Annotated in this window: 114 protein-coding genes (2 of these 114 only partly in view); 40 read left to right on the top strand and 74 right to left on the bottom strand. The window is 60.4% G+C overall.

The annotated features are described in order from the left end of the window. The 6 genes in view from purF to ABMC88_RS11655 are tightly spaced (at most 60 nt apart) and all read left to right on the top strand, a layout consistent with a single transcriptional unit that may run on beyond the window. Positions 1-1,344, top strand: partial view of an amidophosphoribosyltransferase gene (purF, locus tag ABMC88_RS11680; RefSeq protein WP_349577148.1) — the 3' portion only. It extends 141 nt beyond the left edge of the window; the window shows 1,344 of its 1,485 coding nt (coding positions 142-1,485); the start codon falls outside the window, past its left edge; the stop codon is at positions 1,342-1,344. 44 nt (positions 1,345-1,388) lie between these two features. After that, positions 1,389-1,781 carry a DUF1801 domain-containing protein gene (locus ABMC88_RS11675; protein ID WP_349577063.1) on the top strand — a complete coding sequence of 131 codons (393 nt, stop codon included), beginning with the start codon at positions 1,389-1,391 and terminating at the stop codon, positions 1,779-1,781. 50 nt (positions 1,782-1,831) lie between these two features. Next, a complete protein-coding gene (locus tag ABMC88_RS11670) occupies positions 1,832-2,476 on the top strand; it encodes an SDR family NAD(P)-dependent oxidoreductase (RefSeq protein WP_349577062.1) in 645 nt (214 codons plus the stop codon). A 60-nt stretch (positions 2,477-2,536) separates the two neighbouring features. Continuing rightward, positions 2,537-3,322: a 5'/3'-nucleotidase SurE gene (gene surE / locus ABMC88_RS11665; protein WP_349577061.1), complete on the top strand. Its 786-nt coding sequence runs from the start codon at positions 2,537-2,539 to the stop codon at positions 3,320-3,322. Beyond that, on the top strand, positions 3,319-3,981 hold the full coding sequence (locus tag ABMC88_RS11660; RefSeq protein WP_439655595.1) for a protein-L-isoaspartate(D-aspartate) O-methyltransferase: 663 nt from the start codon (positions 3,319-3,321) through the stop codon (positions 3,979-3,981). Before surE ends, ABMC88_RS11660 begins: the two co-directional genes overlap by 4 nt. A 60-nt stretch (positions 3,982-4,041) precedes the next feature. Further along, the gene (locus ABMC88_RS11655) at positions 4,042-5,307 is read left to right on the top strand and encodes a peptidoglycan DD-metalloendopeptidase family protein (RefSeq protein WP_349577060.1); all 1,266 of its coding nucleotides are present in this window, start codon (positions 4,042-4,044) and stop codon (positions 5,305-5,307) included. An 81-nt stretch (positions 5,308-5,388) separates the two neighbouring features. Here the strand turns inward: ABMC88_RS11655 and ABMC88_RS11650 are convergent, their stop codons facing one another. The 4 genes from ABMC88_RS11650 to tatA are packed head-to-tail and all read right to left on the bottom strand — an operon-like array spanning position 5,389 to position 7,849. Next, the gene (locus ABMC88_RS11650) at positions 5,389-6,234 is read right to left on the bottom strand and encodes an ATP-binding protein (protein ID WP_349577059.1); all 846 of its coding nucleotides are present in this window, start codon (positions 6,232-6,234) and stop codon (positions 5,389-5,391) included. Beyond that, positions 6,231-7,157 (bottom strand): twin-arginine translocase subunit TatC, encoded by a 927-nt coding sequence (tatC, locus tag ABMC88_RS11645; RefSeq protein WP_349577058.1) that lies wholly within the window; start codon positions 7,155-7,157, stop codon positions 6,231-6,233. The genes ABMC88_RS11650 and tatC overlap by 4 nt, the downstream gene beginning before the upstream one ends. After that, positions 7,154-7,621, bottom strand: coding sequence for a Sec-independent protein translocase protein TatB (gene tatB / locus ABMC88_RS11640; protein ID WP_349577057.1), 468 nt, complete (start codon positions 7,619-7,621; stop codon positions 7,154-7,156). Before tatB ends, tatC begins: the two co-directional genes overlap by 4 nt. Before the next feature lie 6 nt (positions 7,622-7,627). Next, positions 7,628-7,849 carry a twin-arginine translocase TatA/TatE family subunit gene (gene tatA, locus ABMC88_RS11635; RefSeq protein WP_349577056.1) on the bottom strand — a complete coding sequence of 74 codons (222 nt, stop codon included), beginning with the start codon at positions 7,847-7,849 and terminating at the stop codon, positions 7,628-7,630. Between the two features lie 172 nt (positions 7,850-8,021). Between tatA and ABMC88_RS11630 the strand changes: the two genes are divergently transcribed. Then, positions 8,022-8,690, top strand: a complete 669-nt coding sequence (locus ABMC88_RS11630) for a helix-turn-helix transcriptional regulator (protein WP_349577055.1) — start codon at positions 8,022-8,024, stop codon at positions 8,688-8,690. Here ABMC88_RS11630 and ABMC88_RS11625 read toward each other — a convergent pair. The 6 genes from ABMC88_RS11625 to ABMC88_RS11600 form a co-directional block, all read right to left on the bottom strand. After that, complete coding sequence (locus tag ABMC88_RS11625; RefSeq protein WP_349577054.1) at positions 8,680-9,036, bottom strand: Lin0512 family protein; 357 nt, start codon at positions 9,034-9,036, stop codon at positions 8,680-8,682. The two genes, ABMC88_RS11630 and ABMC88_RS11625, sit on opposite strands and share 11 nt — an antisense overlap. Beyond that, positions 9,029-9,379, bottom strand: coding sequence for a Lin0512 family protein (locus tag ABMC88_RS11620; protein WP_349577053.1), 351 nt, complete (start codon positions 9,377-9,379; stop codon positions 9,029-9,031). Before ABMC88_RS11620 ends, ABMC88_RS11625 begins: the two co-directional genes overlap by 8 nt. 36 nt (positions 9,380-9,415) lie before the next feature. Continuing rightward, a complete protein-coding gene (locus tag ABMC88_RS11615) occupies positions 9,416-10,504 on the bottom strand; it encodes an ABC transporter ATP-binding protein (protein WP_349577052.1) in 1,089 nt (362 codons plus the stop codon). 39 nt (positions 10,505-10,543) lie between these two features. Beyond that, positions 10,544-11,899: a sodium:proline symporter gene (locus ABMC88_RS11610; protein WP_349577051.1), complete on the bottom strand. Its 1,356-nt coding sequence runs from the start codon at positions 11,897-11,899 to the stop codon at positions 10,544-10,546. Between the two features lie 117 nt (positions 11,900-12,016). Further along, complete coding sequence (locus ABMC88_RS11605; protein ID WP_349577050.1) at positions 12,017-13,141, bottom strand: YhaZ family DNA alkylation repair protein; 1,125 nt, start codon at positions 13,139-13,141, stop codon at positions 12,017-12,019. Then, complete coding sequence (locus tag ABMC88_RS11600; protein ID WP_349577049.1) at positions 13,141-13,920, bottom strand: SDR family oxidoreductase; 780 nt, start codon at positions 13,918-13,920, stop codon at positions 13,141-13,143. The genes ABMC88_RS11605 and ABMC88_RS11600 overlap by 1 nt, the downstream gene beginning before the upstream one ends. Positions 13,921-14,062: 142 nt before the next feature. Between ABMC88_RS11600 and ABMC88_RS11595 the strand changes: the two genes are divergently transcribed. From ABMC88_RS11595 to ABMC88_RS11575, 5 genes are all read left to right on the top strand, one after another. After that, positions 14,063-15,073 (top strand): Hint domain-containing protein, encoded by a 1,011-nt coding sequence (locus ABMC88_RS11595; RefSeq protein WP_349577048.1) that lies wholly within the window; start codon positions 14,063-14,065, stop codon positions 15,071-15,073. Between the two features lie 94 nt (positions 15,074-15,167). Further along, complete coding sequence (locus ABMC88_RS11590; RefSeq protein ID WP_349577047.1) at positions 15,168-16,787, top strand: peptide chain release factor 3; 1,620 nt, start codon at positions 15,168-15,170, stop codon at positions 16,785-16,787. Further along, positions 16,787-17,737 carry a glycosyltransferase family 2 protein gene (locus tag ABMC88_RS11585; protein ID WP_349577046.1) on the top strand — a complete coding sequence of 317 codons (951 nt, stop codon included), beginning with the start codon at positions 16,787-16,789 and terminating at the stop codon, positions 17,735-17,737. The genes ABMC88_RS11590 and ABMC88_RS11585 overlap by 1 nt, the downstream gene beginning before the upstream one ends. 123 nt (positions 17,738-17,860) lie before the next feature. Beyond that, the gene (locus ABMC88_RS11580) at positions 17,861-19,468 is read left to right on the top strand and encodes a DEAD/DEAH box helicase (protein ID WP_349577045.1); all 1,608 of its coding nucleotides are present in this window, start codon (positions 17,861-17,863) and stop codon (positions 19,466-19,468) included. A gap of 59 nt (positions 19,469-19,527) precedes the next feature. Then, positions 19,528-19,917, top strand: coding sequence for a hypothetical protein (locus tag ABMC88_RS11575; RefSeq protein ID WP_349577044.1), 390 nt, complete (start codon positions 19,528-19,530; stop codon positions 19,915-19,917). A 12-nt stretch (positions 19,918-19,929) separates the two neighbouring features. On the opposite strand, the gene ABMC88_RS11570 is transcribed toward ABMC88_RS11575, so the two are convergent. The 27 genes from ABMC88_RS11570 to ABMC88_RS11440 form a co-directional block, all read right to left on the bottom strand. Then, positions 19,930-21,597, bottom strand: a complete 1,668-nt coding sequence (locus tag ABMC88_RS11570) for a ribonuclease J (protein ID WP_349577043.1) — start codon at positions 21,595-21,597, stop codon at positions 19,930-19,932. Next, the gene (locus tag ABMC88_RS11565; protein WP_349577042.1) at positions 21,594-22,373 is read right to left on the bottom strand and encodes a type III pantothenate kinase; all 780 of its coding nucleotides are present in this window, start codon (positions 22,371-22,373) and stop codon (positions 21,594-21,596) included. Before ABMC88_RS11565 ends, ABMC88_RS11570 begins: the two co-directional genes overlap by 4 nt. A gap of 11 nt (positions 22,374-22,384) precedes the next feature. Continuing rightward, entirely contained in the window at positions 22,385-23,125 is a 741-nt protein-coding gene (locus tag ABMC88_RS11560) for a biotin--[acetyl-CoA-carboxylase] ligase (RefSeq protein WP_349577041.1), read from the bottom strand. An 8-nt stretch (positions 23,126-23,133) separates the two neighbouring features. After that, positions 23,134-24,573, bottom strand: coding sequence for an NADH-quinone oxidoreductase subunit NuoN (nuoN, locus tag ABMC88_RS11555; RefSeq protein ID WP_349577040.1), 1,440 nt, complete (start codon positions 24,571-24,573; stop codon positions 23,134-23,136). Between the two features lie 11 nt (positions 24,574-24,584). After that, on the bottom strand, positions 24,585-26,147 hold the full coding sequence (locus tag ABMC88_RS11550; RefSeq protein ID WP_349577039.1) for an NADH-quinone oxidoreductase subunit M: 1,563 nt from the start codon (positions 26,145-26,147) through the stop codon (positions 24,585-24,587). Beyond that, positions 26,147-28,261: an NADH-quinone oxidoreductase subunit L gene (gene nuoL / locus ABMC88_RS11545; RefSeq protein WP_349577038.1), complete on the bottom strand. Its 2,115-nt coding sequence runs from the start codon at positions 28,259-28,261 to the stop codon at positions 26,147-26,149. Before nuoL ends, ABMC88_RS11550 begins: the two co-directional genes overlap by 1 nt. A gap of 4 nt (positions 28,262-28,265) precedes the next feature. Next, entirely contained in the window at positions 28,266-28,571 is a 306-nt protein-coding gene (gene nuoK, locus ABMC88_RS11540; RefSeq protein ID WP_187428658.1) for an NADH-quinone oxidoreductase subunit NuoK, read from the bottom strand. A gap of 207 nt (positions 28,572-28,778) precedes the next feature. After that, positions 28,779-29,381: an NADH-quinone oxidoreductase subunit J gene (locus tag ABMC88_RS11535; RefSeq protein WP_349577036.1), complete on the bottom strand. Its 603-nt coding sequence runs from the start codon at positions 29,379-29,381 to the stop codon at positions 28,779-28,781. Further along, a complete protein-coding gene (locus tag ABMC88_RS11530; protein WP_349577035.1) occupies positions 29,378-29,809 on the bottom strand; it encodes a carboxymuconolactone decarboxylase family protein in 432 nt (143 codons plus the stop codon). The genes ABMC88_RS11535 and ABMC88_RS11530 overlap by 4 nt, the downstream gene beginning before the upstream one ends. Then, complete coding sequence (gene nuoI, locus ABMC88_RS11525) at positions 29,806-30,300, bottom strand: NADH-quinone oxidoreductase subunit NuoI (protein WP_349577034.1); 495 nt, start codon at positions 30,298-30,300, stop codon at positions 29,806-29,808. The genes ABMC88_RS11530 and nuoI overlap by 4 nt, the downstream gene beginning before the upstream one ends. 1 nt (position 30,301) lies before the next feature. Continuing rightward, positions 30,302-31,342: an NADH-quinone oxidoreductase subunit NuoH gene (gene nuoH / locus ABMC88_RS11520; protein ID WP_349577033.1), complete on the bottom strand. Its 1,041-nt coding sequence runs from the start codon at positions 31,340-31,342 to the stop codon at positions 30,302-30,304. Between the two features lie 6 nt (positions 31,343-31,348). Then, positions 31,349-31,705 (bottom strand): YNQ4 family lipoprotein, encoded by a 357-nt coding sequence (locus ABMC88_RS11515; protein WP_349577146.1) that lies wholly within the window; start codon positions 31,703-31,705, stop codon positions 31,349-31,351. A gap of 23 nt (positions 31,706-31,728) precedes the next feature. Further along, a complete protein-coding gene (gene nuoG, locus ABMC88_RS11510; protein WP_349577032.1) occupies positions 31,729-33,744 on the bottom strand; it encodes an NADH-quinone oxidoreductase subunit NuoG in 2,016 nt (671 codons plus the stop codon). Between the two features lie 4 nt (positions 33,745-33,748). Next, positions 33,749-34,150, bottom strand: a complete 402-nt coding sequence (locus ABMC88_RS11505; RefSeq protein ID WP_349577031.1) for a DUF5333 domain-containing protein — start codon at positions 34,148-34,150, stop codon at positions 33,749-33,751. Between the two features lie 91 nt (positions 34,151-34,241). Next, positions 34,242-34,574, bottom strand: a complete 333-nt coding sequence (locus ABMC88_RS11500) for a hypothetical protein (protein ID WP_349577030.1) — start codon at positions 34,572-34,574, stop codon at positions 34,242-34,244. A 93-nt stretch (positions 34,575-34,667) separates the two neighbouring features. After that, a complete protein-coding gene (locus ABMC88_RS11495) occupies positions 34,668-34,907 on the bottom strand; it encodes a hypothetical protein (RefSeq protein WP_349577029.1) in 240 nt (79 codons plus the stop codon). A 28-nt stretch (positions 34,908-34,935) separates the two neighbouring features. Further along, a complete protein-coding gene (locus ABMC88_RS11490) occupies positions 34,936-35,346 on the bottom strand; it encodes an MAPEG family protein (RefSeq protein ID WP_349577028.1) in 411 nt (136 codons plus the stop codon). A gap of 3 nt (positions 35,347-35,349) precedes the next feature. Further along, positions 35,350-36,648 (bottom strand): NADH-quinone oxidoreductase subunit NuoF, encoded by a 1,299-nt coding sequence (gene nuoF, locus ABMC88_RS11485; RefSeq protein ID WP_349577027.1) that lies wholly within the window; start codon positions 36,646-36,648, stop codon positions 35,350-35,352. Positions 36,649-36,653: 5 nt separating this feature from the next. Then, positions 36,654-36,878, bottom strand: coding sequence for a DUF5337 family protein (locus ABMC88_RS11480; protein ID WP_349577026.1), 225 nt, complete (start codon positions 36,876-36,878; stop codon positions 36,654-36,656). Positions 36,879-36,894: 16 nt separating this feature from the next. Continuing rightward, on the bottom strand, positions 36,895-37,788 hold the full coding sequence (locus ABMC88_RS11475; protein WP_500812341.1) for a helix-hairpin-helix domain-containing protein: 894 nt from the start codon (positions 37,786-37,788) through the stop codon (positions 36,895-36,897). 35 nt (positions 37,789-37,823) lie between these two features. Next, positions 37,824-39,017 carry an NADH-quinone oxidoreductase subunit E gene (locus tag ABMC88_RS11470; RefSeq protein ID WP_349577024.1) on the bottom strand — a complete coding sequence of 398 codons (1,194 nt, stop codon included), beginning with the start codon at positions 39,015-39,017 and terminating at the stop codon, positions 37,824-37,826. 8 nt (positions 39,018-39,025) lie between these two features. Further along, positions 39,026-39,448, bottom strand: coding sequence for a hypothetical protein (locus ABMC88_RS11465; protein ID WP_349577023.1), 423 nt, complete (start codon positions 39,446-39,448; stop codon positions 39,026-39,028). Between the two features lie 29 nt (positions 39,449-39,477). Next, positions 39,478-39,738 (bottom strand): hypothetical protein, encoded by a 261-nt coding sequence (locus ABMC88_RS11460; RefSeq protein ID WP_349577022.1) that lies wholly within the window; start codon positions 39,736-39,738, stop codon positions 39,478-39,480. Next, positions 39,735-40,961: an NADH-quinone oxidoreductase subunit D gene (locus tag ABMC88_RS11455; protein ID WP_349577021.1), complete on the bottom strand. Its 1,227-nt coding sequence runs from the start codon at positions 40,959-40,961 to the stop codon at positions 39,735-39,737. Before ABMC88_RS11455 ends, ABMC88_RS11460 begins: the two co-directional genes overlap by 4 nt. Further along, complete coding sequence (locus tag ABMC88_RS11450; RefSeq protein WP_349577020.1) at positions 40,958-41,563, bottom strand: NADH-quinone oxidoreductase subunit C; 606 nt, start codon at positions 41,561-41,563, stop codon at positions 40,958-40,960. Before ABMC88_RS11450 ends, ABMC88_RS11455 begins: the two co-directional genes overlap by 4 nt. A gap of 40 nt (positions 41,564-41,603) precedes the next feature. Then, positions 41,604-42,143 (bottom strand): NuoB/complex I 20 kDa subunit family protein, encoded by a 540-nt coding sequence (locus tag ABMC88_RS11445; RefSeq protein ID WP_349577019.1) that lies wholly within the window; start codon positions 42,141-42,143, stop codon positions 41,604-41,606. Beyond that, positions 42,134-42,499 (bottom strand): NADH-quinone oxidoreductase subunit A, encoded by a 366-nt coding sequence (locus ABMC88_RS11440; protein ID WP_349577018.1) that lies wholly within the window; start codon positions 42,497-42,499, stop codon positions 42,134-42,136. Before ABMC88_RS11440 ends, ABMC88_RS11445 begins: the two co-directional genes overlap by 10 nt. A gap of 409 nt (positions 42,500-42,908) precedes the next feature. Here ABMC88_RS11440 and ABMC88_RS11435 point away from each other — a divergent pair, with 409 nt between their 5' ends. Further along, positions 42,909-43,967 (top strand): transporter substrate-binding domain-containing protein, encoded by a 1,059-nt coding sequence (locus tag ABMC88_RS11435; RefSeq protein ID WP_349577017.1) that lies wholly within the window; start codon positions 42,909-42,911, stop codon positions 43,965-43,967. 10 nt (positions 43,968-43,977) lie between these two features. Here the strand turns inward: ABMC88_RS11435 and ABMC88_RS11430 are convergent, their stop codons facing one another. The 10 genes from ABMC88_RS11430 to ABMC88_RS11385 all read right to left on the bottom strand — a co-directional run bounded on the left by ABMC88_RS11430 (position 43,978) and on the right by ABMC88_RS11385 (position 55,535). Then, entirely contained in the window at positions 43,978-44,760 is a 783-nt protein-coding gene (locus tag ABMC88_RS11430) for a crotonase/enoyl-CoA hydratase family protein (protein ID WP_349577016.1), read from the bottom strand. A gap of 57 nt (positions 44,761-44,817) precedes the next feature. Next, entirely contained in the window at positions 44,818-45,672 is an 855-nt protein-coding gene (locus tag ABMC88_RS11425; protein ID WP_349577015.1) for a hydroxymethylglutaryl-CoA lyase, read from the bottom strand. 78 nt (positions 45,673-45,750) lie between these two features. Then, a complete protein-coding gene (locus ABMC88_RS11420) occupies positions 45,751-46,410 on the bottom strand; it encodes a glutathione S-transferase family protein (RefSeq protein WP_349577014.1) in 660 nt (219 codons plus the stop codon). Further along, a complete protein-coding gene (locus ABMC88_RS11415; RefSeq protein WP_349577013.1) occupies positions 46,407-48,347 on the bottom strand; it encodes an acetyl/propionyl/methylcrotonyl-CoA carboxylase subunit alpha in 1,941 nt (646 codons plus the stop codon). The genes ABMC88_RS11420 and ABMC88_RS11415 overlap by 4 nt, the downstream gene beginning before the upstream one ends. A 72-nt stretch (positions 48,348-48,419) precedes the next feature. Beyond that, positions 48,420-48,845, bottom strand: a complete 426-nt coding sequence (locus ABMC88_RS11410) for an ASCH domain-containing protein (RefSeq protein WP_349577012.1) — start codon at positions 48,843-48,845, stop codon at positions 48,420-48,422. A 10-nt stretch (positions 48,846-48,855) separates the two neighbouring features. Continuing rightward, a complete protein-coding gene (locus tag ABMC88_RS11405; protein WP_349577011.1) occupies positions 48,856-50,460 on the bottom strand; it encodes a carboxyl transferase domain-containing protein in 1,605 nt (534 codons plus the stop codon). Positions 50,461-50,830: 370 nt separating this feature from the next. After that, the gene (locus ABMC88_RS11400; RefSeq protein WP_349577010.1) at positions 50,831-52,333 is read right to left on the bottom strand and encodes an AMP-binding protein; all 1,503 of its coding nucleotides are present in this window, start codon (positions 52,331-52,333) and stop codon (positions 50,831-50,833) included. Then, positions 52,333-53,496 carry an acyl-CoA dehydrogenase family protein gene (locus ABMC88_RS11395; RefSeq protein WP_349577009.1) on the bottom strand — a complete coding sequence of 388 codons (1,164 nt, stop codon included), beginning with the start codon at positions 53,494-53,496 and terminating at the stop codon, positions 52,333-52,335. The genes ABMC88_RS11400 and ABMC88_RS11395 overlap by 1 nt, the downstream gene beginning before the upstream one ends. 167 nt (positions 53,497-53,663) lie before the next feature. Continuing rightward, a complete protein-coding gene (locus ABMC88_RS11390) occupies positions 53,664-54,860 on the bottom strand; it encodes a DegT/DnrJ/EryC1/StrS family aminotransferase (protein WP_349577008.1) in 1,197 nt (398 codons plus the stop codon). 3 nt (positions 54,861-54,863) lie between these two features. Next, positions 54,864-55,535, bottom strand: coding sequence for an HAD hydrolase-like protein (locus tag ABMC88_RS11385; RefSeq protein ID WP_349577007.1), 672 nt, complete (start codon positions 55,533-55,535; stop codon positions 54,864-54,866). Between the two features lie 157 nt (positions 55,536-55,692). On the opposite strand from ABMC88_RS11385, the gene glmU reads away from it, so the two are divergent. The 4 genes from glmU to ABMC88_RS11365 are packed head-to-tail and all read left to right on the top strand — an operon-like array spanning position 55,693 to position 60,085. Then, the gene (glmU, locus tag ABMC88_RS11380) at positions 55,693-57,045 is read left to right on the top strand and encodes a bifunctional UDP-N-acetylglucosamine diphosphorylase/glucosamine-1-phosphate N-acetyltransferase GlmU (protein WP_349577006.1); all 1,353 of its coding nucleotides are present in this window, start codon (positions 55,693-55,695) and stop codon (positions 57,043-57,045) included. Between the two features lies 1 nt (position 57,046). Beyond that, complete coding sequence (gene glmS / locus ABMC88_RS11375) at positions 57,047-58,867, top strand: glutamine--fructose-6-phosphate transaminase (isomerizing) (protein ID WP_349577005.1); 1,821 nt, start codon at positions 57,047-57,049, stop codon at positions 58,865-58,867. Further along, a complete protein-coding gene (locus ABMC88_RS11370) occupies positions 58,867-59,415 on the top strand; it encodes a pyridoxamine 5'-phosphate oxidase family protein (protein WP_349577004.1) in 549 nt (182 codons plus the stop codon). Before glmS ends, ABMC88_RS11370 begins: the two co-directional genes overlap by 1 nt. Beyond that, positions 59,408-60,085, top strand: coding sequence for a DNA alkylation repair protein (locus ABMC88_RS11365; protein ID WP_349577003.1), 678 nt, complete (start codon positions 59,408-59,410; stop codon positions 60,083-60,085). Before ABMC88_RS11370 ends, ABMC88_RS11365 begins: the two co-directional genes overlap by 8 nt. Positions 60,086-60,154: 69 nt before the next feature. Here the strand turns inward: ABMC88_RS11365 and ABMC88_RS11360 are convergent, their stop codons facing one another. After that, positions 60,155-60,733 carry a hypothetical protein gene (locus ABMC88_RS11360; RefSeq protein WP_349577002.1) on the bottom strand — a complete coding sequence of 193 codons (579 nt, stop codon included), beginning with the start codon at positions 60,731-60,733 and terminating at the stop codon, positions 60,155-60,157. 86 nt (positions 60,734-60,819) lie between these two features. Here ABMC88_RS11360 and moaA point away from each other — a divergent pair, with 86 nt between their 5' ends. The 3 genes from moaA to ABMC88_RS11345 are packed head-to-tail and all read left to right on the top strand — an operon-like array spanning position 60,820 to position 64,153. Then, complete coding sequence (moaA, locus tag ABMC88_RS11355; RefSeq protein WP_349577001.1) at positions 60,820-61,827, top strand: GTP 3',8-cyclase MoaA; 1,008 nt, start codon at positions 60,820-60,822, stop codon at positions 61,825-61,827. A gap of 8 nt (positions 61,828-61,835) precedes the next feature. Next, the gene (locus ABMC88_RS11350; RefSeq protein WP_349577000.1) at positions 61,836-63,113 is read left to right on the top strand and encodes a 3-deoxy-D-manno-octulosonic acid transferase; all 1,278 of its coding nucleotides are present in this window, start codon (positions 61,836-61,838) and stop codon (positions 63,111-63,113) included. Beyond that, the gene (locus ABMC88_RS11345; protein WP_349576999.1) at positions 63,110-64,153 is read left to right on the top strand and encodes a glycosyltransferase family 4 protein; all 1,044 of its coding nucleotides are present in this window, start codon (positions 63,110-63,112) and stop codon (positions 64,151-64,153) included. The genes ABMC88_RS11350 and ABMC88_RS11345 overlap by 4 nt, the downstream gene beginning before the upstream one ends. 80 nt (positions 64,154-64,233) lie before the next feature. On the opposite strand, the gene ABMC88_RS11340 is transcribed toward ABMC88_RS11345, so the two are convergent. Genes ABMC88_RS11340 through ABMC88_RS11315 form a run of 6 tightly spaced genes read right to left on the bottom strand, consistent with a single transcriptional unit; the run spans position 64,234 to position 71,172 of the window. After that, positions 64,234-65,397: a M20 aminoacylase family protein gene (locus ABMC88_RS11340; RefSeq protein ID WP_349576998.1), complete on the bottom strand. Its 1,164-nt coding sequence runs from the start codon at positions 65,395-65,397 to the stop codon at positions 64,234-64,236. 26 nt (positions 65,398-65,423) lie between these two features. Then, positions 65,424-66,590: a M20 aminoacylase family protein gene (locus tag ABMC88_RS11335; protein WP_349576997.1), complete on the bottom strand. Its 1,167-nt coding sequence runs from the start codon at positions 66,588-66,590 to the stop codon at positions 65,424-65,426. Between the two features lie 13 nt (positions 66,591-66,603). After that, complete coding sequence (locus ABMC88_RS11330; RefSeq protein ID WP_349576996.1) at positions 66,604-67,950, bottom strand: NAD(P)/FAD-dependent oxidoreductase; 1,347 nt, start codon at positions 67,948-67,950, stop codon at positions 66,604-66,606. A gap of 10 nt (positions 67,951-67,960) precedes the next feature. Then, positions 67,961-69,124, bottom strand: coding sequence for an acetylornithine deacetylase (argE, locus tag ABMC88_RS11325; protein ID WP_349576995.1), 1,164 nt, complete (start codon positions 69,122-69,124; stop codon positions 67,961-67,963). Positions 69,125-69,126: 2 nt separating this feature from the next. Then, positions 69,127-69,327, bottom strand: coding sequence for a hypothetical protein (locus ABMC88_RS11320; protein ID WP_349576994.1), 201 nt, complete (start codon positions 69,325-69,327; stop codon positions 69,127-69,129). 12 nt (positions 69,328-69,339) lie between these two features. Then, positions 69,340-71,172 (bottom strand): ABC transporter ATP-binding protein, encoded by a 1,833-nt coding sequence (locus ABMC88_RS11315; protein ID WP_349576993.1) that lies wholly within the window; start codon positions 71,170-71,172, stop codon positions 69,340-69,342. 334 nt (positions 71,173-71,506) lie between these two features. Here ABMC88_RS11315 and ABMC88_RS11310 point away from each other — a divergent pair, with 334 nt between their 5' ends. The 3 genes from ABMC88_RS11310 (at position 71,507) to ABMC88_RS11300 (ending at position 75,382) form a co-directional block, all read left to right on the top strand. Next, positions 71,507-73,225, top strand: a complete 1,719-nt coding sequence (locus ABMC88_RS11310) for a peptide ABC transporter substrate-binding protein (protein ID WP_349576992.1) — start codon at positions 71,507-71,509, stop codon at positions 73,223-73,225. Positions 73,226-73,341: 116 nt separating this feature from the next. Continuing rightward, entirely contained in the window at positions 73,342-74,409 is a 1,068-nt protein-coding gene (locus ABMC88_RS11305) for an ABC transporter permease (RefSeq protein WP_349576991.1), read from the top strand. Further along, on the top strand, positions 74,402-75,382 hold the full coding sequence (locus ABMC88_RS11300; RefSeq protein WP_349576990.1) for an ABC transporter permease: 981 nt from the start codon (positions 74,402-74,404) through the stop codon (positions 75,380-75,382). The genes ABMC88_RS11305 and ABMC88_RS11300 overlap by 8 nt, the downstream gene beginning before the upstream one ends. 43 nt (positions 75,383-75,425) lie before the next feature. Here ABMC88_RS11300 and ABMC88_RS11295 read toward each other — a convergent pair whose 3' ends face one another. The 4 genes from ABMC88_RS11295 to ABMC88_RS11280 form a co-directional block, all read right to left on the bottom strand. Next, positions 75,426-76,781 carry a DUF3422 family protein gene (locus ABMC88_RS11295; RefSeq protein ID WP_349576989.1) on the bottom strand — a complete coding sequence of 452 codons (1,356 nt, stop codon included), beginning with the start codon at positions 76,779-76,781 and terminating at the stop codon, positions 75,426-75,428. 82 nt (positions 76,782-76,863) lie between these two features. Then, a complete protein-coding gene (locus tag ABMC88_RS11290; protein WP_349576988.1) occupies positions 76,864-77,343 on the bottom strand; it encodes a hypothetical protein in 480 nt (159 codons plus the stop codon). A 301-nt stretch (positions 77,344-77,644) separates the two neighbouring features. Then, positions 77,645-79,084 carry an NAD(P)(+) transhydrogenase (Re/Si-specific) subunit beta gene (locus tag ABMC88_RS11285; protein WP_349576987.1) on the bottom strand — a complete coding sequence of 480 codons (1,440 nt, stop codon included), beginning with the start codon at positions 79,082-79,084 and terminating at the stop codon, positions 77,645-77,647. Positions 79,085-79,098: 14 nt separating this feature from the next. Next, positions 79,099-80,673, bottom strand: coding sequence for a Re/Si-specific NAD(P)(+) transhydrogenase subunit alpha (locus ABMC88_RS11280; protein WP_349576986.1), 1,575 nt, complete (start codon positions 80,671-80,673; stop codon positions 79,099-79,101). A 325-nt stretch (positions 80,674-80,998) separates the two neighbouring features. On the opposite strand from ABMC88_RS11280, the gene ABMC88_RS11275 reads away from it, so the two are divergent. After that, a complete protein-coding gene (locus tag ABMC88_RS11275) occupies positions 80,999-81,751 on the top strand; it encodes an SDR family NAD(P)-dependent oxidoreductase (protein WP_349576985.1) in 753 nt (250 codons plus the stop codon). Positions 81,752-81,805: 54 nt separating this feature from the next. On the opposite strand, the gene ABMC88_RS11270 is transcribed toward ABMC88_RS11275, so the two are convergent. From ABMC88_RS11270 to ABMC88_RS11250, 5 genes are all read right to left on the bottom strand, one after another. Continuing rightward, the gene (locus ABMC88_RS11270; RefSeq protein WP_349577145.1) at positions 81,806-82,585 is read right to left on the bottom strand and encodes a gamma-glutamyl-gamma-aminobutyrate hydrolase family protein; all 780 of its coding nucleotides are present in this window, start codon (positions 82,583-82,585) and stop codon (positions 81,806-81,808) included. Between the two features lie 119 nt (positions 82,586-82,704). Further along, positions 82,705-83,130 (bottom strand): GlcG/HbpS family heme-binding protein, encoded by a 426-nt coding sequence (locus ABMC88_RS11265; protein ID WP_349576984.1) that lies wholly within the window; start codon positions 83,128-83,130, stop codon positions 82,705-82,707. Between the two features lie 84 nt (positions 83,131-83,214). Further along, complete coding sequence (locus tag ABMC88_RS11260) at positions 83,215-85,353, bottom strand: malate synthase G (protein WP_349576983.1); 2,139 nt, start codon at positions 85,351-85,353, stop codon at positions 83,215-83,217. Between the two features lie 122 nt (positions 85,354-85,475). Next, entirely contained in the window at positions 85,476-85,631 is a 156-nt protein-coding gene (locus tag ABMC88_RS11255; RefSeq protein WP_349576982.1) for a DUF2256 domain-containing protein, read from the bottom strand. 93 nt (positions 85,632-85,724) lie between these two features. After that, positions 85,725-85,973 carry a hypothetical protein gene (locus tag ABMC88_RS11250; protein WP_349576981.1) on the bottom strand — a complete coding sequence of 83 codons (249 nt, stop codon included), beginning with the start codon at positions 85,971-85,973 and terminating at the stop codon, positions 85,725-85,727. Positions 85,974-86,066: 93 nt separating this feature from the next. On the opposite strand from ABMC88_RS11250, the gene pepN reads away from it, so the two are divergent. The 4 genes from pepN to ABMC88_RS11230 are packed head-to-tail and all read left to right on the top strand — an operon-like array spanning position 86,067 to position 90,332. Next, positions 86,067-88,610 carry an aminopeptidase N gene (gene pepN, locus ABMC88_RS11245; protein ID WP_349576980.1) on the top strand — a complete coding sequence of 848 codons (2,544 nt, stop codon included), beginning with the start codon at positions 86,067-86,069 and terminating at the stop codon, positions 88,608-88,610. Next, entirely contained in the window at positions 88,607-89,347 is a 741-nt protein-coding gene (locus ABMC88_RS11240) for an SDR family oxidoreductase (RefSeq protein ID WP_349576979.1), read from the top strand. Before pepN ends, ABMC88_RS11240 begins: the two co-directional genes overlap by 4 nt. 29 nt (positions 89,348-89,376) lie before the next feature. Then, complete coding sequence (locus ABMC88_RS11235; protein ID WP_349576978.1) at positions 89,377-89,901, top strand: hypothetical protein; 525 nt, start codon at positions 89,377-89,379, stop codon at positions 89,899-89,901. Beyond that, positions 89,898-90,332: a hypothetical protein gene (locus ABMC88_RS11230; protein WP_349576977.1), complete on the top strand. Its 435-nt coding sequence runs from the start codon at positions 89,898-89,900 to the stop codon at positions 90,330-90,332. The genes ABMC88_RS11235 and ABMC88_RS11230 overlap by 4 nt, the downstream gene beginning before the upstream one ends. Before the next feature lie 3 nt (positions 90,333-90,335). Here the strand turns inward: ABMC88_RS11230 and ABMC88_RS11225 are convergent, their stop codons facing one another. Further along, on the bottom strand, positions 90,336-91,160 hold the full coding sequence (locus tag ABMC88_RS11225; RefSeq protein WP_349576976.1) for a transglycosylase SLT domain-containing protein: 825 nt from the start codon (positions 91,158-91,160) through the stop codon (positions 90,336-90,338). 243 nt (positions 91,161-91,403) lie between these two features. Here ABMC88_RS11225 and ABMC88_RS11220 point away from each other — a divergent pair, with 243 nt between their 5' ends. Together ABMC88_RS11220 and ABMC88_RS11215 are read left to right on the top strand one after the other, a co-directional pair. Further along, positions 91,404-92,849 carry a hypothetical protein gene (locus ABMC88_RS11220; RefSeq protein WP_349576975.1) on the top strand — a complete coding sequence of 482 codons (1,446 nt, stop codon included), beginning with the start codon at positions 91,404-91,406 and terminating at the stop codon, positions 92,847-92,849. Positions 92,850-92,911: 62 nt separating this feature from the next. Continuing rightward, on the top strand, positions 92,912-94,465 hold the full coding sequence (locus tag ABMC88_RS11215; protein ID WP_349576974.1) for an AMP-binding protein: 1,554 nt from the start codon (positions 92,912-92,914) through the stop codon (positions 94,463-94,465). Positions 94,466-94,509: 44 nt separating this feature from the next. Here the strand turns inward: ABMC88_RS11215 and ABMC88_RS11210 are convergent, their stop codons facing one another. Then, positions 94,510-94,887: a VOC family protein gene (locus ABMC88_RS11210; protein WP_349576973.1), complete on the bottom strand. Its 378-nt coding sequence runs from the start codon at positions 94,885-94,887 to the stop codon at positions 94,510-94,512. A 385-nt stretch (positions 94,888-95,272) separates the two neighbouring features. Here ABMC88_RS11210 and ABMC88_RS11205 point away from each other — a divergent pair, with 385 nt between their 5' ends. From ABMC88_RS11205 to ABMC88_RS11190, 4 genes are all read left to right on the top strand, one after another. Continuing rightward, on the top strand, positions 95,273-95,683 hold the full coding sequence (locus tag ABMC88_RS11205; RefSeq protein WP_349576972.1) for a c-type cytochrome: 411 nt from the start codon (positions 95,273-95,275) through the stop codon (positions 95,681-95,683). Between the two features lie 105 nt (positions 95,684-95,788). Then, a complete protein-coding gene (gene gatB, locus ABMC88_RS11200) occupies positions 95,789-97,303 on the top strand; it encodes an Asp-tRNA(Asn)/Glu-tRNA(Gln) amidotransferase subunit GatB (protein WP_349576971.1) in 1,515 nt (504 codons plus the stop codon). A 15-nt stretch (positions 97,304-97,318) separates the two neighbouring features. Beyond that, positions 97,319-98,062: a M74 family metallopeptidase gene (locus tag ABMC88_RS11195; RefSeq protein ID WP_349576970.1), complete on the top strand. Its 744-nt coding sequence runs from the start codon at positions 97,319-97,321 to the stop codon at positions 98,060-98,062. 39 nt (positions 98,063-98,101) lie between these two features. After that, positions 98,102-98,581: a thioesterase family protein gene (locus ABMC88_RS11190; RefSeq protein WP_349576969.1), complete on the top strand. Its 480-nt coding sequence runs from the start codon at positions 98,102-98,104 to the stop codon at positions 98,579-98,581. Between the two features lie 57 nt (positions 98,582-98,638). Here the strand turns inward: ABMC88_RS11190 and ABMC88_RS11185 are convergent, their stop codons facing one another. The 4 genes from ABMC88_RS11185 to ABMC88_RS11170 are packed head-to-tail and all read right to left on the bottom strand — an operon-like array spanning position 98,639 to position 101,204. Continuing rightward, complete coding sequence (locus ABMC88_RS11185; RefSeq protein ID WP_349576968.1) at positions 98,639-99,268, bottom strand: calcium-binding protein; 630 nt, start codon at positions 99,266-99,268, stop codon at positions 98,639-98,641. Between the two features lie 41 nt (positions 99,269-99,309). Further along, a complete protein-coding gene (locus ABMC88_RS11180; protein WP_349576967.1) occupies positions 99,310-100,242 on the bottom strand; it encodes an IS5 family transposase in 933 nt (310 codons plus the stop codon). Between the two features lie 12 nt (positions 100,243-100,254). Further along, positions 100,255-100,485 (bottom strand): hypothetical protein, encoded by a 231-nt coding sequence (locus tag ABMC88_RS11175; protein WP_349576966.1) that lies wholly within the window; start codon positions 100,483-100,485, stop codon positions 100,255-100,257. Beyond that, on the bottom strand, positions 100,407-101,204 hold the full coding sequence (locus ABMC88_RS11170) for a hypothetical protein (RefSeq protein WP_349576965.1): 798 nt from the start codon (positions 101,202-101,204) through the stop codon (positions 100,407-100,409). Before ABMC88_RS11170 ends, ABMC88_RS11175 begins: the two co-directional genes overlap by 79 nt. 110 nt (positions 101,205-101,314) lie before the next feature. Here ABMC88_RS11170 and ABMC88_RS11165 point away from each other — a divergent pair, with 110 nt between their 5' ends. Beyond that, the gene (locus tag ABMC88_RS11165) at positions 101,315-101,809 is read left to right on the top strand and encodes a hypothetical protein (RefSeq protein ID WP_349576964.1); all 495 of its coding nucleotides are present in this window, start codon (positions 101,315-101,317) and stop codon (positions 101,807-101,809) included. On the opposite strand, the gene ABMC88_RS11160 is transcribed toward ABMC88_RS11165, so the two are convergent. Beyond that, positions 101,806-102,063, bottom strand: coding sequence for a BolA family protein (locus tag ABMC88_RS11160; protein ID WP_349576963.1), 258 nt, complete (start codon positions 102,061-102,063; stop codon positions 101,806-101,808). The genes ABMC88_RS11165 and ABMC88_RS11160 overlap by 4 nt on opposite strands. Positions 102,064-102,158: 95 nt before the next feature. On the opposite strand from ABMC88_RS11160, the gene ABMC88_RS11155 reads away from it, so the two are divergent. Together ABMC88_RS11155 and cobS are read left to right on the top strand one after the other, a co-directional pair. Beyond that, a complete protein-coding gene (locus tag ABMC88_RS11155) occupies positions 102,159-102,785 on the top strand; it encodes a J domain-containing protein (protein ID WP_349576962.1) in 627 nt (208 codons plus the stop codon). Positions 102,786-103,005: 220 nt separating this feature from the next. Next, entirely contained in the window at positions 103,006-103,992 is a 987-nt protein-coding gene (gene cobS, locus ABMC88_RS11150) for a cobaltochelatase subunit CobS (RefSeq protein WP_349576961.1), read from the top strand. 69 nt (positions 103,993-104,061) lie between these two features. Here the strand turns inward: cobS and ABMC88_RS11145 are convergent, their stop codons facing one another. Then, positions 104,062-104,325 (bottom strand): hypothetical protein, encoded by a 264-nt coding sequence (locus ABMC88_RS11145; RefSeq protein ID WP_349576960.1) that lies wholly within the window; start codon positions 104,323-104,325, stop codon positions 104,062-104,064. A gap of 290 nt (positions 104,326-104,615) precedes the next feature. Here ABMC88_RS11145 and cobT point away from each other — a divergent pair, with 290 nt between their 5' ends. Genes cobT through ABMC88_RS11130 form a run of 3 tightly spaced genes read left to right on the top strand, consistent with a single transcriptional unit; the run spans position 104,616 to position 108,701 of the window. Beyond that, entirely contained in the window at positions 104,616-106,490 is a 1,875-nt protein-coding gene (gene cobT, locus ABMC88_RS11140) for a cobaltochelatase subunit CobT (protein ID WP_349576959.1), read from the top strand. A gap of 47 nt (positions 106,491-106,537) precedes the next feature. Then, entirely contained in the window at positions 106,538-108,328 is a 1,791-nt protein-coding gene (locus ABMC88_RS11135) for an aminopeptidase P family protein (RefSeq protein WP_349576958.1), read from the top strand. Between the two features lie 31 nt (positions 108,329-108,359). Further along, positions 108,360-108,701 (top strand): DUF427 domain-containing protein, encoded by a 342-nt coding sequence (locus ABMC88_RS11130; RefSeq protein WP_349576957.1) that lies wholly within the window; start codon positions 108,360-108,362, stop codon positions 108,699-108,701. Here the strand turns inward: ABMC88_RS11130 and ABMC88_RS11125 are convergent. The 3 genes in view from ABMC88_RS11125 to ABMC88_RS11115 are tightly spaced (at most 46 nt apart) and all read right to left on the bottom strand, a layout consistent with a single transcriptional unit that may run on beyond the window. After that, positions 108,698-110,386 carry a chloride channel protein gene (locus ABMC88_RS11125; RefSeq protein WP_349576956.1) on the bottom strand — a complete coding sequence of 563 codons (1,689 nt, stop codon included), beginning with the start codon at positions 110,384-110,386 and terminating at the stop codon, positions 108,698-108,700. The two genes, ABMC88_RS11130 and ABMC88_RS11125, sit on opposite strands and share 4 nt — an antisense overlap. Positions 110,387-110,432: 46 nt before the next feature. Continuing rightward, positions 110,433-112,082 (bottom strand): DNA repair protein RecN, encoded by a 1,650-nt coding sequence (recN, locus tag ABMC88_RS11120; protein ID WP_349576955.1) that lies wholly within the window; start codon positions 112,080-112,082, stop codon positions 110,433-110,435. Positions 112,083-112,118: 36 nt separating this feature from the next. Beyond that, positions 112,119-112,729: the 3' portion of an outer membrane protein assembly factor BamD gene (locus ABMC88_RS11115; protein ID WP_349576954.1), read on the bottom strand. The gene runs 262 nt beyond the window's last position; only the last 611 of its 873 coding nucleotides appear in the window; the start codon falls outside the window, past its right edge; the stop codon is at positions 112,119-112,121.

Below are 112,729 nucleotides of genomic sequence, written 5' to 3'. Positions count from 1 at the left end.
CAACACCGTGGACAAGAGGCTGGCGGCATCGTCACCCACTGCCCCGAGGTCGGGTTTCAATCCGCCCGCCGCTTTGGCTATGTCCGCGATAACTTTACCTCGCAAAAAGTGATGGAGACATTGCCCGGCCCGCTGTCCATCGGACATGTGCGCTACTCCACCGCCGGCACCAAGGGGCAGACCGCGATCCGCGATGTGCAGCCCTTCTTTGGCGAATTCGCCATGGGCGGCGCGGCGATTGCGCATAACGGCAACATCACCAACGCCAACGCCCTGCGCCGTGAGCTGATCGAGCGTGGCTCGATCTTCCAGTCCTCATCGGACAGTGAATGTATCATCCACCTGATGGCCCGTTCCCTGCAACGCACCATCCCCGAGCGGATGGAAGACGCGCTTCGCCGCGTCGAAGGCGCGTTCTCTGTTGTCGCCATGACCCGCACAAAACTGATCGGTGTGCGCGACCCCCTCGGCGTGCGGCCGCTGGTGTTGGGTAAAATCGGTGACGGTTGGGCGCTCAGCTCCGAGACGTGTGCGCTGGACATCATCGGTGCCGAATTCGTGCGCGAAATCAAACCCGGCGAGATGGTTGTCATCACCGAAGCTGGCGTGCAAAGCCATTTCCCCTTCCGCCCGCAGCCGTCCAAGTTCTGCATCTTCGAGCATGTCTATTTCTCGCGCCCCGACAGCATCTTGGGCGGCCGCTCGGTTTACGAGACACGCGAAGCGATTGGCCGCGAGCTGGCCAAGGAAAACCCGATTGAGGCCGATATGGTCTGTCCTGTGCCCGATTCAGGCACCCCCGCCGCGATCGGCTACAGCCTTGAATCGGGGATTCCCTATGCGATGGGCATCATCCGCAATCAATACATGGGCCGCACGTTCATTGAACCGACCGAGCAGATCCGCAACATGGGTGTGCGCCTGAAACTCAACGTGAACCGTGCGTTGGTCAAAGGCAAACGCATCATTCTGGTCGACGACAGCGTTGTGCGCGGCACCACGAGCCGCAAGATCAAGGAGATGATTTTGGACGCAGGTGCTGCCGAGGTTCACTTCCGCATTGCCTCGCCCCCGACCGCGTGGCCGTGTTTCTACGGCGTCGACACGCCCGACCGTGACAAGCTGCTGGCCGCCACCATGTCCGAGGAAGAGATGCGCGACCATTTGGGTGTTGATAGCCTCAAGTTCATCTCGCTCGACGGGCTTTACCGCGCCGTAGGTGAGGCCGAAGGCCGCAAGAAATCCTGCCCGCAGTATTGCGACGCTTGCTTCTCGGGCGAATATCCGGTGATCCCTGCGGATAAGGTCGAAGACGGCTTTGTCATGAAACCGGCGGCCGAGTAGCATACTGTCACAAACTGTCAGCAGCTTCGTGGTACGGTCGCCCAATGACAGATCCATTTGACCAAACGCTGAGCGCATGGCCCCCGCAGGCCTGCGCAGTTTTCAACAAAATTCGGGCGTTGATCCTTGAGACCGCGCAAACGGCGGGCGTCGGCACACTTGAGGAAAGCCTGAAGTGGCACCAACCTGCATGGCGGCCCCAAAAACCCCGCACGGGCAGCACCCTTCGGCTCAACTGGGATGCAGGCGCGCCAAATACAATCGCCCTGTTTGTGGATTGCAAAACCACCATCGCCGCTGAGATGTTCGCCGCCTACCCTTATGATTTCATGTATGAATCCAACCGTGGCCTGCGCCTGCACTTAGGCGCGCCCTTGCCCGAGCAGGCGATCGCCTATCTGGCCGAGCGGACCTTTACCTACCACCGCAAAAGCTGAGGCCCCGCGCCCCTCTTGACGCGATGCCCTGCCCCGCGCATACGAAGGCCATGACACAGAAAACCGCACTCATCACCGGCGCGTCACGCGGCCTTGGCGCTGCATTGGCCGAGGCGCTTGCGCCCACGCATCACATCATCGCCGTGGGCCGCACCGTCGGCGCGCTGGAAGAGCTTGACGACCGCATTCAGGCCAAGGGCGGCCAAGCCACGCTGGCCCCCATGAACATCACCGACATTGGTGCGATGCAAACCCTGTGCCGCGGCATCCATGACCGCTGGGGCAGCCTCGATCTGTGGTTGCACACCGCCGTGCATGCCGCCCCCCTGACGCCAAGCCACCATATCGACGCCAAAGACCTCGAGAAATCCATTGCGGGCAACATCACCGCCACCTCGACCCTGATCAACTATGTAGCACCGCTTTTGGGCACGGACGGTAAGGCCGTGTTCTTTGAAGACCCGATCGTGGGCGAGAAATTCTACGGCAGCTACGGCGCTACCAAAGCCGCGCAAATCGCGCTTGCCCGCAGTTGGCAAACCGAAACCGCCCGCATCGGCCCGCAGGTTGCGATTGTGACACCGCAGCCCATGCCCACGGCCACCCGTGCCCGTTTCTTCCCCGGTGAAGACCGCGATGCACTGCACGACATCCACGCCGAGGCGGCACGCCTCTTGGCAACACTCCAGAAATAACGCCGCGTTCGCTTGCCCGCATAGCGCTGCTCGCTTATCAAGGCGCAAAGGGGCAGTCATATGCGTATTCTCATCACCAACGACGACGGTATCAACGCGCCTGGTCTGGCCGTTCTCGAAGGGATCGCCACCACGCTGGCCGGCCCCGAGGGCGAGGTTTGGACCATCGCGCCAGCGTTTGAGCAATCTGGCGTAGGCCATTGTATCAATTACACAAAGCCCACCCTCATCACGCAACTCTCCGAGCGGCGTTATATGATCGAGGGCAGCCCCGCCGATTGCATTCTGTGCGCGCTTTATGACCCGATGAAGGACGCCCGCCCCGATCTGATCCTGTCGGGCGTGAACCGTGGCAACAACGCCGCTGAGAACACGCTTTACTCAGGCACCATCGGTGCCGCGATCGAGGGTGCGCTTCAGGGTGTGCCATCCATCGCCCTCTCGCAATTCTACGGCCCCGCCAACCGCGACCTTGATGACCCGTTCGAAGCCGCAGTCGAGCACGGCGCAGACGTCTGCCGCCGCATTCTGGATCAACAAAGCGCCGATGCAAACGGCTATAGCGTCTTTTGGAACGTGAACTTCCCGCCCGTCGCCGCGAAAGACGTAAAAGGCATCCGCACGGCGCCCCAAGGGCGCAGGCCGGGCGTGAATTTCTCGACCATCCCCCATGATGCGCCCAACGGGCGGCGGTTTTTGTGGATCGCGGGCGGCAACCAGCAAATCCCGCCCGCCGCTGGCTCTGACGCGGCGGTCAACCTTGAGGGCTATATCTCGGTCACGCCGATGCGTGCGGACCTGACGGCGCATGACGTCTTTGGCGATCTGGCGGGCCTCAACACATGACCGATATGGACGACGACGACAGCATTGCGCAGCGCAAGATGCAGTTCCTCTACGCCTTGCGCTCCAAGGGGGTGACAAACAATGCCGTGCTGGGCGCGATGGAGGCCGTGGACCGCGGCCCCTTCATCCGTGGCCTCTTTGCTGAGCGCGCCTATGAGGACATGCCCCTGCCCATCGCCTGTGGCCAAACGATCAGCCAGCCTTCGGTTGTCGGGTTGATGACCCAAGCGTTGGAGATCAGCCCGCGTGACAAAGTGCTCGAAATCGGGACAGGATCGGGCTATCAGGCCGCGATCCTGTCAAAGCTGGCGCGGCGCGTCTATACTATCGACCGCCACCGCCGCCTTGTGCAAGAAGCCCGCGTTGTCTTTGACGCGCTTGACCTGACCAACATCACTGCGCTGACCGCAGATGGCAGCTTTGGCCTGCCCGAACAGGCGCCGTTTGACCGTATCATCGTGACCGCCGCAGCCGAAGACCCTCCCGGCCCACTGCTTGCGCAGCTCAAGGAAGGGGGCATCATGGTGGTGCCCGTCGGCCAGTCGGATGCCGTGCAGCACTTGATCCGTGTGCGAAAAACCGCCGATGGGCTCGAATATGACGAAATGAGGGCCGTTCGCTTTGTTCCGCTGCTCGAAGGGTTGGGCAAAGACACATAATGTGGTAACAGTGCTGAAAATTCCGGGCACACGGAATGGGCAGTGACAAGGACCACTTCGATGACAGTATTTAACAAGCGCATTCCGATGCGTATTTCGCTTCTTGCAGGCGTGGCTTGCGTGGGCTTGGCCGGATGCAGTGACCCGCTAGACTTCGATTTGCGTGGCCTTGGCGGCGGGTTTTCAACCGCAAATGCAGCACAGGCACCGCTTGCCGAACGGCCCAAACCTGATGACCGTGGCGTCATCTCTTATCCCAACTATCAGGTGGCTGTGGCGCGCCGTGGCGATACGCTGGTCTCTGTTGCCAATCGCGTGGGCCTGCCCGTCGCCGCCCTTGCCAAATTTAACGGCATCGACCCCAAAGTCACCCTGCGCAAGGACGAGGTCATCGCCCTGCCCAGCCGCGTGGCCGAACCCTCGCCCGCCACAGGTGCCACGACCACGGGTCCGATCAAACCCGTGGATGTCACCGCAGTCGCAGGCGGCGCGATTGAGCGTGCCCCCGCCACACCAGGCGTGCAAACCACTGCCCTGAAACCCGCCGCCCAAACAGGCCGCGAACCCACCCGCCACAAGGTCGAGCGGGGCGAGACAGCCTTTACCGTCGCCCGCCTTTATTCGGTGCCGGTCAAGGATCTGGCCGAATGGAACGGCTTGGCCGCCGATTTTGCGATCCGCGAAGGGCAATTCCTGCTGATCCCCGTCGCCTCCCAGAACCCGCCAAAAACCGCACCTGCGAAAACGGCGACTGCCACGCTCAAGCCACCCCTACCGGGCCAAGGCTCGGCCACGCCAACGCCGCCGTCGGCAACCAAACCCCTGCCCGATGAAAAGATCGCACCCGCCGCGGCACCGGCCAAACCCGCCGCGACGCCAACCGCGCCCACGCAAACTGCAGCGGCCCCCAAACCCGCGCCTGCGCCTGCGCCTAAACCCGTCGCAGACGTCGGCAAAACAACCAAACCCGCCGCCAAAGGCAGGTTGGTCCGCCCCGTGGCGGGCACGATCATCCGCGATTACGCCAAAGGGCGGAATGAAGGTATCAACATCAAAGCCGCACCCGGCTCGGCGGTGAAAGCTGCCGAAGCAGGCACCGTCATCGCATTGACCAAAAGCCCCGAAGGCGTGCCGATCATCATTGTGCGCCACCCCGATCAGCTGATCACGGTCTATGCAAACGTCGACGATGTATCGGTAAAAACAGGCCAAAAAGTACAGCGCGGCGAAAGCATTGCCAAACTGCGCAGCGGCGACGATTCCTTCGTCCACTTTCAGGTCCGCAAAGGCACCGACAGCGTCGACCCCAATCCTTTCCTGAACTAACTGACCAGACGCCGATTTTTTCTGGCCCTAAATCCTACGGGGAATTCCTGCGCCGCAAGGCGCGGGAATGGGGTAGCGCCCCTAACGGCGCAACGCCACACCCTGACGCCCGGCCAGATCAGTAAAATACTGCCATGCCACACGGCCAGAGCGGCTCCCCCGCGTGGCCTGCCATTCGATCGCCTCGGCCCGCAGCGTGTCTTCGTCGATCACGACGCCATGCGCATCGCAATAGCCACGGATCATCGCCAGATATTGGTCCTGATCACAGGGATGGAACCCCAGCCACAGCCCAAAACGATCCGAGAGCGATACCTTCTCCTCCACCGCTTCGGCTGGGTTGATCGCTGATCCGCGCTCATTCTCGATCATGTCACGGGGCATCAGATGGCGGCGGTTGGACGTAGCATAAAGCACGACATTCTCGGGCCGCCCTTCAATCCCGCCATCCAGAACCGCCTTGAGCGACTTATAATGCGCGTCGTCATTGCTGAAACTCAGGTCATCGCAAAACAGGATAAACCGCGCCTGCGCACCGCGCAGCAGGTTGAGCAAGCGCCCGACCGATGGCAAATCCTCACGCTGCAACTCAACGATCTTCAGCGCGTCGTATTCCGCGTGAACAGCGCCGTGTACTGCTTTGACAAGGCTGGATTTTCCCATCCCGCGCGCGCCCCACAAAAGGGCGTTATTCGCAGGCAATCCCGCCGCGAATTGTGCGGTGTTCTTCAGCAAGGTATCGCGCGACCGATCCACCCCCAGCAGTAAGGATATATCGACACGGCTGACCTGCTCGACAGGCTCCAACCGGTCCGGCCCCGTGTGCCACACAAAGGCAGAGGCCGCGTCGAAATCAGGCGCCCCCAGCGGCGCGGGAGCCATCCGCTCCAGCGCCGCTGCAATCCGGTCCATAGGATCGTCAATCATGTGTCTTTATCCGTGCGTTCTTCGACAATCGGGTCTTCGCGGTCCATTTCTTCCGCCATTGCGTCGAAATCGGCCTCGTCCTCTTCGTCGTAGAACCCGTCTTCGCGCAGCTGCTTTTCTCGCTTGGCGTCCACACGGGCCACAAGGAAGATCGAAATCTCATACAGACCGTAGACCACGACAAACAGGATCAGTTGCGTCACTACATCGGGTGGCGTCACCAAAGCGGCCAGCAGCAAGATGCCCACCAGAGCGTATTTACGCACATTGCGCAGGCCTTCGGCGCTGACCAGTCCCGCCTTGCCCATCAGGGTCAGCAGAACAGGCAATTGGAAACACAGCCCAAAAGCCACGATCATTTTCAGTGTGATATCAAGGCTTTCATTCACCTTACCGTTGAACACAATATCAATCCCGCTCTCGCGGACGTCACCTTCGATGATCAGCGCAGACAGATAGCTTGCCGCATCCGAGAACCCCAGGAAGAACTGCATCGCAAGCGGTACAACCACATAATGCGCAAACGCGGCCCCCATCAGGAACAGCACAGGAGAGGCAACCAGAAATGGCAAAAACGCGTTCTTCTCGTTCTTGTACAGTCCCGGTGCTACAAACCGCCAAAGCTGCGTGGCAATCACGGGAAAGCTGATCGCAAGCCCGCCCACCATCGAGATGCGGATCAGGGTAAAGAAATATTCCTGCGGGGCGGTGTATTGCATCACAGGGTTGGGGTTGCCCAGATTGCGCATGGTCTTTTCAATCGGCACCAGCAGGAAATCGAGGATCATGCTGCCAAACGAAAAGCAGATGATCATGCCCACGACAAACGCCAGAACCGAACGGATCAGCCGCGTGCGCAGCTCTGCCAGATGTTCGATCAGCGGGGCGGCGCTGTCGTCGATAGTGTTGTCACTGGAACTCATGTGTCTGCTTTCTTGGCGGCCAGAGACTCGTTCAAAACCGCCTCAAGCTCCTCTGCCTTCTCCATCGCCTCTTTCGCCTCACGCGCTTTGCGCTCGGCTGCGGCGCGGGCGGTGCCGGCCTGAATGCGTTTGACGTCTTCGGCCCGTTTCGCGGCCAGCTTGGCCGTTTCGCTGTCAGGCTCCAGATCGGTGATCGAGGACGCCGCCTCTTTCACGCCGTCCATCGCTGTGCCGACAGGGTTTGTCGCGGCCTTCAGCGATTTGTTCAGGCCGCTCGCCATGTCGCGCACGCCTGTATCATCGGCCGCATCGTTCATGGCGCTAGAGAACTCCCGCGCCATTCCCTTGGCCTTGCCGACCATCTGGCCCACCTTGCGAAACATCACGGGCAGGTCTTTGGGGCCGACGACGATCAACGCCACAACCCCCACCACCAGCATTTCGGTCATGCCAAGATCGAACATAGGGTCTTAGACCTTGTCTTTTGCGTCGACTTCGGGCTGTGGAATATCGGCCACATCGTCGGCTTTCTCTTCCAGCAGTTCTTTTTCGCCCTCGTTGATGCCCTTTTTGAAGCTGGTGATGCCTTTGCCGACTTCACCCATCAGTGACGAGATTTTGCCGCGGCCAAACAGAACCAGAACCACAACCGCAATCAGCAGCAGACCGGGCAGACCAATATTATTCAACATGTCATTCTCCTAAAGCATGTGTTCTGCCCCAAATCGGCAGAGTGTCGGTCATCTGCGTAGCAAAGCCGGCGCTGCGCAGGAATACCAAAGCCGCACGTCAGGCGGCGTGATCCTGAAAAAGCAGCACTGCGCGGGCCTTGCCAGCCACTCCTGACAGGTTTATGTCAGTTGCATGGCCCGCAGTGACCGTCTTTTCGATTTGTTGACCCTGTTGCGCGATGGGCAGACCCATACCGCCGACAGGCTGGCGCGCCGTTTGGGCGTCAGCACCCGCACGCTTTACCGCGATATGGAGACGCTGGCCGCATCGGGCGTGCCTGTGCAGGGCACACGGGGCACGGGTTATAGGCTGGCGCAGGTGACGACCCTGCCGCCCTTGTCGCTGACAGAGGCGGAGGTTGAGGCGCTCAACCTCGGGCTTGCCATTGCGGCGCAGGTGGCCGACCCCGCGCTGAGGACCGCGACAGACAGTTTGACGGAGAAGCTGGATGCCGTGTTGCCGCAAACGGCAGTGGCGCAGCGGGATGCGTGGAAATTCGCGGCCTCACCCTTCGCCGACAGGGCGCGGGGCTTTGCGCATATGCCCACGGTGCGGGCGGCCATCACAGCGCGTCAAAAGCTGCACATCACCTATACCGACCGTAACGGCACCGTAACATCGCGCACCATTCGCCCGCTGCATATGGAATACTTCGCCCGCATCTGGACGCTCACCGCATGGTGTGAAACGGCCAATGCCCACCGCGACTTCCGCCTTGATCACATCAGCGCGGCACAGGCCCTGCCCGAGCTTTTCACCGATGAGGCAGGCAAGACGCTGGCCGACTATATCAGGGCTTGAGCGTCCAACCCGATTGCCGGGGCAGGAACGCTTCGACGCTGGCCTGCGCGACCACGATCGTCTCGTCGCCAGAGGGCACATTCAACCCGCCCAACACCGCACGCACCTCGGCGCGGCCGCGTGGCAATGTCGCCCGCAGGGCGTCCAGATCCAGCTGGTCGGGTTCTTGCACACCGACAGTGACCTGCACCCGCATCGCATCATGCGGCAGGTCGATTACACCGAAAATCGGTAGGGATGAGTGGCGAAACGCGTCCTCAATCGCGCGTTTGGCGGCTTTGGTGTAATCCATGCCGTGCAGATCGTTGCCCATGCCCATCTCGATAATAAGTCGTTGTTCAGCCATCTGCACGCTCCATATCAAAGCCGACGGACAGGGCGACATTGGCCATCACCGTGGGGTTGCCCGTACCTTCGGGGCGCGGAACGTCCAGACCGCCGCGGGTCACGTTCACCGTCACCTGTCCGTAGGGAAAGACAGCGCGCAACGCCTCTGCGTCCACCTCCTCGGGCTTGGCCACGCCTACGTCCAGCGTGATGCGCATGTCCTCTTTGTCAAAGCCGAAAACCTCCGCCAGATTGATCGAGTTATGCCACAGCGCGTCCTGCACCGCGCGGCTGGCCGCTTGGGTATAGTCGCCCCGCCGCAGGGATGTTCCCATCCCGAATTCCACCAACAGCTTTTGCATAGCACGTCCCCTTTTACAAAGTTGCCCCGAACCCGATCAATGCGCGTCCCTGCCGAATACAAAACACCGATCACGGCGGATTGTCAGCCACATAACGGTGCCTGCGGCAGGCATGAACACATTGGGCACCGTGGCCTTGAGCACGCTGCCGTCATGGTCCATGCGAAATTCGATCAGGCTTTCGTTGCCCATAAACCGCGCCCGCTCGACCACGGCGCGTGCAGGCGTGCCGTCGGCGGCAGTGGGCAGTGGCCCTTTGCCCGCACGGTCAAAATCAATCCGCACATGCTGCGGGCGGAACACAATGTCGACGTCAGTGCCATCGGGCACACCGGGTGCCAGAAACCTGCCAAACGGCGTTTGCGCCAGCGCCCCTTCGACCCGCGCGCGCAGCACATTGGCATCCGAGAAGAACGAGACCGCCGCACGGTCCAAGGGCCGCGTGTAGACATTATAGGGCGCGCCCTGCTGCACAATCTTGCCGTCGCGCATCAGCGCGATCTCGTCGGCCATGCGCATCGCCTCATCCGGCTCGTGCGTGACCAGCAGCACGGCGGTGTCTTCTTCTTTCAGGATGCTCAGCGTCTCATCACGGATACCGTCGCGCAGGCGGTTATCAAGACCGCTGAACGGCTCGTCCATCAGCATGATCCGCGGACGCGGGGCCAGTGCGCGGGCCAGCGCCACGCGCTGCTGCTCGCCCCCCGACAGCTGGTGCGGGAAGCCGTCGATGAACCGCGTGAGGTCGACGCGGGCCAGCAATTCCTCGACCCTTGCGCGTTTCTCGGCCTTGGTGCCGCGCAGCCCGTAGGCCACATTTTGCGCCACGCTCAGATGCGGGAACAGAGCAAAGTCCTGAAACATCAGGCCAATCTCGCGCCGCTCGGGCGGGACGCGGAACACCGTGTCGCAAATCAGCTTGCCATCCACATGGATTGTGCCGCTGTCCTGCATCTCGACGCCTGCGATCATCCGCAGGGTTGTTGACTTGCCACAGCCCGACGGGCCCAGCAGGCAGGTCACCTGCCCCGGCATGATTGTCAGGCTCACGTCGTCGACCACGGCGCGGCCCTCAAAGCTGCGGCGCAGGTTGCGGATTTCCAGACGGGGCGTCTCGTTCTGCATGCGGCGGGGTATCCGATTAATTCAGTCGGATACCTGCTATCAGCGGCGGCTGCCCCCCGCAAGCACCGCCGCAAAGCCTGTGACCAGCACGCAGATGCAGATCAGCAGCAACTGCTCGTACTTGTGCCCTTCCATCAGCCACGGTGTGACACTGTCCCACCCGCGGGCAAAGTAGACAAACGCGCCTGCAATCGCGGCGGCAAAGGCCACCAGATAGGACCACAGCGCGATCCGGCGGCCCATCACCAGCCCCACAACCAGCACAGGCGTCAGAAACATCGAGGCCGTCCCGCTGACTGCCACCGCATCAAACAGCGTCGCATTACCCCATAGCGTCAGCAGCGTTCCCGCCAGCATAAAGACAACCATCACGGCCCGCCCCGCGCCCAGACTGCGCGGCAACCCGCCCTCGACCACCACCAGACGTGCGGCCGATGACAGCGCGGAATCAAGCGTGCTGAGCGCCGAGACAAGCAGCGAGATCATCAGCAGGCCAAACACCCACGCAGGGAACATCGTGGCCCAAGTGCCGATGAGCTGCCCTTCATAGGCGGCGCCCACCAGCCCCGCCTGAATGCCAAAGAAGCCAAAACCGATAATGCACAGCGTGCTGATCCAGAAAGCGTGCAAAAAGGACGCCCGCGTCGTCGCCTTGTCGGCGATAAAGCCGCGGTCCATCATCACCGGATCATGCGCAGGGTAGGAAAACACCTGCAACGCGGCCACAGCCAGCAAGACCCATCCGTTATAGCTGCCCGCGGTGCCAGAGGCCGTCAGCACCGCGCCCAGATCGAAAGCAGGCCCAAGAACCAAGGCCACAAAGGCGATGCCGAAGACAACAACAAACACCGCCATCTGCAAAACATCCGTGCGCAGCGCCGCCGACAGGCCGCCCCACGCGGAATACCCAAGCCCCACAACCGCGACGATCCAGATCGCCGCCGTGCCGCTGCCCTCCAGAACCGCGTTAAAGATGAGGCCGACAACAATCAGATTGGCAAAAACTTCGGACAACAGTCGCAAGGCGATCACGAAGTTATAGCACCCGTTACCAATGCTGCCAAAGCGCGCGCCCAGCCAGTCCTGCACCGACGTCGCGCCGCCCTGCCGCAAATGGCCCACGATAAAGCCGCCCGTCAGGAAGGATGCGTAATATCCCGCGTAGGCCAACGTGCCTGCGATGCCATAGTAATAGCCCAAGATCGCGGCATTCATCAGGCTGCGGGCGAAAATCCATGTGGTGACCTGACTTAGCACCAAAACCCACATGCCAGGCGCGGCGCCCGCCGCCCCTTGCCCGCCAAAGAACCCTTCGACGCTGGCACGGCGGGGGGCTGCGACGACAGAGGCCGCGATAATCAGGCCAAAGGCGGCGATCAGAAGGACGGGGGACATGGGGCTTACTCTCTATTGGGTCTGTTTCGCGGCAGATAACCGCGCATGGCCTTGTCGCACCATCTTAAAATGCTGCGGCTCGCATAAAAGTGAGAATGGCCGCTATGAGCGGGCGGATCACCCCTCGGTCAGGTCAAACGCGGCTGTCCCGACATCGCGGCCGTTCACCTGCACCGTCACGCGGTGCGCACCGGGATAAAGCGTAAATGTGCTGGCCCCGCCCTTGAGCTTGTGCGCCTTGCGCAAAGCCAGCGGCACCCCCGCCTTCACCTCGGCGGCCTTCAACTTGAACACCTTTTGCGCTGTCTTGCCGCCTGCGCGGGCAAATTCCAGACGGTAATCTACCAGAACGGGCAAGTCCTCGGCGCTGGTCAGGGTGATCTGAAGATCAAGCGCCCCGCCGATGGGCACACGCACGGCCCCCAGCGTGATCTGCGCCTCAACAAAGGCATCCGCGCGGTAGCCCAAGGCCGCCATCGCGCCCGCATGTCCCTGTTTTATCAGCGTGCGCAATGCGTGGCGGCGCATCCATGCCAGCTCTTTCGGGGTTTGGCGGCCCTCGGCCTGCCAACGGGCCAAACGGTCCAGCACCTTGTCGGGCGCGATTTTGCTGAGGTCATTGAGGTGGTTCGCCACCGAGCGCGTGACAAAGCGCGCAGGATCGGCGTGCAGCATATCCAACAGCGGCAGCGTTTGCGCAGGCGTCAATCCGACTCCCACGGCCCAAGGCAAACGCGGGCGCGTCCCCTCGCTCACCAATCGGCGCACGTGATAGTTCGTATCGCCCGCCCAGAGGGCCAGCTGCGCCAATGTCTCGTCAGGCCAGCGGTTGAGGAAAGCGCGGATGTAGAACTCCATTGAGAAACGCTGCGTGGCGGCATAGAGCAACTCCATCGCACGGGAGCGGTGGTTCTCCAACCCGTGCCGTGCGGCCAGAATACCGGGCAGCGCGTGGATGAAATGGCCAAAGTCATCGTCGCGCAACGCAGGGTCCAGCGGCGCAGGCATCGCGGCCTCCAGCTGGTCTGCCATGGTGGGGAAATCAGCGGCCAACTGCGTCTCCAGACAATCGGCCATCCACTCCATCCGCGCCATCAATTCACGCTCAGCGAAGCCCGCCAGACTGTCGCGGGCAAAGCGGGCGGGATCAAACCCCGCCACGCCTGCGGCAAATTCATCCGCCAACTGCCCGACGCTTGTGGCATTGAACAGCTGGTCTTTCATCAGGGTTTTATCAGCCATTACATGGTGATATTCGTAGCACCACCATCCAGCAGGATCGACTGCCCCACGATGAACCCCGCATGTGTCGAACACAGGAACGCACAAGCGGCGCCGAATTCGTCGCGGGTGCCATAGCGGCCCGCAGGGATCGTGGCTGCACGCTCGTTGCGGGCGTCCTCAATCGTGATGTTGCGGGCGGCGACCACGGCCCCGTCCAGCGCATCTGCGCGGTCGGTCGCATGGATGCCGGGCAGCAGGTTGTTGATTGTCACGCCCTTGCCCGCCACCTGACGGCTGGTGCCTGCGACATATCCGGTCAGGCCCGTGCGGGCCGCGTTGCTGAGGCCCAACACACCAATAGGCGCACGCACCGACTGCGAGGTGATGTTGACCACACGGCCCCAGCCGCGATCCATCATCGCAGGGATCAACGCTTTGATCAGCGCGATGGGGGCCAGCATATTTGCATCGAGGGCTGCGATGAAATCATCACGGTCCCAATCGCTCCACATGCCGGGAGGCGGGCCACCCGCGTTATTTACCAGAATATCAACGCCCTGTGCCGCGTCGATGACGGCCGCCTGCCCCTCTTGGGTCGCCACATCAGCGGCAACGGTGGTGATGTCCACGCCGTATGTTTCGCGCAAACGCGCAGCAGAGGCATCCAGCGCCTCGGCCCCGCGTGCGTTCATCACCAGATTTACGCCCGCAGCGGCCAATGCCTCTGCGCAGCCAAGGCCCAAGCCCTTTGACGACGCGCAGACCAGCGCCTTTTTCCCTTTGATGCCAAGATCCATAACAACTCTCCCTATTGTAAGCTTGCACAGGTGCTACCGCAGACCGCAACCAACCGCCAGCAAAACACCCCGTCATTGACCACGCATCGCCACAATTCTACTATAGCCACGCGCAAAACCAGACCTCAAAAGGCACCCGCTCATGACCACAGGCTCCCTCTCGTCCCAAAGCGTTCCCGTCTACACGGCGGGCCAGATCCGCGCGACCGATGGCGCGAATATGGGGGATGTGATCTCGTTCTCGAGCGAGCTTATCATGGACGATGTCTATGAGCTGGATTTCGGGGCAGAGCCTGCCCGCCTGTCGCTGACCGCCCGCGATGACGCGAGCTTTGGCATCGGGCATGACACCAGCATCGGCACGCCCGATGGGGCGGTGCATCTGGACAGCGCGTTGATGTTTATGTCGCCCGACGGGTCGACCTGCGATGTTCTGGTGATGGTAGAGGTCGATACCGAAGGCAATGTGGCCGAAGTCTACCTGTTGCCCTTCAGCACGTTGAACGCGGGCGTGGAATACCGCCTTGTGGGCATCGACCGCGATCAGGCCCATGCGAAATTCGCGCAAGTGGCCTGCGTCAGCTTTACCCGTGGCACCCATATCACCATGGCATCAGGCGCGCAAAAACCTGTTGAGGAACTGGCCGAGGGCGACCGCGTGCTGACCCGCGATGACGGTGTGCAAACCCTGCGCTGGGTCGGCTCCTCGACCACCCGTGCGGTGGGCGAATTCGCCCCCATTCGCATCCGCGCAGGCACGCTGAACAATGATGCCGACCTGCTGGTCAGCCCCGACCACCGTCTGTTCATCTATCAACGCACGGATGAACTGGGCGCGGGCCGGTCCGAGCTGCTGGTCAAGGCGCGTCATCTGGTCAACGGCGAGACCGTGACCGTGGCCGAGGGCGGCTTTGTCGACTACTTCCAACTGCTGTTTGACAGCCACCAGATCATTTATGCCGAAGGGATCGCGGCGGAATCGATGCTGATCACCAGCCGCACCCGCGCCGTGCTGCCCAGCGATCTGTCGCAAAGCCTTGGGGCCCACGTGCCTGGCCATTCTGATCTGCCGCACGCGGGCCTTGATGTCTCCGAAGGGCTGCTGAAGCGGCCCGATGCGGCGGCCATGCTGAAAAAAGCCTCCAGCCGCTGAGGCTTGCCTTGGGGGCGCAGTAAGGTATGTATGCGGGCCAATGATATGCTGCGCGTAACGCAGTTGATGTATTACATAAGGTTTGACCCGTAACATGCTGGACAGCAATGACAATCGCCCCGACTTGCCTGCGGAGATCGCCCGCCGCCGCACCTTTGCGATCATCAGCCACCCCGATGCGGGCAAGACGACGCTGACGGAAAAGTTCCTGCTTTTTGGCGGGGCGATCCAAATGGCGGGTCAGGTGCGGGCCAAAGGCGAAGCGCGGCGCACGCGCTCCGACTTTATGGCGATGGAGAAAGACCGCGGCATTTCCGTCTCTGCCTCGGCCATGTCGTTTGATTTCATGAACAAGGGCACGAACTTTCGTTTCAATCTGGTGGACACGCCGGGTCACTCGGATTTCTCGGAAGATACCTATCGCACGCTGACGGCTGTGGACGCGGCTGTGATGGTGATTGACGGGGCAAAAGGCGTGGAAAGCCAGACGCAAAAGCTGTTTGAAGTCTGCCGTATGCGCGACCTGCCGATCCTGACGTTTTGTAACAAAATGGACCGTGAGAGCCGCGATGTGTTCGAGATCATCGACGAGATCCAGCAAAACCTTGCGATCGACGTGACCCCAGCCAGCTGGCCCATCGGCGTGGGCCGCGACTTTGTCGGCTGTTACGACATCCAGCGCGACCGTTTGGAACTGATGGACCGCGCCGACCGCAACAAAGTGGCGGAAAGCATCGAGATCAACGGCCTTGATGATCCGAAACTGGCCGAGCATGTCCCTGCCGAGCTGCTGGAGAAGTTGCGCGAAGACCTTGAAATGGTGCGCGAATTGATGCCGCCGCTGGACCCCGAACTCATGGCCGAAGGCTCGCTCACGCCCATTTGGTTCGGCTCTGCAATCAACAGCTTTGGCGTGAAAGAGCTAATGGACGGCATCGCCACTTTCGGGCCGGAACCGCAGATCCAGAAGGCAGAGCCGCGCCAAATCCTGCCCGAGGAAAAGAAGGTCGCGGGCTTTGTGTTCAAAGTGCAGGCCAATATGGACCCAAAGCACCGCGACCGCGTGGCCTTTGTGCGGCTGGCGTCGGGGCACTTCACGCGGGGGATGAAGCTTACCCATGTGCGCTCCAAGAAACCGATGAGCATTACCAATCCCGTCATGTTCCTCGCCTCTGACCGTGAGCTGGCCGAGGAAGCATGGGCCGGCGACATCATCGGCATCCCCAATCACGGACAGCTGCGCATCGGCGACACGCTGACCGAGGGCGAGGCGATCCGCGTGACGGGCATCCCCTCTTTTGCACCTGAATTGCTACAAGGGGTGCGTGCGGGTGATCCGTTGAAATCGAAACACCTCGAAAAGGCGCTGATGCAGTTTGCCGAGGAAGGTGCCGCAAAGGTCTTCAAACCCTCCATCGGGTCGGGCTTTGTTGTGGGCGTTGTGGGTCAATTGCAGTTCGAAGTGCTGGCGTCGCGGATCGAGCTGGAATACGGCCTGCCCGTGCGGTTCGAGCCGTCGCAATTCACCTCAGCCCGCTGGGTCGCAGGAGATAAAACGGCGGTGGACAAATTTACCGAGGCCAACAAACAGCATATCGCCCACGATCATGACGGTGATATCGTCTACCTCACCCGCCTTCAGTGGGACATTGACCGCGTCGACCGCGACTACCCCGATGTAAAGCTGACCGCGACCAAAGAGATGATGGTCTAGTGACCACTTGGGGCATCATAGCGACGATCAAGGCGGACACGCCCGCCATCCTGCGCTTTGTTGCCCATCACCTCGAATTGGGTGCCCACCGCGTCTATATCTACCTCGACGCGCCGAATGAAAGCGCTCAGGAAGCCCTGCGCGCCCATCCGCGTTGCCGTGTAGTGCGCACCGACGAAGGCTATTGGAAGCGCCACAACGGCTCGCGCCCCGACATGCACCAGCCGCGCCAAACCTTTAACGCCACCCGCGCCTATGCCCGCGCCGGGGACGTGGACTGGCTGATGCATATGGATGTGGACGAGTTTTTGGTGAGCGGCCCGCAGATCGCCAGCTTGCTGGGCACCCTGCCCGACACGGTGCAATGTGCGCGTGCGCGCCCCATGGAGCTGCTGGCAGGTGGCGACCCGCAAACCGAGGCCGCGTTCAAGACGTTCATCCCCGCAGGCAAAGCCCGCGAACGCACCGTGGCGCGGCTCTACCCCACCTATGGGGAGCATCTGAAGGGCGGGTTTCTCAGCCATATCGCGGGCAAGATATTTGTACGCACGGGGCTTGAGGGCCTCAAATTCCGCATCCACAACGCCTTTCTGCACGGTGAGACGAACCCCAACCACGTTGAGCTGCCAGAGCTGCATCTGGCCCATTTCCACGCCACCGATTGGGAGACATGGCACGCCCATTTCGCCTATCGCCACCGCGAGGGGTCCTACCGTGCGGATCTGGGACCGTCCCGCGCCCGCGACCGTGGCGGCATCACCATGCACGAGCTTTTCACCGCGATTGCCGAGGAAGAAGGCGATGCAGGCCTGCGCGCCTTTTTCGACGAAGTCTGCGCCGATACCCCTGCCCTGCGTGCGCGGCTGGAAGACGCGGGGCATTTGATGTGCGCTACGTTCAATTTTGACACAAATATCGTCAAACACTTCCCCGACATCCCTTATATTTGACGCTGCACGCACAAATTGGTATGCGCTACGCAGATATGTCGCGGCAGGTGCCGCCCTTTGGGCCAATCGGGCCGACGTAGATGCTGCCGCGGGCCAGATTGTGTCCGCAACTAACGGATACACATGACAAAATTTAGTGACCTCAGCTTGAACCCAAAGGTTCTCAAAGCCATTGACGAAGCCGGCTATACCAGCCCCACACCGATTCAGGCGGGCGCCATTCCCCCCGCCCTTGAGGGCCGCGACGTTCTGGGCATCGCCCAGACAGGCACCGGCAAAACCGCCAGCTTTACGCTGCCGATGATCACCATGCTGGCGCGGGGCCGCGCACGGGCGCGGATGCCGCGCAGCCTTGTGCTCTGCCCCACACGCGAACTTGCCGCGCAGGTGGCTGAAAACTTTGACACTTATGCGAAATACACCAAACTGACCAAGGCGCTGCTGATCGGTGGCGTCTCGTTCAAGGAACAGGACAAGCTGATCGACAAAGGCGTCGATGTACTGATCGCCACGCCCGGCCGCCTTCTGGACCACCACGAGCGTGGCAAACTGATCCTGACGGACGTGAAGGTCATGGTTGTAGATGAAGCCGACCGTATGCTCGACATGGGGTTCATTCCCGACATCGAACGCATCTTTGGCCTGACGCCCTTCACCCGCCAGACGCTGTTCTTCTCCGCCACCATGGCGCCCGAGATCGAGCGGATTACCAACACCTTCCTCTCCAACCCCGAGCGGATCGAGATGGCGCGTCAGGCGACCACCTCCGAGAATATCGAACAGGGTGTGGTGATGTTCAAAGCATCGCGCAAAGACCGTGAAGCCACTGAAAAGCGCAAGCTGCTGCGCGCGCTGATCGACGCCGAAGGCGAGACATGCACCAACGCGATCATCTTTTGCAACCGCAAGATGGATGTGGACGCGGTGGCAAAATCGCTCAAGAAATATAACTACGACGCGGCCCCGATCCACGGTGATCTGGACCAAAGCCAGCGGACCAAAACCCTTGACGGGTTCCGCGCAGGCGATCTGCGTTTCCTTGTGGCCTCTGATGTGGCGGCGCGGGGCCTTGATGTGCCGTCCGTGAGCCACGTGTTCAACTTTGATGTGCCAAGCCACGCCGAAGACTACGTACACCGTATCGGGCGCACCGGCCGTGCGGGCCGTGATGGCAAAGCCATCATGATCTGCGTGCCGCGTGACGAAAAGAACTTTGAAGACGTTGAACGCCTTGTGCAAAAGGAAATCCCGCGTCTTGAGAACCTGCTAAGCGTCGGTAAACCCGCCGAGGAGCGGGCGAAGCCCAGCGAGGAGGCCGCCCCCACCGCGACCGAGGACAAGCCAAAGCGCACCCGTTCGCGCAGCCGCAAACCTGCCGCCACGCCTGCCCCGGATGCGGCAACCGCAGATTTGCCCGAAGCCAAGGCCCGCACAGTTGAGCCGCCCAAGGCGAACTCTCGTGCGATGGAAGCCCCGAAAGAGGCCCCCCCTCAGGCCGAAGCCCCGAAGCAGGACGCACCACAGCAAGAGACCGCGAAAGCCCCTGCCCCGAAGCAACCAGAGCAGCAGCGCAACGCGCCCAAAGACACCTCCGAGCGCCGCTCTTCACGCTCGCGTGGCGGTCGCAGTTCCAACAGCAACAATGACCGCGGTGGGAACAAAGTCGTCGGTCTTGGCGATCATACGCCCACGTTCATCGAGCTGAGCTTTGCGGATCGTCCAAAGGACTGATCAGTTTTTGCTTGCAAAGGTTTCTTGGTCATAAAAACTCTCCTTTTAGGAGAGTTTTTATGACCAAGATGTCCAAACTGCTGTCCTGCGCTACGGCGGCAGTGCTCGTGCTTGCGGGGACGGCCCATGCTGGTTGTTACAACTCCATTCCCGACCGTGACAAATGGCTGGCAAGCTGGATCGACCGCGTGCCGGACCGCGGCGCCAAGGTTGAATGGAAAGGCAAGACTTACACCCGCAACCAAGCGATCAAAGCCGCCAAAAAAGACATCGCTCAAAGCTATGCCAAGCGCGGCGCAGACGCGTCCGACAGCCCCGCGGCGCTGGCCGCTTTTGCGGTTATGGATGCAGGCGGTGTGACCACAAAAGCGGAACGCGCCTATAACAAGCGCGGCAGGGATGTGTCATTCCAGGACGCCGTATCGTGTTTCTACGGTTACCTGAAATGACCCCAAATGTGGTCAGCTCAGACGGCTGACCACTACTGTTACTTCTGGCTTTTTGCCGATCTCGTTTTGCGCCGATTGACGTGCCGCTTTGCGCAGCCCGTCGTCCAGCGCCTTGTCGTCACGCAACGTCGCGGCCTTTGCACGGCCCAGCCATTGGCTCAGGTCCTGCTCAACCACATCCACCAATGACGCCTTCGAGATGCCCATATCTGGCAGGCCCATGGCATCAACCCATGGCTCGCCCAACGGCTCGTCGTTTTCGTCCATCAGCACGGTCACGGTCATATGCCCGTTCAGCGCCATGCGGATGCGGTCACGGACCACCCCGTCGAGCGCGCCGACCTGAACAGAACCGTCGATATAGGTGCGCCCTGTCTCGACATATTCGGCCACGGTAGGCGCGTTGCCTGACAGATCAATCATCATACCGTTCACGGCCAACACACCTGTGTAGCCTTTGCTGTCCGCAATCTTGGCATGTTCACGCAGGTGACGATGTTCGCCGTGCATGGGGATCACAACCTGCGGTTTGATCAGGTCATGCAGCGTCTCGATGTCGGGGCGGTTCGCGTGGCCCGACACGTGGTACTTGCCAGAGCTGTCATCGACCACATCCACACCCATTTCAGAGAACTGGTTGATGATGCGAATGACGCCTTTTTCATTGCCCGGGATGGTCTTGGACGAGAACAGGAACATGTCCCCCTCTTGCATCGTCAGACCCATATATTTGCCTCGCGCCAGTTGCGCCGAGGCCGCACGCCGTTCGCCCTGCGATCCGGTGACCAGCAGCAACAGGTTCTCACGCGGGATGTCACGCGCCTGCTCCGGGCTGACCGTGGGCGGGAAATCTTTGAGCACACCTGTCTCGACCGAGGCCTCGACCATCCGCTTCATCGCGCGGCCCAGCAGCACAACAGAACGGCCTGCTTTCTGGCCAGCAACCGCAAGGGTTTTCACCCGCGCCACGTTCGAGGCGAATGTCGTGGCCACAACCATGCCGGAAGCGCCCGCGACCAGCTCGGTGATCGCGTCGGGCAATGTCGCCTCAGAGCGGCCTTTGTCTTTGGAGAAGACGTTTGTACTGTCGCAGACCAAGGCTTTGACGCCGTCCTTTGCGATGTCCTCAAAGGCTGCGGGGTCGAACGGTTCGCCCACACCGGGAGTCAGATCCACTTTGAAATCGCCCGAGTGCACGATGCGGCCCGCAGGCGTGTCGATAACCAGCGCCGAACTTTCGGGGATCGAGTGCGAGATCGGCTGGAAGCCAACCTTGAACGGGCCCGCGTCAACCTGATGCGGGAAGATGCCAACGACATTCACCGCGTCATCGGGGTGGCTGTATTCACCCATCTTGCGCTTGGCAATGTTGGCGGTGAACTTGCGCGCATAAATGGGCGCTTGCAGCCGGTCATAGGTATGGGCGATGCCGCCCACGTGGTCCTCATGGGCGTGGGTCACAAACACCGCTTCAATGCGGTCTTTGCGCTGCACCAGCCAGTCGATGTCGGCGATGATCAAATCAACGCCGGGCGAGGTATCCATATCGGGAAAGGCCACGCCGATGTCTACGACAATCAGGCGTTCCTTGTTCGGCTTGCCATATCCGTAGACATAGGCGTTCATGCCAATTTCACCCGCCCCGCCGAGGGGAAGGTAGATCAATCTTTCACTGCTCATATTAAAGCATTTTCCTTGTTATATTTATGTATCACGGTCAGGCCGTGCATCGTAAGATCATCATGATATTCATCAAAGACGGCTTCGGCCTGCTGAAACAGCGGCGCGAGCCCGCCAGTGGAGATCACACGCATATTGCGTCCGTGCTCCGCTTTTATCCGCGCACATATCTCACGGACGAGGCCAATGTAACCCCAGAAGACGCCAGATTGCATACAAGCAACGGTATTCGTACCGATCACCTGATGCGGCTTCGAGATATCGACATGGGGCAAAGCGGCCGCAGCGTTGTGCAGCGCCTCAAGGCTGAGGTTCACACCGGGGGCAATCACCCCCCCGATATAGGCCCCATCCGCGTCTGCCACATCAAAGGTGGTCGCGGTGCCAAAGTCGACGATAATCAGATCGCCGCCATAGAGGTCAAACCCCGCAACGGTATTCACCAAACGGTCCGGCCCAACGGCCGTGCCCGCATCTACCCGCATCTCGACCGGCAATGCGCATTCGGGCTTGCCCACCACGATGGGGCGGGTGTCAAAGTAACGGTCCGCCAGCACCCGCAAGTTCCACACAACACGCGGCACTGTAGAGGACACAATCACATCCGTAATCTCGGCATCGATATTTCGCAGCTTCATCAACGTGCTAAGCCAGACGTAATACTGGTCCGCCGTGCGCTGCCATTCGGTGGCGGTGCGCCAAGTAGCGATAAACTCGGACCCGTCCCAGATGGAGAACACGGTGTTGGTATTGCCGCAATCAATCGCCAAGAGCATGTGCGCCCTCCTCAGCCTTCAAAATACACATCTGCCGCCGTGATCGCCACGCGGCCCTTGGGTGTGCTTAATATAAGGTTGCCATCCGCGTCCACATCTTCGAACACGCCAACCGTCTCGTCGCGCATGGTACGTGCCGTCACGACCTCGCCGATGCGGGCCGCGTGGGACAACCAAGCGCTGCGAATGGGCGCAAAGCCGTATGTGGTGAATTGCGTCTCATAGCGGGCATAAGCAGCGGCCAGCGCATCGAGGAAGGCTTCGGGCGCGATCTGTACGCCCGTCTCACCAACGACGCTGACGGGGGCCAGCGCCCGCGCCTCTAGCTGTGCGGGATCGGGCGCATGGGCAAGGTTCACGCCAATGCCGATGACCAGATGATCGCCATGCGTCTCCAGCAAGATGCCCGCGACCTTGCCACCGTTCAGCAACACATCATTGGGCCATTTCAGCGCAAAGGCCTCCGGCTTGCCCGTCAGCGCGACAAAGGCGTCGTGCAGGGCAAGGCTGGCGACAAAGCTGCGCAAGGCGGCATTCGCAGGCGAGCCTGTGCGCGGGGTGATCAGCGTGCCAGCAAAATTGCCGCGCGGTGTGGACCACGACCGCCCGCGCCTGCCACGTGCGGCAGTTTGCTCTTGTGCCAAAATCCACGCAGAACCGCGCAATGTGGGGGCCATGCGGGCCGCCTCAGACAGGGTCGAATCGATACTGTCAAAGACGTGCCGCCCGTAGCCTTGCGGCCAATCCGTCACGGGATGCTCTATTGCACCAACGTCGCCGCCGCCGAAGCCGCAGCCCCCTCAACACCGAACATATTGATGATGCCGACAACCATGATCACCGCCGAGGCGATCAGGAATCCGCCCAGAATACCACCACGATTGCTGTCCAACTCTTCGGTATTGTCGTCACCGAAGTACATGAAGAACACGATCCGCAGATAGTAATACGCGCCGATCACCGAAGCAATCACGCCCGCAATCGCCAGCCATGCAAGGCCGCCATCATAAGCCGCGCGCAGCACATAAAGCTTGCCAAAGAAGCCAAGGAACGGCGGCACGCCCGCAAGGCTGAACATCAGCGCAAGCAGCGCCAGCGCACGGCCCGGGTGGGATTTGGAGTACATGTTAAGCGCCCGAATATCTGTAACTGGCGCGCCGTCTTTCTCCATCAACAAGATGAAGGCAAAGATGCCGACATTCATCGTAACATAGATCGCCATATAGACCAGCATCGCCTGCACGCCAAAGGCCGTGCCCGCCGCCAAGCCCATCAGCGCATAGCCCATATGTGCAATCGACGAGAACGCCATCAGACGTTTGATATCCGTCTGGCCAATTGCAGCCACAGCGCCAAGGAACATCGACAGGACCGACAGCAGCGCGACGATCTGGCTCCAATCGCTGACGGCATTGCCGAATGCGTCGTGCAGAACACGGGCAAAAAGCGCCATCGCAGCGACTTTGGGAGCCGTGGCAAAGAAGGCCGTGACGGGTGTGGGCGAGCCTTCATAGACGTCCGGCGTCCACATGTGGAACGGCACAGCCGATACTTTGAACGCAAGGCCCGAGATCAGGAAAACGATCCCGAACAGCATCCCGATAGAGGTCTCCCCCGCTTGGGCAGTGGTGATGATCCCCGAAAACAGCGTGGTCCCTGCATAACCGTAAACCAGCGACGCCCCATAAAGAAGCAAACCGGAGCTGAGCGCGCCCAGCACGAAATACTTCAAGCCAGCTTCGGTGGATTTCACGCTGTCGCGGCGCAAGGACGCGACGACATAAAGCGCCAGGGATTGCAGTTCCAACCCCATGTAAAGCGCCATCAGGTCGCCCGCGCTGACCATCATCATCATGCCAACCGCGCTGAGCGCGACAAGGACGGGATATTCAAACCGCAGCAGGTCGCGGGACTTCATATATCCTTCGGACATGATCAGAACACAGGCCGCCGAGACGAGGATCGCAACTTTAGCAAAGCGCGCAAAACCGTCGTTCACGAACATGCCGCCAAACGCCTCAACCGTGGTGCCGCCGCTGGTCGCAACCAGCACGGCAACGCCCACCATCACCAGCGAAGTGGCCCACAGCAGCGGGCGCGCAATCGCGTCCTTGCCGCCATATGCGCCGGCCATAAGCCCCGCAATGGCAAAGAGCGCCAGAATGATCTCTGGCAGGATTTGCATGATATCGTTGCTCATCGGTATTCCCCTCAGTTCGAGGATTCAGCGGATTGCATTGCTGCGTCCGCTGCGGCCACAGCCGTGTCATAATTCTCAACCAAAGCCGCAACAGACGGCCCGATCACATCCAGTATCAGTGCGGGGTAAACCCCGAGCAGCAGCGTCATCACCACCAGCGGCGCGAAAATCCATTTCTCGCGGGCGGTCATATCGGTGATGGCCTTCAGGCTTTCCTTGATCAGGTCGCCCATGATCACGCGGCGGTACAGCCACAGCGCATAAGCCGCCGAGAAGATCACACCCGTCGTCGCCACAAAGGCCACCCAAGTGTTCACCTGGAACACAGCCATCAGCGTCAGGAATTCACCGACAAAGCCGGAGGTGCCCGGTAGGCCCACGTTCGCCATCGTAAACAGCATGAACAGCAGCGCATAGATCGGCATCCGGTTCACCAGACCGCCGTATGCGTCGATCTCCCGCGTGTGCATCCGGTCGTAGATCACGCCAACCGCAAGGAACAGCGCACCCGAGATAAACCCGTGGCTGATCATCTGGAAGATCGCCCCATCCAGCCCCTGCTGATTGGTCGAAAAGATGCCCATGGTCACAAACCCCATGTGTGCTACCGATGAATAAGCAATCAGCTTTTTCATATCATCCTGCACCAGCGCCACCAGCGAGGTATAAACAATCGCAATCGCGGACATCCACAGGATCATCGGGCCAATCACCTCGGCGCCGACAGGGAACATCGGCAGTGAGAAGCGCAGGAAGCCGTAGCCGCCCATTTTCAAAAGGATCGCCGCCAGCACGACAGAGCCTGCCGTAGGCGCCTGAACGTGCGCATCTGGCAGCCATGTGTGCACAGGCCACATCGGCATCTTCACGGCGAAGCTGGCAAAGAAGGCCAAGAACATAAGCGTTTGCATGCCCCCGATCACCTGCACGCCCATCACGCTGAACGATTCAGAGCCGAACGTATGGGTCAGCAGGCTCACGTCGCAGCCACCGATACATGTGGTGCCCGCATCCGCAAACATCGCCACCATTGCGATCAGCATCAGGACCGAACCGAAGAAAGTATACAGGAAGAACTTGAAGCTCGCGTAGATGCGGTTCGCCCCACCCCAGATGCCGATAATCAGGAACATCGGGATCAGGCTCGCCTCGAAGAACAGGTAGAACAGGATCAGATCGAGCGAGACAAACACGCCGATCATCAGCGTCTCAAGCACCAGAAACGCGATCATGTATTCTTTGACGCGCGTGTTCACGTCCCATGATGCAGCGATCACCAGCGGCATCATGAATGTCGTCAGCATAACAAACAGGATCGAAATCCCGTCAACGCCAAGGCGGTATTTCAGGCCCAACAGCCAGTCTGCTTCGTTCAGCAGCTGGAAGCCCGTGTTAGAGGGATCGAACTCCATATAAAGGAAGATCGACACGATGAAGGTCACCGAGGTCGTGATCAGCGCCAGCCATTTGGCATTACGCTGCGCGGCCTCGTCCTCTCCGCGCAGGAAAACCGCGAGGATCAGCGCCGCAAACGCGGGCATGAAGGTCACGATGGACAGCAAGTTATTTTCCATCAGTTTGCTCCTCCGCTCATCGTCATCCATGTGACGAGGACAGCGATGCCGATCACCATGGCGAAGGCATAAGTAAAGATATAACCCGATTGCGCCTTACCAGCGAGGCGGGTGAAGAAAGGGATGATCCCCATGGCCAGCCCGTTCAGACCGCCATCGATCACATTGCCATCGCCGCGCTTCCACAAGAAGCGGCCGATTGCTTTGGCGGGGCCGACGAAGACAAAGTTATAAAGCTCGTCAAAGTACCATTTGTTCAGCAAGAACTGATACAGGTGTCTTTGGTTCGTCGCCAAACGACCGGGCAGTGACGGGTTCTTGATATAGAACAGCCACGCAAAGAAGAAGCCGATCAGCATTGCGATAAACGGCGAGGTCTTTACCCAGTACGGCACCTTGTGGGCGTCATCCAGCAGCGTGTTGTCGGGCGCGATGTACAACGCCCCCTCACCCGGCTGGCCCGCAAACATATAGTGATGCTCGGCCTTGCCGCCGTGATCTGCATCACCGCCATGGCCGTCTTCGGCACCGTCGACTTTGTCGTCACCGTTGGCGGCTTCTTCGGCGTAAGGGATGCCGTAGAACTTCGCGACCTGATCGGTGTGCCCGAAGAACGAGCTGTACCAGACCATACCGGCCAGTGCGGCCCCAAGCGCCAAGACACCAAGTGGCAGCAACATGACCATCGGGCTTTCATGCGCGTGCTCATGCGTGTGTTTGTCGCCGCGCGCCTCACCGTAGAAGGTGAGGAACATCAGCCGCCAGCTGTAGAAGCTGGTGAACATGGCCGCGATAATCAGCATCCAGAACCCGTACATGGAGCCCGCAGCAAAGGCGCTTTCCACGATTGCATCTTTTGACTGGAAGCCCGCGAAGCCAATCGGAATTTCACCCAAGGTGATGATCCAGACCGGAATACCCACGCCTGTGATCGCCAGCGTGCCGATCATCATCGCCCAGAAGGTGTATGGGATTTTCTTACGCAGACCGCCATAGTTGGTCATGTCCTGCTCATGGTGCATCGCGTGAATGACCGAGCCCGCGCCAAGGAACAACATCGCCTTAAAGAACGCGTGGGTGAACAGGTGGAACATCGCCGCCGAATACATCCCAACACCTGCGGCAACGAACATATAGCCCAGCTGCGACATGGTGGAGTAAGCGATGACGCGTTTGATGTCGGTCTGAACCAAACCGATGGTGGCCGCGACAAAAGCAGTTGTCGCCCCAAGAACGGTGACAAAGACCATTGCCTCGGGCGCGAATTCCATCAAGGGCGACATGCGGCAGACAAGGAATACACCGGCGGTAACCATGGTCGCCGCGTGGATCAGCGCAGACACAGGCGTCGGCCCCTCCATCGCGTCGGGCAGCCAGGTGTGCAAGAACAGCTGCGCCGATTTACCCATCGCACCGATGAACAGCAGGAAGGCAATCAGATTGGCCGCGTTCCACTCGGTCCACAGGAAGCTGAGCGTCGTCTCGGCCAGCTGAGGCGCGGCGGCAAAGATGTCGTCGAAGTTGATGCTGTCGGTCAGCAGGAACAGCGCGAAGATACCCAGCGCAAAGCCGAAGTCACCCACACGGTTGACGACAAAAGCCTTAATCGCGGCGGCGTTGGCGGACGGCTTTTTGTAGTAGAAGCCGATCAACAGGTACGACGCAACGCCCACCCCTTCCCAGCCAAAGAACATCTGCACAAGGTTGTCAGAAGTCACCAGCATCAACATCGCAAAGGTAAAGAACGACAGGTAAGCAAAGAAGCGCGGTTTATAGCTGACGCCCTCGGCAAAGTGATCGTCGTGGGCCATGTAGCCAAAGGAATACAGATGCACGAGGCTGGACACGGTAGTGATCACGATCAGCATGATCGCGGTCAGACGGTCCATGCGGATCGACCAATCGGTGCTGAGTGACCCGCTTTCGATAAAGCGCAGGATCTGGATGGTCTCGGTCGTGCCATCAAAGGTCAGAAAGGTGATCCACGACAACAAAGCCGCAAGGAACAAACCGCCCGTGGCGATCCAGCAAGCCGCTGTTTCACCGATAATTTTCCAGCCAAAGCCGCAGATCAGCGAACAAACCAGCGGGGCGAAGAGAAGCGTAATTTCCATGTCTCTACCCCTTCATCACGTTGACGTCTTCCACGGCGATAGTGCCGCGGTTCCGGAAGAAACAGACCAGAATGGCCAGACCAATCGCAGCCTCGGCAGCCGCAACCGTAAGGACGAAAAGCGTGAACACCTGCCCCACCAGATCGCCAAGGAAGCTGGAGAAGGCTACCAGATTGATGTTAACGGCAAGCAGCATCAATTCGATGCTCATCAACAGAATGATGATGTTCTTGCGATTCAGGAAAAGGCCAAAGATGCCGATGACAAACAGCGTCGCCGCTACTGTCAGATAGTGTTCCAGTCCGATCATGGTCGTCCCTCAAATTCTCCCCCACATTTTGGGGGCGGTAGTCTTGGCACTGGTGGCGAGCCCATCGTGCCGTGTTTCACAAGACATCAACGCGTCATGGCGCTGCTGGCTTGCGGTACTCTGTCATCCGGTAGCCGTTTTCTTTGGAAGAAAACGGATCGGAATTTTCGAAAATTCCGCGCCCGGACGGACGCGGAACACTAAACTTTACAGGCCCTGGCCCGGCTTTACGTCGTGCAGGTCCATGGATTTGGCCGGATCGCGCATCATCTGCGCAACCACATCCTGTCGTTTCACATCACCGCGGTGGCGCAGGGTCAGCACAATCGCACCGATCATCGCAACCAACAGGATCAGACCAGAAAGTTGGAACAACAGGAAATACTGGTCATACAGGATCAGCCCAAGCGCGTTTGCATTTGGCACATCCGCATCGATCACTTGCTGACGCAAACCCGCAGACGCTTCGTTTGCGTCCCAGACGCCAAAGGCCATAACGAACTGCATCAGGATAATAACGCCGATCAGCAGTGCCAGTGGCAGATACTTGGCCATCTCGGCCTTGAGCTCGGCAAAGTCGACGTCCAACATCATGACCACAAACAAGAAAAGCACCGCAACCGCGCCGACATAGACAATGATCAGCAGCATGGCGACAAATTCAGCCCCCAGCAGCACGAACAGACCCGCAGCCGACAAGAACGACAGGATCAACCACAAGACGGAGTGTACAGGATTGCGGCTGATCACGGTGAACAGCCCCCCTGTGATCACGCATACTGCAAAGAGATAGAATGAAAAAACGCTCATGCGTCACCTTCCTTAGTCTGGGCCCCAGCCTTCGTCCCATCCGACATTTCGTCCAACACGGGCTGCGCAATTTGTGTGGCGCGCTGCATGGCAGGAATGCCCGCAAACAGAGCCATCTGGCCAATCGTCTCGATAATTTCTTGCTTGTGGGCGCCTGCTTCGACAGCGTGGCGCACAGTCTGGCGCAACGCAGCTTCGTTTTGCGCACCTTGCATGGTCAACCCTGCCAAGGTCAGCAGCAGCCGCGTTTTGGCATCGAGACCATCTGCATTGTAAGTCTTGCCAAAGAACGTCTCCATCATGTCTTTGGACATGACACCCGCCATCTTTTCAAACCCTTCGGGCGTGAACGCGTCCATCGCCGGAAAGGTCTTTGCCATTTCCTGCGCCTGTCGCATCATATCTTCCCAAGGATTTGTGTTGCTCATCGGTAAGGCGCATCCATCTCGAGGTTGCGCGCAATCTCGGCTTCCCAGCGGTCGCCGTTCTCAAGAAGCTTCGACTTGTCGTAATACAGCTCTTCGCGTGTCTCGGTCGAGAACTCGAAGTTCGGCCCTTCGACAATCGCATCCACGGGGCAGGCTTCCTGACAGAAACCGCAGTAGATGCATTTGGTCATGTCGATGTCATAGCGTGTGGTGCGGCGGCTGCCATCGTCGCGCGGTTCGGCGTCGATGGTGATCGCTTGCGCGGGACAGACAGCTTCACACAATTTACACGCGATGCAACGCTCTTCGCCATTGGCATAACGGCGCAGCGCATGTTCGCCGCGGAAACGCGGGCTCAGTGGCCCCTTCTCATGCGGGTAGTTTAGCGTCGCCTTCGGCTTGAACATATATTTGATGCCCAGCTTCATGCCTTGGTAGAAATCCTGCAACAGGAAGTATTTTGCGTGGCGGGTATAGTCAGTCGTACTCATATCAGCCCCCTACGGTGTAGCGTGCATAGACGCCCCAGAACCATTCGAATTTCGCCGCGAAGGCCACAAACACAACCCAGAAGAGTGAGAACGGCAGGAATACCTTCCAGCCCAGACGCATCAATTGGTCATAGCGGTAGCGCGGTGTGATCGCCTTGATCAGCGAGAAGAAGAAGAACACGAGGCCCATTTTGGCAATCATCCAGAAGATACCATCGGGAAGACCCGGGATGGGTGACAACCAGCCGCCAAAGAACATAAGCGAGATCAGCGCGCACATCAGCACCACGGCCACCAGTTCACCAATCATGAACAGCAGGAATGGCGTCGATGAATACTCAACCTGATAACCCGCAACCAATTCCGATTCGGCCTCGGGAAGGTCGAACGGCGGGCGGTTGGTTTCGGCCAAAGCGCTGATGAAGAACAGGATCAACATCGGGAAGTGCGGCAGCCAATACCAGTTCAGCAAACCAAAGTTGCCGTCTTGCGCCGCGACGATGCCGCTAAAGTTCATTGAGCCGGTCGAGATGATCACACCGATGATGATCAGACCGATCGAGACCTCATAAGAGATCATCTGCGCCGCAGAGCGCAGCGAGCCAAGGAACGGATATTTCGAGTTCGAGGCCCAGCCGCCCATGATCACGCCGTACACCTCAAGCGAGGAGACCGCGAAAACAAACAGGATCGCCACGTTGATGTCCGACAAAACCCAACCATCGTTGAACGGGATCACCGCCCAAGCGATCAGCGACATCACCAGCGTCACCATCGGGGCCATAAAGAACACAGGACGGTCGGCACCCGCAGGCACGACAACCTCTTTGACGATGTATTTCCCGAAATCCGCAAACGACTGGAGCAGGCCATAGACCCCCACCACGTTCGGGCCGCGCCGCAGCTGAACGCTCGCCCAGATCTTGCGGTCCAAGTACATGAGGAACGCCAGCGCCACCAACAGTGGAATCACCACCAGGAAAATCTGTCCGATAATCAGCAGAATCATTCCCGCCGTGGTGTTAAAAAAGAAGTCAGCCATAGGTCCTCACACCGTAGGTATGCCTTTGTTGCGACAGTTTTCTGTAACAACTTCAGCATCAATAGTCTTCAAGCCTTTCGGCAGGCTTGGCGAGATCGTGTAAACAGCATCGGCCCGCCAAATGCCACCCTCAATTGCCACATTTGTCCTAACATGACGTGCAAATCCATAGCCACGTATCAAGGTATATTGCGCCGCAGCACATTCAGCATAGGACGCGACATTATCAGGCGCCTGCGCCTTGGTCATCGCAACATTAAACTGCACCAGATCACCATCCAGCAGCACGGTCTCCACCCCTTTGTATTCAGGGATGAAATCCTCGGCTGTTGGCGTGGCAGGCTCACAGGCGGCAAGCGCCATCAGCCCTATCCAGCCCAGATGTTTCACTCTGCCGCCATTGCCTCCGTCCGGCGGGCAGCGGCATTTGCCGACAATTCCGCCATCAGGCTAGAGGCGCGGGCGATCGGGTTGCTGAGGTAGAAATCAGCGATGGCATAGGACACAGGCGCGTCCGAGATCTTGCCCGCCGGTGCCAATACCCATTCGTTCTCAGCCACGTGGTCAACAGCGCCCAGATGCGGATGCGCCGCAACCAGCGCTGTGCGCAGCGAGGCCAGCGAATCGAATGGCAATGTCGCGTCCAACTCGGCGCTTAGCGCACGCAGGATGGCCCAGTTCTCCTTGGCCTGACCGGGCGCAAAGCCCGCACGCAGGGCCAGTTGCGGACGGCCTTCGGTGTTCACAAACAGCCCGCCCTCTTCGGTATAGGCCGCGGCAGGCAGGATGAGGTCGGCGCGGTGCGCCCCACGGTCGCCGTGCGACCCTTGGTAGATTACGAACGGACCTGCGGGAATGTCGCCTTCATCGGCGCCAAGGTTATAAATCACCTCGGCGGCAAGCACGTCCGCGATGCCGTTTTCAGACGTAGCCCCCACATCCATCGCGCCGACGCGGCCAGCGGCGGTATGCAGCACCATGAACTTGGACTTGGTGCTTTCGGCCAGCGCCATCGCAGCGCCCAGAACCGCCGCGCCATCTTCGCGGGCCAATGCGCCCATGCCGATGATGATCAACGATTGCTTTTCAGCCACCTCCGCATGATCGCGTTTGAGCAGATCACCCATCACGTTCAAGCTGTCGCCAATGTGCATGGTCTCATAGGTCAGATCGACCTTCGGGCCGATAACCCCGATGCCTGCACCGCGTGTCCAGGCCTTGCGCAGACGGGCGTTCAGCACGGGTGCTTCAACGGCGGGGTTTGTGCCGATCAGCATGATCGATTCCGCGCTATCAATATCTTCGATGGTCGCGGTACCTGCATAGCCTGCACGGTTGCCCGCAGGCAGCTTGGCGCCATCGGTGCGGCATTCAACAACACCGCCCTGCCCCTCGATCAATTGCTTCAAAGCAAAGGCCGCCTCGACCGACGCAAGATCACCGACCAGACCGCCCAGCTTTTTGCCCTTCATCGCCGCAGCCGCAGCGGCCAGCGCCTCGGGCCAGTCGGCTTTGCGCAGCTTGCCGTTCTCACGGATGTAGGGCGTGTCCAAACGCTGCTTGCGCAGGCCGTCCCAGACAAAGCGCGTCTTGTCGGAAATCCATTCCTCGTTCACGCCGTCATGGTTGCGCGGCAAGAAGCGCATGACTTCGCGGCCTTTGGTATCGACGCGGATGTTGGAGCCAAGGGCGTCCATCACGTCGATGCTCTCGGTTTTGTTGAGCTCCCACGGGCGGGCGGTGAAGGCATAAGGCTTGGAGACCAGCGCGCCCACGGGGCACAGATCAATGATGTTGCCTTGCAGGTTGCTGTCCAGCGTCTCACCCAAATAGGCGGTAATCTCGGCATCTTCGCCACGGCCCGTCTGGCCCATCTGCGTGATGCCAGCCACCTCGGTGGTAAAGCGCACACAGCGGGTGCAGGAAATGCAGCGCGTCATGTGGGTTTCAACCAATGGCCCCAGATCAAGGTCTTCGGTCGCGCGCTTTGGCTCGCGGTAGCGCGAGAAATCAACGCCGTAGGCCATCGCCTGATCTTGCAAGTCACACTCACCACCCTGATCGCAGATCGGGCAATCAAGCGGGTGGTTGATGAGCAGGAATTCCATCACGCCCTCGCGGGCCTTTTTAACCATCGGGCTGTTGGTTTTCACAACAGGCGGCTGGCCTTCGGGACCGGGGCGCAGATCGCGGACCTGCATCGCGCAAGAGGCCGCAGGCTTGGGCGGGCCGCCCACAACCTCGACAAGACACATCCGGCAATTGCCCGCAATCGTCAGCCGTTCGTGATAGCAAAAGCGCGGCACTTCCACGCCCGCCTGCTCACACGCCTGAATGAGCGTCATCGCCCCTTCGGCCTCAACTTCGTTCCCGTCGATGATGATCTTGCGAATGTCGCTCATGGTGTCACTTTTCTTTCAGCAATGAGCCGATGCGGCTCGCTTTTTGAATCTCTTTGCGCCCTACCGCGCAATAGCTTTGGGCGTCCCCCGCGACAACCCCTTGGGCGCGCAAATATGCTTCGCCTTTTGCACGCATCCGCGCTTTCTCCGCGTCCGAGTCACCGTAGGCTTCGATCTCGTCGTCGGTATAGCCAAGGCTACGGGCGTGTTTGCGGGTCTCGCGGTACAGTGCGTAGGCTTTGACCACGCGGGGATTGATGCTGGGACATTTTTTCCGGATGCGGTCTGCAACGGCCACATCAAAAACGGCGTCGTCGATACGTGGCACATCGCGCAACTTGGGTTTTGCGGCGACCGCCCCTGCCGACAGGGCAAGGATGCTCAGGCTTAGGATGACTTTACGCATGTTACTCTCCTCAAATGCTTTTGGGGGTTTTGCCCCCTGAGTGCATGTGGTGATTTGGCCCCTTGTTATGCAATATCACTGCCCCGTACAGCTACCGCGCATCGCGGCAACGCCCTTGCAAAACAAGCGTATCTTTGTCGATGGTCAGCGCGCCCTCTTCCACATCGGGGCCTTCGGTCCAGATGATGTCGGAACTGCCAAGCAGGTTGATGCAATAGGATGTCGCCTCATAGCGGCCCGCCTCACGCGCCCCCAGAAGGGATTTTGACACAGGCCGCACGGTGACCTGGAACTGGTCCATCTTGCGATCAACCTTGCGCAGCTTTGCATTGTACAATTGGCCGTCAAAGTACTGACGATCCTCGGACGAGGTACACCCCGCCAGAAGTGCAGCACATAGGCCAAGCCCAATCAAAAATCTCATCACCGTCTCCTGCGCAGTTTGCCTGCGGCTATTTGTAGAACGCTTGGCGCCTGTTATTGCGCAATTTTGCCCGCAGGGCCAGCGCTTCGTGCATCAGCTGCGTTTGCGCGTCCGCAAGGGGGATACCCCGTCCAACGCCTTGCGCAAAAATGCGATGGCCAGATTGGCCCCGACGTACAACATGCCCACCGTCGGCACATAGATCCATGCCGTGACCAACCCGTAAGTCACCGCCGCATAAGTCGCCCAAGCAGGCGCGCCAAAGGCAGCAACCGTCAGAAGAAACGCCACAAAGCTGAGCAGCCCGTCCAGAATATTTCGGAAAAAACCCATCAATGCGTCCCTGGTTGCGGCAGCGCGATTACAAAACCGCGTTCACAAAACCCGTGATCCCCAGCGCAAGCGCCGCGACCCAACCAACCATAAAAGTAAGCGAGCGCAGCTTTTGGTTTTCGGTCTTGATGTGGACAAAAGCCATGACAATCCTTGCGACCAAAAAGACCGACGTCAGGATGTTCACGCGTAGCGGATCAGCACCCGAAAGGATACACGCAATTGTACCGGTCACAAAAAGCGGCGAAATTTCCATCGCGTTCCAAAAGGCCCGCGACTGGCGATACACAGGGTTGCTATAGTCGCGGATGATATTGCCACAAATCGCACGGTCTTCGTCTGTGCGGCCCTTCATTGTGAGCATGACGAGGACCTGCACCATCAGCCCCCACAGCGCCAAGACGGCGATGGAGTGTGAGTAGGGTTCAAAAATTTCCATGGCTTATTCCGCCGCTACAGGAGTTGGGGAGCCGCCGCGCTTGTGCGCAATACGCTCTTCGATGTCGCCACGGAAGTGACGGATCAAGCCCTGGATCGGCCAGGCCGCCGCATCGCCAAGCGCACAGATCGTGTGCCCTTCAACCTGTTTGGTCACGTCCAGCAGCATGTCGATCTCTTCGGGCTCTGCATCGCCTTTGACCAAGCGGTCCATGACGCGCATCATCCAACCCGTGCCTTCGCGGCACGGCGTACATTGGCCGCAAGATTCGTGTTTGTAGAACTTGGCAAGACGCCAGATCGCTTTGATCACATCCGTCTGTTTGTCCATGACAATCACCGCCGCCGTGCCAAGGCCCGACTGCAATTCGTTGCGCAGATAGTCAAAGTCCATCGTCGCATCACGCATCGCGGCACCCGGCACCATCGGCACCGAGGACCCACCCGGAATCACGGCCTTCAGATTGTCCCAGCCGCCGCGAATACCGCCGCAATGCTTCTCGATCAGCTCCTCGAACGAGATGCTCATCGCTTCTTCTACGACACAAGGGTTGTTAACGTGGCCCGAGATCGCAAACAGCTTGGTGCCCGCATTGTTGGGGCGACCAAAGCCTGCAAACCAGCTGCCGCCACGGCGCAGGATCGTGGGCACAACGGCAATGGATTCCACGTTGTTCACCGTGGTCGGGCAGCCATAAAGGCCCGCACCTGCAGGGAACGGCGGCTTCATGCGCGGCATACCCTTTTTGCCCTCAAGGCTTTCCAACAGCGCGGTTTCTTCGCCGCAGATATAGGCGCCCGCCCCGTGGTGCAGGTAAATATCGAAGTCCCAGCCCGACTTGGCCGCGTTCTTGCCGACCAAGCCTGCGTCATAGGCCTCGTCAATCGCAGCTTGCAGCGCTTCTTTTTCGCGGATGTATTCGCCGCGAATGTAGATGTAACAGGCGTTGGCGTTCATCGCGAAAGACGCGATCAAGCAGCCCTCGATCAGCGTGTGCGGATCGTGGCGCATGATCTCGCGGTCCTTGCATGTGCCCGGCTCGGATTCGTCGGCGTTCACCACCAGATAGCTGGGGCGGCCATCGGATTCTTTGGGCATGAAAGACCATTTCAGGCCGGTCGGGAAACCCGCACCGCCACGGCCGCGCAGGCCGGAGGCTTTCATCTCGTCGATGATCCAGTCGCGTCCCTTTTTGATGATCGCCGCTGTCCCATCCCAATGGCCACGCTGCTGCGCGCCCTTCAGCGTGCGATCATGCATGCCGTAGATGTTGGTGAAAATCCGGTCTTTGTCCTGCAACATGGTGCTTACCCGTCTTGTCCGGACTGACGCGCGCGCCACATCCGGTATGCTTGTATAAAGACCCACAGAAACACGGCAGCTACGCCAAGCTCCAACAGGCCCATTGTCTGGTTTGACCACCCCAGGGTGGCCCCCGCGAATTCTACCCCGATAAAGGTAAACGCCGCGGCAACACTTACCAAAGCAAGGCGCCGTCCGTCCCGTGACAGTTTGTCGTCGTTACCTGCCACGAACAGCCCCTACCCTTCAGCTCTTTTTCTTTTTCGAGAACTCAGTCTCGCCGCCCTTGGCCAAAATCTTGGCCTGAGACATCCAGTCATCCCGTTCGATCCGCCCCTTGAAACGCAAGCGCGCATCGACCCACGCGATGTCTTTCTTCTTGAACTTTGCGATCTGGTCAAAGTGATAAATGCCCAGATTGTTCAAAGTCTGCTCTGCCTTGGGACCAACGCCGCTGATCCGTTTCAGATCGTCCGGCCCTTCGGGGCGCGCAGCACTCAGCAAAATTGCGGGCGCCGCGTCGTCACCAGCCTTGGCGGCTTTCGCCTTGGCGGCTGGCTTGGCCTTAGGGGCCGCTTTTGACGCAGCAGGTTTGGCGGTTGGCTTCACCTTGGCAGCGGGCGCCGTCTTTACGGTATCGTTCACAGGGGCCTTGTACTTCCACTCCCCCTTACGGGCGGCCAGTTCTTCCTGACCTTTAAGCGGTTTGGAGGGCTGTATGGTGAACCCAACTGACGGTGCCGTGCTCGCGGCAGCGGATGTCGTCGCGTCGGCTGCTGCCGTTGTGGAGGCAGCAGATGATGTCGCGTCGGCTGTTGCCGTGGTGGAGGCAGAGGCGTCGACCGTCGATGAAGTACCCCCTTGCGAGGCCGACACATGCGCCGCGTTTGTCTCTTCCGCTGCATCTGGCGTTGTGGGCTTGTCATCCGCCGCCAGATCATCGGCCGCCGTCTGGGTGCGGCAGACCGTCATGATCAGCAACAGTCCCAAGACCGCCCCTAACAAACCGCCCAAAAGGATCGCCTTTATCACGCCGAAACCGGCGAAAGCATACAACATGACCATCGACACGAAACCAACAAGCGCGGCAATGCCCCAGCACGTCGTCGTGCACTCTTTGTTATTCGTTTCCAACGGCATGTCTTACCTATCCCCCAAATCGACTGCGCAGCGCCTTATGAATAGCGCCCGTCCTTGCTGGCCTTTGCGGAGAACGCTGTTTCTTCCCCCCGCGCCAGCTGGCCCGCCTGATCTACCCAATTGTCGCGCGATGCGCGGCCTTTGAACCCTTCAAGGTTCTGGTCAACCCAGGCAAGCTCATCTTGCCCCCATTTTGCGATTTGGTCAAAATGGAAAAAGCCCATGGTATTCAACATGACTTCAAGCTTGGGGCCAACGCCCTTGATTAGCTTGAGATCGTCGGCACCCGATTTGCGCGGCGCTTTCATCGTGCGGGGCTTTTTGCCCGCGCCAGCAGCGGCGGGCGCATCCGCTTTTGGACGCGCTGTGGCAGCCGCATCAGATGGGACAGATTTGCGTGCGGCCGCAGGCTGTGCAGCACCTGCCTTGGCAGCAGGCCCCTTGGCAGCAGGCTTGGCATTTGCAGCGGGCTTTGCCTTTGGTGCGGCTTTGGCCGCAGGCTTTTTGCCCGTATTCGCGGCCTTGCCCTGCCACGGTGCCAGCAGCGGCACCTCGGTCCCGTCAATGCGTTTAACCGTATCACCGATGTCTGTCGCAAGCTGCGCGCTGGCGTTGTACTGCGTCTTGCCGCTTTCGTATTCCGTCAGCGACGACAGCCCGCTCAGCGGCTCAGAGGCGTAGCGGCCGTTTTGCGGACCAGGTGTCGGAACCTCGCCGCGCGCCAGCTCTTCCAGCATCGCGGTGAACCGCTCTCCTGTCAGGTCCTCGTAATAATCCTTGCCGATCTGCGCCATCGGCGCGTTCGAGCACGCGCCCAGACACTCAACCTCTTCCCACGAGAATTTACCATCGGCGGAAATCTGATGCGGGTTCGGCGCGATTTTCTCTTTGCAGATGCTCACCAGATCCTCGGCCCCGCAAATCATGCAGGACGTTGTGCCGCAAATCTGGATATGTGCCACGGAACCAACAGGTTGCAGCTGAAACATGAAGTAGAATGTCGCCACCTCAAGTCCGCGAATATAGGCAAGGCCCAACATCTCCGAGACATGCTCGATCGCGGGGCGTGTCAGCCAGCCTTCCTGCTCTTGCGCGCGCCACAAAAGCGGGATGATCGCGCTGGCCTGACGGCCCTCGGGGTATTTGGTAATCTGCGCTTCGGCCCACGCGTGGTTGGCAGGGGTAAAGGCAAAGGCGTCGGGTTGGTCTGGGTGCAATCTACGCAGCATAATCTTCTCTATTTTGCGGGGATCAGGGCACAAACAGAAGCGCCCTTGCCCATCAACAATGCGGTTTGGCCGGTCTTTGACACCAGCTTGGCTTTTCGGGTCAACGATCCCGAGGCGGGCGTGCAGTTTTGGTCGGCTGCCGCCTGCCCGTCGACAAGCGCCTTCAGGATTACCTGAAAGGACTGTTCATCAATCGGGTTGCGAGTCTTCGGGTCCATGTTCAGCACACGCAGCAAAACATCCTCGCTTTTGCTGAAGGCTTCGCACTGGCTTGCTTGCAGCAGGCAAATCTGGCCTGCTTTCTTGGGGCCGCCTGTGGCAACTGCTGCATTTGTGGCGGCACCGGATGCTGTCGGGCCTGCCGCGTCATCACAGGCAAACAACAACAGCGCAGAGGCCGCAGCAACGTATTTCAAAGATGTGGAACGCATCGCGCCTCCCCTCTCTTGTCCTTTTTGCATCAGCTTTTACACGCCGGTGGCAACAGCAACAGTGTCTCTTCGTCCGCTGCGAACTTGGCGATGCCTTCGGCCATCATCTCCCGCGACAGCGCGATGGCTGCTTCGCGGTCAATCTTCAGCTTCGGCATCTGCACGTTCGCCTGCGCGGTGGTCATCTGACACCCATTGGCGTTCATCGCATCAATCAGCGCGGCCTTCTGATCCGACGCAGCAGCCCCCGAGGCCGCCACACAGAAAACAAGAGCCGCAAGGCGGATCACCGATCCACCTCACCAAACACGATGTCCATCGTACCGATGATCGCAGCGACGTCCGCCAGCTGGTGACCCTTGGCCAGATAGTCCATCGCTTGAAGGTGCAGATAGCCCGGCGCACGCAGCTTGGCGCGGTAAGGCTTGTTGCTGCCATCCGCGACCAGATACACACCGAACTCGCCCTTGGGCGCTTCGACAGCGGCGTAAACCTCACCCGCTGGCACGTGGAACCCTTCGGTATAAAGCTTGAAATGGTGGATCAGGCTTTCCATGTTTTGCTTCATGTCGGTGCGCTTGGGCGGGGTGATCTTACCGCGGGCAAGGATGTCGCCTTTGCCTTCCGGCGCACGCAGCTTTTCAATGGCTTGCAACATGATGCTGGCCGATTGGCGCATCTCTTCCATCCGAACCAGATAGCGGTCATAGCAGTCACCGTTCACGCCTGTCGGAATCTGGAAGTCAAACTCGTCATAACACTCATAAGGCTGCGCACGGCGCAGATCCCACGCGAGGCCAGAGCCGCGCACCATCACGCCAGAGAAGCCCCAGTCCGAGATATCCTGCTCGCTCACTACGCCGATATCGACGTTGCGCTGTTTGAAGATGCGGTTTTCAGTCAGCAGCGTGTCGATATCGACCATAAAGCCGCTGAGGAACTTATGCGTCCACGTCTCGATATCATCGAGCAGCGCCTCGGGCAGGTCCTGATGCACGCCGCCGGGGCGGAAATAGGCCGCGTGCAGACGCGCACCGCAGGCACGCTCGTAAAAGATCATCAGGTCTTCACGCTCTTCAAAGCCCCACAGCGGCGGGGTGAGCGCGCCCACGTCCATCGCCTGCGTGGTGACGTTCAAAAGGTGCGACAGGATGCGCCCAATCTCGGAATAAAGCACACGGATCAACGATGCACGGCGCGGCACTTCGACGCCGGTGAGGCGTTCAATGGCCAAGCACCAAGCATGCTCTTGGTTCATCGGGGCCACATAATCCAACCGGTCGAAATACGGCAGGTTTTGCAGATACGTCCGGCTCTCCATCAGCTTTTCGGTGCCACGGTGCAGCAGGCCGATGTGCGGGTCGCACCGCTCAACAATCTCGCCGTCCAGCTCCAGCACCAGACGCAAAACGCCGTGGGCCGCAGGGTGCTGCGGACCAAAGTTGATGTTGAAATTGCGGATTTTCTGTTCGCCCGTAAGAGCGTCTTCGAAACCTTTGGTGCCGTCCATCATTTCGCGGCCTCCTTCTCGTCACCGGGCAGGATATATTCGGCCCCTTCCCACGGTGACATGAAATCAAACTGGCGGTATTCCTGCACAAGGCTCACAGGCTCGTACACAACACGTTTTTCCGCCTCGTCATAGCGCACTTCGGTATAGCCCGTCGTCGGGAAATCCTTGCGCAGCGGGTAGCCGCGGAAGCCGTAATCGGTCAGCAAGCGGCGCAGATCGGGGTGTCCACTGAACAGGATGCCGAACATATCGAAAACTTCACGCTCGAACCAGTTGGCGCTGGGATGAATGTCGACCAGTGAGGGGACCATGTCTTCCTCCCGCACGGCCACACGGATGCGAATGCGCTGGTTCTGGTACATGCTCAGGAAGTGGTAAACCACATCGAACCGCTTGGCCCGCCCTGTGTAGTCAACGGCCGTAATATCCACGAGCGAGGTGAAGCGGCAGGTTGCATCGCCCTTCAAAAACTCGACCAGACCCGCGATATTCGCCAGCGTCACGTCCAAATTCAGTTCACCGTGGGTGACATCCCACCCCAGAACACAATCAGGGCGTTTGGCTTCGATATAGCCGCCCAGTTCCGTCAGTGCATCGCTCATAGTAGTGTTCCTTCAACAGTACGGTTCATGGCAGGCCCATTCATCGTACAATCGTTCCCGTGCGTCGCATTTTGCGTTGCAGCTGCATGATACCATACAGCAGCGCCTCGGCAGTCGGAGGGCAACCCGGTACATAGATGTCCACAGGCACAACGCGGTCACAACCACGCACAACGCTATAGCTATAGTGGTAGTAGCCGCCGCCGTTCGCGCAGGATCCCATCGAGATCACGTAGCGCGGCTCTGGCATCTGATCGTAAACCTTGCGCAGCGCGGGCGCCATTTTGTTGGTCAGCGTGCCCGCCACGATCATCAGGTCCGACTGGCGCGGGGATGCGCGGGGCGCTGTGCCGAACCGCTCCAGATCATAGCGGGGCATGGAGGTGTGCATCATCTCAACCGCGCAGCACGCCAGACCAAAGGTCATCCAGTGCAGCGAGCCGGTGCGCGCCCAGTTGATCAAATCCTCGGTCGAGGTCAGCAAAAAGCCCTTGTCCTGCAAGGAGGCGTTCAACTGCTGTGTTGCCACATCGCGGTCCATACCCGCGGTTGCAGGCATATTTGTCTGGGTTACTGCCATTCGAGCGCCCCTTTCTTCCATTCATAAGCAAAGCCTGCGGTCAGCACCGCAAGGAAGATCATCATGGCCCAAAAGCCCGCCATGGAAATGTCGCCAAATGCCACAGCCCAAGGGAACAGGAAGGCGATTTCGAGATCGAAGATGATGAACAAAATCGAAACAAGATAGAATCGCACGTCAAACTTCATCCGCGCATCATCGAAGGCGTTGAACCCGCACTCATACGCCGAGACCTTTTCAGGGTCGGGGTTACGCACGGCCAAAACCACAGCGGCAAGCAACAAAGCAAGGCCTAACACAATGGCAACGCCCAGAAAAATGAGGATCGGCAGGTATTCCCTAAGCATATCGTCCAAGGGTGGCTCCTTTCTTGGAATGCACGGCCAGCATATACCGTGCGCAGCTTTACACAGGGTTTATCGCTGCGCGCCTTTGGGGTCAACGGGAGGAAGCCTACAAACACACACACCTTTACCGGAATGCTATGGGGCGCCGGCAGACCGTGCTAATGTCTGCGCCCTAATGCCTGCATCCCGATACAGGCGGCTCAGGATACCTTTGTAGGCATTTGACAAATCGTCAAAAATTGACGGGCATGAACTGCCCCCTGATCTGCATATTCAAGTGGACGTGGCAAACTGCGCCCTTCCATCCTGAAAACGGGCTGCGCAGGCAAGCATCGGGCAGCAGGGTGCATACCCCCGAAAAAACTGTTCTCTTAAGGTTAGAATGTGCTAGGCGCATCATAACCTTAAGGAACTGAATGTGAAAAACGTATTTGTGCTGGCCGCTCTGGCAATTGTTTCACTCGCAACCCAGATCTGGGCACAGACACAGGACATCACCATAGCGACCGTCACCCGTGCGCCCTTCTCGATGGAGCAAAACGGACGGGATGTGGGGTTCAGCATAGAGCTGTGGGAAGAGCTCGGGACCCAGCTGGATCTCAACACCACTTTCCTGCGCACTGATAGTTTTTCCGAGATGCTGGACGCCGTAAAGAACGGTGTTGCCGATGGGGCGATTGCAAATATTTCCATTACAGCTGCGCGCGAAGCAGATATGGACTTTACCCAGCCGATTTTTGACAGCGGCTTGCAGATTTTGATCCCCTATGAGGATCAAGATGTCTCGGTTTTCTCAGCCTTGTTTACCGGTGACATTCTTCTTGCGATCGTGATCGCCATTGTCCTGCTGTTTGGGGGTGGAATGTTGATGTGGGTGTTTGAGCGCAACGCCTCCGATTACTTCCGACGCCCCGCAAGGCAGGCCGCCTTTCCCGCGTTCTGGTGGGCGCTAAATCTGGTGGTGAATGGCGGGTTCGAAGAACGGATGCCCAATTCGCGTGCCGGCCGCGGCTTTGCCGTTTTGCTGGTGGTCGCGTCGCTGTTCGTCGTCTCTGTTTTTGTTGCGACGATCACCTCTGCGATGACCGTCAATGCGCTGCAATCCAGCATCACCGGTCTTAGCGATCTCGAAGGCAAACGGGTGGGCACAATTTCGCAATCCACAGCCGCTCAATTCATGGAAAACCGCGACGTCGCCTTTATTGCAGTTGACGATCTGGAAACGCTTTTTGAAAAGTTCGAGAACGGTGATCTCGATGCTGTGATCTTCGACAAACCGATCCTGGCCTACTACGTCTCGACCCGTGGGGCGGGTATTGGCCGTCTGGTCGAGCGGGTATTCAACCCCGAAAGCTATGGCATTGCCCTGCCAACGGGCAGCCCGCTGCGCGAGCAACTCAACCAAAGCCTGCTTAGGCTGCGGGAGGACGGGACCTATGACGCGCTCAGAGTAAAGTGGTTTGGCACATCGCGGTAGGCCGCAGGGTCTAGACGACCCACGCAGCCTTGCGCTTTTCAAAGAATGCACCGATGCCCTCGGCCGCCTCTTCTGTCTGCCACCGCGCTGCAAGGGCGGCGATGGACATGGCAACGGCCTCCTCTGTCGCCGCACCGCCCAGATCCTGTGCCAGCTTCTTGGCCGCGGCCACCGCACCGGGGGCGCAGGCGAGATAGGGCGCGACCTCACGCTCTACCGCTGCGTCCAGTTCCGCCTCGGGCACAGCACGCGAGAGCAGGCCAAGCTCGACCGCCTCTGCCCCGTCAAAGACACGGCCCGACATGAATACACGCCGCGCCCGCCCCTCGCCCATGCGGGCGATGACATAGGGGCCGATGGTGGCGGGGATAATGCCCAGCTTTGTTTCGGTCAGCGCCATCTTGAGGGTGTCCACGCCCACAGCCACATCACAGACCGCAGCCATGCCGACGCCGCCGCCAAAGGCATTGCCATGCAACCGCCCGATCAAAGGTTTGGGCAACCGGTTAAGCGCGCCCAGCATCGTGGCAAGCTTGCCCGCTTCCGCGGCACGGGTCTCGGCATCCATGCCCATCTGCGCCTGCATCCACGCCAGATCACCGCCCGCACAGAACGTGCGCCCCTTGGCAGCAAGGATTACCACACGCACTGAGTCATCGCGGGCCAGATCATCCGCCGCCTGCGTCAGCTCCTCCAGCATCTGTGCGGACATCGCGTTATGCTTTTCTTCGCGGGCAAGGCTCAGGGTCGCAACCCCGCGCCCGTCCACCTCAATGGTTATCGTCTCGAACATCAGCGTCTCTCATCGAAATTTTCAAAAATTTCGGGCCGGAATTTTCGAAAAATTCCGTTACCCGCGCATGGATCTGGCCAAAGCGGCCGCCTCTTGCAGCACATCCGCATCCAGCCCTGTGGTGTACCCCAGCGCCGCCAGATGCGCCGCCACAGCTTCGGTTGCGACATTGCCGGATGATCCGGGCGCAAAGGGGCATCCACCCAAACCACCGATAGCGGCATCAAACACCCGCACGCCAAGGCTCAGGCTGGCGTCGATATTGTCCATCGCCCGCCCGCCCGTGTCGTGGAAATGCCCCGCCAGGCGCCCTACAGGCACCACATCACGCACCGCAAGCAACATCCGCGCCACGCTGTCTGGCGTCCCCGCGCCGATCGTGTCGCCCAGCGAGACCTCGTAACAGCCCATCGCAAACAACTGATCCGCAACAGCCGCCACCGCATCGGGCGACACAGCCCCGTCATAGGGGCATTCAACAACGCAAGACACATAGCCGCGCACAGGCACATCGCGCTGCCGCGCTTCCTCCAGAATCGGGGCAAAGCGTTCGATACTCTCGGCCACAGAGGCGTTGATGTTCTTTTGTGAAAACCCTTCCGAGGCGCTGGCGAATACCGCGATCTCATCCGCGCCCGCCGCCACCGCATCCGTATAGCCGCGCATGTTCGGCGTCAGCGCGGCATAGCGCACGCCCGCCTTGCGACTGATCCCCGCCAGCACATCGCCACTGCCCGCCATCTGCGGCACCCACTTGGGCGAGACAAAGCTGGCGCATTCAATCCGTGAAAACCCCGCCTCTGTCAGCTTGTCCACCAGCGCAATCTTCTCTGCCACCGGAATATCGCGGGCCTCGTTCTGCAACCCGTCCCGCGGGCCGACCTCAAAAATCTCGCATGGTCCCAGATCCATCACTCTCTCCCTTTCATTGACGCTGCTGCGCCCAGACTGCACGACATCGCGGCACCTTGCACCTTTTTTCACACACCCTTAGGCGGGCAGCGGCCATGGCTCGAAAAACTCGGCGTCAAACAAATGCTCGCCTGCCTTGGGCAATGACGCCTGAAACCCGCCCCGTTCCGTGATCCTGTCGTACCACGCCGCCACCGCGTCAAACCCCTCCAGATGCGCAAAGAACCGCGCCAGATAGACCGCCTGCCCGACCGAGACATCCGCCGCCGAAAATCCGCCATCCAGCAGATAGTCACGCCCCCCAAGGCGCGCCTCAAGCGCGGCAAAGCATTTATGAATACGCGCCGCTTCCAGCTTCATCACGATGGGGCTGCGCATGGCGTCATCGCGCAAGGCGACGTGCTGCTGCGTGAGTGCTGCGGCGTGCTGGGTAATCGTCTCGGCGAAATGCACCCAGATCAGCCACTGGCTGCGCTCGGGGTGGCTGACCAAGCGACCTAACCCTTCAGGCGAATACCGCTCACACAAGATTTCGGTAATCGCCCCCGTCTCGAACACCGCCTCACCGTCCAGCTCCAGCGCGGGCACCCGCCCCGCAGGGCTGCGTGCCAGAAAGGCGGGACTGCGCAATGTCTTGTCAAAGGGATAGGTCTGCACCTCGAACGGCACATCCAGTTCATGCAACAACCACAGACTGCGCATGGACCGCGTCTGCGGCACGTGGTGCAGCGTGATCATGCGGCGTCCTCGGGCTCAAGCCGCACCAACGCGGCCCCCGCCTCAACCTGATCCCCCGCCACGGCCAAAACTTCGGCTACCACACCATCGCGGGCGGCAAGCAAGGCATGTTCCATCTTCATCGCCTCCAGCACGGCAAGCCTGTCGCCCGCGCTGACCTGTTGGCCAACACTGGCAAAGACATCGCGCACCAGTCCGGGCATCGGCGCCTCGACCAGATTGCCGTCGCCCTGCGCCCCCGCGGCCTGCAACAGCGGGTCCACCAGCTCGAACACCAAGCCATAGCCGTCGAACACCGTGACCGTATCGCCCGCAACTGCGACCTGCGGCGCAAGCTGCCCGCCGATCTGCCACTGGCCGCCAATACGCTGCGCCTCTACAACCTTCTCGCCCACGTGCCAGCGCTGTGCATCCGCGCCCAGCACCTCGTATTTGAGCAAATGCGCCTGCCCGTCCCACGCCAGCGCAACCTGCTGCAACAGCGGATCCCAAAGGCTGAACCCGCTCAGCCCCCCTGCGTCCAGCACGCCAGCGGCGGCCATCCCCGCAAGAGCGGCATGACGCGGCTCTACCTGCGGCGGCTGCGTTAACGCGTCAATATCGCGGGCAATCAGCCCTGTATCCACCTCGCCCTTGCGAAAGCCACCATGCCCCGCCAAAGCGCCCAGAAACGCAAGGTTCGTGACCGTGCCCGCCACCTCGCAACGCGCCAAAGCCTGCCGCAAACGCGCCAAGGCCACGTCACGGGTGGGGCCATGCACGATCACTTTGGCAATCATCGGGTCGTAGAACGGGCTGATCGTGTCACCACTGCGCACCCCACTATCGGCACGGGCAGCAGGATCAAACGCCAGATGCGTCAGCGTCCCTGTCGCGGGCAAGAACCCTTTTGGCACGTCCTCGGCATAGAGCCGCGCCTCAAAGGAGTGCCCCTCAATCGACAACTCCTCTTGCGCCTTTGGCAAGTCCTCACCCGCAGCCACGCGCAACTGCCATTCGACCAGATCAACGCCGGTGATCGCTTCTGTCACAGGGTGTTCGACCTGCAAACGCGTGTTCATCTCCATGAAAAAGAAACCGTCGGCCCGCAGCCCGTCCGAGCCATCAACGATGAACTCAACCGTGCCCGCGCCCTTGTACCCGATCGCCTCTGCCGCTTTGACGGCAGCCGCCCCCATCGCATCGCGCATCTGGGGCGTCATGCCGGGGGCTGGCGCTTCCTCGATCACCTTCTGGTGGCGCCGCTGGAGCGAGCAGTCGCGTTCGAACAAATGCACCGCACGGGTGCCATCACCAAAAACCTGCACCTCGATGTGGCGTGGCTGGCTCACGAATTTCTCGACCAGCACATCCGCGTTGCCAAAGGCCGCCGCAGCCTCAGCCCGCGCCGAGGCCAGCGCGTCGGCAAACCCCGCAGCCGCCTCGACCATGCGCATGCCCTTGCCGCCACCGCCCGCCACGGCTTTGATTAACACAGGATAGCCCATCTTGTCCGCCTCAGCAGCCAAATGGTCATCCGTCTGATCCTTCCCGTGATAGCCGGGCACCACAGGCACGCCCGCCTCGACCATCAACGCCTTGGCCGCATCCTTCAGCCCCATCGCACGGATCGCATCCGCCGACGGACCAATAAACACCAACCCCGCTGCCGCAACCGCATCCACAAAATCGGGGTTCTCGCTCAGGAAACCATAGCCGGGGTGAATGGCCTGTGCGCCAGTATCCAAAGCCGCCTGAATGATCACATCGCCGCGCAAGTAGCTGTCGGCTGGCGCATTGCCCCCGATATGCACCGCGACATCCGCCATCGCCACATGTTTGGCGCTTGCGTCCACATCCGAATACACGGCGACACAGCGCACGCCCATGGCCTGCGCTGTTTCCATCACGCGGCAGGCAATCTCGCCACGGTTGGCAATCAATATCGTATCAAACATGCAAAAACCTTCCTGTCAGGGCGCTGCGGCCCTTCTTTATTTTGCCTTAAAACTCATTGCACCACGGTCCCGTCAGGCGGACGGGCAGAAGTCTTCGACCAGCTTGAACCGCTCGCACATCAGCTTCATGTCGGGCGCAAAAAGACCCGCACGCCGGAAATACGCCTCATAACCGTTGCGCCAATGGGCCAGATCTCGGAACTCCCCTTGCGCCGCGACAAAGGCCTCGTCCATCTCGTTAAACCGCCGCGTGAAAACCTCGACCGTCTCGACCATCACCGCAGGCGTGCCGTCCCAATTAAGCGCGACATTGCGACGGCCGACTTCGGGCCATGCATCCTTGCCCGCGCCGTAACTGGCCGCCGCATCGCAGGTAGCGGTTTTGACCCCGCTGCGCACCAGCGCCAAAATCTCGGCACATAGTTCGGGGGAGTCGCCAAAGCGGAAAGTCTCGGCCTCGGGATTGGCATCGATGATCTGTTGCAGTGTCTGTGTCATATCACTTTCCTCACATGCGGAAGACGCCGAATTTCGTCGGCTCGATCGGGGCGTTCAGGCTGGCAGACAGGCTCAGGAACAGCGTGTCACGGGTTTTGCGCGGATCGATGATGCCGTCGTCCCACAGCCGCGCAGAGGCATAGAGCGGGTGCGACTGCTCCTCGAACATATCCACGGTGGGTTGCTTGAACGCCGCCTCTTCCTCGGCCGACCACTCCCCGCCACCGCGTTCTATCGCGTCCCGTTTGACGGTGGCCAGAACGCCCGCCGCCTGTGCGCCGCCCATGACGCTGATGCGGCTATTGGGCCATGTCCACAAGAACCGCGGCGAATACGCCCGCCCCGCCATGCCATAGTTGCCAGCGCCGAAAGAGCCGCCCACCAACATCGTGATCTTCGGCACATTGGTACAAGCAACGGCGGTGACCATCTTGGCCCCGTGGCGGGCAATGCCCTCGTTCTCGTATTTGCGGCCTACCATGAAGCCGGTGATGTTTTGCAAGAACACCAGCGGGATACCGCGCTGGCTGCACAATTCCACAAAATGCGCGCCCTTCTGCGCAGCCTCGGAAAACAGCACACCGTTGTTGGCCACGATCCCGATAGGGCACCCTTTGAGATGGGCAAACCCCGTCACCAATGTCTCGCCAAAGCGGGGTTTGAATTCGTCAAAGCGGCTGCCATCGACCACACGGGCAATCACCTCGCGGATGTCATAGGGCGTGCGCAGATCACCCGGCACCACACCGAGGATTTCGTCGGGGTCATAGGCGGGTTCTTCGACGCTTTCCCACTGCACAGTAGCGGGTTTGGCACGGTTGAGGTGGCTCACGGCGCGGCGGGCAAGCGCCAGCGCGTGGGCATCATCCTCGGCCAGATAGTCGGCCACACCCGACAGGCGCGTATGCACATCGCCGCCGCCGAGGTCTTCGGCGCTGACCACCTCGCCCGTGGCGGCCTTGACCAAGGGCGGACCGGCAAGGAAGATCGTGCCCTGCTCTTTCACAATAATTGTGACATCGGACATGGCAGGCACATAGGCCCCGCCCGCCGTACACGACCCCATCACCACAGCAATCTGCGGAATGCCCTTGGCGCTCATTCGCGCTTGGTTATAAAAAATCCGGCCAAAGTGATCGCGGTCGGGGAATACCTCGTCTTGCTGCGGCAGGTTCGCCCCGCCGCTATCGACCAGATAGATGCACGGCAGGTTGTTCTCCTCCGCGATCTCCTGCGCACGCAGGTGCTTCTTGACCGTCATCGGAAAATACGTGCCGCCCTTCACAGTGGCATCATTGCAGATCACCATGACTTCATGGCCCTGCACCGTCCCAATCCCCGCAATAACGCCCGCGCAAGGGGCTGCACCGCGATACAGCCCATGCGCCGCAACCGCACCCACCTCCAAGAAGGGCGAGCCCGCATCCAGCAAATTCGCCACCCGCTCGCGCGGCAGCATCTTGCCACGGCTGATGTGACGGTCACGCGATTTCTCACCACCGCCGAAGGCTGCGACCTGCGCCGCCTCGCGCACAACAGCCAACGCATCAAGATGCGCGGCAGTATTGGTTTTGAACGCTTCCGAGGAGGGGAGTGCTTGGGAGGAAAGTTTCATGTGTCTTGCTCCAATGTCAGAAACTGAGAGGAAAGCGGGATAGCAATCCAGAAAACCATGTAAAGAAACACAACGTACCGAAGTGCTGCTTCAAAAAACGCCATAACTTCAAATTCCGTCATTCTAGTTTCCCTAACATCTTGGATAGCTGCAGTTATCCACGCGGCCGCCAGTACCGTCGCGAGCAAAGACCCGTAGAACGACAAACCGTCTCCCGACATCACGCGCAATGCTACCCCACAAGAATTGCAAGCGACGGAACGAACCCAATCGTCATCTCCCTTGATTGTTCGCAAGACCGGTCCGGGCACTTGCAACTCGGAACAGTTAGGACATTTAAGCTGTGCTAGTTTACGAGATGAGATCATGATTACTCCGCCGCCGCCCGCGCTTTCAATTCGCGGCGGATCACCTTGCCCGTAACCGTCATCGGCAGCGCCTCCAGAAACTCGATTTCCCTTGGATACGAATAACTTGCCAACCGTTCCTTGACCCAATCCTGCAACTCGGAGGCACTGACCTGCCCACCGTCTTTGACCACCACATAGGCTTTCACAATCTCGGTCCGCAGCCCGCAGGGTTTGCCCACCACGCCCACAGTCGCCACCGCCGGATGGGTCAGCAAGCAGTCCTCAATCTCCGCAGGCCCAATGCGATAGCCGCTTGAGGTAATCACATCATCCTCGCGGCCCACAAAGCGCAGGAAGTCGCCCTCCCACACACCGCGGTCGCCCGTCAGCATCCAGTCGCCACGGTACTTCGCCGCTGTCTCTTCGGGGCGGTTCCAATAACCCAGCATCATCGAGGCCGCGCCGCGTTTCACCGCAATGTCGCCCTCGCCCTCGGCATCCGCATCCAGCACGGCAATCTCGAACCCAGGTACGGGCTTGCCGATGCACCCCGCCTGCGGCGCAAACCGCGCACCACAACTGCTCGCCACCATATTTACTTCAGTTTGCCCATAAAACTCATTGATCCGCAGGCCAAGCGCGCTGCGGCCCCAGTCCAACATCTGCGCGCCCAAAGGCTCCCCCCCGCTCGCCACAGACCGCAAGCCGTCAATCCGCGCATCCGCCGCCTTGAGCATCCGCAAAGCAGTGGGCGGGAAAAAGACATTGCGCACCTGCCCCGCCTCGATAATGCGCTTGCACTCTGCCACATCAAATTTCGCCATCCGTGCCGCCACTACCGGCACGCCCAGCGCCAGCGCAGGCATGGCCACATCAAACAGCCCGCCGATCCACGCCCAATCCGCAGGAGTCCACAGGCAATCATCCTCTTGCCCCAGATGATCATGACTGACGCAGACCCCCGGCAAATGTCCCGTCAATATCCGGTGCCCATGCAGCGCCCCTTTGGGCGTGCCGGTGGTGCCAGAGGTATAGATCAGCACCGCAGGATCATCACGGCCCGTATCCGCAAACGGCACGGGATCGCCCGCGATGCCCGCCTCATCGGCCCGCCAGACCTCGGCCAAATCACCGACCAGCGCGGCCCCATCGACATCGGTAAGCACCAGCCCGACTCCGCCGTCGCCGATCCGCGACGCCAAGGCGTCATGTTTAAACAGTTTGAACAACGGAACCGAGATGGCACCGATTTTCCAGATCGCCAGATGGGAGGCAGCGCACCATGGGCTTTGGCCCAGCAACACGCCAACACGGTCACCCGCCCGCACGCGCACCATCAACGCCCGTGCGAGGCCATCGACCATTTCGCCCAGTTGCCCAAAGCTCACATCGACCCGCCCAGCGCCAGTCAGATCAATCACCGCAAGACCGTCCGCAGGCTGGCTCAGGCACTGCCGCGCCATATTGAGCCGCGCCGGGATATCCCAGCGCCCCTCTGCGTCAAGGCCGGGCAAGCGTTCCATCAGGCCATCGCCGCCATCATCTCACGGCCCACCAACATGCGGCGGATCTCGGAGGTACCCGCCCCGATCTCCATCAGCTTGGCGTCACGGAAAATCCGCGCCACGGGGTTGTCGGACAGATAGCCCGCACCGCCCATTGCCTGCACGGCCTGATGCGCCTGCACCATAGCCTGCTCGGAGGCATAAAGGCAGCACGCCGCCGCATCTGCACGGGTCACCTCACCACGGTCACAGGCCTTGGCGACCTCGTACACATAGGCGCGGGCCGAATTCATCGCCGTATACATATCAGCCATCTTGCCCTGCATCAGCTGGAAGCTGCCCACAGGTTGCCCAAATTGCTTGCGCTCGGCCATATAGGGCATGATCTCATCCAGACAGGCGGCCATCAGGCCAAGGCCGATGCCAGCCAACACGACACGCTCGTAATCCAGCCCCGACATCAGCACGGCAACCCCGCGCCCTTCCTCGCCAAGCACATTCTCGAACGGCACCTCGCAATCGTCAAAGATCAGCTCGGCGGTGTTGGACCCGCGCATCCCCAGCTTGTCGAAATGCTGGGTGGTGGTGAACCCCTTCATGCTTTTCTCGATCAGAAACGCGGTGATCCCCTTGGAGCCTGCGTCCTTGTCCGTCTTGGCATAAACCACCAGCGTCTCGGCATCACAGCCATTGGTGATCCAGTATTTATTGCCGCTCAGGCGATAGTGGTCATTGCGCTTCTCGGCGCCCAGCTTCATGGAAACCACATCCGACCCTGCTGACGTCTCCGACATGGCCAACGCGCCCACATGCTCGCCCGAACATAGCTTGGGCAGGAACTTCGCCCGCTGCTCGTCCGAGCCATTCAGGCTGATCTGGTTCACACACAGGTTGCTATGCGCTCCATAAGACAGCGAGACCGAGGCACTGGCCCGCGCAATCTCCTCCACCGCTACGGTATGGGCCAGATAGCCCATGCCGGTGCCGCCCCATTTCTCATCCACGGTCATGCCCAGCAGGCCCAACCCGCCCATCTCCTGCCACAGATCAGCGGGAAAGAGGTTGTCCGCGTCGATATCCTTAGCCATCGGACGCACCCGCTCTTGCGCCCAGCGGTGCACCGTGTCGCGCAACGCGCCGACATCTTCACCCAGATCGAACTGCATAGTGGCATTGAACATAAATCTCTCCCTGAACCGCATTTATTGAACGCTTGTTCATTATTGGCAGAGCCGCCCCCACAGGTCAAGCGCCACGAGGCCGCAGCCTGCAAAGACTGCGACCTGCGGACCGCTCGGGTGAGAGATATGCGCCGGAAATACCGTGTCCGCGTCAGCGGTCCGTCAGATCACCCTATGGATGAGCCGACCCGTGCGACTTCTTCGCGAATGATCCGCCCGATCAAGGCGCAATCTTCCAACGTGAATGTCAGCGGCACCCGCATGTCGATGATCCCCGCCAATACGCGGTCGCTGTCGGGCATGGCGGGCGCGTCCACATAGCGCCAGCTGTCATAGCGGCTGGTAAAGCCCACAGGCTCCGCCCCGCCGAACCATTTGAATTCGACCCCGCGTGCCGCACATCGCGCCACCAGATCGGTCACGGCCTCACCGCTCCACCCTTCCAGCAAGAACTGGATCGAGGAGCCGACGATGGTTTCCGCCTGCGGACGCTCGATCACCTTGAGGCCCGCTGTGCCGCGCACGGCCTCCTCAATCGCAAAATACCGCTCGTTCCAGCGCGCGCATTGGGTGGCCAGGTCAGCCAGCTGCGGGCGCAGGATCGCGGCACGCAGGTTGTCCATACGCCCCGAGATGTTGGGCGTCTCGTAGCGGATCGTCTCAAAAGTCTCTGCTGGCGGCCCCGCAAGGTGGCGTTCATAGAGCATATAACTGCCGGAATACATGATCGCACGGGCCGCGACCTCTGCGTCGTTTGTGACAAACAATCCACCCTCGCCCGAGTTGATGTGTTTATACGTCTGGCACGAGTAACAGCCGACAATGCCCCATGTCCCGCTGGGTTTGCCCTTCCACGCGGCCCCCATCGTGTGGGCGCAATCCTCGATCACCTTGATGCCATGGGCATCACAGATTGCCATCAGACGCTCCATATCGCACAGATGCCCGCGCATATGGCTCAGCAGCAGAACGTCCGCTTGGTCCGCCTTGGCCTCCAGATCATCGAGGTCCAGCACCAGCTCTGGCGTCACGCCCACAAACACAGGCACCGCGCCCACCGCCGCAATCGCGCCGGGCACAGGGGCAAGGGTAAAGGCATTGGTCAGCACACGGTCGCCCGCTTTTACCCCTACAGCGCGCAGGGCCGTCGCCATTGCATAGCCCCCCGAGGCCACGGCGAGGCAATATTTTGCGCCCACGCTTGCGGCAAATTCCTGCTCCAGCAGCACCGTTTCGGCCACTTCGCCCTCAACCGTGTTGTAGCGGTGCAATCGCCCGTGGCGCATCACCGCCACTGCCGCCTCGATGCCCGCTTCGGGGATCGGCTCTTGCTGGGTGAAGCTGCCTTTGAAGATGTCGCTCATGGCTCAGGCCTTTCCCAACATCTGTTCCACCAGATCGGGTAGATCGCTATACCGCTCCAACAGCGCCTCCGGCTTCAGCGCCGCCATATCGCCGCCCGCAGGCCGGAATGTCACCAGCACCGAAGGCACACCTGCATTGGCCGATGTATTGCGGTCCGTATCGCTATCGCCCACCAGCAGGCTTTGCGCAGGGTCCCCGCCCGCACGGCGCACGGTCTCGATCAAATGTTCGGGGTCGGGTTTGCGCACGGGCAGCGTATCTGCGCCCAGCATCGCGGCGAACTCTTGCAGTATCCCCAAACGCGTGAGCAGCTCGCGGGCCAGCCCCTCTGGCTTGTTGGTGCAGATCGCCACGATAAACCCGCGTGCCTTCAGCTCGGCCACAGCCGCCATCGCCCCGTCGTACAGCCGCGTATGCGTGTCGATGTCACGGGCGTAGTGGTCCAGCAGCGCCTGATAGTACTGGTCAATCAGCGGGTCATCCGCAGGCTTGCCCATCCGCGTCATTCCCAGCCGCAGCATCGCCCGCCCACCGCGCAGCGCCGTGCCCGCGTCTGTCGCAGGGTCCAGCAAATCGCCCGCCCCCATATCGCGAAAACACGCATTCGCCGCCGCAATCAAATCACCGCTTGTATCGGCCAAGGTGCCGTCCAGATCAAAAACCACCGTCTTCATGCGTCTCTCCCCCGCAATTGCCGCCATTCGCGCCATAATCCGCCTACCCCGCAGGCAAACGTGTTGCAAGCCGCAACCCTTAGTGATCGCCCCCACCTTGCACGGGGGGCCACTTGCGTTAAACAGGACAAAACAAAAGAAGCAGAGCGGATAGCACATGAATACCAGCCTCATCATCCTTGCCGCAGGCATGGGCACGCGGATGAACTCGGACTTGCCCAAAGTCTTGCACCCTATCGCTGGCGACCCGATGCTGGTCCATGCAATGGCCGCAGGGGCCACGCTTGACCCCCAACACACCGTTGTTGTGGCGGGGCACGGCGCCGCCGAAGTCACCGCCGCCGCCCACGCCTTTGACGAAACGGCTACCGTTGTCGTGCAGTCCGAACAGCTGGGCACCGCCCACGCGGTCGATCAGGCCAAACACGCGCTGGCAGGCTTTGACGGCACGGCCATCGTGCTTTACGGCGACACGCCTTTTGTCGAGCCGCACACGCTGGAGGATATGCTGAGCGCGGCCGAGGGCGCGGATGTGGTCGTGCTGGGCTTCGAAGCCGCTGATCCGGGCCGCTATGGCCGCCTGATTATGGACGGCGCATCGCTGGAGCGCATTGTCGAATTCAAAGACGCAACCAAGGACGAGTTGGCCGTGACCCTGTGCAACAGTGGCGTCATCGCGTGTAAATCCGACCTGCTATTCGATCTGATCTCGGCTGTAGACAACACAAACGCCTCTGGCGAATACTACCTCACCGACATCATCGGGCTGGCCCGCGCGCGCGGGCTGAAAGCCACCGCCGTCACCTGCGCCGAGGCCGAGACGCTGGGCGTGAACTCCCGTGCGCAACTGGCGCAGGCCGAGGCCGCGTTTCAGGCCCGCGCCCGCGTCAAGCTGATGGAAGACGGCGTGACCCTGCAAGCCCCAGAGACAGTCTTCCTCGCCCGTGACACCTTTATCGGGCGCGACGCCTATATCGAGCCGAACGTGTTTTTCGGAACAGGTGTCACCGTTGAGTCGGGCGCACATATCCGTGCGTTCAGCCACCTTGAGGGCTGTCACATCTCACGCGGCAGCGTTGTCGGCCCCTATGCCCGCTTGCGCCCCGGTGCCGAATTGCAAGAGAACACCCGCGTCGGCAACTTTGTCGAGATCAAGAACGCCACGCTCGCCGAAGGGGCCAAGGTCAACCATCTCAGCTATGTTGGCGATGCCTTTGTGGGGTCCAAGGCCAACATCGGCGCAGGCACGATCACCTGCAACTATGACGGCGTGATGAAACACCACACCCACATCGGCGCAAACGCCTTTATCGGGTCGAACACGATGCTGGTCGCACCTGTCCAGATCGGGGATGGCGCGATGACGGGATCAGGCTCGGTCATCACATCGGATGTCGAGGAGAACGCGCTGGCACTGGCGCGTGCGCCGCAGGTCGAAAAACCGGGCATGGCGCAAAAATTGATGGATATGTTAAGGGCCAAAAAGGCCAAACAGCAGCGGGGCAGCTAAGATGTGTGGAATTGTAGGGGTTTTGGGCAACCACGAAGCAGCGCCCATTCTGGTAGAAGCGCTCAAACGATTGGAATATCGCGGTTATGACAGCGCAGGCATCGCCACGGTGAACGCGGGCAAACTGGCCCGTCGCCGTGCGGTGGGCAAGCTGGTGAACCTTGGCGATTTGCTGGTGCATGAGCCGCTGGCAGGCAAATCGGGCATCGGCCACACCCGCTGGGCCACCCACGGCGAACCCAATGCCACTAACGCGCACCCCCACCGTTCTGGCCCCGTCGCTGTTGTGCATAACGGGATCATCGAAAACTTCCGCGAATTGCGCGCCGAACTGGCGCAGCACGGCCTGACGCCACAGACCGATACCGACACCGAAACCGTGGCCATGTTGGCGCAGCACTTTATGGACGGCGGCATGTCCGCCACCGATGCCGCCATTGCCACGTTGGGCAAACTGCACGGCGCTTTTGCGCTGGCATTCCTGTTTGACGGCGAAGAAGACCTGATGATCGCCGCGCGCAAAGGCTCGCCCCTCGCGATCGGCTATGGCGATGGCGAGATGTTCGTGGGCTCGGACGCGATTGCCCTGTCGCCCATGACCGACCGCATCTCGTACCTTGAAGAAGGCGATTATGCCATTCTGACCCGCGCAGGGGCGTCTGTGTTCACCGCTGACGGCAAGGCCGTGGACCGCGAAATCCGCAAGATCGAAGTGGGTGCCACGCGCATCGACAAGGCCGGCCACAAACACTTTATGGCCAAAGAAATCGCCGAGCAACCGACAGTCATTGCCGAAACGCTGGCCAACTACATCTCCAAATCAGGCGAGATCCGCCTGCCCGACCCGCAGATCGACTTCTCGAAAGTTGACCGGATCACAATGGTTGCCTGCGGCACCGCATCGCTGGCCTGCCTGACCGCCAAATACTGGTTCGAACAGATCGCCCGCCTGCCTGTCGAGGTCGATGTCGCGTCCGAGTTCCGCTACCGCGAACCGCCGATCCCTGCCCGCTCGGTCAGCCTGTTTGTCAGCCAATCGGGCGAGACAGCCGACACGCTGGCGGCCCTGCGCTATTGCGCGGGCAAGGCGGACAACATCGTGTCGGTGGTCAACGTGCCCGAAAGCTCGATTGCGCGGGAAAGTGATCTGGCCCTGCCGATCTACGCGGGGGTTGAGGTCGGCGTTGCATCGACCAAAGCGTTCACCTGCCAGTTGACGGTGCTGTTTGTGCTGGCGCTCAAAGCCGCCTCGCAGCGCGGGGAGCTGACGGACGCACAGTTGCAAGACCACATCGCCCAACTGCGCCGCCTGCCTGCGCTGATGGCCGAGGCGCTGGACCAGAACGCCAAGGTGAAAGAGACCGCCCGCAAACTGTCGAGCGCGCGTGACGTGCTGTTCCTTGGCCGTGGGCCGCTCTATCCGCTGGCGCATGAGGGTGCGCTGAAGTTAAAGGAAATCAGCTACATACACGCCGAAGCTTATGCATCGGGTGAGCTGAAGCACGGGCCAATCGCGCTGATTGACGAAAACATGCCTGTGGTGGTCATGGCCCCGCGGGACCGCCTGTTTGATAAGACCGTCAGCAACATGCAAGAAGTGATGGCCCGCAAAGGCAAGGTCATCCTTGTGTCAGACCGCGAAGGGCTTTCCGAGGCCAGCATCGGCGTGTGGGACACCATCGAGATGCCTGATGTCTCGGATGCTGTGGCCCCTATCCTATACGCGATCCCCGCCCAGCTGCTGGCTTATCACACGGCTGTGGCAAAAGGCACGGATGTCGACCAGCCCCGCAACCTCGCCAAATCCGTCACGGTGGAATAATGGCAAAACAGTTCGACACCATCACCGACGACCACCGCCAGTTCATCGAAGCGCAGCACATGTTCTTTTGCGGCTCGGCGGCGGTGGACGGGCGGGTCAATGTCTCACCCAAGGGGATGGACAGCCTGCGTGTAATGGGACCGAACCGCATTGTCTGGCGCAACCTGACCGGATCGGGGAACGAGACGGCGGGCCATTTGAAATCGGTCAACCGCATGACGCTGATGTGGTGCGGGTTCGAGGTGCGCCCGCTGATCCTGCGGGCCTATGGCACCGCCCGCACGCTGCATCCGCGTGACGCCGAATTTGCCGGGTTGAACGCCGCCTTCCCGCCCTCTGACGGGGCGCGGCAGATTTATGATATGACCGTTGAGATGATGCAGACAAGCTGTGGCTATGCCGTGCCACAGTTCGACTTTGCGCAGGACCGTGAAGTGCTGACCGCATGGACGGAAACCAAAGGCCCCGAAGGCATTGCGCAATATTGGCACGACAAAAACCGCACAACGCTAGATGGCCACCCGACGGATATATTGACCGATGCATGAGCCTTATCTGGACGCCCTGAAAGCTTTGGCCGACCCCGAGCGTGCGGCGGGGATGCGGGCCTATCACAAAATAGAACGCGACTATCTGGGGCTGAGAAACCCGCAGATTGATGCGCTGTGCAAAGAATGGCGGAGCGAATTGGACGTTCCATCCCGCGTGGCTGTGTCAGACGCGCTTTGGCGCACGGATATTTACGAGGCGCGTGTCGCCGCCGCCAAACTGTTGACCCAAGCACGGTTGCGCCCTGACGACGCCGAAGCTTGGGCGCTGATCGCGTCATGGTGTGCTGATTTCGACAGTTGGGCGATTGCCGATCATGCCTGTATGGCAGGGCAGAAACGTCTGGTGGCAGACCCTACGCGGCTGGACGCGGTCGAAGCGTGGACACGCTCGGACCATATGTGGACGCGCCGTGCGGCGCTGGTGATTACCCTGCCGTGGACCAAACAGAACAATCCCAAGCCAGAAGAGATCGCCGCGCGGGAGCGAATATTGGGCTGGGCTGCGTCTTATACGGTGGACCAGAAGTGGTTCATCCAGAAAGCTGTCGCATGGTGGTTGCGCGATCTGAGCCGACATGACCCTGAGCGCGTTATTGCCTTTGTCGATGCCCATGGCGACGCCATGAAGCCCTTTGCGCGCAAGGAAGCCTTGCGGCATTTGCGCTGAACGCAAGCCCCTGCACCCGTTGAGGGTGCGGGATTGCGTTTAAGGGCAAAATAAAGAAACTGGAGGCGGCTAGCTTCCGAGTGTGACCTCGACCTCGGTAAGATCGGTGAGCGAGGCTTCGATCAGGCGCATGGCGGGGAGTGACATCCGGCTGCCTGCGGTGGCGGGGCCGTCGATGGGGATGAGGGTCACGGCGGAGGATTTGCCGTTGGATTTATTGGTCACACGGCCTGCTGTTTCGGTTTTCACCAGCGGGGTCTTGAGCCAGAACCCTGGCTCTGTCGGGCTGCCCAAGGTCGCGACCGTCGTGCCGAGCAGTTTGCTCTCGGCAGCAGGAGTTGCAGGTGCGGCGGCTTTGGCGCGTTGTTCTTGCGTCGTGGTATCAAGACTATCTTGGGTTTTGGCGGCTTTTGGGGGGGGCGGTGCAGATGTAAGCACCGGATCAGCTTTTACCTTTGCGACATCAGCGGCTGTCGCCTCTGGCAAGTCCGAGGGGGTGGTGACCGTGCCAGCAGCCTCTGCCGTGGTTTCGGTGGCAAGCGCGGGCGGTGCGCCGACATCATTCGGCTGACCGAGCCCCAGTTGGGCGCAAGCGCCAAGGGTCAGGGGGAACAGCAAGACAGCGGTGGGGGCAAAAATACGTTTCATGACTCCTCTTTTATGGCACCAAGGCGGTGTCTCCAAGCCTTCAAATCACGCTTGCCCCTTTTCCGCCTGACCTGTACCCCTTGTGCATGAATGCTCCTTTGATTGACCCCTTCGCCCGCGCCATCACATATCTGCGCGTCTCGGTTACGGACCGGTGTGATTTTCGCTGTGTCTATTGCATGTCCGAGAATATGACATTCCTGCCCAAGCGCGAGTTGCTGACGCTGGAAGAGCTGGACCGCATGTGCAGCACCTTTATCGGCTTGGGCGTACAAAAGCTGCGCATCACCGGCGGGGAGCCGCTGGTCCGGCGCGGGATCATGTCGTTCTTTGACGGGATGAAGCGGCATCTGGATGCGGGCACGCTGAAGGAGCTGACGTTGACCACCAATGGCAGTCAGCTAGAGAAATACGCCAAGGATTTGTATGCAGCGGGTGTGCGGCGGGTCAATGTCTCGCTTGATACGCTGGATGAGGGGAAATTTGCCGACATCACCCGTTGGGGGCGTCTGCCGCAGGTTTTACGCGGAATTGATGCGGCGCAAGCGGCGGGCCTGCGGGTCAAGATTAACGCCGTTGCCTTGAAAGGCTTTAACGAGCCCGAGTTGGCGCAGATCACCCAGTGGTGTGCCGAGCGCGATATGGATCTGACGTGGATCGAGGTCATGCCCATGGGCGACATCGGTAACGAGGACCGGTTGGAACAGTATTGGTCCCTCAAAGACGTGCGCGCCAAATACGCCGAACATTACACCGTCACCGATCTGGCCGAGAACACAGGCGGGCCTGCGCGGTATGTCCGTTTGGAAGAAACGGGCCAGAAAATCGGCTTTATCACGCCGCTGAGCCATAATTTCTGCGAGTCGTGCAACCGCGTGCGCATCACCTGCACCGGCGAGATTTACCTGTGTCTGGGCCAGGAAGACAGCGCCGATCTGCGCGAGCCATTGCGCCTGCACCCCGACGACAACGGTCCGCTGGAAGACGCCATTCGTGCGGCAATCGCGATGAAGCCCAGGGGCCATGACTTTGACTATTCGCGCCAAAAGCTCGACGGTCAGATGCCCCGCCACATGAGCCACACAGGCGGGTAGCGCAGCCGATGCGCGTACCATTCCTGTACCGCGCCTATGTCGCGCTCACCATGCTGCTGGTGCCTTTCATGGCGCGGTTCACCGTTCGCAAACTGATGAAAGCGGGCGAGCCTGCGCACCGCGCACATGAGACATTGGGCCACGCCACCGCCGACCGTGCCGAGGGCACGCTGATCTGGTTTCACGCGGCCTCGGTTGGAGAGAGCCTGTCTGTGCTGGCTTTGATAGGTCGCATGGGCGCGGCCCTGCCCCATGCACATTTCCTCATCACCTCTGGCACGGCCACCTCGGCCAAGCTGATTGCGCAGCGGATGCCACCGCGTTGTGTACACCAGTTCGCGCCACTGGACGCGCCCGGCCCGCTCAAGCGGTTTCTGAAACACTGGCGCCCCGACGCCGCGATTTTTGTCGAAAGCGAGCTTTGGCCGCAAATGCTGCGCCGCACCCGCAGCAGCGGTGCCGCGATGGCGCTGGTCAATGCGCGCCTGTCCGAGCGGTCCTTGCGGTCATGGGGCAAACGCCCCCGTCTTGCCGCCTATGTCCTTGATGTCTTTGACCTAATTTTGACCCAGAATGACGCGATGGCCGAAGCCATGGTGCGCATCCACGCCCCTGCCCCACGTGTGGCGCGTGGACAGAACCTCAAATCCCTGTCAGGCCCCTTGCCGCAGGACGAGGATGTTATCTTTTCCGCCCGCGCCGCCCTTGGCCACCGCCCTGTCTGGATCGCGGCCTCGACCCATGCAGGCGAAGAAGCAATCGTTCTGGACGCCCATAAAACACTGCGCGAAACCCACGCCGACTTGCATCTGATCCTTATCCCCCGCCACCCCGAACGCGGGCCACAGGTGGTGCAACACATCGCCGACACAGGGATGGAATTCACCCGCCGCAGCCGCGCCGAAGAGCCGGGCAAAGCTGTCTATCTGGCCGATACATTGGGCGAATTGGGCAATTGGTACGCGCTCAGCGATATCGTGTTCCTGGGCGGCTCACTGCTGCCCATCGGCGGGCATAACCCGTTCGAAGTGGCCCAAGCCGGCGCAACAATTCTATCGGGCAACCACGTCTTCAACTTCGCCGAGACATTCTCCGCGATGGAGGCAACGGGCGGGGCGCGCATCGTCGCGGACGCGGATGATCTGGCCGCCCGCATCGATACCCTATTACGCGACACGCCCACACGCACCAAGGCAGTCGAAGCCGCGAAACGCTTTGCCAGCGCCGAGACGGGCAAGCTCGACACCATCGCTGCGCGGCTGATCAATGCACTGGAGCTGGCATGACAGATTTCACCACCATCGACGTGATTGCGCCAAATTTCAAAAAACGCCTGTCGGGTGTCACGGCAACCGTAGTGCGCCTTGTCCCGATACAGGCCCGCGAGATCGGCATCGTCGCAACAGGCCCCGTGCTGCCCGATCACGTGCCCCAAATCCCGCTCGCCGCGCTGATCACGATGCCGCGCGACAGGCTGCGCGTCTGGCACGCCCGCCGCAACGTCGAAATGATCGCGGGGCTCGCGCTCAAACACCTGCTGCGCAAGCGGCTCAAACTGGTCTTCACCTCTGCCTCGCAACGCCAGCAAACAGGGCTGACACGTTGGCTGATCCGGCAAATGGACGCCGTGGTCGCCACTTCGGACCGGACGGCCAAGTATCTTGAAATCCCCGCCCAAGTCATCATGCATGGCATTGATCTGGATGACTACGCGCCCAGCCCCGACCGTGCGGCCCTGCGTGCAAAGCTGGGGCTGCCAAACGGCACGCTCGTCGGCTGCTATGGCCGCATCCGTCACCAGAAAGGCACCGATGCGTTTATCGAGGCGATGCTGCCCGCAATGCGGCAACACCCCGATCTGCACGCGCTGGTCATGGGCCGTGCGACTGATAAACACGCAAACTACCTCGCCGAGCTCAAGACCCGCGTCGCGGCCCAAGGCGACCTCGCCGCACGCGTCCACTTCCTTCCGGAAGCCAACGTCGAAGCCATGGCCGATTGGTACAGGATCCTCGACCTTTATGTCGCCCCCCAAAGGTGGGAAGGTTTCGGCCTCACCCCGATTGAGGCAATGGCATGCGGCGTGCCCGTCGTCGCGACCCGCGTCGGCGCATTCGAAAAAATCGTCACCCCCGACACGGGGCTACTGGTCCCGCCTGACGAAATAGACGCCCTCGCCGCGGCAATAGACACAGCCATCGCACCGCCCGAACCCTTCAAAACGTGGTCCACAAACGCCCGCCCCCACGTGGCGGAACACTTCTCGATCCAGCGCGAAGCGAACGAGCTTACAACCCTTTACCGCCGCCTCCTTACACAAAGCTAAAAAGCGGACCACAACGGCCCGCTTCTTTATTTTGCTCTTAAACTCAATCCCGTACTCTCATCCAGCACGGCAATCAGCGTTTAGCCCGCAGGCATCCGCTGCTCGGCAATTCCTGCCCACCAGCTGCATCCCGCAGGGATTACATCATCGTTAAAGTTATAGAGCGGATGATGCACCATCGCCGTATCGCCATTGCCGACCAGAATATATGCCCCGGGTCGCGCCTCCAGCATAAAGGCGAAATCCTCACCGCCCATGACCAAAGGCGCCTCGGCGCAATCGCCGGACACGCTGCGCGCTACGTCTGCGGCAAACTCTGTCTGCGCGTCGTGATTGACCATGACGGGATAGTTCCGCTCATACGTGACCCGCGCAACACCGCCCATCGCCGTGGCGATCCCGCTGCAAATCTCGTTCACGCGCTTGTCGGCCAGATCACGCAGCTCGGACGACATCGTCCGCACGGTGCCTTTCAAATGCACCTTCTGCGGAATCACGTTATAGGCGTTCGACGATGTCTCGAACGAAGTGATGGACACGACGATATTGCCAACAGGATCGGCATTGCGGCTGACGATGCTTTGTAACGCCGTGACGATTTGCGCGGCAATCACGGTGGGGTCGACCGTCTCGTTGGGCTTGGCCGCATGGCCGCCCAGTCCCTCAATCTCGATGTCCAGCAGGTCGGTCGCGGCAAAAAACGGGCCGGGCCGGATGGCAAAGCTGCCCGGTGCCATGCCGGGCCAGTTGTGCATGCCGTAAACTTCCTGAATGCCCCAACGGTCCATCATCCCGTCGTCGCACATCTCCTTGCCACCGCCGCCGCCTTCTTCGGCGGGTTGAAAGATCACCACCGTCGTGCCGTCAAAGTTCCGCGTCTCGGCCAGATATTGCGCCGCCCCCAGCAGCATCGCCGTGTGCCCGTCATGCCCGCAGGCATGCATCGCCCCGTCGGTTTTGGAGGCATACTCCAGCCCCGTCGCCTCATGAATGGGCAGCGCGTCCATATCCGCCCGCAGGCCCACCACCTTGCCCGAGGCGGTGCTCTTGCCTTTGATCACCCCCACAACGCCCGTGCGCCCGATGCCCTCGACCACCTCATCACAGCCAAAGGCGCGCAGCTTTTCGGCCACGGTGGCGGCGGTGCGATGTGTCTCGAACAGGATTTCTGGGTGTTCATGCAAATCGCGGCGCCATGCGGTGATGTCGGCGTGCAATTCGGCAAATCGGTTCTTTACGGGCATGGGGGTCTTCCTTGTTTCTTTAAATGTCAGGCTAACGGCAAGCGGCGCTCGACGACTTCGGCAAACCACGAGCATCCCGCAGGGATGGCATCGTCGTTAAAGTTATACTTCGGGTGGTGTACGGTCGCGCCATCGCCGTTGCCCAGCATGATATAGGCACCGGGCCGCTCTTCAAGCATATAGGCGAAATCCTCGCCTGCCATGATGGGCGGTGTGGCGCGGTCCACGCCGGGTGTCACGGCCTCGGCTGCGTCAGCGGCAAATCTGGTGTTGTCCGCGTCATTCACAGTGACGGGATAGCCGCGGTGATAGAGCGTTTCCGCCGCACAGCCATGGGCGCGTGCGGTCAGGTCCACAATCTCCTCCAGCCGCTGTTGGGCCAGATCGCGCACAGCACCGTCCAGCGTGCGCACGGTGCCGCGCAGGACCACGCGGTGCGGGATGATGTTATGCGCCTCGTTCTCGGAACGGATCACGCAGACCGAAACAACAACCTGCGCCAATGGATCCACATTGCGCGAGGCAATCGCTTGCAGCGCCACAACCACATGGGCCGCCGCCAGATTGGGGTCAACCGCCTCATGCGGGGCTGCGGCATGGCCCCCCTTGCCTGTGATGGTAATGTCGAACTCATCCGTTGCGGCCAACAGTGCGCCCTCGCGGATGTGGAAACTGCCCACTTCCGCACCGGGCATATTGTGCAGACCATAGACTTCGTCGATGCTCCAACGCTCCATCAGGCCGTCGCGGCACATCTCAAGACCGCCACCGCCGCCTTCTTCAGCGGGTTGAAAGATCAGCACGACGCGGCCGTCGAAATTGCGCGTCTCGGCCAGATATTGCGCCGCGCCCAGCAGGATAGCCGTGTGTCCGTCATGGCCACAGGCATGCATTTTGCCCGCGTTCTTGCTGGCATATTCAAGCCCTGTATCCTCCTCGATCGGGAGCGCGTCCATATCAGCACGCAGGCCAATGCTGCGCCCCGAGCCCCCCTCGCGGCCCTCGATCACCGCAACCACGCCCGTCTGGCCGATGCCCGTGGTGATGTCGGTGATGCCGAAGCTGCGCAGCTTCTCCTCGACGAACTTGGCGGTCTCATGCACATCGAACATCAACTCGGGGTATTGGTGCAGATGGCGGCGCCAGCCTGTGATCTCGGCGTGCATCTGCGCAAAGCGGTTCTTGATCGGCATCGAGTATCTCTCCTTAAACGTCAGGTCCGGGCACCATGCGGGTGCCATCGGTGAAACGGTTGAAACGAAAGCGGCCCATGTCGTGGCCGGCACCGTGGCCCATGGCCAGATCGGCCAGAATGCGACCCATGGCGGGACCAATGCCAAAGCCGTGCCCGCTCATCCCCGTGCCTACGATCAGCCCCTCCAGCGGGGCGTGATCCACCACGGGAACAATGTCGGGCATGGTGTCGATCATACCTGCCCAGGACTTCTTGATCTTTACCGTGCCCAGATGCGGGAACATGGCGGCAAAATCACGGGCCAGTTTAGCAATGCGGCGCGGTTGGGGTTTGGGATCAAGGATGCGCATCCGCTCGAACGGCGTTTCGTCATCCGCGCCCCAACTGCGCGGTGTCCCCCATGCATCGGGGAAGCCCTGCGGCGCATAGGGCTTGATCATACAGCCGAACGGATCGCTTTTGAGCTGGTTCAGAAAATGCGGTAAAGCGCGGAAGGCATCGGGGCCGACGAACAGCTCGGACATGGTGTTGGGCGCGAGGGTGTAGCCGCCATCGGCGCGGCGCCGAAACGCCAACCGCTTGGTCGAGGCCGCGACCTGCCCGATGTCGGGCAAAGCTTCCGTCGCCGCGACCTGAGAGCGCACGGAAAGCTGCGGCAACCCAATCCCGTGATTGCGCAAGAAAAGCGAGGACCACGCCCCGCCCGCCAACACCACACGCGCGGCGCGGATTCGCCCGCGCTCCGTCATCACGCCCGTGACCTTGCCGTTTGCGATATCAAGACAGCGCACGGCGCAGCCCTCGATGATCTGCGCCCCCGCCCTCTGGGCGAGTTGGGCAAAAGCGGGCACGGCGACCCACGGCTCGGCCCGAAAGTCCGACGCCGTGTGCAGCGCGCCCACGGGCCTGTCGGTAAGGTCGGGATACATCGCGGCGATTTCCGCCCGAGACAACAGACGGCTGTCAGCACCATTGGGGGCGGCGTGCGGCAGCCAGTCTTTGTAGCGCTCCATCGCCGCCGCACCGTAGCCCAGATAGGTTGTGCCGGTCTGCTGCAACCCGATCTGTTCGTTCGTCTCACGCGACAGCTCGGTCCAGATATGCTGTGCCTCGGCCATGATCGGCATCTCGGCGGGGTCGCGGCCCTGTTGCCGGATCCAGCCCCAGTTGCGGCTTGATTGCTCGGCGGCGACACGGCCTTTTTCCAAAACGACAACGCGCTGACCTGCGCGGGCAGCAAAAAGCGCGGTGCAAATGCCGATCACGCCGCCGCCTATCACCACCATATCCGCCGCATCGGGCAAGGCATCGGCAAACCGCGCAGGGTCGCTGAGGCGGAAAGGAAAGTCTTGCGTCATATAGCAGGCGTCAGTCGCACAGGCGCGCCACCAGTTTGGTCATAAAGTCATGGCCCGCGTTGAACTGCGCCACCTCGATGAACTCATTGGGTTGGTGCGCCTGCGCAATGTCACCGGGGCCGCAGATCACGGCGCTATAGCCGCCTTGCTGGAACTGGCCTGCTTCGGTGCCGTAGCTGACCTTGTGGCTGGCGTTGTCGCCTGTGATCTGGCGCACCAGCGTTTCGGCCAGGCCGTCCTGCTCGGGTTGCAAGGCGGGCACGTCAAAACGGGGCGAAATCTCGATCCGTGTTTCGGGTACTACGGCTTGCATCGCGGCCTCGACCTCGCGCACTTTTTCAAGATAGGCGATCTTCCACTTGTCCTTGTCCTCCCCCGGGACCACGCGGAAATCCATGGCAAAATGGCAGTCTTTGGCGGTGATGTTATGGGCCGTGCCGCCGCTGATGATGCCCACGTGCAGCGTGGTAAAAGGCGGATCGAACATTGCGGCCAGCTCGGTGGGCTTTGCGGCCATGTTTTCTGTGTTCATCTGGTTGGCCCATTCGATCAGCTTGGCCCCTGCCATGATCGCATTTACGCCTGTGTGCAGCAGCGAGGAATGCACCTCAAAGCCAATCACATGAGTGTTAAAGCCCGACCCGCCCTTATGCCCCGTCACGGCCTGCATCATCGAAGGCTCGCCAACGATCACGGCATTGCCCTTTGGCACCACGCCCTGCATCGCCTCGATCAGTGGCGGCGCACCAAGGCAGCCGACCTCCTCGTCAAAGCTGAGCGCGATTTGCAGCGGGCGCTTGAGATCGGCGTATTGCCCCTCGACCAAGGCCCAGATCGCCAGCGCGTCAAACCCTTTCATATCGCAGGTGCCGCGGCCGTAATATTTGCCGTCTTTCTCGACCACCTCAAAGGGGTCCGTATCCCACGGCTGGCCATCGACCGGCACCACATCCGTATGGCCCGACAACACCACCGCCCCCTCGACCTGCGGGCCGACATGGGCAAAGAGGCCATGTTTTGGCTGGTCTGGATCAATATAGCGGTGGCTCTCAATCCCGTGGGAGGCAAGGTAGCCCTCGACCCAGTCGATCAGCGGGATGTTGGTATCGCGGGAGACGGTGGGAAAGCTGATAAGCTTGGTCATCAGCTCAAGCGGGGTCATGCGGGGGGTCATGATTAGGACTCCAGAAAAGACGAGACTGTTATTTCAACCAGTCCCAATTGATGTAGCACAAAGAAGAAAGCGCAAAGCACGAAAAGCAACACTGCAAAGAGACAAAACAGCATGGCGAAGCCTTGGACCGCGTGTTTGGTGTCTTGCACTTGCTGCGGCTTAGCACCACTCAGCGCACGCACAACCTGAATGAGATCTGCCACGCCCCCAGGACCTCAATACCCGCTGTCGGTGATCAGCACTTTGTGGCCGCCGCCCAAGTCCTTGTAAACGCTTGGCTCGGGGCGGTAGCTGGTTGGATGAATTGGCGACGGGATCGGTTTAAAGTTCAAATCCTTCTCGGCCTTGCGGCGGCGCGGGTCGGCGATAGGCACGGCCTTCATCAAAGCTTGGGTATAAGGGTGCGCGGGGTTCTCGAACACCGCGCGGCGCGGTCCCAGCTCGACAATGCGGCCCAGATACATGACGCCGACGTGGTGGCTGACGCGTTCGACCACGGCCATGTCGTGCGAGATAAAGAGGAAGCTAAGCTCCATCTCGGCCTGAAGCTCCATCATCAGGTTCAGCACCTGCGCCTGCACCGACACGTCCAAAGCCGACACCGCCTCATCCGCGATGATAAGCTTGGGGTTGAGCGCCAGCGCACGCGCAATGGCGACCCGTTGGCGTTGCCCGCCTGACAATTCATGCGGGAAGCGACGCATGAAGCTGCGCGGCAGCTCGACACGGTCAAACAGCATCTCGACCCGCTCGTTCACCGCCGCCCCTTTGAGCGTGCCGAAATTATGGATCGGCTCGGCCACCTGATCGGCCAGCCCCATCTGCGGGTTGAGCGAGGCAAAGGGGTCCTGGAAAATCATCTGCATATCAAGTCGCGCGGTGCGCAGATCTTGCGGGCTCAAGGCCATGATGTCCTTACCGCCCAAATTCACCTCGCCCGAGAGCGGATCAACCAGCCGCAGGATCGAGCGGCCCGCAGTGGATTTGCCGCAGCCGCTCTCGCCTACAAGGCTGAGAGTCTGGCCCTTGTTGATCTCAAAACTCAGGTCCTCGACCGCATGCACATTGGCGACGCGGCGGCGCAGGAAGCCGCCTGTGACGGGAAAGCGGGTGGTCAGGTTTTTGACGGTCAGCAGCACCTCGTCGGTGCCTTTGATCGGCGCGATCTCTTTGTCCTCGCTGCCCAGCAGCTTCATCGGTTCGGGATAATCCTTGCCCGTCATCTCACCCAGTTTTGGGACGGCGGCCAGCAGCGCCTTGGTGTAAGCGTGCTGCGGGTTCTCGAAGATTTCCTCGACGGTGCCTTCCTCGACCTTGTTGCCGCGGAACATGACGACCACGCGGTCGGCCATTTGGGCGACCACGGCCATGTCATGCGTGATGAACATCACGGCGGTGCCCGTCTCGCGCTTGAGACGATCCATCAGCGCCAGAATTTCGGCCTGAATGGTCACATCCAACGCGGTTGTCGGCTCATCCGCGATCAGCAGGCGCGGCTCACAGGCCAGCGCCATGGCGATAACGACACGCTGGCGCATCCCGCCAGAGAGTTCATGCGGGAACTGGGCCAGACGCTTTTCCGGCTCTGGAATACGCACTTGGGTCATCAGCTCCAGCGCACGCGCCTCGGCCTGGGATTTGCTCATATTTTTGTGCAGGCGCAACCCTTCGGTCAGTTGTTTGCCCACTGTAAACACGGGGTTCAGCGCGGTCATCGGCTCTTGGAAAATCATCCCGATCTCGTTGCCGCGAATGCCGCGCATCTTGTCCTGCGCGGTTTCGGCCAAATCGACGACCCCGCTGTCAGACGAGCTGAACATCAGCTTGCCGCCAGCGATCTCACCGCCGCCGAATTCGACCAGACGCATCAGCGACAGCGAAGACACCGACTTGCCCGAGCCGCTTTCGCCCACAACACAGACCGTCTCACCGGGGTGGATATTGAACGAGACATCCTCGACGCCCACAACGGGGCCGTCTTTGGTCTGGAACTCGACCCGCAGGCCCTCGATCTGGGCGATGGGGGCTTTGTCGGTTTGATCAAGCATCGGCGTCCTTTCGCTGCGTCGCACACCATGTCCGTGCGTTTGCGCCACGCTATGCGCGGATTGGGCGGGCGTCAAACAGTGTTGGCCACTTGTGCGCACGATTGCAGGCGCTGCCCGCAATTTCATCGATTTTCTAACGCGACAAGGCTTGCAATTGCTTATAAATTTGCGCCACTGTTAACCATCCGCACCAAGAGGGTGACCGCCGACTGTTTCCGTTTTACGCTGTAAAACATAAACTTGCGACGCGTTCTTACCCTCGCGCGTGACACTACAATGCCCCCGACAGTGGGGTGAATCGCCACGCGCATGCGTGGTCAACATGGAGTATACAATGAAAATGAGAGCCCTTCTTTTGGGTGCGATTGCGACAACCGCATTTGCGCCCGTTGCTTTCGCAGACGCCCACAAAGGCGAACGCGGCCGCGATGGCGACGTCAAGGTCCTGTATTGGCAGGCACCGTCCATCCTGAACCCGTTCCTGTCAGGTGGCACCAAGGACGTCGAATCAGCATCCCTGATCGTTGAGCCGCTGGCGCGCTATACCGAAACCGGCGCAATGGTGCCGTGGTTGGTTGACGAAGTACCAACCGTGGCAAACGGTGGTGTCTCCGAAGATTTGATGAGCATCACGTGGAAAATCACCGAAGGCCTGAAATGGTCCGACGGCACGCCCTTCACGTCCGAGGACGTACGCTTTACCGCGGAATACTGCATGCACCCCGAAGGTGGCTGTGCGCAGGGCGCAAAATTCGACGGTGTGAAAAGCGTTGAGGCGATTGACGAACTGACCGTCAAAGTGACCTTTGACAGCCCCAAACCAAACCCGTACGGCCCGTTTGTTGGCGGCGAAAGCCCCATCATCCAGGCGGCCCAGTTCGCAGACTGCCTTGGTGCCAAAGCGCCCGAGTGTACAGAAGCCAACTTTAACCCGATCGGCACAGGCCCGTTCACGGTTACAGAATTCCGTCCCAATGACGTGATCACACTGGCCGCAAACGAAAACTTCCGCATCGAAGGCAAGCCAGCCTTCGCCACCATGACCTTCAAAGGCGGCGGCGACGCAGCAGCAGCAGGTCGTGCGGTTCTGGAAACAGGCGAGTTTGACTACGCATGGAACCTCCAGCTGGCACCCGACGTGATCGCCAAGATGGAAGAAGCAGGCAAAGGCGTCGCCATCGCAGGCTTCGGCCCGCTGGTTGAGCGTTTGGAAATGAACCTGACCAACCCGTCAGCCGACCTTCCACCAGAGACACGCTCCACCGTGGCAGAACCACACCCCTTCCTGTCCGACTTCAACGTACGCAAAGCATTGTCCATGGCAATCGACCGCGAACTGCTGACCGAAGTAGGCTACGGCAAAGCGGGTCGCCCGACCTGTAACCTCGTGCCTGCGCCTGCGCTCTACAACTCGGACAACACCGAATGTCTGACGCAAGACCTTGATGGCGCAAAAGCACTGCTGGACGAAGCAGGCTGGGTTGACAGCGATGGCGACGGCGTGCGCGAAAAAGATGGCGTGAAGCTGTCCATCCTGTACCAAACCTCCACCAACGCCGTCCGTCAGGATTTCCAGGCGTTGATCAAAGACTGGTGGGAGCAGATCGGTGTTGAAACCGAATTGCGCAACCTCTCGGGTTCTGTCTTCTTTGGTGGCGACCCCGGCTCGCCTGACACGTTCCAGAAGTTCTACGCAGACGTAGAAATGTATGCGAACACCTTCAACGGCACAGACCCGCAGGCGTATCTGTCGGCATATCGTTGCGGCAACGAGCCAAAGCCAGACAGCCAGTGGCAGGGTGAGAACATCAACCGCTTCTGTGATCCGGCCTATGACGCCATGCTCGACGAGCTGGCAGGCACAGCCGATCTGGACAAACGTGGTGAGCTTGGTCGCAAGCTGAACGACATGATCACAAAAGACACAATGACCATCGTGCCATTGGTCAACCGTGCCCGTGTCTCTGCACACTCCAACAGCCTTGGCGGTGTTGTGTTGAACGTTTGGGACTCAGAGCTGTGGAATGCCGCAGACTGGTACCGCGCAAACTAAGGCCGCGGGTTTGGTTACGGAATACTTTGACCAGACCTGTTAAGTGTCATAAGGGCGGGGATTATCCCCCGCCCTTTCTCAAACCCAACCAGACTGATCAATAAAGGCGCCGCTTGATGCTGAATTTCACCATCCGTCGATTGCTGCTCTCTATCCCGACGCTTCTTTTCATCAGCCTTGTTATCTTCATGCTGCTGCAACTTGCCCCCGGTGATCCGATGGCACAGGTCCCGCTGACCGTGCCGCCCGAGGTAAAGCAGAAAATGCGCGAGGCGCTTGGCCTCGGCGCACCTGTGCATGTTCAATACTACAAATGGCTGGTCCAGTTCTTTGTGGTTGAACCACAAGTGCTGATCGACCACCTGACCGCCAACAGCTTCCTGTTTGGCTGGCTGCCCGATACGCAGTTCAGCATGGAGCTGGATTCCGTCACCGGTGCGCTGGTCGAAAAACAGCGTGTGATCAGCTGGCAGACCCGCAGCCCCGTGATGGAGATCGTGCTGCAACGTATGCCGCAGACGCTCTGGGTCGTGGGCCTGTCGTATATTGTGGGCATCCTGATCGCGATTCCCATCGGCGTTTATTCCGCCTATCGCCACTATTCGGTCTTTGACCAAGCGGGCACGTTCATCACGATGGTTGGCTTCTCGATCCCGCCGTTCTTTACCGGCCCGCTGCTGATTGTAATCTTCTCGGTCACGCTGGGCTGGCTGCCCTCTATCTATGACACCACCCATGTGGTCACCGATTGGGCCAGCTTTAAGGTGCAGTTTTTGCAAATGATCATGCCCGTGATGGTGCTGGCCCTGCAAACCACGGCCCAGATCAGCCGCTATATGCGCTCGGCCATGCTCGACAACCTCAATCAGGACTATGTGCGCACCGCGCGGGCCAAAGGTCTGGGCGAAAGCGTTGTGGTCATGGTGCATGTGCTGCGCAACTCGATGATCCCTGTGGTGACGGTGATTGCGCTGGGGATGCCCGCCATCTTTGGCGGCGCGATCATTACCGAAAACGTGTTCAAGGTGAACGGCATCGGGCAACTCCTGCTGACCGCGCTATTTGCCAACGACCTGCCGATGGTGATGACACTGACGTTCATCTTCGCCATCCTCATCGTCCTGTTTAACCTTATCGCCGATATCCTCTACGGCCTGCTTGACCCAAGGATCCGCTATGACTGATCAATCCCCTCCGGTCGAAGTCTTCGGCGCCCTGCAAGACAAAGAACCCGCCTCCCCCCCGCGCAGCCAATGGCGCGACGTCTGGGACCAGTTCCGCAAACACAAAGGCGCTGTGTTCGGTGGCGGCTTCTTGCTGTTCATTACCCTCGGGGTGCTGTTCGGCCCGTTCCTCTGGGATCTTGAACCAACCAAACTCGACATCCGCAACAAGAACTGGCGTCCGATCTATACGCTGATCTGGGACAGCGGTGCCAAAGCAGGCTGGGCGCATCCTTTCGGGACCGACCAACTGGGCCGCGACATCCTCGCCCAAATGATCTATGGCGGCCGCGTATCTATGGCGGTGGGCTGGGCTGCGATGCTGCTGTCACTGCTCATCGGCACAGCCATCGGCGTGGCCTCGGGCTTTTTCAAACGCGCCGACTTTTTGCTGATGCGCTTTACCGATCTTGTCCTGTCCCTACCCATCCTGCCGCTGGTACTGCTGGCCGTGACCCTTTTCCGCCAACCACTGACCAGCTTCTTCGGCAGCCCCGAGAGCGGCATGTTCGTCCTCATCGTATCGGTCATCGCACTGACATCATGGATGCAAACCGCACGCATCGTGCGCGGCGATATTCTGGCGCTCAAGGAACGCGAGTTCATCCTCGCCGCCCGCTCCATCGGCTCCAGCAACGGCAAGATCATCCGCAGCCACCTGCTGCCAAACGTCATCTCGCCCATCATGGTCTCGGCCACACTGGGCCTCGCCACCGCGATCATCACCGAATCCGCGCTCAGCTTTCTGGGCGTGGGATTCCCGTCCGACTTCCCCACATGGGGCAAGCTTTTGTCAGACGCCGTTGACCGCATGCAAGAGTACCCCGAACGCGTCATGCTGCCGGGTATCCTGATCTCGCTCACCGTGCTCAGCGTCAACTACCTGGGCGACGGCCTGCGAGACGCGCTCGACCCCCGCATCCGCGGCCGCTAACAAAACAGGGCTGCGCCCGACAAAAAAGCGCAGCCCCTTTTCTTTATTTTGCCCTTAAACTCAATCCCACAAACACCACAAACGTTCCCGCCCGCGTAGGCCCCCACCTGAGTAAAACAAAAGGCAGCGTCACCAAGGCCGGCAACACCCCTTTGCTGGTCCCCAGCATCTCCGCCAGCGGATACAGCAAGTATCCAGCAAGCGAGACGGCGTAATAGCTGATTGCCACAACCGAACGCCCCTCAACAGTTTTCTGCAAGTGCAGCTGTAAATCTGCCCGCTTATCCATAGTTTTTAAAATCGCCTGGTTCTGGGCCGAGCGTTCTACGTCCACCCGTGTTCGCAACAAATCAGACGCCCGCAATGCCCGCGCAAACGACCGCTCCAACCGCCGCTCCATCGAGATAACGGTCCGCATCGCAGGCTCGTAGCGGCGCACCATAAACTCGCCAGACCCCTGCCGCCCCCTGAACCGCGTCTCGCGCAGGGAGGCGATCCTTTCATCGACGATGGCCTTATAAGCGGCAGTTCCTGCAAAACGGAACGCGGTTTGCGCCACCATATTCTCCAACTCGACAGAGACATCCAGCAGCGCGTCCAGCGTCTCCTCGGGCTTGGATTCCTGCGTGCGCATCTGTGCCATCAGATCGCTGACCTGATGGTCAATCTTGCCTACATCTGCGGCAATCTCCCGCGTCAGGGCAAAGCCCGGCATCGACATGGTCTTATAAGTCTCAATCTCCAGCAGACGCTGAATGATGCGGCCAATGCGGCGGTTGCCCGTGGCCTCGGGCACAAAGACCGCAAAGCGCGAATGACCAGCGGGATCAATGCGGAAATCACTTGCCACAACCGCAGCGCCCTCCAGCACATCTGCGGCCGCAAGGCTTTCGGGCACGAACCACCCACGCAGTTTCTCAAGGATGTCATCAGGCCCTTTCGGCATCGGCATCAACCGCAGCAAGCTTGATGTCAGCCGCTGCCTCGGTGCGTTTTCAAGCCAGCCTGCAGGGAAGACATCGAAGTCGGCAGGATCAAACGGGCGATTGCTCAGGTCTTCGCCAAAGGCGTTAAAAGCCACAAACTCGGTGTGTTGCTCCCACATGAGGTGGAACCGCCCCATCGCGCCATAGTAATGCGTGGCCCCCGCATCGGGCAAAGGGGCGCCATAGTGCTTCCAGAGCGCCGTTAGATGGGCCATATCCTCGGCGCGGTCACGGTCACGCGCAGCGGCATCGCCTGCCTGTTTGATCGCCAGAAACGCCACCACTTGCGGCGCTTTGACAGTCGGGAACGGGAGGACGTGCGACTCGCCTGTCAAAGCATAGCGCAGCGGAAATCGGTAATGGGCGGCATAAGGTCGTCCTTCGGGGCGGTTCTGCACTGTGATTGCCTCCATCCCGATCCAAGCCGCAACGCAGGATACCACATAAGGGCGGCAAGCTGCGGATACAGATGTATATTTTTCCACCTATCGGAGATTACGCAAGGCGCAGCACGTGCAGGGCGCGGCCCGCAAAGCTACCGCTGCCCATCGCCAATAGCGCGGCAAAGGCGGCTTGGAACAAGGGATGCAGATAGACCGCTGGAGCCACGGCTTCCAACGCACCGCTCACGAAGTTAGCCCAGAACAGCACCATAACAACCAACAGCGTCAGGCTTTCTCCTGAAAGGCGGACGCGGGTGCCCTCACGTCCCAGCGTCCAGCGGGCTTGCAGCAGAAACCCCGCTACAGCCCCCGCCCCGTACGCCAGCGCAAAGACGGCCCATATCCACACCCCCGCGGGCAAAGCAGAGGTGGTACGCACCCCCAGAAGTACCATCAACGGCAAGGCATAGAACGCGGCCACAGGCACGCTACGCGCCTGCCGCGCCCGCAGCCCAAGAAAAACCAGCCCCGCCAAAAGCGGCCATACAAACAGCGGTGCCCCCGTGAAAATCCCTGTGAGAAAAGCGGCCATATCAAAGTTCCTTTACGTGATGAAAAGCTGGTGCCACTTGTCTGGCCCAAGGGTGGCATTCCCAAAAGCCGCGATACGCAAATCGCTCCTGTCATGCGCCAGTTGCAGCGCATGTCATTCACGCAGCGCGAAACGAAAGGGCTCCAAACGCAAAACGCCCCACCGTTTCCAGTGGGGCGTTTCGTTTCAACGGGGGCCGGAATTTTTGAAAATTCCGTGGCGGTTTTTTCGAAAAAACCGCGCCCGCCGACAGGTCAGTCGATCATCGCACCGAAGGAGCGTTAATCGCACCGAAGGAGCGTTAATCGATCATCGGCAGCAGTTTGTCCAAGGACGCCTTTGCATCGCCATAGAACATGCGCGTGTTCTCTTTAAAGAACAGCGGGTTCTCGATACCGGAATAGCCTGTTCCCTGCCCGCGTTTGGACACGAACACAGTCTTGGCCTTCCAGCATTCCAGCACCGGCATGCCAGCGATGGGGCTGTTTGGATCGTCCTGCGCCGCAGGGTTTACGATGTCGTTGGAGCCGATGACGATGGCAACATCCGTTTCGGGGAAGTCGTCGTTGATCTCGTCCATCTCCATCACGATGTCATAGGGCACCTTGGCTTCGGCCAGCAGTACGTTCATGTGACCAGGCAAACGGCCCGCAACGGGGTGAATGGCGAAACGCACATTCTTGCCCTGCGCGCGCAGCTTTTTGACCAGATCGCTGACCGCAGTCTGCGCCTGCGCCACCGCCATACCGTAACCCGGGATGATGATAACGCTGTCGGCTTCATTCAAAGCCTGCGCAACGCCGTCCGCTTCAATCGCGATCTGTTCGCCTTCAACGGCCATCTGCTCACCCGCGGGGCCGCCAAAGCCGCCGAGGATCACAGAGACGAACGAACGGTTCATCGCCTTACACATGATGTAGGACAGGATCGCACCGGACGAGCCGACAAGCGCACCCACAACAATCAGCAGATCATTGCCCAGCGAGAAGCCGATCGCCGCCGCAGCCCAGCCTGAATAGCTGTTAAGCATGGAGACAACCACGGGCATATCCGCGCCGCCAATGCCCATGATCAGGTGGTAGCCGATAAACAGCGCCGCCAGCATCATCAGGAACAGCGGGAAGAAACCGCCGGTGTTGAAGTACCAGATCAGCGTAATGACCGAAATCGCCGCCGCGGCAATGTTGAGCATATGCCCACCTGGCAGCTTTTCCGCGGCCGAGGTGACTTTGCCCGCCAGTTTGCCATAGGCAATCACCGAACCGGTGAAGGTCACCGCGCCGATAAACACACCAAGGAAAAGCTCAACCCGCAGGATGTTAATCTCGACCACTGATTTCTTGGCGATCAATGCTGCGAAAGTACCCAGCTCTTTGGTGTCGCCACCGCTTTCGAGAATACCCGCCACGCGGCCAATCTCGAAATGTGCGATCAGGCCGACGAAAACCGCCGCCAGACCCACAAGGCTGTGCATCGCTGCAACCAGCTCTGGCATCTGGGTCATCTGGACCTTTGTGGCCAGTTGATACCCGATGGCACCACCGCCCGCGATCAGCAGGATCGACAGCAGCCAGTATCCCGAACCCGGCCCGACCAGCGTGGCCGCAACGGCCAGCGCCATGCCGACAATGCCGTACCACACCGCACGCTTTGCGCTTTCTTGGCCCGAAAGCCCGCCCAGCGACAAGATGAATAGAATAGCGGCAACTACATAAGCCGCTGTTGTGAAACCAAAATCCATTTCTCAGGCTCCCTTCAAGATTTCTGGAACATGGCGAGCATGCGCCGTGTCACAAGGAAGCCGCCAAAGATGTTGATGCCACACATGAACACCGACAAGGCCGCAAGGAGGATGACCAAACCAGAGCCGGACCCGATCTGCATCAGCGCCCCCAGTATGATGATCGACGAGATCGCATTTGTAATCGCCATCAGCGGTGTGTGCAGGCTGTGCGCCACGCCCCAAATGACCTGGAAGCCGATAAAGACCGACAGAACAAACACGATAAAGTGCTGCATAAAGCTGGCCGGAGCGACAAGCCCCACCAACAACAGCAACGCGCCACCAATGCCCAAAAGCATGACCTGATTCTTGGTCTGTGCCTTGAAGGCGGCCAGTTCGGCGGCTTTCTTTTCCTCGGGTGTCAGCTCTTTTGCGGCGGGCTTTTTGGGCTGCGCTGCAATTGCGGCCACTTTGGGCGGCGGCGGCGGGAAGGTCACGGCCGAGGCGTGGGCGATGGTCGCCCCACGGATCACGTCATCCTCCATATTGTGATCAATCTGGCCGTCCTTTTCAGGGGTCAGATCGGTCATCAAGTGGCGGATGTTGGTCGCATAAAGCGTCGAGGCCTGCGTCCCCATCCGGCTTGGAAAATCGGTATAGCCGATGATGGTAACACCATTCTCGGTCACGATCTTTTCGTCCATGACGGTCTGCTTGCAGTTGCCGCCCTTCTCTGCCGCCAAGTCCACAATGACCGAGCCGGGCTTCATCGCCGCAACCATGTCCTCGGTCCAAAGCTCGGGCGCTTCGCGGTTGGGGATCAGCGCAGTACAGATGACGATGTCGACCTCGGGGGCCAACTCGCGGAACTTGGCCAGCTGCGCTTCGCGGAACTCAGGGGACGACACAGAGGCATAGCCACCTGTCGCCGCACCGTCTGTCTGCTCTTCCTCGAAATCAAGGTAGACGAATTCAGCGCCCATGCTCTCGACCTGCTCGGCCACTTCGGGGCGCACGTCGAATGCCAGCGTGATCGCACCCAGCGAGGTGGAGGTGCCAATCGCGGCAAGACCCGCAACACCCGCCCCAATCACCAGAACCTTGGCCGGGGGAACCTTGCCTGCCGCCGTGATCTGACCGGTAAAGAAGCGGCCAAAGTTGTTACCCGCCTCGATCACCGCACGGTAGCCCGCGATGTTTGCCATGGACGACAGCGCGTCCATCTTTTGCGCACGGCTGATACGCGGGATCATCTCCATCGCGACAACAGTGGCGCCCTTTTTGGCCGCCGCCTTCATCTTTGCTTCGTCCGCCACGGGGCTGAAGAACGAGATGAGCGTTTGCCCCTCGCGCAGCTTCTTCATCTCTGCCGTATCGGGGGCGCGCACTTTGGCGACGACATCGGCCTCTCGCCAGAGGGCTGCGGCGGTTTTGACCACCTCAACGCCGGCATTTGCATAAGCTGCATCGTCAAAGCCCGAGGCAAGCCCCGCGCCGCTTTGAATAAGGCACGTGTGCCCCAGTTTTTGTAATTGTGCAGCACTGTCGGGCGTCATCGCCACGCGGCGCTCGCCTTCAAATACCTCTGTAGGTGTCCCGATCTTCACTCAAAATCTCCCAAATGTGCGTTTGGTGCCGAAACTGGCGTGTCGTAGATGAACGTCTGCCCTATCGCGCAGACCCCAGACAAACAAGCACCGCGCCTTACAATGTGCCATAGAGTTCAGCTTTTGCCAGCGATTTACGCAAGTTTAAGACGGATTTTGTGCAGTTTTCCGCAAGGTAACATTGTTTCCTCCATGCAATTGCACACGCAAGATTAAAACCCCCAACCGTGCAAAGAATCACTTTTACTGCCGTGACGTAAATTCGATGCCCCCTACCGCTGTCAGATCGCCTTGCCTAGGATTCAGCCAAACAAAGGAGAAAACAATGACACTTCAGGGAAAACACGCGCTGGTTACGGGTGGCGGCACAGGTATTGGTCTGGGCATTGCGCAAATGCTGACCGAGCGCGGCGCGCATGTGACAATCACCGGCCGCAGGCAGGACGTGCTGGAGCAGGTCGCGACCGATGGCATGACCCCCATGGCCATGGACGTCCGCAACGAGGACGAGGTCGTGGCCAAGATCGCCTCTGCCGTTGCGGCCCGTGGGCCGATCCAGATTTGCGTCCCCAACGCGGGGCTGGCCACTGGCAAGGCGGCTCATAAAACCGACATGAATTTCTGGCGCGATATGATGGCGACCAATCTGGATGGCGCCTTCCTGACCATCCGCGAAAGCCTGCGCGGGATGCGTGAGACCGACTGGGGTCGCGTGATTGCCGTGTCCTCGATGGCGGGCTTGCGCGGGTTGCCGGGGGCTGCGTGCTATTCCGCGTCAAAGCACGGGATGATCGGTCTGATCCGCTCGCTCAGCGAGGAGTATATGGGCAAGCCCTATACATTCAATTCGCTGTGCCCGGGGTATGTGGATACGCCGATTGTGACCCGCAACACGCAATCCATATCAGAGCGGGCAGGCATTTCGACAGAGGACGCACGCGATATGATGGTGAACGCAAACCGTCACAAACGTTTGATCACGGTAGAGGAAGTCGCAAGCGCCGCCGCCTGGCTTGTCGGGCCGGATTCAGGCTCGATCAACGGGCAAAGCATCGAGATTGCAGGCGGCATGATGTAGAGCCGCGCTCCTCGCTGGCCCTTTGCTACGCTACGGGCTTAACCGCTCCTCGCTTTAGCTGGCGCGGGCCACAGGTGCGGGGCGTTTGCCCGCAGCCCAATCTTGCGCCGCCTTGCCGAACGCTTCGAACAGGGGGCGCGAAACGGGATCCTTCGCGGCCTCGTATTCGGGATGCCATTGCACAGCCATCGTAAAGCCGGGCGCGTCCGCGACGTAAATCGCCTCGGGCGTGCCATCATCGGCATAGCCGTCGACGACAATCCGCGCCCCCGCTGCCTTGATCCCCTGCCCGTGCAGCGTATTTGTCCGCACCACCTGCGCCCCCATCACGCGGTGAAACACCCCGCCTTCGGAGAAACGCACGTCATGGCGCAGCTCGAACTTCTCTTCCATCGTGCCGTCTGGCGGCATCCGGTGGTTCATCCGCCCTGGCAGTTCGCGGATCTCGGGGTAGAGCGTGCCCCCCATGGCGACGTTCACTTCCTGAAAGCCGCGGCAAATGCCGAACACGGGCTGCCCGCTCTCGACACAAGCGCGCGTCAGCTCCAACGCCACAGCGTCACGCGCACGGTCAAAATCGCCATGCGCCGGTGTCTCTTCTTCGCCGTATTCTTCGGGGTGCACATTCGGCCGCCCCCCTGTCAGCAAGAACCCGTCGCAACAGGCCAATAGCTCGGGCACCGAAACAAGCGCGGGATCAGCCGGCACCAGCATCGGCATACACCCCGAGACTTCGGCCACAGCCTGACTGTTCATCACCCCACCTGCATGCACAGGGTACTGATCGTTCAAAAGATAGCTATTGCCGATAATGCCAATGACGGGACGACCCATATCATACTGCCTCACTCAGAATTCATTCCAAGCAGCCTAGCGCGGTTAGAACAAAGCCTCAACACCGCAAGACGGGATTGCCCACACAACAGACATTCCCGCCCTAAAAGGCAGCAGCTTTACGCTTCGCCGATCATTTTGGCAGCTTCCACGCCGGCCATCGCAGCAATCACATCATTGTCCGATGTGTCCCCCGTCACGCCCAGCGCGCCGATCACCTCGCCCTTGGCCGATCGCAGCAAAATACCGCCCGGCACAGGTACGACCTGCCCGCCAAACGCGCCATTCATCGCGGACATGAAATATGCCTGCGCCTCTGCCCGCGCCATCTGCGCCGTTCCCGCCATGCCCAACATGACCGAGCCGTAAGCCTTGCCATGCGCAATCGCAAAACGACCCGGCGACGCGCCATCCTGACGTTCAAACGCCACAACATGACCGCCCGCATCCAGAACAACAGCAGACAGCGGCTTGAACCCCATCTCCGCGCCTTTTTCAAACGTCTTGCGGATCATCAACCGCGATTTATTCAGCCCAAGTTTCATTCCAAACTCCTATTTTTTTGGCCATAAATCCTCCGGGAAGTCCGAAGGGCTGGCCCTTCAGTCCCGCAGGTAGAACAACAAACCTCAGCCGGCGGCCTTCAGCTCCAGTCGACGCGCATGCAACACAGGCTCGGTATAACCCGAAGGCTGCACGGCCCCCTCCAGCACCAGATCACAGGCCGCCTTATAGGCGATCCCGTCAAAAGACGGCGCCATGGGGCGATACAACGGATCACCCGCATTCTGCGCATCCACAACTGCCGCCATCTTCTCCATCGAGGCCATCACCAGATCGCGGCTCACGATATCGTGGCGCAGCCAGTTGGCCACGTGCTGCGCGGATATGCGGCAGGTGGCGCGGTCTTCCATCAGACCGACATTGTTGATGTCCGGCACTTTCGAACACCCCACGCCCTGATCAATCCAGCGCACCACATAGCCCAAAATCCCTTGCAGGTTATTCTCGACCTCGCGGGCAATCTCGGCATCAGACCACTTGCGGAAACTGGCCAGCGGGATGGTCAGCAGCGCCTCCTTATAGGCCCGCCGCCCGCCTTTGCGCAGCTTGTCCTGTATGGCGAACACGTCAACCTTGTGGTAATGCAGCGCGTGCAGCGTGGCGGCTGTGGGCGATGGCACCCACGCACAGTTCGCGCCTGATTTGGGATGCCCGATCTTTTGCTCAAGCATCGCGGCCATCTGGTCGGGCATGGCCCACATGCCTTTGCCGATTTGCGCCTTGCCAGACAGACCACACTCCAGCCCGATGTCGACGTTTTGCAGCTCATAGGCGTTGATCCACGTCTTGTTCTTGATGAAGTCCTTGCGCGAGAACGGGCCCGCCTCCATCGAAGTGTGAATCTCGTCGCCTGTGCGGTCAAGGAAGCCCGTATTAATAAACGCCACACGCGACTTGGCCGCGCGGATACATTCCTTGAGGTTCGCCGACGTCCGACGCTCCTCGTCCATGATGCCCAGCTTGACCGTATTGGCAGGCAGGCCCAGCGCCTTTTCCACATGGGTGAAAATCTCGTCCGTAAAGGCGACTTCTTCGGGTCCGTGCATCTTTGGCTTCACCACATAAACGGAACCATGGACCGAGTTGCCGCCCTCGCGGCCCAGATCATGCATCGCAATCAGCGTGGTGCACATGGCATCCATCAGCCCCTCGAAGACCTCGTTGCCGTCACGGTCCAGCACGGCGGGGTTGGTCATCAGGTGACCCACGTTGCGCACCAGCATCAGCGCACGGCCCTTGAGGGTCATCGCCCCGCCATCGGGTGTGGTGAATTCACGGTCGCCGTTCAGGCGGCGCGTCATCTGCGCGCCCCCCTTCTCAAAGCTTTCTTCCAGATCAGCGCGCATCAGGCCCAGCCAGTTGCCATAGGCCTGCACTTTGTCCTCGGCATCTACGCAGGCGACAGAATCCTCGCAATCCATGATCGCGGAGACGGCGCTTTCCATCTGCACATCTGCCAGACCCGCCTGATCGCGGCTGCCAATAGGGTGTGTGCGGTCAAAAACCAGCTCGACGTGCAGCCCGTTGTTGCGCAGCAGCACGGCATCGGGCGCTTTTGGGTGGCCGCGGTAGCCCACGAACTTTGCTGGCTCCATCAGCGGGCAATCGTCGATCTGCAACGCACCGTTTTTCACGCTATAGCGACGGGCATCGGCATGGCTGACACCTTCAGCCGGAAACGCCTCGTCCAGAAACACCCGCGCACGGGCGACAACTCGCGCCCCGTGCCCTTGATTGTAGGGACCTTTCGGCGGCTGCACGCCCATGGCATCGGTGCCATAGAATCCGTCATACAAGCTGCCCCAGCGGGCATTGGCTGCATTCAGCGCAAAGCGGGCATTGGTGATCGGCACCACCAGCTGCGGGCCTGCGATGGTGGCAATCTCGGGATCGACATTGGCCGTATCAATCGAGAACGCCTCCCCTTCGGGGATCAGATAGCCGATCTCTTCGAGAAACGCGAAATAGGCGGTGACGTCATGCGGCTGATTGGCGTGGGCTTTGTGCCAGACGTCGATTTTGGCCTGAATATCGGCCCGCTTTTCCAGCAGTGCGCGATTCTTCGGACCCATTTCATGCACCAGATCCGAAAACCCCTTCCAGAAGGTGTCGGCAGAAACGCTTAGCCCTTCAAGAGCGCGTTTTTCAATGAAATCAGCCAACTGCTGGTCGACTTGCAGTCCGTTACGCTCAGTTCGTTGCATGTTTCTTCTCCTTGCGTCTGGGTCAAAAATTTCCGATAGGAAATCCTGTTTCCCCACGGATAATCCCAACCCCGTCACGCCGCAAGCGGTTTTGGTAAAATGATCTTACCAGTTCACATGCATCAGCCCTTTCCCTTGGGCCGCGCCCTCTTGCACCGCTCCGAACAGTAGCGGACCTCGTCCCAGACCGCGGCCCATTTCTTGCGCCATGTGAACGGCTTGTCACAGGTTGCGCAGATCTTTTGCGGCAGGTCGGATTTTTTGATGTGTTTTGGCATGGTCGACGATCTAGGTCGCGCCGCGCAACAAAAAAGGGCGCCCTGTTACGGGGGCGCCCGATCGGATGTCGTTTTGCGAAGTCTGCCTGCGGATTAATCCGTGGCGGTTGGTGTCGCACTGTCATTTGTGCCGGGGACGTAGACATCGGCGGCAATCGGTGCGGTTTCGCTTGGGGCCTCGCCATCGTCCGAATAGGCCGAGGCATCGTCACCGTTGAACAGGCTGTAGAAGCCCAGCAGGACCATCATAAGCGCGCCGAACGCCAAGGCCCCTCTGATCCCTACCAATGACGGGCGGTGTTCGGCTTCTTGCTTTTCAATGTTTGTGTCGGGGGCTGACATATCGCTACTCCTTTAGTGATGCACGCCTTGCAGACGCTGTGTTGGGTATCTAACGTGCCGCGCAACGATAAAGTTCCAGAATAAGGTTTTTCCATGCGCGATGCGGCCCCCCAAACCATCTACCTTAAAGATTATGTCGCGTTTGGATGGCAGGTCGAAAGCGTGGCACTGCATTTCAGCCTCGATCCGCATAAAACCCGCGTAAAAAGCCGCATCGCTTTTGCGCCCGACAGGGATGCGCCCGCGCAGCCGTTCTTTTTGCACGGCGAGGCGCTCAAGCTGATCTCGGCCACGATCGACGGCAAGGATGCGCAGGCCACGCTCACCCCCGAGGGGCTGACCTGTGCCGTGCCGGACACGCCGTTCGTGTTCGAGGCCGAGGTCGAGATCGACCCCGCCAACAACACCGCTCTTGAGGGGCTGTATATGTCGAACGGCATGTATTGCACCCAATGCGAGGCCGAAGGCTTTCGCAAGATCACCTATTACCCCGACCGCCCCGATGTGATGTCGGTCTTTAGCGTCACCATCGACGGCCCGCACCCTGTACTGCTGTCCAACGGCAACCCTGTCGGCACCACTACACATCACGCCGAATGGCACGACCCGTGGCCCAAACCCGCCTATCTCTTTGCGCTTGTCGCAGGAGAGCTGGTCGCCCACACCGACAGTTTCACCACGATGAACGGCCGCGATGTCACGCTCAACCTCTATGTCCGTCCGGGCGACGAGGGCAAATGCGCCTTCGGGATGCAGGCGTTGAAGGCGTCGATGAAATGGGACGAGGACGTCTACGGGCGCGAATACGATCTGGACCTGTTCAACATCGTCGCCGTGGATGATTTCAACATGGGCGCGATGGAAAACAAGGGGCTGAATATCTTCAACTCCTCTGCTGTGCTGGCCTCGCGGGAAACCTCGACCGATACGAACTTTGAGGGGATCGAGGCGATCATCGCGCATGAGTATTTTCACAACTGGACCGGCAACCGCATCACCTGCCGCGACTGGTTCCAGCTGTGCCTTAAAGAAGGGCTAACCGTCTACCGCGACAGCCAGTTCACCGCCGACATGCGCAGCGCGCCCGTCAAACGCATCGGCGATGCGATTGATCTGCGCGGCCGCCAGTTCGCCGAGGACCAAGGCCCGCTGGCCCATCCCGTACGCCCCGAAAGCTTTCAGGAGATCAACAACTTCTACACCGCCACCGTATATGAAAAAGGGGCCGAGGTGATCGGCATGCTCAAAACGCTGGTGGGTGATGACGCCTATGCGCAGGCCGTGACGCTCTATTTCGACCGCCACGACGGGCAGGCTTGCACCATCGAGGACTGGCTGGCCGTGTTCGAGGAGGTCACAGGCCGTGACCTGACGCAGTTCAAACGTTGGTATTCGCAGGCAGGCACACCGCGCCTGAAGGCCGAAGAGACGTGGACGGGCGATACGCTCACCCTCACTTTTACCCAGCACACTCCGCCCAGCGCGGCCACGCCTGCGCCCCAGCCGCATGTCATTCCCATTGCCGTGGGCCTGATCGGCGCAGACGGTGCAGAAGTCGCGCCCACCCGTATTCTGGAAATGACCGAAGCCACCCAAAGCTTCACCTTCGAGGGGCTGGCCGCACGGCCCGTGGCCTCGATCCTGCGGGGGTTTTCGGCGCCCGTGGTGTTGGAGCATGACGCGGACCATCCGCATCTGCTGGCCCATGACACCGATCCGTTCAACCGTTGGGAGGCGGGGCGGACCTTGGCCCGCAACACCCTGACCGCGATGATGCTGAAAGGCACCCGCCCCGATCCCGCCTATCTGGCCGGTCTGCGCACCGTGGTCAGCGACAAAAGCCTCGATCCCGCCTACCGCCGCCTGATGATGGCCCTGCCCTCGCAGTCTGACATGGCCACCGCGCTGCATGACGCGGGCCATGTGCCAGAACCTGACATCATCCACGCCGCCCTGGAGGCGCTGCGCGATGCCATCGCGACCGAACTGACCGAGGTGCTGCCGGACCTCTACGAAGACAACCTTGTGATCGAGGCATACGCCCCTGACGCCATGCAATCGGGTATGCGTGCGCTTGGCAATGCGGCGCTGTCCCTGCTGACCCGCAGCGACGGCGGCACGCTGGCCCAACAGCAATACGACGCTGCCGACAATATGACCCAACAACTGGCCGCCCTTGCCAACCTGATCCGCGCTGGCCGTGGTGAGGCCGCGCTGAACGCGTTTGAGGCACAGTGGAAAGACGACCGTCTGGTGATGGACAAATGGTTCGGCCTGCAAGTCATCGAGGCCGATCCGGAAGACGCCCATGAGATCGCGGCCACCCTGACCAAACACCCCGATTTCAACTGGCAGAACCCCAACCGCTTTCGCGCGGTGTTCGGCTCGCTCATCATGCATCACGCAGGCTTTCACCAGCCGTCGGGCGCGGGCTACCGCTTGCTGGCCGACTGGCTGATCAAGCTCGACCCCGTAAACCCCCAGACCACGGCGCGGATGTGTTCGGCCTTCCAGACGTGGAAACGCTATGACACGGACCGTCAGGCCTTGATCAAAGCGCAAGTCGCCCGCATTCTCGCCACGGACGGCCTGAGCCGCGACACGACCGAAATGCTGACAAGGATATCGAACGCATGACCCGACCTGTTTGCCTGATCACCGGCGGCTCTACCGGCATTGGGGCCGCTTGCGCCATCCTCGCGGCCCAGCGCGGCTATGACATCGCGCTCACTTATAACTCGGACGCTGCGGCGGCCGAGGCCACTGCGGCCACCGCCCGTGATGCGGGGGCAAAGGTTGCGGTGATCAAAGCAGATGTCGCCGACCCCGCGCAGATCGACGCAATGTATGCTCAACTGGACGAAACTTTTGGCCAGCTGGACGCGCTGATCAACAACGCGGGCATCGTGGGCCATGCCACCCGCGTGAGTGCGCTGACCCACGAGCGGCTGCGCCAGATGTTCGACGTCAACGTAATCGGTGCCATGCTGGTCGCCGCTGCCGCCGTGCGGCGGATGGAGCCTGCGGGGGCTGGCACGATCATCAACATCACCTCTGCGGCGGCGCGGCTGGGTTCGGCCAATCAATACGTCGACTATGCCGCGACCAAGGCCGCGATGGACATTTTCACCAAGGGCCTGTCGGACGAGGTCGCCCCGAAGGGCCTGCGCGTCATGGGCATCGCGCCGGGGTTGATCGACACTGACATCCACGCCAAAGGCGGCGATCCCGACCGCGCCGCCCGCCTGTCGGGCATGGTGCCGATGCAGCGCACGGGCAGCGCGTTCGAGGTTGCCGAGGCTGTGTTGTGGCTCATGTCGGATCAAGCCAGCTATATCACGGGTTCTACCCTTGATGTGACAGGCGGCAGATAGCCCCCCCCTCCAGACTACGGAAAACGTCTATGGAATTCATACTTCTTCTATGTGCCGCCGTGTTTGGTGGCTATTTCGTCTGGCGCAGGGTGCAGCGCGGGGCCTATCTGGTCTCGGGGGCGATTTCGGCCCCTGCGGATGTGCGGGCCGCGGCCAAACGGCTGGAGTTTCGCGCCCAGCCCAATGTCCACTCTATCGTCAGCCTGCATTCGCCCGAGCTGTGCGTGACCGCCATGGCCAGCGCCTTTGCGCAGATGGACGCGGCCAGCGATATGCCTGATATGCGGCCCGCGTTCCGAAAGCATCTGGGCCTGACGCCCCAACAAGCCGAGGATATGGCCGTCTTTGGTCCGTGGATCGTTGCACAAGGCGGCGGCCCCACACCTGCGTTCGAGCGGCTGACAAAGCGGCTCAAGCAGTTGGACCACGGGATGGGCTTTGACAAGCTGATGCGCGTGTTGGGCGATGTCACCGCCGCAGGCACCAAAGGCATGCCAACCGCGGCGCAGGCCGATGCCATGGGTGCCTTGGCACGGATATTCCGCACCGCATGAGCGTGGATTACAGGTTTGAGGCGCAGGGCCGCAAGCCTGCGACCGCTGTGATCGTGTTGGCCCTCTGGGCCGTCTTGCTGGCGGCCCATGTCTGGCTTGATGCCGCGCCGATAGTCCTTGCCCTTGTCGGACTGTTCACCCTGCCCGCGCTTTATGACTTTTGCGCCAACCCGCGCAGTGGTCTGTCACTGGACGCCACGCATCTGCGCTGGCACGCGGGTCGCCAGACTGCCCAGATCGCCCTGAGCGAGATTGACCACCTGCGCTTTGACACCCGCCTTGATCTGTCCGTGCGGCTCAGCGTGGTACGCCCCTCTGGCGTGAAAATCCGCGTGCCCTATGCGGCCACCCCGCCTGTGGACGTGATCGAGCAAGCGGCAAAAGACGCAGGCCTGCGCACGCAGCGGCACCATTTCTCGTTGATGGGTTAACGCTCAGGGGCGCGGTTTGGGGCGCAGGGTGCTAAGCGATTGGCAATAGGTCTGCCGTTTGAGCCAGCCCGCCATGTCGCGGCGTTTGGACGGGCTGCGCATCGGCCCCCAATCCGCCGAGACTCCGCGCCATTTGCGGTCGCGCCCGTGGATCACACCGTCACGCTGCACTGTATAGGTCATGATCCGCACCGCACATGACAGGTTCGCCGCCCCGTTCTTGAGCGCCTCGCCCGTGCCGACATGGCATTTGTACCCGCGTGCCGTGGCAGGCAGGATTTGCAGCAAGCCATACCATTTGCCCCCACCGCCCACGGCCCACGGCTTGTACGTGCTTTCGTGTTTGGCCAAGGCGGACATATAGCCGACCCAGAAGGCGCGGCGCTGTGCGTCGGGGTTTTCGGGATAGGCAGGGCACCAGTTGGCGATGTCACGCGGCACCAGATCGACCAGCGGCTTGCCATGTGATTTAAGCGCCGATAGCGCGGCCCGCGTCCAGACGGCGTGGCCGTTCATATGCTGCCACCGCGTGCGCGGTATGCCTGCCTTGCGCACAGGCGGGCGGACGTCAAAAGGAATGGCATCGGGCGCTGGTTGTGCCTGCGCGGGGCGCATGGGGCCGATGAAGGCAGGATCAGGTGCGGCGATGTGCGCGGATGCGGCAGCGACTGAGGGCGCAACAATGCCTGCCTTAATCGGGGGGCGCACCAGCTCGGGCAGTTGCGCCTTAGCGGGGATAGCGCCCGCGACAACGCCCAATGCCACAGCCAGACCCGCGGCCGCAAACAGCCGCCCTGCGAGCTGCCTGTATAAAGATACCTGTTTCATCAGCGCAGTATGATACGTCTCTGTCGCCCCTGACAAGCGATCAGCGCGTCGCTGCCTCAATGATTGTTCCCCGTTGCGCAACACTGGGCGCTGCAAAAGTTAATCTGGGGGGGTTGGCGCTACAAACTGCCGCATTCGACGTCCTTTCGGCAGCATATTTCCACAGATCACCCCGCGCAGGCCATGTTCGCGCCCCAAATGCGGGTCAAAACTGCCTTAACACGAAACGAAATGGATGGTTGCATGACGCACTTCACATCGCTGTTCCGCAAATTGTCAGGCTTTGGCCAGACACAAGACGCGCCAAAGGCAAAGGCCGCTGACCGGTCGTTTGCCTCTGAGTATGCGCAGACCGACGCTGCCCCACAGCAAGCCGTGAGTGACGCGCCGCACACCCATTCCGTTTTCCCCGATCTGCGTCCGTGCGATTCTGGCCGCCGTGTCTTTCACGCAAAGCCAGCCTATCAGCCGACCACTGCGCCGACGCCAAAGCCCCACAAGACCACCCCCCCCAAGACCACCACAAACAACGCAGCCCCCACAAACCTGTCGATCCCCTGCCCCGATCCCACGGGCGAGGAACGCACCCGCGACCACCACCAGAACCGCGCCCTCAAACTGGCGCGGCAAGAGGATTGGGAAGCGCTGTCAGGTCTGATCCGTGCGGCAGACCAATCAAACGAAATGACACCGGGCGGCATGTCCGTGGCCGAGCTGATGGCCTTTGGCGCCCGCGCCGATGTTGTGCTGGCGGTGGAACACGCCCTGCTGGACAGAACGCCCGAACGGGACGCGCCCTTGCTGCGGGGTATCGAGGCGTTGGAGTATGTGCTGGCCGAGAACAGCGATGACTACGTGATCGGCTGCATTGTGGCGCAAACGCATATGGATATGGCATGGTCATGGCGTGGCATCGGCTGGGACGTCGAGATTGCGCCGCGCAACCGCGAAGCCTTTGACGCGCATTTTTCGCGCGCACGTGACATCGTCGCCGGGTTTGCAGGCCGACACGAGACTTCCGCGTTGATGGCCAGCACCGGCTGTGCGCTGATGCGCGGGGACAAATGCTCGACCAAATCGGTGGCCGACCGCTATGAGGCGCTGATTGATCTTAACCCGCTCAACATTGCGCCGCTGCGCGCCCTTGGCACCCATATGTTGCCGCGCTGGTACGGCAGCCACGCCCAGCTGGAACTGGAAGCCCGCCGCACGGCTGCCCGTACGCAGGATGTCTGGGGTGCTGGCGCATATGCGTGGGTGATGTTCGATGCCATCAGCGTGGATGACATGGCCTGCGCGCAACTGGACCTGCCGTTCTTTATCGAAGGGCTGCACGACATCGTCGCCCGCCGCCCCGAGCCGCACACCATCAACCTGCTGGCCGCCTATTGCGCCAACACCATGGGTCAGGCGTTTTCGGGCAACGACGACGCCGACCACATCCGCGCCCAGATCGCGGCCTGTGCGGACTGGATTGTGCGCGAACATCTGACAGAGCTGCACCCGATGATCTGGGCCCACGCGGCCCAAGGCTTTGCCAACAACCTGCGGGTTGCATCGGCCACACGGTTTGCAGCCGCAGGTCAGGACGATGCCCTGCGCATCATCGCAGGCCTGTTCCGCAGGGAGATCGCGGAAGGCAAACAGATTATCTTTACCGATCAAGGGGTCGTGGCCACTCCCGCCTGAACACCCCCTCTGGACAGTCCCGCCATCTCTGCCTTAGGCTTCGCGCCTGAGGGAGAATTACCATGACATATCACACCGCCGCCGCAGACATCGCGCTGCGCGATCAATCCATTACAGAACGCGTTTTTGAAAACCTTGCACAGCGCCCCGACGAGGTCGTGCTGACCGACGGGATGACAGGTGCGACCATGACCGCCGCCGAATTTATGGGTCAGGTCAAGTCACTTGCAGGCGGGTTGACGGAGCGCGGGTTTGGCGCGGGTAAAACCGTCGCGCTGATGTCGCCCAATATTCCGCATTATTGCGTTGTCTTCCATGCGGTTGCCTGGGCGGGCGGTACGATCACCACGATCAACCCCACCTATACCACCGCCGAAGTCTCACATCAGCTGCGCGACAGCGGCGCCGACCTTCTGATCACCATTCCGATGTTCCTCGACACCGCCCAAGCGGCGGCAAAAGACGCCGCCGACCAGCCCGTTGTCGTGATGGGCGATGCCCAGAACGGGGCCGAGCCGCTGTCCGCCTTTTACGGCGCAGCGCAAGAGGCGCAAGCGCCCGTCGACCTTGATACCCATGCAGTTGTTCTACCCTATTCATCGGGCACCACAGGCTTGCCCAAAGGCGTGCGGCTAAGCCACCGCAACCTTGTGGTCAACGTCGATCAGGTCATCGCTGGCGGTGACGTGCGCAGCGGCGAAGTGGCCGCGGCCTTCCTTCCCTTCTTTCACATCTATGGCATGAACGTGCTGATGAACGTCCACCTTGCGGGTGGTGGTGCGCTGGTCACCATGCCGCGGTTCGATCTGGAGCTGTTTTTGCAGATCAGCCAGGACCACAAAGCCCGCCGCATGTGGATCGTCCCGCCTGTGGCGCTGGCGCTGGCGAAACACCCGATCGTGGACAACTACGACCTTTCCTCGGTCGAGCAGATTTTCTCGGGTGCCGCCCCCCTTGGGGCCGAAGTTTCGGATGCAGTGGCAAAACGGCTTAACTGTATCTCGTTGCAGGGGTTCGGCATGACCGAACTCTCCCCCGTCTCCCATACCACGCCGTCCGATAGGCCCAAGTCGGGCTCGTCTGGCGTGGCGTTGCCCAACACTCTGTGCCGTGTGGTTGACCCGGACAGCGGCGAAGACCTGCCCGCAGGCAGCGAGGGAGAGCTGTGGATCAAAGGCCCGCAGGTGATGCAAGGCTATCTGAACAACGAAAAAGCCACCGCCGAGACGCTGACGCCCGATGGCTGGCTCAAGACAGGTGACATCGCCTATATCGACGACGAAGGGTATATGTTCATCGTGGACCGCCTGAAGGAGCTAATCAAATTCAAAGGCTTCCAAGTCGCCCCTGCAGAGCTGGAGGCAACGCTGAACGCCCATGACGGTATCATCGACGCCGCCGTGATCGGCCTGCCCGACGACGAGGCGGGCGAGCTGCCTGTGGCCTATGTGGTGGCAGGCGACCCCGCCCCCACCGAGGAAGAGATCAAGGCACATCTGGCCAAGACGCTTTCGTCCTACAAACAGGTCCACACCGTGCATTTTGTGGATGAAATCCCCAAATCCGCCAGCGGTAAAATCCTGCGCCGCGTGCTCAAAGCGCAAGCGATGGGCTAAGAGCCGCTTTTTCGGGGTGCGCTGCGCCAAAGCTGGCGCACCCCTTACGCCCCTTGCATGAGGTTCTGCGCCAGCATCAGCTTGTTGTTGTCGGGGTCAAACAGCGTACTCAGGGCAACCATCCCCTCCATCGTCTCGGTCGGCCCGTCAAAGGCCACGCCCGCCGCTTCCAGTGCGGCGCGGGCTGTGGCGATATCTGCCACACCGAACACAGGGATCGTGCTGCTGGTCGCGACCGGAGCCTGCGTGCCAAAGCCCAGCGTCAAACCGGGCGTATTGGTCGCCATCTCGGTCCAGCCTGCGTCATCCGCGTGAAACAGCAGCGAAAAGCCCAGCATGTCGGCGTACCACTGCGCGCTTGCGTGCCTGTCTGATACGGTCATGCTCAGCGTGACGGTATGGTCGAGGTCTATCAAGGCCATATTCTGTCCTTCCTGATTTTGCCCAGCATCCTTGCGGATCAGGTGATCTGTCAACGACTTTGACGAAACGGGACTTCAGCCGAATCATCTGATGGACGGAACACAGCTGGGCGGCGTCAGGTCTCTGCTTTATGCCAAAAGCATCGCGGAAAGGTGCCAATGTTGCCGCTGCACTCCTGTTTTCACCCGCCATAATCGAGGAGCCCCCGAACGCCCCAACCGCGACAAGAGCCACAAACAGGCACAGCGATGTTCTGGCCGCCCTGCCAATCATGCGAACGGCGCGCCTAGTTTGATCTATGTCATTGACCGCCCTTCCCCATACCTTACTCTGACCCAACCCCGTTCTGCGGGGATGTATCCAGAACAGATCGGAGACTGGCCCATGTTTTCCCGCTTCCCCCTTTCCCTGACGGCCTGCGCCCTTGCGTTGGCAGGCTGCGCCCAGACGGCCGCCTTTGACACCGCATCCGTCACGCGGGGCAAAGCCATCTATGCGGCCGAATGCGCACAATGCCACGGTGCGACGGGCATGGGCGGCGGCGACGCCTCCCTCGGCCTTGGCGCCCCGCCGCCCACACTTGCCGGATTGACTGCCCGTAATGACGGCGTCTTCCCGCGGGCCTTTGTGCAGCGCTTTGTGCTGGGCAAGGTGGAAAAAGAAGACGTAGACGCCGCGATGCCCGATTTCGGCACCGTGGGGCTGGCGCATATGCAAAAGGCGGGTGACGTGGCCCAGGTGTCCTCTGAGGATATGACCGCGCTGCTTGATTACCTCGAGACTTTGCAGAAATAGCGGGCAACGGGATGCGTAGAGATTACCTGCGGGCTGCGGCCCCCTTGAACAGGACCGCGCCCGAGGCTAAACCCCGTTTGACATCATCCAAAAAGGGCGCATCCCATGCTTGACCTCACCTACGACGAGCCGAAAATCCGCACGATTGCAGGGGCCAAGCAAGACTGGGAACTGGTCATCGGGATGGAAGTCCACGCGCAGGTTTCCTCGAATGCGAAACTGTTCTCTGCCGCCTCGACCAAATTCGGCGCCGAACCTAACTCGAATGTCGCCTTTGTGGACGCGGCCATGCCCGGGATGCTGCCCACGATCAACGAATTCTGCGTCGAACAGGCCGTGCGCACAGGGCTGGGCCTCAAGGCCGAGATCAACCTGTGGTCGGCCTTTGATCGCAAGAACTATTTCTACCCCGACCTGCCCCAAGGCTACCAGATTTCGCAGCTTTACCACCCCATCGTGGGCGAAGGCGAAGTGCTGGTCGAGCTTGGCGATGGCACGGCACGGATGGTGGGGGTTGAGCGTATCCACCTTGAACAGGACGCAGGAAAATCCATTCACGACATGGACCCCAATATGTCTTTCGTGGACCTCAACCGCACAGGCGTCGCGTTGATGGAGATCGTCAGCCGCCCCGACATTCGCGGCCCCGAAGAGGCCGCCGCCTATCTGGCCAAACTGCGCCAGATCCTGCGCTATCTGGGGACGTGCAACGGCGACATGCAGTCGGGTGCAATGCGCGCCGATGTGAACGTGTCGATCTGCGCACCGGGTCAGTACGAGAAATACAAAGCCACAGGCGATTTCGGCCACCTTGGCACGCGCTGCGAGATCAAGAACATGAACTCGATGCGGTTCATCCAGCAGGCGATTGACGTCGAAGCCAAGCGCCAGATTGCAATCGTAGAAGCAGGCGGCGAAGTCACCCAAGAGACGCGCCTGTTTGACCCCGACAAGCAAGAGACACGCTCCATGCGGTCCAAGGAAGAAGCGCATGACTACCGCTATTTCCCTGACCCCGATCTGCTGCCGTTGGAGATTGAGCAGTCGTGGGTGGACGAGATTGCCGCCAATCTGCCGGAACTGCCTGATGCCAAGAAGGCACGCTTTATCAACGACTTCGGTCTCAGCGATTATGACGCATCCGTGCTGACCGCCGACTTGGACAGTTCTTCGTATTTTGAGGAAACCGCCCAAGGTCGTGATGGCAAGATGTGCGCCAACTGGGTGATTAACGAGCTGTTTGGCCGCCTCAAGAAAGACGAAAAAGACATCTCTGACAGCCCCGTGACCCCCGCCATGTTGGGCGGGATTGTGGATCTGATCGCCTCTGAAGCGATCAGCGGCAAGATCGCCAAAGACGTGTTCGAAATCACCTACACCACGGGCCGCGACCCTGCCGAAGTGGTCGAAACCGAAGGTCTCAAGCAAGTCACCGACACGGGCGCCATCGAGGCCGCCGTGGACGAGATCATTGCCGCCAACCCCGATCAGGTCGCCAAGGCGAAGCTGAACCCCAAGCTGGCAGGCTGGTTTGTGGGTCAGGTGATGAAAGCCACAGGCGGCAAGGCCAATCCAAAGGCCGTGAATCAACTGGTCGCGGCCAAGCTGCAAGAGACCTAAGGCGAAGGCACGCCCATGATCCGCGCCATTCTTCATGTCGCGGCTATTGTGGGTCTGACTATCCTGACCCAATTGGGCGGCCTTGCTTGGGCGGTGGCCTTGTGGTTTCGCCGCCCGTGGTTGGTCTTTGGCGCGGTCTACATCGCGCTTTCGCTGGGCGCGGTCTGGCTTGCACCACTAGCAGGGCGCGTTGCATTGCCCTGCGCCTCGGACGGGGCGATTCGGATGCAATCACCGCTCTATTGCGCGTTGAACCGGCATTATGTCACGCCGGAGCTGGCGCAGGTGCTGACCGATTACGCGAATGCGATGGCGGCGGTGCATGACGGCACAACCACACTGATCCTTGATGCGAATTTCCCCTTTTTCGACGGGTTTCCCCTGCTGCCGCATTTGTCCCACAATGACGGGGCCAAGGCCGACATCGCCTTCTATTACCGCGACGCGGACGGGTATCTGGGCGCAAGCGCCCGATCTCCGCTGGGGTATTTCGCGTTCGAGGACGGGCCAACCCCCTGCCCCAAGCGCCACCTGACGATGCGCTGGGATTTGGCGTGGCTGCAACCCTTGTGGCCCAATCACGAGCTTGAGCCTGCGCGCATGCGCACCGCCCTGCGCCTGCTGTCCGCCGACCCGCGTGTGGGAAAGGTGTTCATCGAGCCGCACCTGAAGCAACGCTTTGCCCCCAATGAACCGAAGATCCGTTTCCAAGGTTGCCGCGCTGCACGTCACGACGACCACATTCACCTACAGCTTTAGCCTCTCGCCCCGACCGGTTTCCCGTGCTAACCAGAGCCTATGAAACAAATACTCCGCTCCTCGCCCATGCCCGTTCTGCCTGAATGGATCGACTATAACGGCCATCTGAATATGGCTTACTACTCTGTTCTGATGGATAAGGGCGCGGATGAGGTCTATCCCCAACTGGGGTTCGGGCCAAACTATCGCGACACCACACAATGCACGACCTATGTGGCCGAATTTCACGTCTGTTATCTGCGCGAATTGCATGAAGGCGACCGCGTCACGACCACCTTCCACCTCATCGACTATGATGAAAAGCGGTTCCACGTCTTCCAAGAACTCTGGCACGAGGACGGCTGGTGCGCAGCGACAGGTGAAGCGCTGACCTTGCATGTGGATCAATCAGGCGAGAAACCCAAGGTCGCCCCGATGCCGCAAGCGATCCTGAACAACCTTGCCACGATGAAAGAGGCGCAGACAGGGCTGGCCATCCCCGAGCGGGTGGGCCGCAAGATCGGGATTGTGCGCAAATAACGCGCAACCAGTTTCACCGCCTCTCAACGGCGGCGAAACGAGTAGGAACACCCCAAATCAGAACAGCTCGATATCATTGGCAAGGGCCACAACATCCGTGACGCCCAACAGCGTCAGCGTATTGGCATAGCCCGGATGATCAAAGGTAAAGCTGTGCGGCAAGGTGGCGCCTGAACAGATGACCAGATTGCCGTCGACCACTGTTGCACCGCTCAGGTATTCGGCAGCCGAAGCGGGCTCATCGCCCGACAGCCGCCCGCCATTGCCCGCAATTTGCCAACCGATCCGAAGTGTATCGACCCCCAGCGCAAAGTCTTCAATCACGTCAGAACCGCGATCGGCGTAAAGCTCGAACGTGTCCGCGCCCGCACCACCATTGAACACGTCGCTTTCGCTTTCGTCGAACAGCTCGGAACCGCCAACCAGCAGGTCATCGCCGTCACCACCGCGCAGCGAATCTTCGCCCACCCCGCCAAAGAGCCGGTCATTGCCAATCCCGCCGATCAGCAGATCGTTGCCTTCAAAGGACGCGATGTAGTCGTTGCCATCGCCGCCCGTCATTTCATCGGCATCGGCGTTCCCACGCAAATAGTCGTTGAACCCTGTCCCGATGACGTTCTCGATATTGGTCAGAACATCGCCCTCGACCGCAAGGCCGTTTGTCTGCGTTCTGGGGCTTTGTTGCACGATTCAAATGCAGGCTAGAGCTCCCCTTACCCCAGACGGATTTATGCTGCGGGCACTGTTTTCGGGATGCCAAGCGCGGTGAAGCCATTGAGGATGGCGGCCCGGATCTGGATCTCGGCAACCTGCCGATCGAAGTCCCGAGCTGAGAGGCGTTGACCAAGCAATTTCAAACAATGCATCTTCGTTTCGACGCGGCTTCTGCGGTGATATCCGGTCAGGTGCCGCCACAATGCACGTCCCAGATATTTTGAGGATCGCACCGCTTCGTTTCGCGCAATGGTACCTGGTGTGTATGCTTTCCAGAGCTTTGCATTCTTGCGCGGTGGGATGACCGCATGGGCATTGCGGGCGGCAATCGCGTCATGACATTTGCGCGTGTCGAATGCGCCATCTGCAGTGACGCTGCCGAGGTCTTCGTCGGCTGGGATTTGGTTGAGAAGATCAGGAAGCATCGGGGCGTCGCCGATACTGCTGGTTGTCACCTCAACTGCGCGTATCTCCAGTGTTTCTTCGTCGATCCCGATATGTATCTTACGCCAAAGACGGCGTTTGGGACCACCATGCTTGCGCGCATTCCACTCGCCTTCGCCTTCAGCTTTGATACCTGTGCTGTCAATGAGCAAGTGTAGCGGACCAGACGAGCCGCGATACGGAATGCTGACCGGCAATGTCTTTTGCCGCCGACATAAGGTGCTGAAGTCAGGCACGGACCACTCAAGACCTGTTAAAGCCAACAGACTTTCAACGAAGCCTGTGGTCTGCCGCAAAGGTAAGCCAAACAGCACTTTGATCGTCAGGCAGGCTTGGATCGCAGCGTTGCTGTAGGCCTGCTGACGACCCCTTTTACCTGAAGGCTTCGCTTCCCAAGCCATCTCAGCATCAAACCAGATTGATAACGAACCACGTTGCTTCAAGGCCTTGTTATAATCTGACCAGTTCGTGGTCTTATACGTCGTCGGTGTCCAACTGCTCATACACGTTAGCTATCACGCTGGATTCATACAGTGAATCCCATCAGCCGATTTGTGCAACAAAGCCGCGTTCTGGAAAAAAATGGCGAGGGTCACGCGCACCGCGCCGTCCATCTCGGCATAGGAAACTGTGTCGACATCGTTGGTCGTATCGAGGTCGCCGCCAATCACCAGATCAGCCCCTGCGATGAACAGGTCGCCGCCTGCACCGCCCAGCAACGTATCCTCGCCCCAATAGCCCCGCATCCTGTCATTGCCTGCCCCCCGAACATGAGTTCATCCACAACCACACGGGTTTCAGCACGCAGGTCGTCATCGTTTAGGGTGCCAATGATGCGCGTATCTCGGGTGATGCTCACACTCCAATCGCTAACCGCACCTACAATGTCCGCGACATAGCCGTCACCCATGCTGTAGCCCACCAAAGATCCGAGCCCAGCACTATCTCCATACCGTGTGCTAATATCAAAGCTGCCATCGTCGGCCCGCTGCAACTGAACTTGAAAGCTGTTAAGCTCAAAATAACTTGAGATAAAAAACGGACTGTGAGAGTCTTGCCACGGCATCCTGTCCCACGTCACATTGGTCGCCTCCGCAGCCGCATCACGCCCGATATGGACCAGTGAAAGATCGGTTCCGATACTGCCAAAAGACGTATAATCATCATAACTTGGCGCGATCCAATAATCGTCGTCCAGCCCGATCCGCTGCCCGCCCAAATCAAGCGTCTCCCCAAGGACAGACGTAAAATCAAATAGCTGATAATTATTGTCACCGCGCGTCATGGTGACTTCGCCGTAATCCGAACTACCGCCCAAACCGCTCATAAGGTTTGAATTGCACACAATAATTCCTTCGTAAAATATGGCGTCTAGCCTACGCAAGATGAGTGTAAATGAAAGGCGGCTTGCCCTGTATTGCGTCAAAACTGCGGAAACAAGGCAGATACGCGCTGCGACAGCCATGCCACCGGTTTCTGGATGCCTGCAAATGGGGCAGGCAAAACTTGGCCAGACACCCTGTTCCCTTTCGCAGCACGCCGCGCTAAAACGGCGCGAACCAATGAGAGCCGCCAATGACCCGCTATGAATACAAAGTCGTGCCTGCCCCCTCCAAGGGGATCAAAGGCAAAGGCGTGCGCGGGGCGGAGGCGCGGTTTTCTTTTGCCTTGCAGGAGCTGATGAACGGCATGGCGGGATACGGCTGGGAATACCAGCGCAGCGAGACGCTGCCCTCGATCGAGCGCTCGGGCATTACAGGCTCCACCACCGAATGGCGCAATGTGCTGGTGTTTCGGCGTCCGCGCACGGGCGACGCGTCCGAGTTCCAGCCAGAGCTGCTGCCCGCGCCCGTCGACGACTTTAACGACGACAGCGAAGCCGTTGAATTGGAATATGAAAGCGACGGCACGGCCGCTGCCCCGCTGCCTGACAACGGGGTCGAGGATACTCAGATCGACAGCAAAATCGGCGCGTCGCTCAGCATCCTTGCGCGTGCCCGCAGCGTCACCGTCGCCCCCGACGCGGCAGCGGACGAAGACGACTCGCCCAAGGACACAGCCAAAGACTAAGGCGTCAGGTCCAGCGACAGCGCGTGAATACGGGCGATCAGATCCGCCCCCAGCGCACTGTGGACGGCGCGGTGTTTTGCCACACGGCTTAGCCCCGCAAATTCCGGCGCCTCCAGCTTCACGTCAAAATGCGTCTCGCCCCCCTCACGAAAGCCTGCATGGCCGCGGTGCGCCTCGCTTACGTCCTCTACCACCAACACGGCGGGGGTAAAGGCTGCACGCAGCGCCTCTTCGATCTCGATTTTAACGGCCATAAACCCTCCAATGAGAGCGATTTTTTTTGCGCCGCCCCCTTCCCTCTGTCAGCCACATGTTTAGTATGGCCGCCTCTGCTCGGAAAGGTGTAGCCATGCAAAAAAACGATCCTTTTGGTTTTGATATGTCGGTCTCTTCTGCAAAGAAGAAGAATCCTCGGGGTCGTCGTGGCATGTCCGGCGCGTCGGAGACGTCGACGCGGGTCTGCGATCACGAGGGCTGTGACGAGGCGGGCAAGTATCGCGCCCCCAAAGCGCCCGACGTTCTGGATGATTATTTCTGGTTTTGTCAGCAGCACGTGCGCGAATACAACACCAAGTGGAATTTCTTCCATGGCACCACCGAGGCCGAGATGAACGCGCAAATGTCCGAAGACAAAGTCTGGGACCGCCCGACCAAGCCGATGGGCGATCCCGAAGCCCGCGCATGGGCGCGTCTGGGCATCGAGGACCCGCATCAGGTGCTGGGTGCGAACGCCACGCAAAACCCCGGAAAAGGCCCCCAAGCGGGCCGCCGTCTGCCCCCCACAGAGCGTAAGGCGCTGGATATTCTGGAGGCCAAGGACAACCTGACCAAGCCGGAAATCCGCAAAATTTACAAAGGCTTGATCAAGGTTCTTCACCCTGACATGAACGGCGGCGACCGCAGCCAGGAAGAGCAGTTGCAACAGGTCGTCTGGGCGTGGGACCAGCTTAAATCCAGCCGGAATTTCAAGGACTGAGCCATCCGCACGGGCGCGCAGCAGGCACGTTTCCCCTGTCTTACCCCTCGCAAACGGGTAAAGCAGGGCAAAGGCGGCACACCCCGCCTTTCGCTGCGCAGAACTGGCCTCAAAGGCAGGGCGAATTTAGGCCTTTCCCTTGAGCCTGCCCGCGATATGTTGCACGAGATAAACAGATAAAGCCCTGTGAGAGGGCGCGATAGAATTAGGATTGATAAACATGGCTGACGGCGGACTGGACCTGAACGCGACCCCGACCAAAGAAATCTCGGTACGGGAGGTGTTCGGCATCGACACCGACATGACCATCAAGGGGTTCGAAGAGCGCACAGACCGCGTGCCGGAACTGGACAGCACGTACAAGTTCGACGCCGACACGACCTTGGCGATCCTTGCAGGGTTTTCGCACAACCGCCGCGTCATGGTGCAGGGGTATCACGGCACGGGCAAATCCACCCACATCGAACAGGTGGCAAGCCGATTGAACTGGCCCACTGTGCGCGTGAACCTCGACAGCCACATCAGCCGGATCGACCTGATCGGCAAAGACGCGATCAAGCTGGTCGATGGCAAACAGGTCACCGACTTTCAGGAAGGCATCCTGCCTTGGGCGCTGCGCACGCCCACTGCGATTGTGTTTGATGAATATGACGCGGGCCGCGCCGATGTGATGTTTGTGATCCAGCGTGTGCTGGAAGTAGACGGCAAGCTGACGCTGCTGGACCAGAACAAAGTGATCACCCCGCACCCCTATTTCCGCATCTTTGCTACCGCCAACACTGTGGGCCTTGGCGATACGACGGGTCTGTACCACGGCACGCAGCAAATCAACCAAGGTCAGATGGACCGTTGGTCGCTTGTCTCGACGCTGAACTACCTCAGCATCGACGCAGAAAGCGCGATTGTTCTGGCCAAGAACCCGCATTTCAACACCGAGGCTGGCCGCAAGACGGTCAAGCAGATGGTCACTGTCGCGGACCTGACGCGCACGGCGTTTATGAATGGCGATCTGTCTACCGTGATGTCGCCTCGTACCGTCATCGCATGGGCGCAAAACTCGTCTATTTTCAACAACGTGGGCTACGCCTTCCGCCTGTCGTTCCTGAATAAGTGTGACGAGCTGGAGCGCCAGACGGTTGCGGAATTCTACCAGCGTTTGTTCGACGAAGAGCTGCCGGAGAGCGCCGCAAGCGTAAGCCTTGGGTAACACTTTTTATCAGCGCATAAAAAAAGCCCCGGTGCAGCGCACCGGGGCTTTTTATTATAGTCAGGCAGTTTATTGGTCGCGTTTTGCGTCGCCCTTGTGAATTGAGCCTTTGACTTCGTCGACCACGTCGGCTTCGTCATATGACTCGTACAGTGGCAGTGTGTTGAAACCGCTTGATGTGTTGCTTACGGCGTTGTCTTCGACGTTCTCTTGTGGGTCTTCTTTCACACCCAGCTCCGGCGAGCTGCCCATCGGTTCGGCAAGCGCTGCAACGGGTGATGCTGCGAAAAGAGCAATAAGTGCGATGCTGGCGTTTTTCTTCAGATTGGTCATTGTAGTTCTCCTTAGTTTGCTTGGAAGCGGCGTCGTCCGTGTTGCGCTTCCTTGTATGCAGGGACAACGGCGAACACGGCCAAGCGTTCCGCTTTTTTCAAACTTGTCCGGTAACGCCTTCGTGAGCGCCGCACATATCGGTATTTGGCCGACCAGCATATGCGAAAGGTAAGCCGCATTGCGACAAAGGTGCCCCGAGGACGTTTTGATTGTCGTTTATGGCCTGCCTGCCTTTGACCCTACCGACAAAACCTGCGAAATATGACGGACCAAATTAGGATGAGGGCTGCATGACCACCACAGACAATCCCGCCGACGCGTTCAAGAAGGCGCTGGCCGAAGCCTCCAAGGTCATGGCCAATGACCCTGATCTAACGGTCAGCTATTCGGTGGACCCCTCGGGCCTGTCAGGCGATGCGATGCGGCTGCCGCAGGTGACGCGGCGGATGACCCGCGACGAGGTGCTGTTGGCGCGTGGCACGGCGGATGCACTGGCGCTCAACCGCCGCTATCACAACGGCCAGACACACGCCCGCTATCAGCCGCAGGGCGAAATGGCCCGCGACCTTTATGAGGCGATGGAGACAGCCCGTTGCGAGGCCGTAGGCGCCCGCGACATGCCCGGCACCGCCGGCAACATCGACGCCAAGATAAAGCACGAGGCTTTGCGCAAAGGGTACGATCAGGCGAAATCTGCCTCGGACGTGCCGCTGGCGGTGGCTGCGGGATACCTCGTGCGCCATCTGGCCACGGGCCGCCCCATGCCTGCGGGCGCGGAAAACGTGATGGAGCTGTGGCGCGGCTATATTGAAGACAGCTGCGGTGGCACGCTGGAGGATCTGGAAAACGCGCTGGAGGATCAGGCGTCCTTTGCCAAATTCGCGCGGCAGATGATCACCGATCTGGGCTATGCCGATCAGCTGGGCGATGACCCTGACGGGCTGGACGAAGATCAGGAAGACGAGGCCGAGGAAGGCAGCGAAGAACAGGACGATCCCGACAGCACAGGCAGCGACGACCAAGAGGACGAGGATGCAGAGGCCTCACCCGAGCAGTCGCAGGAGGAGCAGCAGGACGCGTCACAGGCGCAGGTCAGCATGGATGACATGGCCGATCAGGAATTGGGCGAAGAGGCAGAGATGCCCGAGGGCGAAGCCCCGATGGAGCCGCCTGCCCCGCAGCCTGTCTCGGACGCTGATCCCAATTACACCGTCTACAACAGCGACCATGACGAGGTTGTGGGTGCTGAAGAACTCGCCGAACCTGTCGAGCTGGAACGTCTGCGTGCCTATCTGGACCAACAGCTGGAGCCGCTGAAAGGTGCCGTGAGCCGTTTGGCCAACAAATTGCAGCGCCGCCTGCAAGCGCAGCAGAACCGCAGTTGGGAGTTTGATCTGGAGGAAGGCACGTTGGACGCGGGTCGTCTGGCACGGATTGTGGCGAACCCGACCACGCCGCTGAGCTTTAAGGTGGAAAAAGATACCGAATTCCGCGATACGGTTGTGACGCTGCTGCTGGACAACTCCGGCTCGATGCGCGGGCGGCCGATTTCCATCGCCGCGATCTGCGCCGATGTTCTGGCCCGCACACTGGAGCGGTGCAACGTGAAGGTCGAAATCCTTGGCTTTACCACTCGTGCGTGGAAAGGCGGCCAAGCGCGTGAGGCTTGGCTGAACGATGGCCGCCCCACACAGCCCGGCCGTCTCAATGATCTGCGCCACATCATCTATAAATCCGCTGACGCGCCGTGGCGCCGCACGCGGCCCAATCTGGGGCTGATGATGAAGGAAGGGTTGCTGAAGGAAAACATCGACGGTGAGGCGCTGGAATGGGCGCACCGCCGCATGATCGCCCGCTCGGAATCGCGCAAAATCCTTATGGTGATCTCGGACGGGGCGCCTGTGGATGACAGCACCTTGTCGGTGAACCCTGCGAACTTCTTGGAAAAGCACCTGCGCGATGTGATCGAGATGGTGGAAAAGAAGAAAGCAGTTGAGCTGTTGGCAATCGGGATCGGCCATGACGTTACGCGCTATTACGAACGCGCGGTGACGATCACCGATGTCGAGCAGTTGGCGGGTGCGATGACCGAGCAACTGGCGTCTTTGTTCGACAGTGACCCGCGGAAACGGGCGCGCGTCATGGGGATGAAACGCGCTGGTTGAGAGTGCGGGATTGAGTTTAAGGGCAAAATAAAGAAGGGGGAGCGGGCGTGTTTCAATCATTTGAGGTAACGGCGCGGCCTGAGCAAGGCCCCCCTAGGTTGGACGCTTTGCGTGCGCAGATGAGCGCTGCGGCGTTGGACGGGTTTATTGTGCCGCGTGCCGATGCGCATCAGGGTGAGTATGTGGCGGCGCGGGATGCGCGGTTGTCGTGGCTGACAGGATTTACGGGGTCTGCGGGCTTTTGTGTGGTCTTGGGCGATGTGGCGGGTGTGTTCATCGACGGGCGTTACCGCACGCAGGTCAAGGCGCAGGTGGCGGATGTTTATACCCCTGTCCCATGGCCCGAAGTCTCTATGGCGGCGTGGCTGTTGGAGCAGTTGCCCACAGGCGGACGTGTGGGGTTTGACCCGTGGCTGCATACGGTTGAGCAGATAGCAAAAGCGCAAAAGGCGCTGGAAGGATCGGGGATCGAGCTGGTGCAATCAGCCAACCTGGTGGATGCGATATGGGACGACCAGCCTGCCCCGCCGATGTCTGCCGCCAAGGTGCATCCGCTTGAATTCGCGGGCGAGAGCCATGACGACAAGCGTGTGCGGCTTGCACGTACGCTGGTTGAAGCGGGCGAGGCTGCGGCCATCATTACCCTGCCAGACAGCATTTGTTGGCTGCTAAACATGCGCGGCGCGGATATCGAGCGCAACCCTGTGCTGCACGGCTTTGCCATTCTGCACAGCAATGGCGCGGTAGATCTGTTCTCGGAGCCGTCAAAATACGCAGGGCTTGAGGCGCATTTGGGCGGGGATGTTCATCTGCATGCACCGGACGGGTTTCTGGACGCTGTGGCCGACCTGCAAGGGCCCGTTCGCATTGATGCTTCTACCGTGCCGCAGATTGTGGCCGATGCCTTGGGCGATGCGGCTGTGGCGGGAGCAGAGCCTTGCGCCTTGCCCAAAGCGTGCAAGAACACCGCCGAGGTCGAGGGCGCTGCTGCCGCACATCTGCGCGACGGGGCCGCCATGGTCGAGATGCTGTGCTGGCTGGATGCGCAACCAATCGGGAGCTTGACCGAGACTCAGGTAGTTTCGCAGCTGGAGACCCTGCGCCGCCGGGACAATGGCCTGCAAGACATCAGCTTCGAGACGATTGCAGGCACTGGTCCCAACGGCGCCATCATGCACTACCGCGTCACCGAAGAGACAGACAGCACGCTGGAAGACGGACATCTGATCGTGCTCGACAGTGGCGGGCAGTATCTGGACGGGACCACCGACATCACCCGCACCATCGCGATTGGCACGCCTCCTGCGGAAGCGGCCGAGGCGTTCACCCGTGTTCTGTCTGGCATGATCGCGATGAGCCGCCTGCGCTGGCCGCGTGGCCTTGCGGGCAGCCATATCGAAGCCATCGGGCGCATGCCGCTTTGGCTGGCGGGGCAGGATTTCGACCACGGGCTGGGCCACGGTGTGGGCGCGTATCTGAGCGTGCATGAAGGCCCCCAGCGTCTGAGCCGTGTCAGCCATGTGCCGCTAATGCCTGGCATGATCCTGAGTAATGAGCCTGGCTATTACCGCGAGGGGGCCTTTGGCATTCGCATCGAAAACCTGTTGGTTGTGCAAGAAGCGCCTGCCCTGCCCTCAGGCGATGCGCACCGCGATATGTTGAATTGGCGCACGCTGGCCTTTGCGCCGATTGATCGCCGCCTGATTGTGCCAGACATGCTGGCCCCTGATGACCGCGCATGGCTCAATGACTATCACGCGCAGGTCGCAGCAAAGATCGGCCCACGGGTTACGCCCGCCGCGAAAGAGTGGTTAGATAGGGCAACTGCGCCCGTCTAGGGCGCGCATGGCGTTCGGGGGGAGAGAATTCATGGACCATATCACAATTCGCAAAGCAGCAGGCACTTGGACAGTTCGCGCAGGCGGCGCGGTCTTGGGGGAGAGCGACGCGGCGCTTGAGCTGGTCGAGGGCGACTACCCCCCTGTGATCTACTTCCCGCGCAGTGACATCGCCATGGCGTTTCTGGATGCTACGGACAAGACATCGCATTGCCCGCACAAGGGCGACGCCAGCTACTTCTCGGTCGTGACAAAAAGCACAACATTGGAAAATGTGGTCTGGTCCTATGAGGAGCCGAAGGAAGCTGTGGCCCAGATCAAAGACTATGTCGCCTTTCACAAGGTCGACGAAGTCACGGTGGAACAGATTTAGGAATGTTCCTCGGCTGCGGTGGCGGCCAAAGCGCGGTTGTAGGCGCGTAGGGCATCAACGTGGAACAATGCGCCCAACAGCTCGGGCGGGGCGGCGTCGGCTGACAGCATGACGACGGGCAGGAATTGCGCGCCCGTCTTCTCGAAAATCGGGATGGCGATTTCCAGCGTGGCGGCGGCATCGATATAGAGGCCTTCACCAATCATTTCCCAACAGCGGGCCTCATCCGCGGCGCGGGGGTGATCCATCGGCCGCATGGTTTTCGCAGCCGAGAACATCGCCAACAGATAGGCCTGCGGTCCTGCCGCCAGATGAATGCCGCGCCGTTCGATCTGGGTGAGGAAGAAGCTGCGGTTCACCAGCCTTGAGCCCAAGGCCGTCGACATGCTGACCGCGACCATCACGGCCAGACCAGTCTGCCAATCGCCTGTCAGCTCGAACACGATCAGCGTGGTCGAAATAGGTGCCCCCAGCACAGCTGCCGCCACAGCGCCCATGCCTGCCAGCGCATAAAGCGAGGTAGAGCCGGAAACATCGGGGAATATCCCCGTAGCGATCAGGCCAAAGGCCAGCCCCACAAGCGCACCCAGCATCAGCGAGGGCGAAAAGATGCCGCCCCCCATGCGACCGCCCAGCGTGATCGCTACGGCTATCACCTTGAGCACAGCAAAGACCGTTGCCTCATGCAGAGCCAGCTCACCTGTCAAAGCAAGCGAGGTCGTTTCGTACCCCACACCGATAATATGCGGAAACCACAGCGCGATGGTGCCCAGCATCGCGCCCGCCACCATGGGACGCAGATAGCGCGGCAAATTGGTGCGGCTTTGGATGTGGTTGCCGATGTCATCGGCCCAGAACACCGCCCGCATCAGCGCCGCCGCGACGATACCGCAGGTCAGGCCCAGCAGCAAAAAGGCGGGGAGTTCGACGTAGAATTGCAGCTCGCCCGTGGTGGGCAGGGCGAATTCCGTCATGCCGTCGAATTCCAGACGGTTGATCACCGTGCCCGCCACGCTGGCGATGACGATAGGAGCAAAGGCGTGCACGGCGAAATGGCGCAGGACGACCTCCAGCGCAAAAAGCGCACCCGCGATGGGGGCATTAAAGCTGGCCGAGACGGCCGCCGCCACGGCACAGCCCAACAGGTCACGCCCCGTGATGCCATCTGCGTTCATGCGCCGGTTGATCCATGTGGAAATCACAGCCGCCAGATGCACCACAGGCCCCTCGCGCCCCGACGAGCCGCCCGTGCCCAGCGTCACCATCGACGCCAAGGCCGAGGCGATCCCTGCCCGCCCCTCGACCCGCCCGTCGTGCAGCGCAGAACCGACGATCACATCGGCGACCGAACGGGCGCGGGCATCGCGGGTGAAATGATGCAGGATCAGCCCTGTGACCAGCCCGCCAACCGTCGGGATCAGGATGATCCAGTACCACTCCAATCCACTGATAAACGTGTGCAAATGCTGCACATCATCCGTGCCGTACAATGTCTGCTGGAGCCAGTTGACGCCCTTGCGAAAGAACAACGCGGCAAAGCCCGCGGCGATGCCGACCAGCAGGGCAATGAACCAGAAGGTGATCTTGCTCGGCCCTTTTTGGCGCAGCACCTGCCATGCCTCGGCGCAACTGGCCCTCCCAAGGGCGATCTGCTGCGCGAGGTATGATTGGTTTTGCGGGCTCATGCGGGCCGCCTGTTGCGCTGGGAGAATATCGGTCCCATGCGCGGCCTCAGGCGTCGAGCAAGGCGCGAGCGGCCTCGCGGGCGGCCTCGGTTATGGTGTCGCCAGACACCATGCGGGCGACCTCGTCCACGCGGGCATCGCGGTCCAGCGGGACGACATTGGTGGTGGTCATCCCCTTTGTCACCGACTTTTCCACCCGCCAGTGATGCGCCCCCAAGGCGGCAACCTGTGGTGAGTGGGTGACGACCAGAACCTGCCCGCCGTCCGCAATGGCCGCCAGCCTGCGGCCCACAGCATCCGCCGTGGCCCCGCCGACACCGCGGTCAATCTCGTCAAAAATCAGGGTCAGGCCGGACTGGCCTTGGGTCAGGCAGACCTTGAGCGCCAGCAAAAAGCGGCTCAGCTCCCCGCCCGACGCGATTTTATTGAGCGGGCCTGCGGGCGCACCAGGGTTGGTGGCAACAGTGAATGACACTTCGTCGCGGCCCTCGGGGCCTTCTTCTTCAGGCGTGATCTGGGTGGCGAAAACCGCCCGCTCCATTTTAAGCGGGGCCAGCTCGGCGCTAACGGCTTTGTCCAGCTTGGCCGCTGCTTTTATGCGCGCACGGGTTAGCGCATCGGCGGCCTCGGCATAGGCACGCTCGGCCTGTGCAACATCGGCCTCCAGCTTGGCCTGATCGGCCTCGCCCGCGTCCAAGGCGCCCAGTTTTGCGCGCAGACTGTCGGCAAAGCTGGCCAGATCATCGGGCAGTACATCGTGCTTACGCGCCAAGGCGCGGATCGCAAACAGGCGTTCCTCGGTGTCTTCCAACTCATGCGCATCAAACGACATCGCCTCGATCGCGGCGACGACACCATCCATCGCGCTGTCCAGCTCGATCATCGAGCGGTTAAGCGCGGCCATCGGTTCCTCCAACGCGCCCTCGGCCCGTGCGGCGGCCCCGTCAAGCCAGCGGAAGGCATCGGCCAGCTTGGCCTCGGCCCCTTGCTGGCCCATTGACTCATAGGCGTTAACCACGTCTTCGCGGATTTTCTCGGCCGATTGCATGGTGCGGCGCTTGGTATCAAGGGCGGCTTCCTCGCCCTCCTCTGCGCCCAGCTTGTCCATCTCGGCCACGGCATAGCGCAGGTATTCTTCTTCTTCGCGCAGCGCCTTTTGGGCCGCTTGCGCCGCCTTGAGCAGCTTACGGGTGCGGGCCATTTCGGACCACGCCTTGCGCGTTTTGGCACGGGCCGCGTCCATGTGACCAAAGGCATCCAGAATGGTCCGGTGGCCCCGCGGGTTCAGAAGCCCGCGATCATCGTGCTGGCCGTGCAATTCTACCAACGTCTCGCTCAACGCGCGCAGCACCTCGCCCGAACAGCGGCGGTCATTGACCCATGCCGTTTTGCGCCCGTCTGCGGTGTTGATGCGGCGCAGGATCAGCTCATCCTCGGATGGCAGGCCCGCCTCCTCCAGCACCGCACGGGCGGGATGGTCGGCGGCCAGATCGAACCACGCGGTCACCTCGCCCTGTGCCGCGCCCTGGCGCACCAGATCGGCACGGCCACGCCAGCCCAGCACAAACCCGAGGCTATCGAGAAGGATGGATTTCCCCGCCCCTGTCTCACCTGTCAGCACATTGAGGCCGGGCTGAAAGCTCAGCTCCAGCCGCTCAATGATCAACATATCAGAAATGTCGAGACCGCGTAGCATTGTCAGGTATCCGTCACAGGCAGGTAGCCCCGCACGCTATATCCATTCGCCTTTCAGCGTTTGGCGATAGATTTTGGACAGCCAGTTATTGCCCAGCGACTTCAGCTCAAGCCCGCGTCCGGTCAGCAGCTTATAGCTGTCCTCATACCATTCGGTTGCCTGATAGTTGTGGCCCAAAATCGCGCCCGCTGTCTGCGCCTCATCCGTGAGGCCAAGGCTTAGATACGCCTCGACAAGGCGGTGCAGCGCTTCGGCGGTGTGGGTCGTTGTCTGGAAGTCTTCGACCACAACGCGGAAACGGTTGATGGAGGCGGTATAGTGATCGCGGCGCAGATAGTAGCGGCCGATCTCCATTTCCTTGCCTGCCAGATGGTCAAATGCCAAATCGAACTTCAGGATCGACGCCCGCGCATATTCGCTGTCGGGGTAGCGTTCAATCACTTCGCGCAGGCTTTGCAGGGCTTGGAACGTCAAACCCTGATCACGGCCCACATCGTCAATCTGGTCATAATAGCTGAGCGCGAGAAGATAGGCCGCGTAGGCGGCATCGTCATCATCGGGGTAGAAGTCGATGAAACGCTGCGCCGCCGAGCGGCTGTTCGGATAGTCGGCATCCTGATGATAGGCAAACGCCTGCATGATCAACG

This window comes from Sulfitobacter aquimarinus (genome assembly GCF_040149565.1).
GTDB classification, from domain to species: domain Bacteria; phylum Pseudomonadota; class Alphaproteobacteria; order Rhodobacterales; family Rhodobacteraceae; genus Sulfitobacter; species Sulfitobacter aquimarinus.
Note: the sequence above shows the minus strand (reverse complement) of the source record. Positions and strands in the feature narration are given on the sequence as shown.

Coding starts and splice junctions, on each gene's coding strand:
- ABMC88_RS11675 (WP_349577063.1), top strand. CDS start 1,389: ATGACAGATCCATTTGACCAAACGCTGAGCGCATGGCCCCCGCAGGCC.
- ABMC88_RS11670 (WP_349577062.1), top strand. CDS start 1,832: ATGACACAGAAAACCGCACTCATCACCGGCGCGTCACGCGGCCTTGGC.
- surE (WP_349577061.1), top strand. CDS start 2,537: ATGCGTATTCTCATCACCAACGACGACGGTATCAACGCGCCTGGTCTG.
- ABMC88_RS11660 (WP_439655595.1), top strand. CDS start 3,319: ATGACCGATATGGACGACGACGACAGCATTGCGCAGCGCAAGATGCAG.
- ABMC88_RS11655 (WP_349577060.1), top strand. CDS start 4,042: ATGACAGTATTTAACAAGCGCATTCCGATGCGTATTTCGCTTCTTGCA.
- ABMC88_RS11650 (WP_349577059.1), bottom strand. CDS start 6,234: ATGATTGACGATCCTATGGACCGGATTGCAGCGGCGCTGGAGCGGATG.
- tatC (WP_349577058.1), bottom strand. CDS start 7,157: ATGAGTTCCAGTGACAACACTATCGACGACAGCGCCGCCCCGCTGATC.
- tatB (WP_349577057.1), bottom strand. CDS start 7,621: ATGTTCGATCTTGGCATGACCGAAATGCTGGTGGTGGGGGTTGTGGCG.
- tatA (WP_349577056.1), bottom strand. CDS start 7,849: ATGTTGAATAATATTGGTCTGCCCGGTCTGCTGCTGATTGCGGTTGTG.
- ABMC88_RS11630 (WP_349577055.1), top strand. CDS start 8,022: ATGGCCCGCAGTGACCGTCTTTTCGATTTGTTGACCCTGTTGCGCGAT.
- ABMC88_RS11625 (WP_349577054.1), bottom strand. CDS start 9,036: ATGGCTGAACAACGACTTATTATCGAGATGGGCATGGGCAACGATCTG.
- ABMC88_RS11620 (WP_349577053.1), bottom strand. CDS start 9,379: ATGCAAAAGCTGTTGGTGGAATTCGGGATGGGAACATCCCTGCGGCGG.
- ABMC88_RS11615 (WP_349577052.1), bottom strand. CDS start 10,504: ATGCAGAACGAGACGCCCCGTCTGGAAATCCGCAACCTGCGCCGCAGC.
- ABMC88_RS11610 (WP_349577051.1), bottom strand. CDS start 11,899: ATGTCCCCCGTCCTTCTGATCGCCGCCTTTGGCCTGATTATCGCGGCC.
- ABMC88_RS11605 (WP_349577050.1), bottom strand. CDS start 13,141: ATGGCTGATAAAACCCTGATGAAAGACCAGCTGTTCAATGCCACAAGC.
- ABMC88_RS11600 (WP_349577049.1), bottom strand. CDS start 13,920: ATGGATCTTGGCATCAAAGGGAAAAAGGCGCTGGTCTGCGCGTCGTCA.
- ABMC88_RS11595 (WP_349577048.1), top strand. CDS start 14,063: ATGACCACAGGCTCCCTCTCGTCCCAAAGCGTTCCCGTCTACACGGCG.
- ABMC88_RS11590 (WP_349577047.1), top strand. CDS start 15,168: ATGCTGGACAGCAATGACAATCGCCCCGACTTGCCTGCGGAGATCGCC.
- ABMC88_RS11580 (WP_349577045.1), top strand. CDS start 17,861: ATGACAAAATTTAGTGACCTCAGCTTGAACCCAAAGGTTCTCAAAGCC.
- ABMC88_RS11575 (WP_349577044.1), top strand. CDS start 19,528: ATGACCAAGATGTCCAAACTGCTGTCCTGCGCTACGGCGGCAGTGCTC.
- ABMC88_RS11570 (WP_349577043.1), bottom strand. CDS start 21,597: ATGAGCAGTGAAAGATTGATCTACCTTCCCCTCGGCGGGGCGGGTGAA.
- ABMC88_RS11565 (WP_349577042.1), bottom strand. CDS start 22,373: ATGCTCTTGGCGATTGATTGCGGCAATACCAACACCGTGTTCTCCATC.
- nuoN (WP_349577040.1), bottom strand. CDS start 24,573: ATGAGCAACGATATCATGCAAATCCTGCCAGAGATCATTCTGGCGCTC.
- ABMC88_RS11550 (WP_349577039.1), bottom strand. CDS start 26,147: ATGGAAAATAACTTGCTGTCCATCGTGACCTTCATGCCCGCGTTTGCG.
- nuoL (WP_349577038.1), bottom strand. CDS start 28,261: ATGGAAATTACGCTTCTCTTCGCCCCGCTGGTTTGTTCGCTGATCTGC.
- nuoK (WP_187428658.1), bottom strand. CDS start 28,571: ATGATCGGACTGGAACACTATCTGACAGTAGCGGCGACGCTGTTTGTC.
- ABMC88_RS11535 (WP_349577036.1), bottom strand. CDS start 29,381: ATGAGCGTTTTTTCATTCTATCTCTTTGCAGTATGCGTGATCACAGGG.
- ABMC88_RS11530 (WP_349577035.1), bottom strand. CDS start 29,809: ATGAGCAACACAAATCCTTGGGAAGATATGATGCGACAGGCGCAGGAA.
- nuoI (WP_349577034.1), bottom strand. CDS start 30,300: ATGAGTACGACTGACTATACCCGCCACGCAAAATACTTCCTGTTGCAG.
- nuoH (WP_349577033.1), bottom strand. CDS start 31,342: ATGGCTGACTTCTTTTTTAACACCACGGCGGGAATGATTCTGCTGATT.
- ABMC88_RS11515 (WP_349577146.1), bottom strand. CDS start 31,705: ATGGCGCTTGCCGCCTGTGAGCCTGCCACGCCAACAGCCGAGGATTTC.
- nuoG (WP_349577032.1), bottom strand. CDS start 33,744: ATGAGCGACATTCGCAAGATCATCATCGACGGGAACGAAGTTGAGGCC.
- ABMC88_RS11505 (WP_349577031.1), bottom strand. CDS start 34,150: ATGCGTAAAGTCATCCTAAGCCTGAGCATCCTTGCCCTGTCGGCAGGG.
- ABMC88_RS11500 (WP_349577030.1), bottom strand. CDS start 34,574: ATGAGATTTTTGATTGGGCTTGGCCTATGTGCTGCACTTCTGGCGGGG.
- ABMC88_RS11495 (WP_349577029.1), bottom strand. CDS start 34,907: ATGGGTTTTTTCCGAAATATTCTGGACGGGCTGCTCAGCTTTGTGGCG.
- ABMC88_RS11490 (WP_349577028.1), bottom strand. CDS start 35,346: ATGGAAATTTTTGAACCCTACTCACACTCCATCGCCGTCTTGGCGCTG.
- nuoF (WP_349577027.1), bottom strand. CDS start 36,648: ATGTTGCAGGACAAAGACCGGATTTTCACCAACATCTACGGCATGCAT.
- ABMC88_RS11475 (WP_500812341.1), bottom strand. CDS start 37,788: ATGCCGTTGGAAACGAATAACAAAGAGTGCACGACGACGTGCTGGGGC.
- ABMC88_RS11470 (WP_349577024.1), bottom strand. CDS start 39,017: ATGCTGCGTAGATTGCACCCAGACCAACCCGACGCCTTTGCCTTTACC.
- ABMC88_RS11465 (WP_349577023.1), bottom strand. CDS start 39,448: ATGCGTTCCACATCTTTGAAATACGTTGCTGCGGCCTCTGCGCTGTTG.
- ABMC88_RS11455 (WP_349577021.1), bottom strand. CDS start 40,961: ATGATGGACGGCACCAAAGGTTTCGAAGACGCTCTTACGGGCGAACAG.
- ABMC88_RS11450 (WP_349577020.1), bottom strand. CDS start 41,563: ATGAGCGATGCACTGACGGAACTGGGCGGCTATATCGAAGCCAAACGC.
- ABMC88_RS11445 (WP_349577019.1), bottom strand. CDS start 42,143: ATGGCAGTAACCCAGACAAATATGCCTGCAACCGCGGGTATGGACCGC.
- ABMC88_RS11430 (WP_349577016.1), bottom strand. CDS start 44,760: ATGTTCGAGACGATAACCATTGAGGTGGACGGGCGCGGGGTTGCGACC.
- ABMC88_RS11425 (WP_349577015.1), bottom strand. CDS start 45,672: ATGGATCTGGGACCATGCGAGATTTTTGAGGTCGGCCCGCGGGACGGG.
- ABMC88_RS11420 (WP_349577014.1), bottom strand. CDS start 46,410: ATGATCACGCTGCACCACGTGCCGCAGACGCGGTCCATGCGCAGTCTG.
- ABMC88_RS11415 (WP_349577013.1), bottom strand. CDS start 48,347: ATGTTTGATACGATATTGATTGCCAACCGTGGCGAGATTGCCTGCCGC.
- ABMC88_RS11410 (WP_349577012.1), bottom strand. CDS start 48,845: ATGACACAGACACTGCAACAGATCATCGATGCCAATCCCGAGGCCGAG.
- ABMC88_RS11405 (WP_349577011.1), bottom strand. CDS start 50,460: ATGAAACTTTCCTCCCAAGCACTCCCCTCCTCGGAAGCGTTCAAAACC.
- ABMC88_RS11400 (WP_349577010.1), bottom strand. CDS start 52,333: ATGGAACGCTTGCCCGGCCTTGACGCAGAGGGGCGCTGGGATATCCCG.
- ABMC88_RS11395 (WP_349577009.1), bottom strand. CDS start 53,496: ATGTTCAATGCCACTATGCAGTTCGATCTGGGTGAAGATGTCGGCGCG.
- ABMC88_RS11390 (WP_349577008.1), bottom strand. CDS start 54,860: ATGAGCGACATCTTCAAAGGCAGCTTCACCCAGCAAGAGCCGATCCCC.
- ABMC88_RS11385 (WP_349577007.1), bottom strand. CDS start 55,535: ATGAAGACGGTGGTTTTTGATCTGGACGGCACCTTGGCCGATACAAGC.
- glmU (WP_349577006.1), top strand. CDS start 55,693: ATGAATACCAGCCTCATCATCCTTGCCGCAGGCATGGGCACGCGGATG.
- glmS (WP_349577005.1), top strand. CDS start 57,047: ATGTGTGGAATTGTAGGGGTTTTGGGCAACCACGAAGCAGCGCCCATT.
- ABMC88_RS11370 (WP_349577004.1), top strand. CDS start 58,867: ATGGCAAAACAGTTCGACACCATCACCGACGACCACCGCCAGTTCATC.
- ABMC88_RS11365 (WP_349577003.1), top strand. CDS start 59,408: ATGCATGAGCCTTATCTGGACGCCCTGAAAGCTTTGGCCGACCCCGAG.
- ABMC88_RS11360 (WP_349577002.1), bottom strand. CDS start 60,733: ATGAAACGTATTTTTGCCCCCACCGCTGTCTTGCTGTTCCCCCTGACC.
- moaA (WP_349577001.1), top strand. CDS start 60,820: ATGAATGCTCCTTTGATTGACCCCTTCGCCCGCGCCATCACATATCTG.
- ABMC88_RS11350 (WP_349577000.1), top strand. CDS start 61,836: ATGCGCGTACCATTCCTGTACCGCGCCTATGTCGCGCTCACCATGCTG.
- ABMC88_RS11345 (WP_349576999.1), top strand. CDS start 63,110: ATGACAGATTTCACCACCATCGACGTGATTGCGCCAAATTTCAAAAAA.
- ABMC88_RS11340 (WP_349576998.1), bottom strand. CDS start 65,397: ATGCCCGTAAAGAACCGATTTGCCGAATTGCACGCCGACATCACCGCA.
- ABMC88_RS11335 (WP_349576997.1), bottom strand. CDS start 66,590: ATGCCGATCAAGAACCGCTTTGCGCAGATGCACGCCGAGATCACAGGC.
- ABMC88_RS11330 (WP_349576996.1), bottom strand. CDS start 67,950: ATGACGCAAGACTTTCCTTTCCGCCTCAGCGACCCTGCGCGGTTTGCC.
- argE (WP_349576995.1), bottom strand. CDS start 69,124: ATGACCCCCCGCATGACCCCGCTTGAGCTGATGACCAAGCTTATCAGC.
- ABMC88_RS11315 (WP_349576993.1), bottom strand. CDS start 71,172: ATGCTTGATCAAACCGACAAAGCCCCCATCGCCCAGATCGAGGGCCTG.
- ABMC88_RS11310 (WP_349576992.1), top strand. CDS start 71,507: ATGAAAATGAGAGCCCTTCTTTTGGGTGCGATTGCGACAACCGCATTT.
- ABMC88_RS11305 (WP_349576991.1), top strand. CDS start 73,342: ATGCTGAATTTCACCATCCGTCGATTGCTGCTCTCTATCCCGACGCTT.
- ABMC88_RS11300 (WP_349576990.1), top strand. CDS start 74,402: ATGACTGATCAATCCCCTCCGGTCGAAGTCTTCGGCGCCCTGCAAGAC.
- ABMC88_RS11295 (WP_349576989.1), bottom strand. CDS start 76,781: ATGGAGGCAATCACAGTGCAGAACCGCCCCGAAGGACGACCTTATGCC.
- ABMC88_RS11290 (WP_349576988.1), bottom strand. CDS start 77,343: ATGGCCGCTTTTCTCACAGGGATTTTCACGGGGGCACCGCTGTTTGTA.
- ABMC88_RS11285 (WP_349576987.1), bottom strand. CDS start 79,084: ATGGATTTTGGTTTCACAACAGCGGCTTATGTAGTTGCCGCTATTCTA.
- ABMC88_RS11275 (WP_349576985.1), top strand. CDS start 80,999: ATGACACTTCAGGGAAAACACGCGCTGGTTACGGGTGGCGGCACAGGT.
- ABMC88_RS11270 (WP_349577145.1), bottom strand. CDS start 82,585: ATGGGTCGTCCCGTCATTGGCATTATCGGCAATAGCTATCTTTTGAAC.
- ABMC88_RS11265 (WP_349576984.1), bottom strand. CDS start 83,130: ATGAAACTTGGGCTGAATAAATCGCGGTTGATGATCCGCAAGACGTTT.
- ABMC88_RS11260 (WP_349576983.1), bottom strand. CDS start 85,353: ATGCAACGAACTGAGCGTAACGGACTGCAAGTCGACCAGCAGTTGGCT.
- ABMC88_RS11255 (WP_349576982.1), bottom strand. CDS start 85,631: ATGCCAAAACACATCAAAAAATCCGACCTGCCGCAAAAGATCTGCGCA.
- ABMC88_RS11250 (WP_349576981.1), bottom strand. CDS start 85,973: ATGTCAGCCCCCGACACAAACATTGAAAAGCAAGAAGCCGAACACCGC.
- pepN (WP_349576980.1), top strand. CDS start 86,067: ATGCGCGATGCGGCCCCCCAAACCATCTACCTTAAAGATTATGTCGCG.
- ABMC88_RS11240 (WP_349576979.1), top strand. CDS start 88,607: ATGACCCGACCTGTTTGCCTGATCACCGGCGGCTCTACCGGCATTGGG.
- ABMC88_RS11235 (WP_349576978.1), top strand. CDS start 89,377: ATGGAATTCATACTTCTTCTATGTGCCGCCGTGTTTGGTGGCTATTTC.
- ABMC88_RS11230 (WP_349576977.1), top strand. CDS start 89,898: ATGAGCGTGGATTACAGGTTTGAGGCGCAGGGCCGCAAGCCTGCGACC.
- ABMC88_RS11225 (WP_349576976.1), bottom strand. CDS start 91,160: ATGAAACAGGTATCTTTATACAGGCAGCTCGCAGGGCGGCTGTTTGCG.
- ABMC88_RS11220 (WP_349576975.1), top strand. CDS start 91,404: ATGACGCACTTCACATCGCTGTTCCGCAAATTGTCAGGCTTTGGCCAG.
- ABMC88_RS11215 (WP_349576974.1), top strand. CDS start 92,912: ATGACATATCACACCGCCGCCGCAGACATCGCGCTGCGCGATCAATCC.
- ABMC88_RS11210 (WP_349576973.1), bottom strand. CDS start 94,887: ATGGCCTTGATAGACCTCGACCATACCGTCACGCTGAGCATGACCGTA.
- ABMC88_RS11205 (WP_349576972.1), top strand. CDS start 95,273: ATGTTTTCCCGCTTCCCCCTTTCCCTGACGGCCTGCGCCCTTGCGTTG.
- gatB (WP_349576971.1), top strand. CDS start 95,789: ATGCTTGACCTCACCTACGACGAGCCGAAAATCCGCACGATTGCAGGG.
- ABMC88_RS11195 (WP_349576970.1), top strand. CDS start 97,319: ATGATCCGCGCCATTCTTCATGTCGCGGCTATTGTGGGTCTGACTATC.
- ABMC88_RS11190 (WP_349576969.1), top strand. CDS start 98,102: ATGAAACAAATACTCCGCTCCTCGCCCATGCCCGTTCTGCCTGAATGG.
- ABMC88_RS11180 (WP_349576967.1), bottom strand. CDS start 100,242: ATGAGCAGTTGGACACCGACGACGTATAAGACCACGAACTGGTCAGAT.
- ABMC88_RS11175 (WP_349576966.1), bottom strand. CDS start 100,485: ATGCGGGGCTATTGGGGCGAGGATACGTTGCTGGGCGGTGCAGGCGGC.
- ABMC88_RS11170 (WP_349576965.1), bottom strand. CDS start 101,204: ATGGCTGTCGCAGCGCGTATCTGCCTTGTTTCCGCAGTTTTGACGCAA.
- ABMC88_RS11165 (WP_349576964.1), top strand. CDS start 101,315: ATGACCCGCTATGAATACAAAGTCGTGCCTGCCCCCTCCAAGGGGATC.
- ABMC88_RS11160 (WP_349576963.1), bottom strand. CDS start 102,063: ATGGCCGTTAAAATCGAGATCGAAGAGGCGCTGCGTGCAGCCTTTACC.
- ABMC88_RS11155 (WP_349576962.1), top strand. CDS start 102,159: ATGCAAAAAAACGATCCTTTTGGTTTTGATATGTCGGTCTCTTCTGCA.
- cobS (WP_349576961.1), top strand. CDS start 103,006: ATGGCTGACGGCGGACTGGACCTGAACGCGACCCCGACCAAAGAAATC.
- ABMC88_RS11145 (WP_349576960.1), bottom strand. CDS start 104,325: ATGACCAATCTGAAGAAAAACGCCAGCATCGCACTTATTGCTCTTTTC.
- cobT (WP_349576959.1), top strand. CDS start 104,616: ATGACCACCACAGACAATCCCGCCGACGCGTTCAAGAAGGCGCTGGCC.
- ABMC88_RS11130 (WP_349576957.1), top strand. CDS start 108,360: ATGGACCATATCACAATTCGCAAAGCAGCAGGCACTTGGACAGTTCGC.
- ABMC88_RS11125 (WP_349576956.1), bottom strand. CDS start 110,386: ATGAGCCCGCAAAACCAATCATACCTCGCGCAGCAGATCGCCCTTGGG.
- recN (WP_349576955.1), bottom strand. CDS start 112,082: ATGCTACGCGGTCTCGACATTTCTGATATGTTGATCATTGAGCGGCTG.